A 109,820-nucleotide genomic window follows, 5' to 3' on the forward strand; every position below is an offset into this window, starting at 1 on the left:
CGTGGTGAAGTCGTGGTCGCTCATCGGTGGCGGGCATTCGAAAAAGGGCGGGGCGTTTTTCAGTTAAGGCGATCTGGCCGCGCATGCAAGCCGCTGGTCCGCACTTATCCTGATGTCTCGCTCTGCTACGCCGCATCATGACACCTTCTTGTTTTTCCCCGCCGAACTCCTACGATGAAAGCATGCCGGCTCCAGCCGGCGGCTGTGCATGCATTTCATTGTGTCGGTCATTTGACCACTAGGGGGCGACATGGCTTGTTTGCGCATTCTGTGCTGTTTGCTGCTGGCGGTGGGAAGCGCGTCGGCGGCGGAGTTCAACCTGCAGACGCCGGTTACCCCGCTGGCGCGCACCGAATATCATCTCCACACCCTGCTGTTGATCATCACCGGCGTCATCTTCGTCGTGGTGTTCCTGGTGATGCTGTACGCCATCGTCCGCCACCGCAAGTCGGCCGGCCACGAGGCCAAGCAGTTTCATGAAAACACCACGGTGGAGATCATCTGGACTGTGGTGCCGCTGCTGATCCTGATCCTGATCGCCCTGCCCGCCACCCGCGCGGTGCTGGCGCAGAAGGGCACCCGCAGCGAGGACATGACCATCAAGGTCACCGGCTACCAGTGGAAGTGGCGCTACGACTATCTGGACGACAATTTCGGCTTCGTCAGCCACTTGTCCACGCCGCGGGAGGCGATCGAGGGCAAGATCGCCAAGCCGGCGAATTATCTGCTGGAGGTGGACGAGCCGCTGGTGGTGCCCACCAACCGCAAGATCCGCCTGCTGCTGACCGCCAACGACGTCATCCACTCCTGGTGGGTGCCGCAGCTGGGCGTCAAGCAGGACGCCGTTCCCGGTTTCCTGCGCGACAGCTGGATGCTGATCGAGCAACCGGGCACCTACCGCGGCCAGTGCTCCGAGCTGTGCGGCAAAGACCACGGCTTCATGCCCATCGTGGTGGTGGCCAAGTCGCCGGACGACTACGCCAAGTGGCGCGACGCCAAGATCAAGCAAATGGCCGCCAGCGCCGACGATCCCAACAAGGTGTGGCAGCTGGCCGACCTGAAGGCCCGCGGCGAAAAGATCTACACCCAGAACTGCATACCCTGCCACCAGGCCAACGGCAAGGGCATACCCGGCACCTTCCCGGCGCTGGATGGCTCGCCTATCGCCACCGGCGACAAGGCGGCGCATATCGAGATCGTGCTATTCGGCGGCAAGAAGAATCCGGCGATGGCGGCCTGGGGCAAACAGTTGTCCGATACCGACATCGCGGCGGTGGTCACCTACGAGCGCAACAGCTGGGGCAACCATACCGGCCAGGCGGTGCAGCCCAAGGAAATCAAGGCTGCGCGCGGCAAGGCGGCATAAGGAGACGTCATGGCAATTGCAGAAACCACCCACGCCGGCGGCGCCCACCACGGCAAGCCACACGGCATCATGCGCTGGCTGATGGCCACCAACCACAAGGACATCGGCACGATGTACCTATGGTTCTCCTTCACCATGTTCCTGTCCGGCGGCGTGCTGGCCTTGTGCATTCGCGCCGAGCTGTTTAGCCCCGGCCTGCGCTTCTTCCAGCCGGAGCTGTTCAACCAGTTGACCACGCTGCATGGCCTGATCATGGTGTTCGGCGCCATCATGCCGGCCTTCACCGGCATGGCCAACTGGATGCTGCCGTTGATGATAGGCGCGCCAGACATGGCATTCGCGCGGATGAACAACTGGAGCTTCTGGCTGCTGCCGCCGGCGGCCTTGCTGCTGCTGCTGTCGTTCGCGGTGCCGGGCGGCGCGGCGGCCGCCGGCTGGACGCTGTACGCTCCGCTGTCCACCCAGATGGGGGTGGGCATGGACATGACCATCTTCGCCATCCACATCCTGGGGATCAGCTCCATCATGGGCTCGATCAACATCATCGTCACCATTCTCAATCTGCGGGCGCCGGGGATGACGATGATGAAGATGCCGATGTTCGCCTGGGCGTCGCTGATCACCGCCTACCTGATCATCGCGGTGATGCCGGTGCTGGCCGGCGCGGTGACCATGGTGCTGGCCGACCGCCATTTCGGCAGCCACTTCTTCAATGCCGCCGGCGGCGGCGATCCCATCCTGTACCAGCACGTGTTCTGGTTCTTCGGCCACCCCGAAGTCTACATCATGGCGTTGCCGGCTTTCGGCATCGTCAGCCAGGTGATTCCCACCTTCGCCAGGAAACCGCTGTTTGGCTACACCTCGATGGTCTACGCCACCAGTTCCATCGGCGTGCTGTCCTTCATGGTGTGGGCGCACCACATGTTCGCCACCGGCATGCCGGCCACCGCCCAGCTGTTCTTCATGTACGCGACGATGCTGATCGCGGTGCCCACCGGGGTAAAAGTATTCAACTGGATCGCCACCATGTGGGAAGGCAGCATGACCTTCGAGACGCCGATGCTGTTCTCCATCGGCTTCATCCTGCTGTTCACCATCGGCGGCCTGTCCGGCATCACCCTGAGCGTGGCGGCGGTGGACATCCAGCTGCACGCCAGCTACTACGTGGTGGCGCATTTTCATTACGTGCTGGTGGCCGGGGCCTTGTTCAGCCTGTTCTCCGCCATCTACTACTGGTTTCCCAAGATGAGCGGACGGATGTACAACGAGAAGCTGGGGAAATTCCATTTCTGGTGGTCGATGATCTGGTTCAACGTCACCTTCTTCCCGATGCACTTCCTGGGACTGGCCGGCATGCCGCGCCGGATCCCCGACTACGCGCTGCAGTTCACCGAGTTCAACCAGATAGCCAGCGTCGGCGCCTTCATGTTCGGCTTGGGGCAGCTGATTTTCCTCTACAACATCCTGCATTCGCTGCGGCATGGGGCCATCGCTCCGCAACGGCCATGGGAGGGGGCGAACACGCTGGAGTGGGAGCTGCCGACCCCGGCGCCCTACCACAGCTTCGAGCAGGCGCCGAAGCTGGAGGTGGGAGAGAACGGTGTGATCCTGTCCTGCCGGCAGGACGGCGGCTCGCACCCACATTGAGGATTGCGCGATGGACATGGCCAGGATGCAGCAACGCAATCTACGCCTGATGGGGCGGCTGATGGTGATTGCCGCGCTGATGTTCGGCGTCGCCTGGGGCATGATCCCCTTGTACCGGATCGTTTGCGAACAGACCGGCCTGAACGACGTGGTGAAGGCGGATGAACTGGCCAAGGATGATCTGGTGGCCGGCGGCGGCGAAGTAAGCATGACTTTCGACTCCACCGTGCAGGCTGGGCTGCCATGGCAGGTGAAGCCGCTGACCACCCACCTTAAGGTCAGGCCCGGCACCTTCGTCCAAGTGCAATACCAGATCACAAATGCCAGTTCGCGCGCGGTGGTGGGGCAGGCGCTGCCGCGCTATCTGCCCGGCGAGGCGGCCCAGTACGTGAAGAAGCTGGAATGCTTCTGCTTCACCCAGCAGCGCTTCCTGCCCGGTCAGACCCGCACCTTCCCGGTGGTATTCGTGATAGACAAGGCGCTGCCGGCCTCCATCACCAGCATCACGCTGGCTTATACGGTGTTCGACGTGCCCGGCCAGGGAGGAGGGGCGTCATGAGCTGGGGACAGGGGGTCAGGGCGGTGCTGGGGGCCTTCATCGGGGTGCGCAAGGGTTCCGCGGCCCGAGTGGATCAGATATTGAAGCCGTGGCAGTTGATCGCAACCGCCTTTCTGCTGATGGCGGGTTTGATCGCGCTGCTGTTGTTGGTGGTGACCTGGGTGACCAGCTAGGAGAGAGGCATGGCAACTGAGCAAATGGAGTCTGTCGCCGATCAGGACCGGTACTTTGTGCCGCCGCCGTCGCGCTGGCCCGCGGTGGGCGCGGTGGCGCTGTTCTGCATCGGTCTGGGGGCGGCGTTCGCGGTCAACGGCATGCTGCTGGGCAAGCTGTCGCTGGGGCTGGGCTTCCTGATCCTGGTGTTCATGCTGGTGGGCTGGTTCGGAGACGTGATCCGCGAAAGCCGGCTCGGGGTGTATCTGGGGCGCGAGGACATGTCCTTCCGCTGGGGGATGGGCTGGTTCATCTTTTCCGAAGTGATGTTCTTCGGCGCCTTCTTCGGCGTGCTGTTCTGGGTGCGCACGGTGTCGGTGCCGTTGTTGGGCTCGCTGGACTACAAGATGCTCTACCCGGATTTCGAGGCATCCTGGCCGTTGTCGACCGGCCCCGGCATCAGCCAAGCCTACCAGGCGATGGAGGCCTGGGGGCTACCGGCGCTCAACACGCTGATCCTGCTCAGCTCCGGCGCCACCGTCACCTGGGCGCATTGGGGCTTGCTGCAGGGCAAGCGCGGACAACTGAAGATGGGTTTGCTGTTGACGGTTCTGCTGGGATTCACTTTCCTGACCTTGCAGATGCACGAATACGGCCACGCCTTCTCGGTGCTGCACCTGACTTTGGGCTCGGGAGCCTACGGCATGACCTTCTACATGCTGACCGGCTTCCATGGCCTGCATGTGCTGCTGGGCTCAATCATCCTGCTGGTGGTGTGGCTGCGCAGCTTGAATGGGCATTTCGACGCCAGCCAGCATTTCGCTTTCGAGGCGGCAAGCTGGTACTGGCATTTCGTCGATGTGGTATGGCTGCTGTTGTTCATTTTCGTCTACTGGCTATGAACCGCATGGAGCCTTCAAACCTGGTGCGGGCGCCACCAACCGAACAGCGCGCCCAGCAGTAGTAGCAGAAACAGGCCGATAGAGAGGCCGACCCGCAGGGTCAGCGACCTGACCAGACGTTGAGAACCATGCTCCGCCTTGAGCAGTCCGGTCAACCCCCAGAACAGCGCCAGGACGATACAGGCCAGCAAGAACAGGATGACGAGTTTCATGACCGTATCCTCCACACATTCCGATTCGGAAAAAAAGCAGGCCAGACCAGGGTGGCAGCGGCTGCTATGGCTGTTTCTGCTGCTGATCACGCTGTTGCCTTATGCCTTGGCAGTATGGCAGTGGCAACGGGGTCAAGACAAGGAGCTGCTGCTGCGCTCGCTGACCAGCGCGATGAGCACGGCGCCGGTGGGTTTGGTGTACCGCGAGGTGGAGCCGCCGCCGGAGTTCACCCGGGTGAGGCTGATCCAGGGCGAGCCGGCCGGGCCGCTGCTGGAGTTGCGCAACAGCTATCTGGGCGGCCAGAGCGGCCGCCGCATCCTGCAGCCCTGGCGCCAGGGGCCGGACCGGTCTCTGATCCTGCTGGATCTGGGCTGGCTGGTGGATGGCGCCAGGGTGCCGGACTTCAAGCCCGAGCAGATCCAGCCGCAAGGCTACCGGATGCCGACCCCCCATCACTTTGTCCTGTCCGGCGCGGTCATGGGCGTGGCGGGGCCGGTGGACGAAGTGGACGAGGCCGCGCTGCGCCGCCGTTATCCCGGGCGCTGGTTCCAGGGCGTGGTGGTGCTGGAAAACTCGCCCGATCCGCTGCTGCACTGGCCTGTGGTCCCGGAATTCATGCCGGACCGGCACTATGCCTATGCCATCCAGTGGCTGCTGCTGGGCTTTTGCCTGACCGCCCTGAGCTGGCTGATGTGGAGGCGCAGACATGAAATCCATTAGGCGCGGGCAAAAGGTGTTGATCGCGATGGGCCTGCTGTGCCTGGCGCCGGTGCTGGCGGCGTGGCTGGCCTATGCGCTGCTGCCGCCGGGAGGCGGGCGCAGCTACGGCCAGCTCTTGCCGACCCACCCCTTTGCCGCGGCCGGCCGGCCGGAATGGCCGCGTGGCAAGTGGGTGCTGGCTTCGGTGCTGGGGGCGGATTGTCACAACCGCTGCCAGCAGCGCTGGTATGCGATGCGGCAGATCGAGCGGGCCCAGGGCGAGGCGGCGGTTCGGCTGACCCGGGTGGCGTTGCTGGTGTCGGCGCGGCCGGCGGCGGTGGATGTGCCGCATCAGCTGCCCCATGTCGCCGACCATGCGCTGCCGGCGGGCAACCAGGGCTTCTATCTGGTGGACCCCTTGGGCAATCAGGTGATGTTCTACCAGGACGGCACCGATCCGCGGCGCATCATCGACGAAGTGGCGAAGGTGTTGAAGGTGAACAACGGTTTGGGCTGAGCCGGCGGCTGACCGGCGGACGCGTTGTGCTATGTGGGGGCGCTTGTCATGCGGAAGCTGGTTTGGCTGGCCTTGCTGCTGGCCGCTATCGTGGTGCCGTTGGGCGCCTATGTCCGATTGTCCCATGCCGGCCTCGGCTGTCCCGATTGGCCCGGCTGCTATGGCCAGTTGTCGCCGTCGCATGCGGCCGGCCCGATCCAGCAGGCCCAGGCATTGGCGCCGGACGGCCCGGTCAGCCCCGGCAAGGCCTGGCGCGAGATGTTGCACCGTTATCTGGCAGGCAGCCTGGGGCTGCTGATCGCCCTGATCGCCTGGCGGGCGTGGCGGGAGCGGCGGCAGCGCCTGCCGGCCAGCCTGCTGCTGCTGGCGCTGCTGATGCAAGGCCTGCTGGGCATGCTGACCGTCACCCTATTGTTGAAACCGGCGATCGTGACATCCCATCTGCTGGGCGGCATGTGCGTATTGCAAATTCTGGCCTGGATGGCGCTGGCTCCCGGACTGGCCGCGGTTTCCGCGCCGCCGCTGCTGCACCGGCTGTCCGGCCTGCTGGTGTCGGCATTGGTGCTGCAACTGGCGCTGGGCGGCTGGGTGTCCAGCAATTACGCGGCGCTGGCCTGCCAGGGCTTTCCCGGCTGCAATGGCGACGCCTGGCCGGCCCTGCGTTTCGACCACGCTTTCCATCTGCTGCGCGAGCTTGGCGAGGCGCCGGACGGCAGCCTGCTGGATTTCGCCAGCCTGGTGACCATACATTGGCTGCACCGCTTGGGCGCGCTGGCGGTATCCTTGCTGCTGCTGTCGGTGCTGGCGCAGGGCTGGCGATTGCCGGCACTGAGGCGGCACCTGGCGTGTCTGGGCGCAGCCTGGTTACTGCAACTGGGGCTGGGCATCGCCAATGTGCTGTGGCAGCTGCCTTTGCCGCTGGCGGTGGCGCACAATGCCGGCGCGGCGCTGTTGGTGATGGCCGCGCTGTTGTTGCTGTCGCGCTTGCGGACCTGGGCGCCGGTCGCGCGGCGCGCGTCTGCCGCCGTCGCGGGAATGATCAGACCGGGAGAGGGCCGATGAGCGAACTGAGTTTGCCGCAGTGGCGGCAGCATGCGCAGGCCTTGTGGCAGTTGTCCAAGCCGCGGGTGGTGGCGTTGATCGTGTTCTGCGCGGTGATCGGCATGTTTTTGGCCAGTCCCGGGCAGCCGGATGCCGCCGTGGTGGTGCCGGCCACGCTGGGCATCGGGTTGGTGGCGGGGGCCGCGGCGATGATCAATTGCCTGGTGGAGCGCGGCATCGATGCCCGCATGCGCCGCACCGCTCGGCGCGCCACCGCCACCGGCGAAGTGGGCGGCCTGGAGACGCTGCTGGTGGCGCTGGCCCTGGGCGGCATGGGCCTGTTTCTGCTGTTCGTCGGCTGCAACGCGTTGACGGCCTGGCTGACGCTGGCCACTTTCGTCGGCTACGCCATCGTCTACACCTTGCTGCTCAAGCCCAATACCCCGCAGAACATCGTGATCGGCGGCGCCAGCGGCGCCATGCCGCCGGTGCTGGGCTGGGCGGCGGTCAGCGGCGAGATCAGCGCCTTCGCGCTGGTGTTGTTCCTGATCATCTACGCCTGGACGCCGCCGCACTTCTGGGCGCTGGCGCTTTACCGCCGCGACGACTACGCCCGCGCCGGACTGCCGATGCTGCCGGTCACCCATGGCCAGCGCTTCACCACGCTGTCCATCGTGCTGTACACCCTGCTGCTGACGGCGATCACGCTGCTGCCAGTGGCTTTGGGTGAGGCGGGCTGGATTTACATGGCGGTGGTATTGCTGCTGGACGGCAGGATGCTGTTCCTTGCTGTCAGCCTGCATCGCCAGTATGCTGACGCTCTGGCGCGCCGCACGTTTGGCTGGTCGATCTGGTATCTGACCTGCCTGTTTGCGGCCTTACTGATTGATCACTACTGTCTGATACCCCTCACCTGATGTCCAAAATCCTGCAGATGCTGTTTGGCCTGCTGATGGCTTTCGCGCTGTCGGCCTGTGCGCCGCCTACCGTCAACTTCAAGGGCACGGCGCTCGACGACGATTCCATGGGCGGCAATTTCACGCTGACCGACTTCAACGGCCAGCCGCGCAGCCTGGAGTCCTTCCGCGGCAAGGTGGTGGCGCTGTTTTTCGGCTATACCAATTGTCCCGACGTATGCCCGACCACCATGCTGGAGTACGCAGCGGTGATGAAGCAACTGGGCGCGGATGCGGACAAGGTGCAGGTGTTGTTCGTCAGCGTCGATCCCGAGCGCGATACGCCCAGAGTGCTGGCCGGCTATGTGCCGCATTTCGACAAGCGTTTCATCGGCCTGACCGGCACGGTCGAACAGATCGAAAAAGTGAAGAAACAATACAAGGTGGTGGCGCAGAAGGTGCCGACGCCCGGCGGAGGCTACAGCGTGGACCATAGCGCAGGGTCTTATCTGCTGGACCGGGATGGCAAGCTCAGGGTGTTCCAGTCTTATGGCACACCGGCGGCCAACCTTGCTTATGATATCAAGCAGTTGATACGCTAAACTTGGCGTATCACTCTCATTCGCAGACATGAAGGTCGGAACATCGTGAGCAACGAAATCTCCCCTGGCAGTCCGACAAACCCGCATCAACCGCTGGATCTGGCCCGGTTCACCCTGGCCGCGCCGGCGGAAATCGCCCAGCACCTGGCGAATATCGCCAAGCATGGCCATATGGTGACGGTTTTTGCCAACAAGGGGAAAAACTTCATCCTGACGCGCCTGCTCAGTGTCGACTATCAGGCCGGGCAGTTCACGTTCGACTGGGGCGCGGAGGAGGAAACCAATGCCCAGGTGCTGAACAGCGAGCGCAATGTGTTCGTCTGTTCGCCGGAAGGGGTGAAGACCCAGTTCGTTACCGGACAGGTGAGCAAGGTGATGCTGGAGGGCCGCCCAGCCTTCCTCTGCGAACTGCCGGAGCAGGTGATCAAGCTGCAGCGGCGCGAGTTCTTCCGCATCCAGACGCCGCTTGGCACGCCGATCTTCTGCCATGTCGCCGATTTCAACCAGCGCGAGATAGATCTGGCGTTGTTCGACATCAGCCTGGGCGGCATGAGCCTGTGGCTGCCGGCGGTGGACTCCCCCGGCTTCGACATCGGCCAGCAGTACCGCCAGTGCACGATAGACCTGAAACCGTTCGGCATGCTCAAGCTGGGCATAGAGGTGCGCCACCGTCTGACCGCGCACATGCGCAACGGCAACGAGGCGATGCGAATAGGCTGCTCCTATCTCAACCTCACCCCGGCGATGGAAACGCTGATCCAGCGTTATGTCGGCTTCCTGGAGCGCGAGCGCCGCGCTCTGGTCGGCTGACCCGCAAGACCCACCATAACTTTTTCGTAGTAGAAACATCATGAAGCTGACCATTGCCCTGTCCAAGGGCCGCATCTTTGAAGAAACGCTGCCCTTGCTGGCGGTTGCCGGCATCGTGCCGGCGGAAAATCCGGAATCCTCGCGCAAGCTGATCATCGGCACCAATCATCCCGAGGTGCAGCTGGTGATCGTGCGCGCGTCTGACGTGCCCACCTATGTGCAATACGGCGCGGCCGATCTGGGGATCGCCGGCCGCGACGTGCTGATCGAGCACGGCGGCGCCGGTCTGTATCAGCCGCTGGACCTCAACATCGCCAAGTGCAAGATGATGGTGGCGGTGCAGGAAGGCTTCGACTACGACGCGGCGGTGCGCCACGGCGCGCGGCTGAAGATCGCCACCAAGTATCCGCAGATCGCGCGCGAGCACTTCGCCAAGAAGGGCGTGCACGTCGACATCATCAAGCTGTACGGCTCGATGGAGCTGGCGCCGCTGGTCGGCCTGGCCGACGCCATCGTCGACCTGGTGTCCACCGGCGGCACCTTGCGCGCCAACAAGCTGGCCGCGGTGGAGCACATCATCGACATCAGCTCGCGGCTGGTGGTGAACCAGGCGGCGTTGAAGCTGAAATACGACGCGATCCAGCCGGTGCTGGACGCCTTCGCCGGCGCTGTGCCGGCCTGATCATCCGCCTGAATCGCAGGCGACACCGGTCAACCGAAACCACGCGGCCGGCGTTGGCCCTTGTTCAGGCTCCAAGCATCAGAGAATCATCATGTTGAAACTGTCTTCCTCCCAGCCCGATTTCGCCGAGCGCCTCAAGGCGTTGCTGGCGTTCGAAACCGCACAGGATCCGGCGGTGGACGCCGCGGTGGCGGCGATCTGCGCCGATGTGCAGCGGCGCGGCGACGCGGCGCTGGTCGAGTACACCAACCGTTTCGACCGCATGCAGGCTGCCGGCATGGCCGACCTGACGCTCAGCCGCGCCGAATTGGAAGCCGCGTTCAAGCGGCTGCCGGACGCGGTGCGCAACGCGCTGACCGCCGCCGCCGAGCGGGTGCGCCGCTACCATGAAAAGCAGCTGGCGCATTCCTGGAGCTATGAGGACGAGGACGGCACGCTATTGGGCCAGCAGGTGACGCCGCTGGACCGCGTCGGCATCTACGTGCCGGGAGGCAAGGCCTCCTATCCCAGTTCGGTGCTGATGAACGCGCTGCCGGCCAAGGTGGCCGGCGTAGCCGAAATCATCATGGTGGTGCCGACTCCGGGCGGCGAGCGCAACGATCTGGTGCTGGCCGCGGCTTATATCGCAGGAGTAGACAAGGTGTTCACCTGCGGCGGCGCCCAGGCCGTGGCCGCGTTGGCCTATGGCACCGAAACCATTCCACAGGTGGACAAGATCACCGGCCCGGGCAACGCCTACGTCGCCGCAGCCAAGCGCCGCGTGTTCGGCGTGGTGGGCATAGACATGGTAGCCGGCCCGTCGGAAATCCTAGTGCTCTGCGACGGCGACACGCCGCCAGACTGGGTGGCGATGGACCTGTTCAGCCAGGCCGAGCACGACGAGATCGCCCAGGCCATCCTGCTGTGCCCGTCGGCCGACTACATCGCCAGGGTGGAAGAGAGCATAGCCCGCCTGCTGCCGCAGATGCCGCGCCGCGCCATCATCGAAGCCAGCCTCGGCAACCGCGGCGCGCTGATCGCGGTGAAGGACCTGGCCGAGGCCTGCGAAATCTCCAATTACATCGCGCCGGAACACCTGGAGCTGTCGGTGGCGGATCCGGACGCGCTGCTGGGGCAATTGCGCCACGCCGGCGCCATCTTCATGGGCCGCTTCACCTCGGAGAGCCTGGGCGACTATTGCGCCGGGCCCAACCACGTGCTGCCCACCAGCCGCACCGCGCGCTTCGCCAGCCCGCTGGGCGTGTACGACTTCCAGAAGCGCAGCAGCCTGATCCGCGTGTCGCAGGCCGGCGCGCAGAAGCTGGGCCGCATCGCCAGCATCCTGGCGCACGGCGAGGGCCTGACCGCCCACGCCCGCGCCGCCGAACTGCGGCTGGACGATTGAAGCGCAACGGTTTCGTCCGCGCCGGACACGGCGCGGACGGCTAGAGCGACGGGCCGGTAGCCCGCCGCAGTTGAACGCGGTACGATGAAGCCGCTGCCCGCAACGCGGGCGTACCCATCGCCACACCGCCGCAAGGCCAGATCATGACGACGAAACTTGCAGTCCGACAACTCGTGCGCGAGGAAATCACCGCCATCGGCGCCTACCCGGTGGCCGACGCCAGCGGCTACATCAAGCTGGACGCGATGGAAAACCCGTGGCCGCTGCCGCTGGAGCTGCAGCACGAGCTGGCGGTGGAACTGGCCCAGGTGGCGCTCAACCGCTATCCCGACCCCAATGGCGGCGGGCTGAAGGAGCAACTGCGCCAGGCATTCGCCATTCCGGCCGCGGCCGACATCCTCTTGGGCAACGGCTCGGACGAGCTGATCACGCTGATCACCCAGGCGCTGGCGCGCCCGGGCGCCAAGTTATTGGCGCTGGAGCCGTCGTTCGTGATGTACAAGATGAACGCGCTGCTCTCCGGCCTGCAGTACGTCGGCGTGCCCTTGAGGGAAGATTTCACGCTGGATCTGCCCCTGTTGCTGGCGGCGATAGCGCGCGAGCAGCCGGCCGTGGTGTTCGTCTCCTATCCCAACAATCCCACCGGGCCGCGTTACGCGCGCGAAGAGGTGCTGGCGGTATGCCGCGCCGCGCCGGGGCTGGTGGTGGTGGACGAGGCCTACCAGAGCTTCGCCGACGACAGCTTGATGGATTTGGCCGGCGAGCTGGATAATCTTCTGGTGATGCGCACGCTGTCCAAGCTGGGCCTGGCCGGCATCCGCCTGGGCTACGCCGCCGCCAGCCCGGCCTGGATCAATGAGCTCAACAAGGTGCGCCCACCGTACAACGTCAATGTGCTGACGCTGGCCGCCGCCGGCTTTGCCTTGCGTCATCTGGACGTATTCAATCGCCAGGCGGCGGAATTGCGCGCGGAACGCGGCCGTTTGTTCGCCGAGCTGTCGTGCCTGCCTTTGGTGCGCGCCTTCCCGTCACAAGCCAATTTCATCACCATCAGGGTACCGGACGCGCCGGCGTTGTATCAGCACATCAAGCAGCGCGGCATCCTGATCAAGCAGCTGCACGGCAGCCATCCATTGCTGGCCAACTGCTTGCGCCTGACCGTGGGCAGCCCGGACGACAATGCCGCGCTGCTGTCCGCCATTCAACGTTTTTTCGCCTGAATCATGAGAACCGCCACCGTCACCCGCAATACGCTGGAAACCCAGATCACCGTCAGCCTCAACCTGGACGGCACCGGCGTCGGCCGCTTTGAAACCGGCGTGCCCTTCCTGGACCACATGATGGACCAGATCGCCCGCCACGGCCTGATCGACCTCGACGTCAAGGCCGTCGGCGACCTGCACATCGACGCCCACCACACGGTGGAAGACATCGGCATCACCCTGGGCCAGGCCTTTGCCAAGGCGATAGGCGACAAGAAGGGCATCCGCCGCTACGGCCACGCCTATGTGCCGCTGGACGAGGCGCTGAGCCGGGTGGTGATAGACTTGTCGGGTCGCCCGGGCATGGTTTACAACGTCGAATACACCCGCGCCAGCATCGGCCAGTTCGATGTCGACCTGTTCTCGGAGTTTTTCCACGGCTTCGTCAACCACAGCATGACCACGCTGCATATCGACAATCTGCGCGGCCACAACAGCCACCACCAAGCCGAGACCATCTTCAAGGCCTTCGGCCGCGCGCTGCGGATGGCCTGCGAGGCCGACGAGCGGATGGCGGGTATCACGCCGTCGACCAAGGGAACCTTGTCGGCATGAAAGTCGCGGTCATCGATTACGGCATGGGCAATCTGCATTCGGTGCTGAAGTCCCTGCAAGCCGTCAATGAAAACGGCGCCGACATTTTCCTTAGCAGCGACCCGCACGCCATCGTCAAGGCTGATAAAGTGGTGTTTCCCGGCCAGGGCGCGATGCCGGACTGCATGCGCGAACTAAACCGCCACGGCCTGGCCGACGCGGTGCGTGAAACCACGCAGAGCAAGCCTTTTTTTGGTATCTGCGTCGGCGCGCAGCTATTGTTCGAGCATAGCGAGGAGGGCGATACCGCCGGCCTGGGCCTGTTTCCGGGCAAGGTTGTGCGCTTCGCCGACGATCTGGTCGCCGGCGGCGAGCGCCTGAAGGTGCCGCACATGGGATGGAACCAGGTCTACCAGGCCAGCGCCCATCCGCTGTTCGCCGGCATCGAGGACGGCGAGCGCTTCTATTTTGTGCATAGTTACCACTTTGCGCCCGGCGATGCGTCGCTGACCCTGGCGGAAAGTGATTACCCCGAGCGTTTTTCCTGTATCGTCGGGCGTGGCAATATTTTCGCCACGCAGTTTCACACCGAAAAGAGCCACCGGGCCGGACTTCAGATGATGAAGAATTTCCTCGCCTGGGACGGCAGTCTTTAACTTACGTTTGATTTAGCACCATGCTGCTGATACCCGCGATAGACCTGAAAGACGGTCAATGCGTACGCCTGAAACAGGGCGTGATGGACGACGCCACCATCTTCTCCGACGACCCGGTCAAGGTTGCCGCCCACTGGCGCGACCAGGGCGCGCGGCGCCTGCATTTGGTCGACCTGAACGGCGCCTTCGCCGGCAAGCCCAAGAACCTGTCGGTGATCCGCGACATTCTGGGCGAAGTCGGCGAGGACATGCCGGTGCAGCTGGGCGGCGGCATCCGCGACCTGGACACCATCGAGGCCTACCTCGACATGGGCCTGTCCTATGTGATCATCGGCACCGCCGCCGTCAAGACCCCGGGCTTCCTGCACGACGCCTGCGACGCCTTCCCCGGCCAGGTGATAGTCGGCCTGGACGCCAAGGACGGCATGGTGGCGATCGATGGCTGGGCCAAGATCACCAACCATAACGTCATCGACCTGGCCAAGCGCTTCCAGGATTACGGCGTCAACTCGGTGATCTACACCGACATCGGCCGCGACGGCATGATGAACGGCGTCAATATCGAAGCCACCGTCAAGCTGGCGCAGGCGCTGACCATTCCGGTGATCGCCTCCGGCGGCCTGACCAACCTCGACGACATCCGCGCGCTGTGCGCGGTGGAGGACGAGGGCATCGAGGGCGCCATCACCGGCCGCGCGATCTACGAAGGCAGCATCGATTTCGCCGCCGCCCAGACGCTGGCGGACGAGCTGGCCGAATAACCACGGCTGAAGGCGGCGCGCAGCCGGCTGCCGGGTTCGCACCTGAGGCTTGGCTGTGCGCCGCCGGTTTCTGGACACACACATGCTTGCCAAACGCATCATCCCCTGCCTGGACGTGACCGCCGGCCGCGTGGTCAAGGGCGTCAATTTCGTCGGCCTGCGCGATGCCGGCGACCCGGTCGAAATCGCCCGCCGCTACAACGAGCAGGGCGCCGACGAACTGACTTTCCTCGACATCACCGCCAGCGTTGACCAGCGCGACATCATCCTGGACGTTATCGAGGCGGTGGCCGACCAGGTGTTCATCCCGCTGACGGTAGGCGGCGGCGTGCGCACGCTGGCCGACATCCGCCGCCTGCTCAACGCCGGCGCCGACAAGGTCAGCATCAACACCGCCGCCGTGACCCACCCGGAATTCGTGCAGCAGGCTGCCGACCATTTCGGCAACCAGTGCATCGTGGTGGCGCTGGACGCCAAGGCGGTGACGCCGGAAAACGACCGCTGGGAAGTGTTCACCCACGGCGGCCGCAACCGCACCGGCCTGGACCCGGTGGCGTGGGCGCGCAAGATGCAGGCGCTGGGCGCCGGCGAAATCCTGCTTACCAGCATGGACCGCGACGGCACCAAGGCCGGCTTCAACCTGCCGCTGACGCGCGCGGTGTCCGACGCGGTAGGCATTCCAGTGATCGCCTCCGGCGGCGTCGGCAATCTGCAGCACCTGGTGGACGGCGTGGTGGAAGGCCATGCCGACGCGGTGTTGGCCGCCAGCATCTTCCATTTTGGCGAATACACGGTGGGCGAAGCCAAGCAGGCGATGCGCGCCGCCGGCATCGAGGTGAGGCTATGAGCTGGCTGGACGAAGTGAAGTGGGACGACAAGGGCCTGGTCACCGCCATCGCCCAGGATGCGGCCGGCGGCCGCGTGCTGATGGTGGCGTGGATGAACCGCGAAAGCCTGCAGCTGACCGCCGATACCGGGATTGCCCATTATTTCAGCCGCTCGCGGCAGAAACTGTGGAAAAAGGGCGAGGAGTCCGGCCACCTGCAAACCGTCAAGGAGCTGCGGCTGGATTGCGACGGCGACGTCATCGTGATGCAGATAGAACAAATCGGCGGCATCGCCTGTCACACGGGGCGGGAGAGCTGCTTTTACCGCAAATTCGACAACGGCGGCTGGGTGACGGTGGATGCGGTGCTGAAAGACCCGCAGCAGATCTACCAGGCCTGAGTTGCCGCCGCTCAACGTCGCCCGCGCCGGAAGGAGTACAATGCCAGTCCGGGCCGGCATGTTATCAAAATGCCATGCCAGGGCCGCATACTCGCCGGATGACGGGCGCAAAGGATATGAATATGACGCCGGATGTGCTGAAAAACATCGCTGACACGCTGGAAGCCCGGCGCGAGGCCAGTTCCGAGTCCTCCTACGTGGCGTCCCTGTTCCGCAAGGGCGAAGACGCCATCCTGAAGAAGGTGGCGGAAGAGGCGGCGGAAACGCTGATGGCCTCCAAGGACAAGGACAAGCTGCACCTGGTGCGCGAAGTGGCCGATTTATGGTTCCACACCATGGTGCTGTTGACATATCATGGCCTGCGCCCCGAGGACGTGATAATGGAGCTGCACCGCCGCGAAGGCATTTCCGGCCTGGACGAGAAAGCCTCGCGCAAACCTTCTGCCTGATTACGGAAAAAAAATGAGCGATTGCCTTTTCTGCAAGATCGTGGCGGGCCAGATTCCCGCCAACAAGGTGTACGAAGACGACGACGTGCTGGCTTTTCACGACATCCGTCCGATCGCGCCGGTGCATTTCATGATCATTCCCAAGCTGCACGTCGATTCGCTGGCCCATTGCGGCCCGGAGCACGAGGCGCTGCTGGGCCGGATCCTGACGCTGGCGCCCAGGCTGGCGCGCGAGCAGGGCCTGGAGGCCGGCTTCAAGACCGGCATCAATACCGGCCGCGGCGGCGGCCAGGAAGTGTTCCACCTGCACGTGCACGTATTCGGCCACAAGGGCTGATCGCGACGCGTGGCTTCGCGCCGGGCCGCAGTCCGGCGCCTGTTTCTTGAAAAGGAAGAGTCACAATGGGTTCTCTCAGCATCTGGCACTGGCTGATCGTGCTGCTGATCGTGGTACTGGTGTTCGGCACCAAGAAGCTGCCCAACATCGGCAAGGATCTGGGCAATGCGGTCAAGGGCTTCAAGGAAGGCATGAACGAAGGCGGCAAGGGCGCGGCCCAGCAGCAGCCTCCCGAGCAGACCGGCCGCATCATAGACGGCGAAGCCGACAAGAAATAACCACGGTGACGCGGCGTGCTTGACATCAGCTTTGGCGAATTCATCCTGATAGGCGTGGTGGCGCTGGTGGTGCTCGGGCCGGAGCGCCTGCCGACGGTGGCGCGTACGGTGGGCGCCCTGGTGGCGCGCGCGCAGCGCTTCGTCGCCACGGTGAAGGCGGACATCCACCAGCAGGCCAATCTTGGCGGGCTGGACAGCATACGCCAGGACCTGCAGGACGCCGCCCATACTTTCCGCGGCCAGTTGGAGGCGGAGGTGCAGGAAGTGCGCCAGGCGATGGACAGCCACGCTGCCGAGGCGCGCGCGCTGGCCGAGGAGGCGGCGGAGCCGTTCGACGAGGCCGGGCGCACCATACACCAGAGCCTGCATCCGCAGCCGGAAAGCGCCGCGTCCGCGATGGCGGCGGCGGCCGCGCCGCGCGACGAAAACCAGCTGGACCTGTTCGACGGCACGCCGCATGCCGCGCCGGCTCCCCTCCCACCCACGCACCCGTCCTCCGCGAATGAATGAACAACCGCTGCTCGCGCATCTGATCGAGCTGCGCACCAGGCTGGTGCGCGCCCTATTGGGCATCGCCCTGGTCTTCTTCGGCCTGTTCCACTGGTCGTCCGACATCTACCACCTGCTGGCCAAGCCGCTGCTGGACGCGCTGCCACAAGGCGGCAGCATGATCGCCACCGAAGTCACCTCCACTTTTTTCGTGCCGATGAAGGTCACCATGCTGGTGGCTTTCCTGGTGTCGCTGCCCAACACCTTGTACCAGGTGTGGGCCTTTGTCGCGCCGGGCCTCTACAGCCATGAGAAGAAGCTGGTGGCGCCGCTGGTCGTGGCCAGCCTGCTGCTGTTCCTGCTGGGCATGTCCTTCGCCTATTTCCTGGTGTTTCCGGTGGTGTTCCACTTCATGTCGGCGGTGACGCCGGCCGGGGTGAGCATGATGACCGACATCGACAAATACCTGTCTTTCGTGCTGGGCATGTTCCTGGCCTTCGGCACCACCTTCGAGGTGCCGGTGATCGTGATCCTGCTGACGCGGATGGGCGTGGTGACGGTGGCCAAGCTGCGCGAGGCGCGGCCGTACATGATCGTCGGCGCCTTCGTCGTCGCCGCCATCGTCACGCCACCGGATGTACTGTCGCAGACCATGCTGGCGGTGCCCTTGTGGCTGCTGTTCGAAGTGGGCGTGCTGGCGGCCGCGCTGATGGAGCGAAAGGCGCGCGCGCGCGAACAAGCGGAGTCGGCGCCGTGAACCGCGACGCCTTCCGCCGCGGAGCGGCGGCGGCGCTGATCGCGCTGATCCTGCTGACCCTGGCCTGGGAGCTGTGGCTGGCGCCCTTGCGCCCGGGCGGCTCCTTTCTGGCCTTCAAGGCCTTGCTGCTGCTGCTGCCCTTGCGCGGCATCCTCGTCGGCAGACTCTATACCTATCAGTGGTCCAGCATGTTCATCCTGGCTTTTTTCAGCGAAGGCGTGATGCGAGGCTGGGCTGACAGCGGCTTGGCGCGGCAGATTGCCTTGGGTGAAATTCTACTTAGTACACTATTCTTTATCTGTGTATTGGGATTTGCCAGGAGCTTCAAGCGTCGCGTTTGACCTGAGCGCGCAGAGATATCCGACCGGCGGCCCATGCCGCCGGTTTTTTTTTGAGGTTTTTGATACTGCATTGACGTGAATTCAACCGTTGGGGATGTTGTAACTGGTTTGTAATGTCAGTCGTCAACTAGAATCGCAGCACTAAAACGGATCGGGCTCAGCCCGGCCAGATTCAATCTCATCGGGTATGGGGAAATACCATGCGGAATTTGTCTATCGCGGCCAGGATCACCCTGGGTTTCGGCTTGTTGCTTGCGGCTCTGATTTGCACCGGCTTGCTGACTCAGCTCGGGCTGAGCAAGATTTCCAAACGGGTGGAGGAGGTCAGCTCGCACGACCTGGTGTTCTACACCGACATCGTCCAGTTGCAGCGCGCCATGGGCAATCTGCGGCGCTTCGAAAAAGACTACTTCATCAATATCGCCGACGACGCCAAGCGCGCCGACTACATGGGCAAATGGAAGGGCGCCCAAGCCGACGCGCAAAAGGCGATCCAGCAGGCGGGCAGCCATCCGCTCAATGACGATGCCTCTCAGCAGCTCGCCAAGCTGTCCACGCTGCTGGCCGGCTATGCCGACGGCGTCGGCAAGGTGTCCGGCATGGTGGAGGGCAAGCGGGTCACCGCCACCGCCGACGCCAACAAGATGCTGGAGCAGTACAAGGACAATATCCACCAGATGGAAGGCGTCAGCGAGGGCCTGGGCAAGGTGGCCGCCGACGCGGTGGGCCAACTGGACGACCAGATCGACGCCACCGCCGCCGGGGTGCGCAATCAGCTGCTGACGGAAATCGTCATCGCGCTGCTGGCCGGCATCCTGGTGGCATGGTTCATCATCGCCTCGATCCGCCAGCCGCTGCTGCAGATGCGCGACGCCAGCCACGAGCTGGCCGACCAGCGCAACCTCAAGCTGCAGCTGCCCGATTTCGGCCAGAACGAGCTGGGCAATGTCGCGGGATCGCTGACCAAGCTGGTGGACACGGTGCGCGCGGTGGTGGTGGAGTCGCAAGGCCACTCCACCAGCCTGGCCAAGGCGGCCAACCAGCTGAGCAATGTCAGCGAGCACGTGTCGTCGGCGTCGGCCCATCAATCGGAGGCGGCCTCCAGCGGCGCGGCGGCGATCGAGCAGATGTCGGTCAGCATCAATCTGGTGGCCGACAGCACCCAGGACGTCGAGCGCCAGGCGCGCTTGACCATGGAGCAGGCGACGGCCGGCAACGAGCTGGCGCAGAAGGCGGCCGGCGAAATCCGCCAGATCGCCAGCAGCATCACCGAGACCGCCGCCGTGATGGAAGGCCTCAACCAGCGTTCCGCCGATATCGGCGACATCGTGCGGGTGATCCACGACATCGCCGACCAGACCAATCTGCTGGCGCTGAACGCGGCGATCGAGGCGGCGCGCGCCGGCGAAATGGGCCGCGGCTTCGCGGTGGTGGCGGACGAGGTGCGCAAGCTGGCCGAGCGCACCAGCCAGGCCACCACTGAAATCTCCAGCCATATCGACGGCGTGCTGGCCGATACCCAGCGCGCCTACCAGAGTATGCAGCAGGCCAACAACCGCACCGAGAGCGGGGTGGTCAGCGCTTCCAGCGTGGCCGACGCGTTGCAGCAGATCCGCGATCTGGCCGGACAGTCGGTGGAGCGCATCAGCGACATTTCCAGCGCCATCAAGGAGCAGAGCCTGGCCAGCCAGCTGGTCGCCCGCAATGTCGAGCAGATTGCGCAGATGAACGGCCAGACCACCCAGGCGGCCAACGAGGCCAGCACGCTGGCGTCCGAGCTGCAATCGCTGTCGCACGAGTTGGACGGCTGCCTGCAGCGTTTCCGCACCTGAACACAGACGGAAGACGCGTAAAACGAACGCCCCGGCCGGATGCCGGGGCTTTTCATTGATCAGGCGGTCATTGCAACGCCAGCGCTGCCAGCGTGTTGGCGCGCAGCGCCCGTCGCAGCTCGCCTTGTTCGATGCCGCGCAATTCGGCCAACACCTCGACGAAGCGGGCCAGTTGCGCCGGTTCGTTGGGCACGTCCTGCGCGTATTCCGGGCGGATGTCCGGCGCGTCGGTTTCCAGCACCAGGCTTGCCAGTGGCAGCGCGGCCGCCAGCGCGCGGATGCGGCGCGAGCCGCTGTAGGTCATCGCGCCGCCGAAGCCCAGCCTGAAGCCCTGGCGGATGAAGGCCTGCGCCTGCTGTTCGCTGCCGTTGAAGGCGTGGGCGATGCCGCCTTCCACTTTCTGCTCGCGCAAATGCTTGAGCACCCGGTCGGCCGAGCGGCGCACATGCAGCACTACCGGCAGGCCGTGCTTGCGCGCCAGTTTCAGCTGCTCCGCCAGCAGGGCCTCCTGCTGCGCCGGGTCCAGCTGGGGCAGGTAGAAGTCCAGGCCGATTTCGCCGACGGCGACCGGCGCATGGGCGGCCAGCGCGGCATCCAGCTGCACCAGGTGGTCGTCCAGATGCCGCTCCAGGTAAATGGGATGCAGGCCGAAGGCGATCCAGCAGCCGTAGCGCTCGCGCATCGCCAGCACCGCGGCGAAATTGTCCGCCGCCACCGCCGGCACCAGCAGCTGGCCGACGCCGGCGGCGCGCGCGCGCGCCACCACGCCGTCCAGATCATGCGCCAGTTCCGGCGCGTCCAGATGGCAGTGGCTGTCTATCAGGCAGCCTGGCGGCGGCAGGGCGTCGAAGCGCATCTCACAGTTTCCAGGTAAAGCCCAGCAGCGTTTGCCAGCCGGCGGTGTGGCTGCCGGTGTTTTCCGCCGCCCAGCGGCTGCCGGCGCCGACATCCAGCGTCCAGCGCTGTCCCAGCGGATGCGACATCACCAGCAGCAGATTGCTCTGCTCCAGCTGCCAGCCGGCGCCGTCGTCGCTGTGGCCCAGCGACAGCCGGCGCGTCTGGTTGGCCAGGCTGGCCCAGCCCAGCAGGCTGAACTTCTGGCCGCGCCAGTCGAAGAGCGGCGCGTCCAGGCTGGCCACCAGCAGGTGGCCGGGGTGCTGGTCGCCGATGCGGTCGGCGTAGCCGAAGGACAGGCTGCCGTCCTTGGGCAGGTCGAAGCCGTAGCGGGCCACGCCCATGCTTTGCGACACGCCGCCGCCCAGGCTCCAGATCGGCTCGCTGGCCACGCCCAGCGACACCCAGCCGGCCGGCGCCGGCAGCGCCCAGCCGCCTTCGCCGTCCTGGATGTACAGCGCGCCGAAGCGGGTGCGGTATTGCATGTCCACGCTGGGCTGCAGCCGGGACGAGTTGCCGTAGCTGGTCTGCCGCGTCATCAGCTCGGTGCTGATCGACAGGTCGAGGTCCTTGCCGTCGTCGGCGCGGCAGGGCAGGGTGGCCAGCAGCGCGCAGGCTGCGGCCAGGAATTTCATCAGGCTCATCAAGTCTCCCGTTAACGGGCCCTAGTCTACGCTTTCCGGCTGCATCTGTTGCAGCAGGTAGAGGCGCTGGTAGATGCCGCCTTGCAGCATCAGCTCTTCGTGCGTGCCGGTTTCGGCGATGCGGCCATGGTTCAGCACCACGATGCGGTCGGCGTCGCGGATGGTGGACAGGCGGTGGGCGATGGAGATCAGCGTGATCTTGCCGGCCAGCCGGCTCAGCGCCTGCTGCACCAGCTGCTCGGTGGCGCTGTCGATGTGCGAGGTGGCTTCGTCTAGCAGCAGGATGCGCGGCTGGCCGGCCAGCGCGCGGGCGATGGCGATCAGCTGCTTCTGGCCGCTGGACAGCCGCGCGCCGCTTTCGCCCATATTGCTGTCGTAGCCGTTCTCCAGCGACAGGATCAGCTCGTGCACGCCGGCGGCGCGGGCGGCGGTTTCGATTTCCTGCTGGCTGAGGCTGCGGCCCATGTCTATGTTGTCGCGGGCGCTGGACGCCAGCAGGAACGGGTCTTGCGGCACCAGGCCGATGCCGGCGCGGAAGGCGGCGTCGCCTATCTCGTCCAGCGGTTGGCCATCTATGGTGATTTCGCCCTGCTGCGGCTGGTAGAAGCGCAGCAGTAGCGACAATAGCGTCGACTTGCCGCTGCCGGTGTGGCCGACGATGCCGATGAAGCTGCCGGCCGGGATGTCCAGCGACAGCTCGTGCAGTACCGGATGGTCGGGCTGGTAGCCGAAGCGCAGTCGGCTGAAGCTCACCGCGCCGGCGCCGATCCGGCCTTTTTCTTCCGGCATGGCGGCCAGCGGCTCCTGCAGCAGCTGGCTGACTCGCGAGGCGGCCACCACCGCCTGCTGCAGCTGGCCGAACTGCAGTGTGATCTGGATCAGCGGCTCCACCACCCGGCCGATGTAGCCGACAAAGGCGTACAGCACGCCAATTTCCATGCCGCCCAGCTCGCGCAGGCCAAAGCTGTAGATCACCACCGTCAGCAGCAACACGTTGAGCAGGTCCAGCGCCGGGCGCAGCAGCCAGGCGTTGGCGGTGAGTTCGCGCAGGCGGGCGCGGTAGTAGCGCTGGTTGACGTCGTCGAAGCGCTGGACGAAGCGGCCTTCGGCGTTGCTGGCCTGCAGCACGCCGATGCCGGCGATGGATTCCGCCATCTGGGCGTTGATGTCGCTGCGCAACGCGCGGGCGCGCGCCACCGACGGCGCGCTCAGCCGCTGGTACAGCCAGACGATGGCGAAGGTGGCTGGAAACAGCAGCAAGGAAACCAGCATCAGCCGCCAATCCAGCCAAGCCATCGCCGCCAGCGCGCCCAGCACCACGATGCTGCTGTTGAGGATAACGAACAGCGCCTGCACGTACAGCGCCTTGACCGACTCGGTATCGTTGGTGACGCGGCTGACCAGCTGGCCGGTGATGGCCTTGTCGAAGAAGGGCATCGGCAGGCGGATCACATGGCGGTACACCTGCTCGCGCAGGCGCAGCACCGAACGCATCGCCACGCCGGCCAGCCGCGTCAGCTGCAGGTAGCGCAGCGCTGCGGCGGCCAGGCCCAGCAGCAGCACGGTCGCCAGCAGGCCGCTCATCGCCGGCAAGTCCAGCTGGCGCGGCAGCAGGTAGCTGTCGATGAATATCTTGCCCAGCAGCGGCCCGGCGGCCTCCAGCAAGGCGGCGATCAATAACCAGAAGGCGCCCAGCTTCAGATGGCGCAGGTCGGGGCGGGCGGCTTCGCGCAGCAGTTGCAGCGCGTCGCTGCGGTTCACGGGATTGGCGTCAGATTTCATCCAGGCTGGCCTCCAGTTGTTGATAGCGCCACTGGCTGGCGTACCAGCCGTTTTGCGCCAGGAGGGCGTCATGGCTGCCCTGTTCGCTGATGTGGCCGTTTTGCAGCACCACGATATGGTGGGCGTCGGCCACCGCCGACAAGCGGTGGCTGACGATGATCACGCCGCGGCCCTGCCGGGCGGCGCGCAGGTGCTGCAGAATCTGGCTTTCGGTCTGGGTGTCCACCGCGGACAGCGCGTCGTCCAGCAGCAGCAGCGGCGCGTCGGCCAGCAGCGCGCGGGCGATGGCCAGGCGTTGGCGTTGGCCGCCGGACAGCGCCACGCCCTTCTCGCCTACCGGCGTGGCGTAGCCCAGCGGCAGGCGCAGGATGTCGTCGTGCACCGCCGCCAGCCGCGCCACGCGCTCGATGTCTTCCTGGCCGGCTTCCGGCCGCGCCAACGCGATGTTTTCCGCCACGCTGGCGGAAAACAGGAAAGCTTCCTGCGGCACCCAGCTGATGGAGCCGCGCAGCGTGGCCAGCGTGTAGTCGGCGACGTCGCCGCCGTTCCAGCGGATGGCGCCCTGCTGCAGCGGGTATTGCCGCATCAGCAATTTCAGCAGCGTGGATTTGCCGCTGCCGGTGGGGCCGACCACGCCCAGCGTGTGGCCCACCGGCAGCCGGATGTCCAACTGGCGCAGCGCCGGCTGGGCATCGCCCGGGTAATGGAAGGTGAGCTGGTCGAAGGCCAGCAGGCCCGGCGACAGCTGTGCAGCCTCGCCCAGGTCGGGTACCGAGGGTTCGGCGTCCAGCACCGGTTGCAGCCGCTGCCAGGCGGCGCTGCCGCGCTGCAGCAGCGACAATACCCAGCCGGCGGCGAACATCGGCCAGATCAGCTGCACCAGATACATGCTGAAGCTGGTGAGCGCGCCTATGCTCAGTTGGCCGTGCCATACCAGATAGCCGCCGACGGCCAGCGTGATCACGGTGGCGCTCACCAGGGTGGCGCCCACCACCGGCTCGAAGGCGGCTTCCCAGCGCTGCGCCTCGAAGCTGTGGTCGGAGGCCTCCGCCGCCAGCCGCGACAGCTCGGCGTCGTTGCTCGCCTCCAGGCCCAGCGCGCGCAGGGTGCGCACGCCGGTGAGGGTTTCTTGCACATGGTCGTTGAGCTGGCCGAAGCTGGTGAGCGCCCGGCCCCAGGACTGGTGGATGTGTTCGGAGATGCGGGCGAAGCCCAGCGCCATCAGCGGGAAGGGCAGCAGCGCCGCCAGCGCCAGCTTCCAGTCCACGCCCAGCGTCATCATCGCCAGCACCAGCACCAGAGTGAGCATGCCGTCGAAACCGGCCAGCATCGCTTCGCCTGCGGCCATCTCCACCGAATCGATGTCGTTGGTGGCGCGCGCCATCAGGTCGCCGGTGCGCTGCTGCTGGAAAAAGCCCGGCCCCTGGCGCGATAGCTGGCGGTACAGCCGGGTGCGCAGCTCCACGCCCAGCTGGTAGGAGGTGGAAAACAGCTGCAGTCGCCAGCCCACCCGCAGGAAATAGATGGCCAGGCCCATGCCCAGCAGCTTGGCCAGTTCCCATAGCAGCGCTTCGCCGCCCAGCTTGCGGGCCACCAGCGCGTCGACGATATGGCCCACTTCGCGCGGGATCATCACGGTTAGCGCCGCCACCGCGGCCAGCATCAGCGCGGCCAGCAGGTAGGAGCGCATATGGCGCCGGACGAAGGAAAACAGCAGGCGGGAAAGATTCATGGGCGGGTCTTGGTTGGGGCTGGCGGTTTTAGAGTGCACATTCTAAGCAAAGGCCATTGTCATTGCCAGCCAGGGATTGTGACTAGTGCAGGTAGATTCCATGACGCGGCGGCGGCGCCACTTCCAGCGGCAGGCCCTGCATCTCGCGCAGCGACGATTCGATGCCGTGGCACAGGGTGGAGAGCGGCAGGTCGTTGCCCACGGTGCCGAACGGTTCTTCCAACTCCTCGGCTATCTGCTCCAGCGCGAAATAGGTGTAGGCGATGAACACCGCGATCGGCGGCGTCAGCCAGCCTATGCTGCTAACCAGCCCGGCCGGCAGCAGCAGGCAGTACAGGGTGACGGTGCGGTTGAGCAGCACCCGGTAGGTAAAGGGGATGGGGGTGCCGGCGATGCGTTCGCAGCCGCCGAGGATTTCCGACAGCGTGTTCAGGTTGCGGTCCAGCGCGTGCCACTGCAACTCGCTGAGCTTGCCCTCGCGCTGCATCCGTTGCGCCTGTTCGCCCAGCCACAGCAGGATCAGCGCCGGGCGGAAGCGGCCGGCGGCGATGGTCTGGTTGACTTCCGGGGGCAGCAGCCGTGCCAGGTGGGCATCGGCCGGCTCGCCCCGCAGTTGCGCCTTGAGCGCGTAGGCGAAGGCGCAGCAGCCATCGACGAACCGCCGGCTGTCGGCGCCGCGGCCGGCCAGCGAGATCATTTGCCGCGCCAGCGAGCGGCTGGTGATGACCAGGCTGCCCCACAGCTTGCGCGCCTCCCAGAAGCGGTCGTAGCTGACCGAGTTGCGAAAGCCCAGGAAGATGGCCAGCGACACGCCCAGCAGGGTGAAGGTGGGGATGCTCAGCGACGAGTCGGCCAGGCTGTGCAGCCACCAGTGGCGGATGGCGGATGCGATGACCGCCAGTGCGAAAACCAGCAACAGCCGCGGCAGGATGCGCGGCAGCACCGAGCCGTGCCAGACGAACAGCAGGCGGAACCACGAGGGGATGTTGCGGACTATCATGGCGCGGCGGCATCAGACGGAGATGCTGAATGGTACACAAATATCCGCGTATTGACTGTGTCTATCCGCCGTCGGCGGCCGATGGCGCCGGCAGGGTCAGCGGCTGGTTGATCAGGCCGGTGTTCTCGTCGCGGCTGTCTTCGCTCAACCGCCATTGCAGTACGCGGCCATTGCGGTCGAATAGCACCACCAGTTCCTTGATCTGATGGTTCTGCGCGCGCAGCCAGATGCCCAGATCGGTGAAGTTCTGCGCCTTGGGCGTGTATTTGTCGGAGCGGTAAACCCACAGCTCGCGGCCATTGCCGAAGGGTATGCTGTCGTCCGGCTTGCCCAGCAGCGCCTGCAGCGGCTGGCGGCCGGCCGGCTCTCGGCTCAGCAGGGCGGTGATTTTGGCGCCGTCGGTATCCTGCAGCTTGCCGTTGCCCACGGTGGCGCAGGCGCTCAGGCCGAGCAGCATCGCGCAGGCCAGCGCGCATCTGCGGCGGGTAGTGGCGGCGCGGCGGAAAATCGTCGTCATGATTTGGCCATATTGTCGAAAATCACCAGCGTGTCATCCGGCCAGTCGGCGGAGTCCAGCGGCAGCGAATACAGGTATTCGCGCGGGTATTGCCAGGCGAAGAAGGGGCTGGGTTGCAGCACGCTGCCGTACAGCCAGACGGCGGGCAGGGTGAGCCGTTGTTCGCCGTGCGCCAGCTGGATGGAAAATACCGGCTGATCGGCGATGAACAGGTAGTGGAAGGGCTTGGTCTGATAAGGGCTCTTTTCCACCTGCAGCCGGCTGAATTGGTTCAACTGGTCAAGCAGCGCCAGCGATGCGCCGCGCAGGCAGTCCTCCATTTCCTCCAGGCAGTTGGCCTTGCGGTTCTTGGGCTGGCAGCTGTCGTGGTCGCCCAACTGGTTGAGTCCGCTTTTCAGGTCCACCAGACATTCCAGCCGCAGGTCGCCCAGGCGGCGACTTCCTGGCGGCAGGCCCTGGGTGCGGATGTCCGGCCGCCAGGCGAGCTGTGCGGCAGGCCCGCGCGGGATGGCCACAATGCTTTGCCCGGCGGACAAGCCGGTGGGGTTGAAGCTGGAGTCTTGTCCCAGCTGCAGCATGGTTCTGCCGGCGGAGCCCTTCATCCACAAAGACACTTCCACGGCGGCGCCGTGTCCGCCGGCCGCCAGCACCCGGTAGCGCAGGCTGGCTTTGGGCGCCAGCTGGCGCTGCTGCTCGAAAACCGTCACGCCGTGGCTGAAGACGGCGGTGGGACGGGTGAAGCTGTCGGCAATGGCGGCGGTGGCGGGTATGGCGGACAACACGAGCGCCAGACCCGCGATGGCGAACCGAGCGCCGGCTGCGGCAAGGAATTTCACGCTGACTCCCTGGGAAATTTTATAGCATCGTCATTTTATGTCGGCAATCATACCACACCGAAAATGGCCGAAGTGCAAGCAGGAAGGCAGACCGCGGCCGAGTTCCGCTAAAGCACTCCCTGCGTATTGCAATAAACATGCATGGCCGGTTATTTTGATCTGGCCGAAAATAACCTCGTCATTGTATTTGATGGTTTTGATTGCCAATTCATTTGCCGGATTGGAAAAATGTAAAACCGCTATTACAAGGTTTGATTCACCGCCTGCGCTGGTTTATAGTCTGCGCCATCATTGATAAAGCAAAGGTTCATCGTGCACAACGACGACAGTAGTCGATCTACGATTGCAATGTCGCTTTGCCGGATTCCGCAGAACTGATTTTCTCTGCCGCGTCCTGCAAAGCCAGGATGTGGTTGCCCAGGGCCGTTTCAGGCTTGCCCGCTTCCCCTCCAGTATTCCGCCCATACGGGCCCGCCATGCGCGTCAGCGCATGCTTGATCGATCCGCCATTCCTTGTCGTTTTGCATCAAACCAGCATGCCTTCGGGCTGCTGTCCATCATTCCGCCACACGGAGGCTGTCATGCCCGAAGAGCCAGAACCTCGACCGTGCCGGCCGGCGCGCCTACGCGACTGATCCCGCCCGGATGGCGGGGCCGCCCAGCGCGCCGCCGACACCGCATTTGAATAGCCTGCCCGATTTTTCTTATTGCCCGTTTTGAATCTGGATTCAATGCGCCGATAAAGCGGGTTATTCCATACCTTAATTGCCCGTTTTAAAAATCGGAATGCAATGGCATCGCCTTTTATTTGCCAAGGCGGTGTGGCCGGCTGCGCCTGACGACTTGCGCCGTCGCGCCTCGCCATTTCTTCCCGGCGCGTCCGCCGATATGGACGTGCCGCCCGCTTCAGCAGAGGACGCCGTAATGAATCAAGAACAACTGCAAGTTTCGCTCCGCGCCCAGCTGCGCGCTTTTGACGGCGACGCCTTCGACCGCCTGACCCGCGCGTTGCCGCTGGCCGACGTGGTGGAAGCGCTGATGGCGCATCCGCCGGAGGCGGTGTCCAGCCTGTTGCAGGCGATGCGGCCCAAACTGGCGGCCGAGGTGCTGGCTCTGCTGCCGTCGGAGAGCCAGGACGAACTGCTGCAACGGCTGCCGCAGCAGGTGGTGGTGGCGATATTCGAGCGCCTGCCGTCCGACGTGCGCGCCGACCTCTACAAACGGCTGGGCCAGACCGCGCAAAGCCGGCTGTTGCTGGCTTTGGGCCAGATGGTGCGCGACGACATCCTCAAGCTGTCCAGCTATGGAGAAGACACGGTGGGATCGGTCACCAGCTCCGACTACGCCGCCATCGCCCCGCAACTGACGGTGGCGGAGGCATTGGCCGCGCTGCGTGCCGGCGCGCAGGACACGCGGCAGATAGAAGTGATCTACATCCTGGGCCACGAGCACCAGCTGTTGGGCACCTTGACCTTGCGCGAGCTGGTGCTCTCCCCGCTGGAGGCTAATGTTTCCGAGCTGATGCAGCACAATCCGGTACATGCCGAGGCCGGCTGGGCGCGCCACCGCGCCGCCGACATGATCCGCCACTACGAATTGCTGGCGCTGCCGGTGCTGGACGACGCCCGCCGCATGATAGGCATCGTCGCGATAGACGACGCTATGGATATCGAACGCGAGGACGACACCGGCCGGCTGGCGAGCTTCGGCGGCGCCGCGCCGCTGGACCGGGGCAATCTGGACGTGGTGAATTCCAGCATCAGGCGCATGTTCTCGGTGCGGGTGTTCTGGTTGCTGATCCTGACGGTGTTCGGCGCCATCACCAGCACCTTTGTCGCCCACCAGGCAGAACTGCTGAGCAATGCGGTGATCCTGGCCGCCTTCATCGCTCCCATCGTGGACATGGGCGGCAACGCCGGCAGCCAGTCGGCCACCCTGGTGATCCGCTCGATGGCGCTGGGCCAGCTCAAGCTGCGTTGGCAGGACGTGTGGTTCATCATCAAGCGCGAGCTGCCGGTGGCGGCGGCGCTGGGTGTGGCGGTGGCGGTGCTGGACATGGTGCTGTCGCATTTCAGCAAGGGCGTGGGTGGCGACATTCTGCTGGTGGTGGGCCTGAGCATGATGCTGTGCACGCTGGCCGGCGGCGTCATCGGCGCGCTGCTGCCCTTCCTGGCCAAGCGCCTGGGCACCGACCCGGCCACGCTGAGTTCGCCCTTGATCACTTCCATCATGGACATGCTGGGGGTGTTCATCTACTTCGGCCTGGCCTACGCCTTCCTGGGCCATCTGCTGGCCTGACCCGCCGCGCGCAGCGGGTCATCCCAGGCCGGGATGGCCTGTCTTCCGCGCTCAACTCCACTTGAGCGCGCCCTTTTTCCATTCGTAGACAAAGCCTATGGTGAGGATGCCTAGAAACACCGCCATCGCGCCCAGGCCGAACAGGCCCAGCTCATCCTTCAGCGTGACTGCCCACGGAATCATGAACGCCACTTCCAGATCGAACAGGATGAACAGGATGGCCACCAGGTAGTAGCGGACGTCAAAGCGCATCCGCGCGTCTTCAAAGGCAGAGAAGCCGCATTCGTAGGACGAGAGCTTTTCCGGGTCCGGCCGGTTGGGGGACAGCAGCTTGCCCAGCAGCAGCGGCAGCACGCCCACCAAAAGCCCGACCAAGATGAATAACAAGATGGGAAAGTAGTTCTGCAGCATGTTTCTGTCTACTCCTGTGCAGGGGGTGGAACAGGAATAGACCGCCGCAGCTTATCAAGTGCCGGCGGAAACGGTAAAAGTTTGGTAAAAACGCAGCCGTAATAACAAAGGCCATCCGCTGGATGGCCTGAGTTGATGTTGTCGCGCGCTGGGCGCTGGCAATCTGGCGTCGCAACCTGTTGCCGTCTCGCAGTGTGGCCGTCGCCGGGGTCCTGGCCTAAGGCGCGGTCGGGTGGAAGCTGCGGATGGTTGAAAGGCTGCGGCGCGAGCAAACGATATTCTGGATCGAATGGTGCGCCTGGGTTTGCCGCTATTTATCTCCTCGCGGTGAGATTATCGGAGCTGCTGGCTTTATATCGGTCTTTTATAGCTGGCCTAAATAGCTGTTTTCATTATTTTTTGTTACGGCTGGTACGGTTCTTGTTTGGCGAGGGGCGGTATGGCGGATGCGCGCGCGTGGCTGCTTGCCCGCCGCGGCGAAAGGCCATGCCCGCCGGTCCAGGTTTACAGCACCTTCCTTATTTGGCGGCAAGCCTGATCTAGTTGCTCCTGCAGCGGTTCCAGCAGGCAAGCCAGCCGGCTGGCCTGAACCGCTTTCTCATCGGCGTGGCTCCGCAGCCGCTGGCCAGCGCCTTCACGCCATCGTCGAGTACGTCGCCCAGCGCATCATGCAGATCCAGCAATTGCCGCGCCGTGTTTTCCAGCTTGGGCTGGGGCGCTTGCGCGCAATTCAGGCGCAGCGATTGCAGCTGTTGCTGGATATGGGCCAGGGTAAGGTGGGCGTCGGGAGGAGCGTTGAGCTTGGCCCGGCTGCTGAGGATATTTTGGGGGATGGGGAAAAGCAGGGATGAAGCGAGGCGCTGCATAGCGAGGCCTCCTGTGTGAGTTAGGCCAGCTGCCCCGCTACTAATCGGGGGTAGCAGGCGCATGGCAGGGTTAGCAGACCGGACACCGGACCGGCAGCCTGTAGGCTTCCCACCTCGGCGCGCCATGGTAAAAGGCGCACGCATGGCGTGAAGGCATGATCGCTGGCGCGATGGTGCCCACCTGTGTCTTCAGGCTGCTAAACCCGGTGCCGCTATTGAACAGCACAGGAAGATTGTGGGGGGAAGGCGGGTAGGGGAGTCAACCAAAGGAAGGGTACCTTGGGTTGATGGGGCTTTTGGAAATTGCCGGTAACCGGTTTAGCATGCTGGTAACCGTGATGCGCATCTAGAGAATTGGGGGCATATTGCTAAAAGTTGAGTGATGCGATAACACCTCATAATTATTGCAATAGTCAAATCATTGGCTGTTTAAAATAATTTAGCTAGGCATGCGAAGCGGTATTAGACCGTATGCCGTTGCACGCTCTAATAATTGACTTGTCGTGTTTACATCGAATTTTACATACAGTCTATCGCTAATTGCTGTTTGCACTGCTCGAATTGAGATATCCTTGTCATGAATTATAGACAATATTCTTGCTATCTCTTTGGGTGACTTATAGATGGAAAGATAATAAATAATCTCTTGCTCTCGATTGCTCAGGCTGATTTGCTCTCTATTTATTCTGTCACTTTTCTGATTTAAACCAAGACGTTGATCCAGGATAGAAAGCTTAGTGTGCTGCGCTTCGTTCATGAATTTGTCAACCAAATCAGCTAACTGCAAATGTAGTCTGTCAATACTTCTCTCGCGCTCTATCTCCTGCAACCGCCGCTCAATTGTTACATCCTTACAGAAGCCCACAAGTCCCACGATCTCGCCATCTCGCATGAGGGGATGCTTGATGGTTTCAGACCAAACGACCTCACCGTCTCCAGACGGAATCTGTTCCAACCTTGATACCGTTTGTCCTGCTTCTAAGACTTGCCTATCATCTCTCTCGAATAACTCCCAATTGCGTGCCCAAGGTAGATTGATATCACGTTTTTCAAGAAGGCTATTGATATCTTCGATATCAACCATGTCTAAAAACTTCTGATTACAGCCCATGAAGTATCGTTCAGCATTCTTCCAGAATGTAGGAACCGGGCTATAGTTTATGATCTGAAAGTACTTGTCTGTCTTGTCCATACCGCTTTCCAATATCTGCATCTTTAATCCAGGCGACAAAGGCATTTACTTCGTCCCCACCTTCGTCCGGTGCCCAATCGGCAAATGTTCGATCCGCCTCCGGGCGCCCGTAAATAAAATTACAGTTTCGTATCTCAAGATACGCACAGTCAGACAGGGGGACATAACTGTGATACTGATTGCGTTGTATCTCTATCACGCGATTGCTGCACTGACTCATTTCAAATTTATTCAATATCTTACCTGAGTCATCGAAGATGATGACAAGCATTTCTCCCGATATCCAAGTAACCAGTTCCCATTGGTTATCACTTTCATGCTTATGCGGTTTGATGTAGGAGTCCGATGCCATGCAGTTTACGAAACGCTGTGGAATCTCGTCGTAGCTGTTGTGAACGAGTATCGGGATGCGCTTCCGAGGCGCCCTTTTGCTTTCTTCTATTACAGCTTTGATGTAGTCATTGCTGATAAGTTTAGATTGAATTGGCTGCATGCGAATTGTTCTTTCTAGAACTATTTGGGGCGATACTCTTAAAATATCATACTTTTATGCCATTGGGAACAGTTGTTATTGCGTCATAAAGTTTTTTAAAACCATATAAAATTCCGCCATCTTTGCTCATTGGAATTTTTTGCCATGAATCCAGAAGAATATGCGCATAAACACCCTTCCTGTGTAGGACTGTTGTCTTTCAAGAATTTGTTCGCGCAAGTGGTCTCGCAGCATGTTTCATCATTGCCCGATGACGAACTGTGCCAGCTTGATGCGTGTGAGCGGAAGCATGGCAAGATCTCAGATATGGTCTGCATAGATGAGGTGTCGGTTAGCGATATGCTTGCATCGCCCTTTTATCAGCCAAGAGCTGCTGTTATCGCCTACATCAACCGTAAACCAGTGCTCTATTACACAGGGGCCGGTATCTACCAGTGGAGCGATACGCTCGATAAAGAATGCTTGAGCTACTGGATAAGCTACCCGGAGCTGCCACCTGGCTGGGAACTTAACTAAAATGGTACTCGAATTTTCGCGGGTGAGGAGTCTTAGGCTGGTGAGTGAGGAGGACTGCAATGATACGGTTGTGTTGTTCACCAGTTGCATTAAGCCCCAAGAACTAGATGGTGTGGATATTGACTGTTACAAGGTTAGTAAAGCAGATATGGCATTGATCCGTGATGCTTTTAAGAGATAATAAGAAGAAGTGTGAGGAATAGAAGCCCGCGTAAGCGGGCTTTGTTTTTATTCTTGACTATCTTGTTTTTAACCCCTGCCTTGCTGCTGGATGAGGCCCGCCCGACGTCCCCCGGTATTGAGTAGCATGTGACTTTAGAGTCCAATCCACCGGATCAAAATGGACAACAAAAAAACCGCAAAGCCTTGTGCTGTGCGGGTTTTCTGGTACTTCACGGACTCTCTCGGAGTTGTCGCTGGTGCAAGGCGCTTCTGCCGGTTAACGGTCGCAATTCCTTCAGCAGCTCCAGAGCCTGGCGTGATAGCGGTACAAGGTGAGGCTCGCGCATCTTCATGCGCTCGGCCGGGATGCGCCATTCCGCGCGCTCTTCGTCAAATTCTTCCCAGCGCGCGGCGCGCAGTTCGCCAGGACGGACAAAGGTCAGCATCAGTAGATGCATGGCAATGCGGGTCGGGGTATAGAGTTGTTCGGCCGCCAAACGGCGGTAGAACTCGCGCAGCTCGCCGCGTGGCAGTGCTGGGCGGTGTTCTACCTTCTTTGCGCGTATCGCCCCTACTAGGTTGACTGCAGGGTTATCCGTGGCCCTGCCTGTTTGGATGGCAAAGCGGATGATGGCGCTGATGCGCTGCAAAACCCGTTGCGCGGTTTCGACTGCGCCGCGCTTTTCGATTTTGAGGATGGTGTTCAGGATGAGAGGGGCGGTCAGATCGGGTACGGGTAGCTTGCCCAGGTCGGGGAAGGCGTCAATTTCCAGCGAATCCAGCACCCGCCGCGCATGATCTGGCGTCCAGCGGTCGAGCTGCTTCTCATGCCATTCTCTGGCGACCAGCTCGAAAGCGTTGGTTGCCGCGATCTGGGCGACAACCTTGGCTTCTTTCTTGGCCTGGCTGGGATTGATGCCTTGGGCGAGCTGTACGCGCGCTTCATGGGCTTTCTGGCGCGCATCGCTCAGGCTGACGGCGGGGTATTTGCCCAGGGCGAGGATGCCGGCCTTGCCTTGAAAGCGAAAACGGAAGCGCCAGAGCTTGCCGCCGGATGGGGACACTTCGAGATAGAGGCTTTCGCCGTCGGCGAGTTGATAGGGCTTGTCTTGAGGCTTGGCTTGCCGGATGGCAAGGTCGGTCAGGGCCATGTGCATAGATTCCTGTGTATAGATTCGCTCTTGGTGGCGATGGGCGCGCAGCCTTGAGCTGCGGGCCTCTGAGGAGGGTGTGTATAGATTTTAGCCCTGCGTTGGCATCTATACACGGTTCTATACACAAAAATGCTGGATCTGGCCGGATGAGTCCGGACGGAAATAGACAACAAAAAACCCGCAAAGCCTTGTGCTGTGCGGGTTTCCTGGTACTTCTCGGACTCTCTTGGAGTGATCGCTGGTCAGAGTCTCTCTCGAAAACGTCATTCAATTCATTGAAACTATTGAAGTATTTTTTATTTTAAAAATTAAATACCAACAAATGTACCAACATTGATGCGTCTTTGGTCAAAGTCAGCTTGATTGGACTCAAGACGGTGTGAAGGTCGGTAGTCTTTGAAGAGATCGAATTGATTCTCTAATGTATTGAATTTATTTAGTTTAATTTTGTGAAGCCATTTCATCGTTCCGACAGGAATTGAATTGTTATTTCAATCCATTGATATTTAATGTATTTTTCTTTGGTTAAATTTAATAATTCCCCCAGCAATGCCCCCAGTGCTGAATCCTTACCATCTTTCTTTGAGCAGATGGCCGCTACATGACTGGCTGAGCACATGTTGCAAATCAGATGGGGTACAAACCTGATGGTACACGCTCATACTTTGGTGCCCATTTAGTTTTAGGTGCTACCAGTGAGTGCTCTGGTAGCTAAGATTCGATAAGGGCAATATATCTACGACTTTTCTCATTTTGCACTAAGAATATCAATATCAATTGCAATGGGACCGCGGTAGTTAAATGCTAGTGAAAATTCCACTGCCACGCCTCGGTCAATTGAGCTCCAAACCCCATTAACAATGTTCGATGCCTTGAAGAACGTGTGGAATTTTAGTTCAGGTGAGTCAATGAAAGCGTATCCTGCTTCCCTTTTGACGACTGATCCTTCATAGCGCTTAGGGCAATTATTGGGTAGTGCTACTGTATAGTTAGGTTTATCTTTGTTTTCAATATACACACTTCGAAGAGCTTCAAACTCAGCCTTTCCGCGTTTGACATCACCGTAGAGGAGGCACGCCCTGCCATACAACATTCGTGCTTCATAATGAGTGTCGCCATCTGAAAAGCTTCGGCGGAGATATGACAGAATGGAAGTTGCATTTTTTTGCTCGTCTTGCCACATCAATAGCTTAGCGAGGACCAAATTTACTCCGGTGTCGCCTGGTGCTAATAAGATGGTAGACTTGAGTATTTCAATACCTCGCTCAAGGTCACTTGAGGTTGAAAGGGCCTCTGCAAGCACGCGACTAATGGACGTGTTATTCGGATTGTCCTTGTGAAACGATTCAAGTACCAATAGAGCACGAGGATGCTCACCAATACGCCGTAAGAATTCAGAGCGAAGCAGCGTTAAAGGACCATCCCCAGGGCTTCTCTTCAAGCTCTCGTCAATCAAATACGTCAATTCATTTATCACGCGAACAATTGGCTCGTTGGATTCTCTTGATGAATTGTTATCTTGACCAGATGCGTGCTGATTTTTTGAAAAATAATCTTTGATCTCATCGAGCAAAATCTGCCCGTAAAGGTGTTCGGGGTAAGAATTATCACGTCGGCCAATCTGTGCCTTTAGAATTCCTCTTGCTTCCCCTCTATATCGTTCCCTTTCAAGCTGCGTTTTGGCGCTGAGTGCTTTTTTTCTAAGTAGATTTGCCTTCGTGTGCTGGAGGCTGGCATCACGATATCCAGAGTCCTGATTGTGTCTTTCTGCTTCTCGAAGGTATTCGAGGGCAATATCAAGATGTCCCGTCGGATGGTTCAATTCAAGAATTGCACGCTGGTGTGCAATAAAGCCTTGAGGTGCTGAAGTTTCCTGTGCCGCGGCGAATACTTCTAGAGCAAGCTCCTTCTTGTCAAACATCTCGGCAAGCTTCTTCCCTCGGATAAGTTCGAAGAATGCCTTTTTGTCGCTTGAATAGTCCAAATCTATTTTGGATAGCATTCGCACAAGTTGGTGAGCTCGCATTTTTGGGTCTTTAATAGCGAGCGAAAACACCATTCTCGCAATCTCTGAGTGGCGGCTAGAGTAGACGTTGTCGCGATACCTTCTGTCATAATTCGAGCGGATAACTCTGGAAAGAGGTCCATTCAGCATTCTATCGAGTTCAACAATTGGATAGCCGGTGATACGTGATAGTAGTCCAGCACGAACACCAACGCCGCACTGGTGTAGTGTACAGATGTCTAGGTATAGCTGCTGGGCCTCGCGAGGGAGAATATTTTCAAATTCATTGACAATTATCTGCTCGAAAGTGCCTCCATAAGTTAACTCGTGCAAGGCCACAAGTAGCTGATGGTCATAAAATTTTTGAATAAATAATTCACGGTCAGAGAGGCTATATTGCTCGAGATTGCCGAGGACCCGTGCAGTCGCCAGTTTATCTAGAAGTTGAAGGGCTTCATTTCTTTCAAGATCCTGTAATTCGAAGTCCCTTGTAACTCTATTTTGAAGGGCCCGGCCGTAGATGTTTAGCTCGTTGGTCCTAATGCAAGCAACTATGGTGATGGGAATATCGGAATTGAAAATGGATTCAATCAAGATTCTAAAAGAATCCGAGTGCTCTACAATGTCGTCGACGAATACAAAGAGGCGGTCTTGAACAAGTTGTTGCAACTCAATCAGGAGCTTGTTTCGGAGTATGGCACCTTCCCGTAACGAAATGACAAGCGGTGTGTCGAGAAGATCACTTGCTTCTATTGCTATGCGTTTGGCAAGAACTGATTTGCCTGCTCCTGCGTAGCCCTTGATCAAGAAAAGTTTAGGTTTTGTACTGGCTATTGTGTCCAGGACGGCCCGTTCCAATATTGTGTCTGTTATTGCACGCCGAACATCGAAACCAGCATAAATGGGGCCAAAGCTAATATCTAATCCGCAGTAAAAGTCCTTGGCATTTGTAGAGTTGGTACTTGACTTTGTCGGGAGTACATGAATTAGCTCTTCATTTAGATATTGTGCAAGGGCGTCTGAGGGTTTGGCATGTGATGGAATCCATTTTGAGATGGAAAGGCTTTTATTGCTAAAGAGAGATGCTAGCTTTCTATTTGCTTTCGGAATCTCACCATCTATATGAGTGAGGAATCCCGCAAAAGTATTTTGAAAAGGAACTATTCGCCTTTGCAGCCAGTATCTAGTCTGAATTTCGTCAAACGCAATGTCGACATAGAGGTATTGGTCACGATTTTGGCTTGCGTCACCGATGTCAAATAGAATTTCTTTGATGTTTTCATCACTAAGGCTATAGCCGCAGAAGATTATGGGCGACTGCATTGCCCACTCTGTAAAAGTCTTGACGAGATTCTCTCGTCCCTTCTTGAATTTCGCGTACTCGTTTGAGTCGAGCACTATTGTAGTGTTTGGTTCATTGTAGTTGTTGATACATCCATGGAGTTTTAGATACGGAACTGTGTTTTGGGCAGATAAAGCTACCTCCAGGTCATCGCCATCCCGAGTCACTGGCATGAGTTCTTGGAGGCGTTCAGGGCACTGACTATATGCTCGTTCAATGACTAAGTCGTAGTTCGTACTTACGATGGCCTTCCATCTGAAGGTTGGTATCTTGAGATGGAAGTCTGCCGGATTAAGGTTAAGAAACAAATCCCGAATACATTGTTGAACTTTGTTAAGCGAGGCTTCGCTCCGCGCAAAGTCCGCGACCGCCATCAATGAAAGCTTCTTATGTGCACCGCCGAGGAACTTGTCTGATAGAGTGTCCCTTACCGTATCCGCATATATGCGAGTAGGTTTGCCGGAAAGCAAAGCATCATATGATGCTCCTGCACCCAGAAAAAGAATCGCATGGCCGCTTTCTATCGCGGACTTTATCGGGGCTGGTATGTTGCTTGCCATGGCTTTCCTTTTTTATGACAGCCTAGTTTTCAGATTTAGATGAATTATCTCTGCCGATTGGAAACTGCAGTTTTCCACTAGGCCAGCCAGGTACACACACCTAAAATCCCCCCGAAACCGTGGTTTGGACCCTAAGTCATTGTCTTGTAATAGATTTCCATCCACGGTTTGTCCACCACCTCTCTCCCCGATTCCGTGGATGTTCCAGAAACCTCAATAAAATCAATGCCATGAAGGGAAGGGCGAATCCACCATTTCCACAACATGGGCCGGCAAACCCGTGGATTAATTTTTAAGCAGCTCTCTGAAACCGTGGATGGCCTCTTGCTTCCTTTTTCACTGCTTTCCTTCTCTATCTCTTTGTTTTTTATAAAAGAAGAAGAGAAGAAGAGGGGCGGAAGCGTAAAACGGCGATGTGGAAGAATCGGGGCAAACCGTGGAAGTGGGAGGGGAAACCGTGGATTTCAGAGGGCAAACCGTGGATGGGTTGTTCTCAATAATCAATGGCTTAGGTGGTGAATAGGGGCCGATCCACGGAATTTTTTCACATCCTCCCATACCCAATGGCGTGGAAACCGGCGATTTCCGGCCGTTCTCGCTGCCTGTTGCGTGCCAATGTCATATTTCATGTAGGGAAGGGTTTGCTGTTGCGCAGTTTGTACGGGGCAAAGCGTGACAGCCCACACAAGACGGGCTGTCGAGGGGACGGGCTGGTTTGGATTTAGGGCTGGACGTCCGGCGCGGCGTACAGGCCCAGCTTTTCCAGCTGCGCCAGGCTGATGGCGGTCAGATGGCCCTGACGGCGGCCGTGGATGGTCTTCTCGACGCCATCGGCCAGCACCACCGGACTTTGCAGTAGCTGGTTCTTGAATATGCGCCCAGTCTTCACTGGCAGCGCGTCGAACTTGGCGCGCAGATGCGGCGCGGTGGAGAGATGGTCCATCACATGGTTCGGCCGGATGAACAGCGCCATTTCGGTGTGGCCGTCTGCATGCTTGACCCGGTCCCAGCAGTGCGGGTAGTCGTAGCGCCGGGCCTCCAGCTCGGACAGCAGGATTTCCATGATCCACACCCAGGGCAGGCGGCTGCCGTCGGTGTCCACGATGTGGCTGTTCATCTCGGCCAGCAGGTCTTCGATGAAGCTGCCTTGCTGCGGGTCGAGGTCGGCGAACTCGCACAGCAAGGCCCAGCTGCACAGCAGGGCGGCGTAGTTCTCCATCATCCGCCGCGCGGTGGCGTCGCCGGCCGGGGCGCGGCTGTGCCGTTCGCACACGCCCAGGTAGTGGCGATGCAGATCGCGCAGCCGGGCCGGCTCGACGTCAGCCAGGAACTGCAGCCACGGCCACAGCGGAAAGACCGGCAGATCATGCGGAATGATCGCCCCTTGCCGCTCTTTCGACAGGCTGCTGCGGCACAGCTTGGATTGCAGGCTTTGCGCGTCCACCTCTTCGCCGGCCAGCAGCACCGGCGCGCACATCAGGTAAGGCGTCAGGCTGGCGCCGACGCGGGTGAACTCAAAGCGATAGGTCGATTGCAGCAGCGCGTCGATGTCGGACAGCACTGTCTTCGGCAGCTTGGAGAATTCATCCCAGCCCACCGGCTGGGAGGTGAAGGAGACCGACGCCCGCCGGCGGTGGTCGGTCTTCAGCATCTGGCCGGACAGCACCTGAAACGCCAACGTCGTCTGCAGGCTCTCCAGCAGCTTGGACTTGCCCGATCCCTTCTCGGCTTGCATCTGGAAGTGCGGATAGAAGCCCAGCAGGTTTTTCAGATGGGTGCCCAAGCCCCAGACCAGCACGATGGCGGCCGCATTGTCGCGGAAGGTGTCCTGATACGCCTGAATCACCGTCCGCGCCTGCTGCTGCGTGCCGCGTGGGAAGGTCAGGTTGTAATAGAGGCATTGCTTCTGCGGCTCGACGAAATAGCAGTCTTGCCCCTCCTGCGCCGCCAGCGCGCCGGCCTTCCACGACAGGCCGACGAAGTTGACCACATCGCGCGCGCCCAGGTCGGCCGCCCGCTCCATCAGATTGACCAGGCGCTGGAACTGCGCCGGCTTCCAGATCGCGCCGAAACGGCCCTTCCACCATTCCAGGTTGTACAGCTTGTCGTCGGTGGCCACCTCTCGATGCAACACCGTGCCATGGCGCGCCAGTTGGGCGCTGATGCCGAACACCGTTTCCGGCTGATGGTCAGCCGCGCCGCTGATGGTGGCCAGATGGCTCTGAATGCGCAGCCGCGACAGGCTGGCCACGCGGAAGGAACACAGATCGCCCAAGGTTTCCGAGCGCTTGCCGTCGTCGTCGGTCTTGAACTCGTCCACATATTGAGTGAAGTCCTCCTTCACCCGGAAACGCCAATACACCGCGAAGTCATGGCCCGGCAGCTGCACCCGCCGCGTGCCTTCCAGTCGCTCGCCGCCGCCGGGCATGCCGGGCACCAGCCACGGCTCCAGCTTGCGCAAGCGCGCGGTCAGTTCGTCCTTGCCATGGCGCTGCAGCACATCGTTGATGTCCTCGCCTTCGTCCCACTCCTGCATGTCCACCAACAGATGGCCGATGTCGGCGGCAATCAGCTTCTCCGACAAGCGCCAGGCGGCGGCCAGGCCCGGCCGCAAGCCGGTGGCTGGGTTGACCGGGTCGCTGTGGTCCAGCGCCACCAGCACCCGCTTGCCGCGCAAGGCGGTCCAGTCGATGCTGTCCACGTTGCCGACGCCGCGCAGCGCCAGCGCCGCCACATCGGACGACGCGCAGCACTCCACCGACAAGGCATTGATCGGACTTTCCACGATCACCACCATCCGCGCCCGCTTCAGCCGCGCCGGATCGCTGCACCAGCCGTGGCCCTCGCGCTCGCCCTGGCATTGCGCTTTGACGCCGCCGTTCAAGGCCGGATCGGCATAGCGCAGATCCACCGCCGCCAGTCGGCCGCCGCTGCGCACCAGAAAGGCGACGGCCGGGCCGCCGTGGCCGACTTCGCCGGCCGCCACCTTGGCGCTGTGCCAATCGTTCCAGCCCAGCGTCTTGCACTGGATGGCGCGGCGGATCACCGCCTCGTCTATGCCTCGGCCGGTCAGGTAAGCGATGGCCGCATCGGCTTGAGCCAGGCAGCGCTCGGCAATGTAATCGAGGGTGGACTTGCGCGCCGGCGCGGCCCTTTCCTTCATCGCCGGTTTCGGTTGCGGCATGCCGTACCAGTCGCCCAGCAGCCGCGCCGCCGCCAGCGGGGTGTCCAGCTCCGGCCGGCAGAACTGCACCAGGTCGATGCAGCTGCCGCCGGCGTCGCCGCTCCAGTCCTTCCAGCCGCGGCCGTCGGCGAAGATCGACAGCGAGGCGTTGCTGTCCGGGTGATGCGGGCTGTGATAGTTGCCCTTGCCGCCCTGGCGTTTCAGGCCCAGCCGCTCGGCCAGGTCGTGCAAGTCGATGGCGGTCTTGAGCTGGACGAACCACTGGCCCAGCTCGCTGTTTGGAAGGCGGGCATTCATCGCAGACCTTTCAATGACAGAGAAGCGATAGACAAGCCGGTAGCGGCTCGCCCGCGAAGGGAGAGAATCAAAAGCGTGTGCATGGGATTGCCTTAGAGGATTTGGCCGATTTCGGAGCAGGCGTGGACCACCTGCTGTTGCAGCGGGGCCAGCAGGCCGACCACGCGATTGGCCGGCAACGGCCGGTCCTCGGCATGGCGCAGCAGGTCGAGCAGCCCTTGCAGCGTCTCGGTGGTGCCAGACAAGCGGCAGATGCCGCCGGACACCACGTCTTCGACCGATTCGCACAGGCCGGCCAGCTGGGCCACCGGCTCGCGCAAGGCGGCGTACTCCGGCAGGCCGGTCAGCTGTTGCAGGTGGGACAGTTCCCGATGGATGGCGGCCAGCGCCAGCGGGGCGAGGATGGGCAGGGCGCTCATGCGATCACCTCCACGGCGAAGCCAGCGGTAGTGCGATGAAACACGGCGCGTTGACCCTGAGCCACCAGCAAAGTGGCGAGCGCGCGCGCTTCGGCTTCGTTGGGCAGGGTGGAAATCGGGCGGGTAGTGTGCGGAAATAGGGCGCGGAGAGCGCGCAGGGTGATGCCAGGCATGGGGTGCCTCCTTAGTGAGATTCGACCCACCATCCCGAGACCAATCGGGGGTGGCAGGCATATGGCGGGATTGGTCTACCGGCACTAAGGAACCGGCGCGTGCAAGCACGCTCCCACCACTGCCCGCCATAAAAAGAGACGCACCAATGGTGTGAAACGGACGTAAAAAATGCCGCAATAGGCGGCTGTCCGCCTTAGTGTTCAGGAGACCAATCCCGGTCGCGCTATTGAACACGACGGGGTAATGGTGCGGGAATCGGGCGGGGCTGTCAAGCATGTGATTCACATATTGGATTTGAGCGGTGCATTTCATACGGATATAATGGGCGTTAGATGGTTTGAATTATGGTGATGGAATCAAGGCCCTGGCAGGGGCCTTTTTTATTTTGGAGTGGCAATGGCAGGTGCATTTAGTTTTGTGGTGTGTCCGAAGTGCGGCGAAAAGGGAACGGCTAAAGTCAGAAGTAGTCGCCAGATAACCAAAAACTTTACCGAGTACTATTTGCGGTGCAGCCACTGCGATGGAAAGATCAAAGGGTTTTATTCGGTTGAAAGCCATATCTGGCCAAGCAAATTGTGGGATGAAGACAAAATCCGCAGCGAGTTCAAACCCTGGCAGGTAGTGGAAAACATCTTTGAAATTCATCAGACTTACAAAGCGCGAACCAAGGATGCCAAGGCTGAAATCGCCAGGTTAAAAACCGCGTTGAAGGCGGCTAAAGACGAAGTCGAAAACATAGAGCGAACCTATAATTTATTGCTGGATATTGGCCATGAAGCCAGTGCCAAACAGAGAATCTGAAGCGTCAAAATGGCCCGCCCTAAAGCGGGCCATTTCTTTTACTTCAACACGGTATGGCGGATGCGCCCCTGGCTGGTGGTCAGCGCCAGGGCGGGCGCAGTGGCCAGCCCCGGCAGCTGGCGCAACTGCTCCAGCGGAATCGCCATCCCGCCCTTGATCGGCTGCGCCAAGGTGCGCGGGTCGCCCTCCAGGGTCTTGTACTGGTGGCAGCAGTCGTCATTGCTGCAGTTGTAGTAAATCTCCTTGCTGGTGGCGCTCATCATCCGGCTGGTGCGGACCCGCGACATAGCGCCGCACAGGGGGCAGGGGAAAGCCATCTCGCGTCCTTTAGCAGTCGGTGTGTTGGGGAATGTCGCTCAGCGTGCGCTTGCGGTGGCTGAAGCCCGGCTGGTCGCGCTCGGCGTTGCCGCAGCCCTCGCAGACTTTGCCGGTGTTGCGCTCCACCCGCACCGCCTTGTCGTCCCATAGCTCGATCATGTCGCGGTCCTTGAGGTGGGTGACTTCCAGGCCGGCCAGGCCGTTGCGGCTCAGCCAGTCCTTGACCTTGCCGATCTGGTTCGGGTCGGCGGCGCGGGCGGTAAAAATCCGCACCTCGTAATCCCCCTCATTCAGCCAGGCTTTGACCCGGTTCATCATCGCTTCCACCGGCCGGCCTATCATGCCGAAATTGCCGTGGCTCACTTGCGCCAGCGTGCCGTCCAGATCCACACCAATCCATTTAGTCATCTTGTTCATCCCGGTTCTGTTTATCAGTTATTGGTTAGCGGCTTCCAGCGCCTGGCGACGCTCGGCAAAGGCTGCTTTCTGCTTGTTGTACTTGCAGAGGCTCAGGCCTCGGGCCTCCTCCAGGCCATGCGCCCAGGGCACTACTTGATGGACCGAGTCGGCGTGATGGTCGTACTGGTAGCTCGACAAGCGCCGGGTCAGCTGGGTATTGAATTCCGACAGCGCGGCGGCTTGGGCGCTTTCAAAGCCCAGCTGTCGCCAGGTGGCAAACTGGCCTTCGCGCAGCAAGCCATCCTCATGCATGGCCAGCGCCTTGAGCAGCGGCTCCAGCTGGCTGGCCTGATCCAGCAAGCCGGCGGTGTAGACCTGCAGCGCGTATTGGCGTTTCTCCACATAGTCGCGGCCGATATCCAGCATCGCCAGCGCGGCCTCGTCGCGGTCCAGCTCCAGTTCGGCCAGGAAGGTGCGGTAGTCTTCGGCCTCGCTGTAGGCGGCGCGCTCCTCGGAGCGCAAGTCCTGCATTTGCTTGGAGGGCTGGCCCATCATTTCGCGCAGCAGCGCCCGGGCTTTGCCGCGCAGGGTCTTGGCCTTTTGCTCGGCGTCGTCGGCCGCCTGCTGTTGCTTGGCGAACAGCTCGGCTTTGCTCTGGTGGTCTTGCTGGGCTTGCTGATAGCTGGCGAACAGCTGTTTGCAGATATCCAGTTGTTCGCACAGGTAGGCATTGCGTTTCGGGTCGGTCAGGTGCATGGGAAGGTTCCTTGTGGGTTAGGGTTGACGGGCGGCGATGCGCTCGGACATCCAGCCTTCGATCTCGGAGGACAGCCAGGCCACGCTCTTGCCGCCCAAGGACACCGGGGCCGGGAAGTGGCCGCGCTTGATGGCGTCGTACACCGACGAGCGGGACAGGCCGCAGGTGGTGATGACTTCCGGCAGTCGCAGAAAGCGCAGCGGCTGGGAGGGAGAGGGGGCAACAGCATTCATGTTTGGCGTCCTTGTCGTCTTGTCTGGATAGCAGGGGATGCAGCCGGATACGTCGGTCAGCGGGGCCAGTATCCAGCAAAAAACAAATGCTGTTTTGGGGCGGTGTTGTGTGGGATCGCCACACAACAACGAAACTTTTTGAGCTGAAAAAACGCCGTTTTGGCTATTGACGGGCAGAAAGTTTCGTGAGGCGTTTGATGGGAGGCGAGGGGTGAAAACAGGCAAATGGACGGCGTCGGACGCAGGGGGACGGCGCGGGAAGGATGCGAGCGGATCGAGGAAAAGAAGAAGGAAGGGCTACACGGCCAGGCGCTGGCGGCCGGCGTTGAGACTGCATGCGCAGAGTGCATGAAAACGCATGAGTTTGCAGAGGGGTGCAGACGTGAACAAAGCCCGGTGGCGCGGGCTTTGGGCGGGTTCATGCGGTTGCATGATTAGCGGCACATGAAGCGCGGGGGCGAGGCGGGGCTTCGATTGCGCGCGCCGGGGGCTGGGGGTAAAAGAAGCCGTTAACGCCCCGTAGCGCTGCCTGGTGCGGCAAACCTGCGGGACAGCTCATTGTAGGGTGGCGTTCAGTGGCGGGTGTTTATGAGGCAGGCAGGTGGTGAAACTTGAGCGTTAGCCTGGAATGGCAGGAATCGACCCTAAGCGGTCATTAACCTCGTATCGAAGCCAACCAATCTTTAAAAAATTCTTTTTGAAGTGTCACAGGGGATGGGATGACATCAGCTCCTTCTTCGAAGATGCGTACCAGATTTTCTCTGGTTGCTGGCTTTCCCATTTCCATCTTGTATGCAACTTTCCCTTTCCCCATGTCACGAGCCATAGCGGATGGGTACACGTTAATACTGGCACCGTAACAAAACGGAATCAGCCCTTCATTCTCTAATTCCAATCGAATCGTACAAAGAGCCTCGAAGTAGTCGTGAGCCTCTGATGAAATAGTCTTTCCTCTGTACTCACATACAAGGCGAAACAGCCCATTTGCCTCGTCCTCTATGAAGTTCGCAGTTTCATCATCTGCACCGCCAATCAAGAATATTTGATGTTGCGTCATAAAATTCCGGGTCTGTCGAGAGAGCAACGATACGCTCAAGAATTAAGAGAGAAAGTCAGCTTCTGGCCGCTAGCTGCCATCATTACCTTCATTTAACACGCTTGTCCTCGACCCAATGGGGGGCATGTACATGCCAATGAGAGCTAAGTCTTACATAAAGAACTCTTCTTGAGGAACGTCTAAATCCAGTGCCCCAAAGACAAAAGTAATTTTTGCACCTCTCATGAATGGAAGTAGTTCAAGATCACCTAGAATGATGCCATATAGGGTTTGTGCGCTATGACAGGAAAAGACCGCCTCGGCATCTCCGCCGTCAATTGCCATGTCATCTCCCAAATACTCTCCAGCCCCGTTTCTCTCTAGAATTGGGCGCAATTTATCAATAAACTCGCTATAAGGAATAATGTCTCGGATACCGTGCTTAAAATTGATAATAACGTGCTCCATCGAATGCCCCCAACTCCTGACCTTAATATTGTGCTGCTGCTTTTGGCCGAAAGTGGCCGTATTTTTCTGCCTTGCTAAGCGACACCGTTCTCTTGATGTCTACCTAAGAATTCTGCGTACCACTGCATCATTTTCCTACGCTCTTCCAGATACTCCGCTCGATGGTAAGCGGCGCGTACTTTGTTGCGCTCCGCATGAGCGAGCTGCTTCTCTATGATATCTGGATCGAAGCCTTCTTCATTAAGAACTGTCGAAGCTAGCGCGCGGAAGCCGTGCGGTGTCGCAGTGCCTTTATAGCCCATGCGGCCCATGGCATAGCCCAACGTGTTCTCGGACATCGGTTTCTTGAGGTCTGTCACAGCGGGGAAGAGCAAAGCGCTTTTACCTGTCAGTGGGCGCAGTTCTTTCAGCAGCTCCAGAGCCTGCCGCGATAGCGGCACAAGGTGAGGCTCGCGCATCTTCATGCGTTCGGCTGGTATCCGCCATTCCGCGCGCTCTTCATCAAACTCTTCCCAGCGTGCGGCGCGCAGTTCACCAGGACGGACGAAGGTCAGCATCAGCAGATGCATGGCAATGCGGGTGGGGATGTAGAGAGGTTCGGCCGCCAGGCGGCGGTAGAACTCGCGTAGCTCGCCGCGCGGCAGTGCAGGGCGGTGTTCTACCTTCTTTGCGCGTATCGCGCCTGTAAGGTCTGTTGCCGGGTTGTAGACGGCGCGGCCGGTCTGGATGGCATAGCGGATGACTGCGCTGATCCGCTGTAGCACGCGCTGGGCGGTTTCCACTGCGCCGCGTTTTTCAATCTTGCGGATGGTATCCAGGATAATCGGGGCGGTGAGTTGGGAAACCGGGAGCTTGCCGAGGTCGGGGAAGGCGTCAGCCTTGAGGGAGTCGAGAATTCTGACAGCGTGGTCATCGGTCCAGCGTGGCAGCTGTTTGTCGTACCACTCGCGGGCGACAATCTCGAAGGAGTTTTCAACGGTGAGCTGCCTCTCGCGCTTCTGCTCTTTCTTGGCTGCGTTTGGGTCGGTCCCTGCCGCCAGCAGTTTGCGCGCGGCCTCGCGCTTCTCCCGTGCGTCTTTTAGCGAGGTGGCGGGGTAGACGCCGAAGGCGAGGGTTTTCTGCTTGCCGTCGAATCGGTAGGCCATGCGCCAGTACTTCGCGCCGTTGGGCATCACCCAAAGAAAGAGGCTGCCGCCATCGGCCAACTTGGCAGGTTTTCCGTCTTCCCTGGGCTTGGCATTGCGGATGGCGGTATCTGTTAGTGGCATGTTGGCATTTCCTGCTGTTGGTATCAGCAGTGATGGTATCTCGTACCAAAATATATACCAACATTTTGCGCCGGCTTTGGCTGGATGGTGCTGGACGGAAATGGACAACAAAAAACCCGCAAAGCCTTGTGCTGTGCGGGTTTCCTGGTACTTCTCGGACTCTCTCGGAGTGATCGCTGGTGCCCAGAGTCGGACTCGAACCGACACGCCTTGCGGCGGGGGATTTTGAATCCCCTGCGTCTACCAATTTCGCCATCCGGGCGACACCTGCGAGACACGGATATTAACCTTGCGCCAACGGCTTGTAAATAGTTGGCGCTCAGTCTTTTTTCAGTTTCAGCGCGTGGTCATACAGCTGCTTGCGGTTGGCGCCGGTGATCTGGGCCGCCAGCGTGGCGGCTTGCTTGGTGGGCAGCTCCGCCGCCAACAGTTGCAGCACGCGCACGGTTTCGGCTGGCAGCGCGTCGTCGCTGGCTTCCACCGCCGGCGCGGCGTCTATGATCAGCGCGATTTCGCCGCGCTGCTGGTTGCTGTCGGCCTTCACCCACTCCAGCAGCTCCGCCGCCGGCAGCGCCTGGAAGGTTTCGAAGGTTTTGGTCAGCTCGCGGCTGAGCATCACCCGGCGCTCCGGTCCCAGCTCCGCCACGATGTCGGCCAGCGCGTCCACGATGCGGTGCGGCGCTTCGTAGCAGATGGTGAGGTGGGGCGCGTCCTGCCATTGCTGCAGCGTCTTGCGGCGCTCGCCGCTTTTGGATGGCAGAAAGCCGTGGAACAGGAAGGTGGGCGCGGTGAAGCCGCTGGCGGATAGCGCGGCGATCACGGCGCTGGCGCCGGGCAGCGGGCGCACCGGATGGCCGGCGGCGCGCACGGCTTCCACCAGGCGGGCGCCGGGATCGGATACCGCCGGGGTGCCGGCGTCGGACACCTGAGCGACGATCTGGCCTTCGCCCAGCCAGCGGATCACCTGTTCCGCCATGCTGCGTTCGTTGTGTTCGCGCAGGCTGACCAGGCGCTTGGCGCGTATGCCATATGCGGATAGCAACTGGCCGGTAACCCGAGTATCCTCGGCGCAGACGACATCCGCAGCCTCGAAGACCGCCAGGGCGCGGGCGCTGATGTCGGCCAGATTTCCAATGGGCGTGGCCACCACATATAATGTGCCGCGACAGAAACTTTCCCTGGCAGCATCAAGCAGGTGGGCGAACGAAGTATGCAAAGACTGACTCCGCTGTTGGTTGGCGTCTTGTTGACGTGGTTGACGCCGACAATGGCGCAAACCCCCGACTATATCATCCAAAGCAATAGCGCGCCGATCCGCTCGCTGAGCGCGCCGCCCGGCCAGACGCCGCGCTTGGCGCCGGCTCCGGCCGCCGCCGCTCCTGTCGGCAGCCCGCAATCGTCCTTGCCGACCAGCGCGCCGGCAGCCAGGGCCCCTGCCCACGCCAGGGTGCGCATCGGCGTGATCCTGCCGGTGGAGTCGTCAGCGTTGGGTGAGGCGGCGGCGGTGGTGCGCAGCGGCGTGGAGGCGGCGGCGCAGGTGGACCAGAGTGCTGAGCTGATCAGCGTGGACGCCACCACCGACAATGTGGTGCAGCGCTACCGCGCGGCGGTGGCCGATGGCGTCAACGTGGTGATCGGCCCGCTGTCGCGCGACGCCATCGCCCAATTGGCGCCGTCGGTGACGGTGCCGACGCTGGCGCTCAATTCCGTCGGCCGCGAGGTGGCGGCCAATCCCAGGCTGTATTCGCTGTCGCTGATCGTGGAGGGCGAGGCCCGCCAGCTGGCGCGGCTGATGCGCGACGACGGCCGCACCAGCCCGATGTTGGTGGTGGGTCGCGACGCGCTGTCGCAGCGGCTGGGCGCAGCCTTCGCCGACGAGTGGCGCGCGCTGACTGGCAAGCCTGCGCTGCAGCAGCCGTTTGACGCCGACAATCTGCCTGCGCTGCTGCAGGCCAGTGGCCAGGCCGACGCGCTGGCGCTGGCGCTGGACGCCGCGCAGGCGGCGAAACTCAAGGCGGCGCTGACGCCGGACATGCCGGTGTACGGCACTTCGCAATTGAATGTGGGCGGCAGCCAGCCGGAGTTGGCCGGTGTGCGCTTCATCGACATGCCATGGTTCCTGATGCCGGACCATCCGGCGGTGAAGCGCTACCCGCGCCCGGCCAACGCGCTGACGCCGCAGACCGAGCGTCTGTACGCGCTGGGCATCGACGCCTACCGGCTTGCGGTGCAGATGGCCGGCAGCCGTCCCGGCGCGATCATCCGGCTGGATGGCGTGACCGGCGATTTGAGGCTGGGCCGCGACCGGGTGTTCGAGCGCCAGCTGCCCGCCGGTGTGATGGGCGGCAACGCGCTGCAATGAACCAGGCCGGCCGCGAAGCCGAAGACCGCGCGCTGGCGCTGCTTGAGGCCCGCGGCCTGAAGCTGGTGGCGCGCAACTGGCATTGCCGCGGCGGCGAGATCGATCTGATCATGCGCGATGGCGGCTGCTGGGTGTTCATCGAAGTCCGCCATCGCGGCGGCAGCCGCTTCGGCAGCGCCGCCGACAGCATTACCCAGGCCAAGCAGCGGAAACTGCTGCTGGCTGCCGAGGTCTATCTAGCCAGCCACAATATCGACGCTCCCTGCCGTTTCGACGCGGTGGTGAGCGTGGGCGGCGATCCGCCGCAGTGGCTGACGAACATTTTCACGCAGTAAGTAGAGAAAAGGGGATCCCCCAATGGATCTGATTGACCGGGTCAACGGCCACTTCCTGGAAAGCATCGCCACCAAGCAGGAGGCGATGGAACTGCTATCGCCGGGCGTGGCGGCCGCCGCGGAGCGCATGGTGGCCTGCCTGATGAACGAGGGCAAGATTCTGGCCTGCGGCAACGGCGGCTCTGCCGCCGACGCCCAGCATTTCGCCGCCGAGATGTTGGGCCGCTTCGAGAAGGAGCGCCCGGGCCTGGCGGCGATTTCGCTGGCCACCGACACTTCGGCGCTCACCGCAATCGGCAACGATTACGATTTCGACATGGTGTTTTCCAAGCAGGTGCGGGCCTTGGGGCATACCAACGACCTGCTGCTGGCGATCTCCACATCCGGCAATTCCGCCAACGTGATCGAAGCCATCTACGCCGCGCATGAGCGTGGCATGAGCGTGATCGCGCTCACCGGCAAGGACGGCGGCAAGATCACGGAAATCCTGTCGCCGGAAGATATCCATTTGAACGTGCCGTCGCTACGCACCTGCCGGATCCAGGAAGTGCATATCCTGCTGATCCACGCGCTATGCGATGCCATCGACTGCATGCTGTTGGGAGGGGAGTGAAATGAAGCGTAGCGTATTTGCGTTGTTGCTGGCGGCCGGTTGCGCCAGCGCCTTGAGCGGTTGCGTGGGCCTGGTGGCGGCTGGCGCCGCCGGCGGCGCGCTGGTGGCGTCCGACCGCCGCACCAGCGGGTCTTATGTGGATGATCAGGGCATAGAGCTGAAGTCCGGTGAGCAGATCGCCAGCCGGCTGCCGTCGGCCCACGTCAACCGCACCAGCTTCAACCGCGCGGTGCTGCTCACCGGCGAGGTGCCCAGCGACGAGGCGCGCCAGCAGGCCGAGTTGATCGCGCGCGGCATCCCCAATGTGCGCCGCGTCTACAACTATACGGTGGTGGCGCCGGTGTCCGGCTTCTCCGCGCGCAGCAACGACACCTGGATCACCAGCAAGGTGCGCGCGCGGTTGCTGGACGGCAAGGGCGTGAATCCCAACGACGTCAAGGTGGTGACGGAGGCCGGCGTGGTCTACATGCTGGGCCTGGTGACCCAGGGCGAAGGCGCCGAAGCGGCGCGCGTGGCCAGCGAAACCGCCGGCGTGCAGAAGGTGGTGACGCTGTTCGAATACATTCAGGATGTGACCCCGGCGCAGTAAGGTCGGGACGGCGGGAAGGAGAAGGGCGGCCCAGGCCGCCCTTTTTCATACCGTGCTGCTTTGCGGCACCAGCAGGTCGGCGCACAGCACATGCATGCACTCGTCGATCTCTATCGCCATCGACATCGTCAGGCAGGAGCGCGGATCGGTCATCGACAGGTAGGGCTCGCTCATGTACAGCACGCCGGGCTGGTCGACCGCGTGCTGGAAATAGCTGCGGCGCGACCACACCGCGCCGGTGGTGTCGGCCAGCGGCGCGTAGCGCGGGTCGGTGGCGGCGGGCGACTGGCGGCTGTTGAGGTTGCGGCCTATCTGCCGGCCTTCGCTGTCCAAAAGGAAGCAGCGGATCACGTCCGGCAGGCTCAGCATGGGTTTGGCGGCTAGGTCGAACGGCGTGCCCTGCATCAGCGAGATGGCGCTTTGCACGAAGCATTGCCGCGCCAACTCGATCTGGCGGCGGGTGAGCTTGCGCTTGAGCAGCGAGTGCGCCATCAGTTCATCCCAGCGCTCGTCCAGCCTGGGGGTGATGATCTCGTCGCTGGTCGGCTGCTCGGCCGGATGGGCGATGAAAAAGCCCTGGATCAGGTCGCAGCCCGAGTCCATCGCAATCAGCACGTCGCGTTCGGTTTCTATCCCTTCCACCACCACCAGCGCACCAATTTCGTGCATCAGCCGCACCAGCCTGGTCAGCAGGCTGCGGCTGCGCGGCTGCAGGATGGCGTTGCGCAGCAACTGGCGGTCGAACTTCACCAGGCTGGGCTCCAGCTGGCATACCCGCTCCAGGTTGGAGTGGCCGACGCCGAAGTCGTCGATGGCGATCATGAAGCCATGGTTCTTCAGGATGTTGACGCCTTCGATCAGCGCCTCGTCCACTTCCAGCACGTGCTCCAGCACTTCCAGCACCACTTTGTGCGGTTCCAGGCCGGCCTGGCGGATGTTGTTGACCAGCGCCATCGCCCGGTCCGGGCGCGACAGCGAGGCGGCGTCGATATTGAGGAACAGCCAGTGCGGCTTGTCGGTCGGCAGCTGCAGGAAGCGCTGGATATGGGCGTGGCAGACGGCCAGGTCGAACTGGTGGCGCTTTTCCGGCGACACCATGGTGTAGAAGGCCTCGGCGGGGCTCAGCGCGGTAATGCCCTGCTCGGCACGCAACAGCGCTTCCATGCCTATGCTGCGTCGATGCGCCAGGCTGTAGATGGGCTGAAAGTGGCTGCCGATTTTCAGGCCGGCGTGCTCGAATGCTGTCATCGCGATACTGCCTCCATGTGTCCGGGCTCTATTGGTCCGTATCCCCGCTGCTCAAGCAATCGGCATTCCAGTTTAGTGCATGGGCAATAAAATAAAAAACGGGCCCGAGGGCCCGTCGTCAACGAATGTTAAGTTGACGGGGAAAACAACAGCCCCGTCGGCCGAACAGTCAGTTTTGCTGGATGCCGGCCACCAGCCACTTGCCGCCGGTGCTGCCGTCCTTGATGTAGTGCCAGGTTTCGCTGAACGGCACGATGGGAGAGCCCACTTCTTCGCTGACGTTGCCGCTGAACTGCACGCTGGCCACGTAACGGCCGTTTTCCACGGTGGCGTCGGCCAGTTGGCAGTCCAGCTGCGGGAAGTCGGCCACCGCGCTGTTGCCGCCGATGTCGTCGCGCAGCGCGTTGAACAGCTCAGGCGTCATGTACTTGCGCACTTCCTCCAGGCTTTCCGGCGTGTTCAGGCTTTGCAGGTGCAGGAAGGTGGCCTTGGCCTGGCGCAGGAAGTTGGGGGTTTCGGTGCCGTCGGGCAGGCGCGCCGGCGCGCTGGCCGGCGCGGCATTGAAGCCGCCGCCATTGCTGAAGCCGCCATTGTTGCTTAGGCCGGAGCCTATCTTGGGGATGGCGTCAAAACCGCTGGCCTGGCTGTTCATGCCCTGCGGCATGCCCGCCGGTTGCGGCGCGTTGCCCACCGGATTGCCGGCTTTGCGGCGGAAGTACATCATGCCGCCGACCAGGGCCAGACCCAGCAGCGCCAGCATGCCCCAGGGCATGCCGCCTTTTTCCTGCTGCGCCGGAGCCGATTGCGCGGCTTGTTGCTCGGTCGGCGCGGCGTTCTGCTGCGCCGGAGCGGCCTGCTTCTCGTTGCCGGAGGAGCCGATCATGTAGCCGGCCGCGGCGCCGACTGCGCCAGCCGCCAGCGCTGTGCCGATGCCCGGGCCGGATTTCTGCGGAGCCTGAGCCGGGATGCCGCCTGCCTGCGGCGCGGCCATCGGCTGCGGGGCCGGGGTGCTGGGTTGATAGGTACGGGTGGGGGCGGAGCGCTGCATGCCTGCGCTCTTGCCTTTGCCCAGGCGCGCGGCCTCGGCAAATGGACTGGCCAACACGGAAACCATGGTGAAGGCGAGTACGATCGTCTTCGCACGAGTGGTCATGTTTTATTTTCCTGAGTGGTTTGAGTTGCCCGGATATGACCGGGAAGATGCAATTTAGTTTTGGTTTTAATCAAGAATTTCAAGCACAGTGGCGATTTCTTCGCGGATGCCGAAGCGGACATTGTAGCAGTATAGCGACACGCCATAGATCCGGCCGGGATCATCCTGGTAGGCCGGGCGGGGATCTTGCGCCAGCACCTGCTCCACCAGCAGGGCGAAGTCCGGCGGCGCATCCAGGCCGGCGAGCTGTTGCAAGGCGTTCGCGCTCCATTCCACCCGCAACTGCGGCGGGGGGCCGCTGACAAAGCCGCCGCTGGCCTCCGGCCGGGCTTCCGCAAACGGTATGTAAGGCTTGATGTCCACCACCGGCGTGCCGTCCAGCAGATCGGCCCCGGCCAGCCGCAACCGCACGCCATGGTCGCATTCCACTGCCGCCAGCTCCACCAGCGACAGGCCCAGGGGATTGGGCCTATGGGTGGAACGGCTGGCGAACACGCCCACCTTGGCGTTGCCGCCCAGGCGGGGAGGGCGCACCAGCGGTTGCCAGCCGCGGCCCATGGTCTGATGGAAGATGAAGCTGATCCAGACATGGGAGAACGCCGCCAGGCCGCGCACGCAATCAGGCTGATTGTAGGGCGGCAGCAACTCCAGGGTGACGCGGGCGGCATTGGCCAGAGAGGGCTGGCGTGGAATGCCGAATTTTTCCCGGTAAGGCGAGCGGATCACGCCCACTGGTTCGAAAGCGTAAGTCATGGCCGGATTGTAGCATCTGCGCGCGCCGCATCCGGCGGCGGCGCGGATGGCCGGCGTCAGCTGATAAAATGTTTGTTGTAGCGGGCGTTAAGCTGGTTCATCGGCAGCAGCATGAAGAAGTCGGCGCAGTTGAAGTCAGGGTCCCAGGCCGGCTCGCCGCAGACGTGGGCGCCGGCGCGCAGATAGCCCTTGATCAGCGGCGGCAGCGGCACCGGCGCGGAGTTGTCGATCACGCGGTCCAGCGGCAGCGGCAGGTGGGGGAACACGCGCCAGTCGGCCGGCGCCAGGTGCTTGCCTTCCAGCTGGCGGTATAGGCTCACCGCCTGGTGGCCGCCGTCGGTCAGCGACACGCTGGCGCAGCCGGCCAGATAGGCGCCGCCCTGCTGCTGTACATAATCGGCCAGGCCGGACCACAACAGCGCGATCACCGCGCCGGAGCGGAAGTCGCGGTGCACGCAGGAGCGGCCCATTTCGATCAGGCTGTCGCGCAGGTGGGCGAGGCGGCCCAGGTCGAACTCGTGTTCCGAGTACAGGCAGGGCGCGCGGCGGGCGGCCGCGGGCGGCAGCATGCGGTAGGTGCCTACTATCAGGCCGCTGGTGTGGTCTTCCACGATCAGGTGGTCGCACAGTTCGTCGTACTCGTCGCAGTCTATGCCCAGCTCGCGCGAGGCAAGTTCGGCGCCCATTTCGCCGGCAAACACGTCGAAGCGCAGCTTCTGCGCGCGGCGGATGTCTTCTGCGCTGTTGGCCAAGCGGACGGCCAGCCTCGGTTTGGTCCTGCCTGCAAGCTGTTCATTTAGCAGCATGTTTTGCCCCTCGTGGTGATGAGCCACATGCTAGGGGCGCTGTTTGACGTGTTAATGTCTGTGCGATGACCTTGTTATGACTGTGGCTTGACGATAGCGTTACGCGCTTGGATTTATTGAAATCAAGGACTTATCAGCTAAACCGTTTTGGCGTAGAATAGGCCGTTTTTCCGCCAGATTTGCTCCTTCAGCCATGATTTATCCGACAAGCTTCGACGTGATAGTGGTGGGCGGCGGTCACGCCGGCACCGAGGCCGCGCTGGCCGCGGCGCGCATGGGGTGCGCCACCCTTCTTCTGACGCACAATATCGAGACCCTGGGTCAGATGTCGTGCAACCCGTCGATCGGCGGCATCGGCAAGGGCCATCTGGTGAAAGAGGTGGACGCGCTGGGCGGCGCGATGGCGCTGGCCACCGACATCGGCGGCATCCAGTTCCGCACGCTCAACGGCTCCAAGGGCCCCGCGGTGCGCGCCACCCGCGCCCAGGCCGACCGCGTGCTGTACAAGGCCGCCATCCGCGAGATGCTGGAGAACCAGCCTAATCTGACGTTGTTCCAGCAGCCGGTGGACGACTTGTTGATCGAAGGCGACCGCGTCGCCGGCGCCATCACCGCCATCGGCATCACCTTCCGCGCCAAGACTGTGGTGCTGACCGCCGGCACTTTCCTGTCCGGCAAGATCCACGTCGGAATGGAAAATTACACCGGCGGCCGCGCCGGCGACCAGGCGGCGTCCACGCTGGGCGCGCGCTTGCGCGAACTGAGCCTGCCGGTGGGCCGGCTGAAGACCGGCACGCCGCCGCGCATCGACGGCCGCAGCGTCGATTTCTCGGTGATGGAGGAGCAGCCGGGCGACATCCCGGAGCCGGTGTTCTCCTACCGCGGCAAGCGCGAAATGCATCCCAGGCAGCTGCCGTGCTGGATCACCCACACCAACGAGCGCACCCACGACATCATCCGCAGCGGCTTCGACCGCAGCCCGATGTTCACCGGTGTGATCGAAGGCGTCGGCCCGCGCTACTGCCCGTCCATCGAAGACAAGATCAACCGCTTCGCCGACAAGGACAGCCATCAGGTGTTCTTGGAGCCGGAGGGCCTGACCACCCATGAGTTCTACCCTAACGGCATTTCCACCAGCCTGCCGTTCGATATCCAGCTGGCGGCGGTGCGCAGCATCCGCGGCATGGAGAACGCCCACATCCTGCGCCCCGGCTACGCCATCGAGTACGATTACTTCGACCCGCGCGGCCTGAAGGCCTCGCTGGAGACCAAGGCGATCAAGGGCCTATTCTTCGCCGGCCAGATCAATGGCACCACCGGCTACGAAGAAGCCGCCGCGCAGGGCCTGCTCGCCGGCCTCAACGCCGGCCTATACGTCCGCGAGCAGGACGCCTGGTGCCCGCGCCGCGACGAGGGCTATCTGGGCGTGCTGGTGGACGACCTGATCACCAAGGGCGTGTCCGAGCCGTACCGCATGTTCACCAGCCGCGCCGAGTTCCGCCTGCAGCTGCGCGAGGACAACGCCGACCTGCGCCTGACCGAGATGGGCCGCAAGCTGGGCTTGGTGGGAGACGCGCAATGGGACGCCTTCTGCAAGAAACGCGATGCCGTCGAGGCCGAGAAGGCGCGTCTCGCGACCACCTGGCTGCATCCGTCCAAACTGTCCGATCCGACCGGCCTAGAGCGCCTGCTGGGCAAGGGCATCGAGCGCGAGTACGCGCTGTCCGACCTGCTCAAGCGCCCCAATGTGCGCTACCGCGACCTGATGTCGGTGCCGGAAGCCGGCGCCAGTGCCCCCGAGCTTGACGAGGTGGTTGCCGAGCAGGTGGAAATTCAGGTCAAATACCAGGGATACATCAACCGCCAGAACGAAGAGCTGGCGCGCCGCGACAATCTGGAAGACATCCGTCTGCCGGGCGACATCGACTACAGTCTGGTGAAGGGCCTGTCCAAGGAAGTGCAGCAGAAGCTTAACCAGCAGCGCCCGGAAACCATGGGCCAGGCTTCGCGCATCCAGGGCATCACTCCCGCCGCCGTCGCCTTGCTGATGGTGCACCTGAAGCGCGGCTTCACCGACGCCACGAAAACCGCATGACACAACATATCGCAGAATTGCACCAGGGGCTGGCCAAGCTGGCCCTGGACTTCACCGAACGGCAGCAGGAATTGCTGCAGCGTTACCTGGCGCTGCTGGTGAAATGGAACCAGACCTACAATCTCACCGCCATCCGCCAGGAAGAACGCATGGTCAGCTATCATTTGCTGGACAGCCTGAGCCTGGTGCCGCACCTGGCCGGCGGCGCGCGCATGCTGGACGTGGGTTCCGGCGGCGGCATGCCGGGCATTCCCACCGCCATCGCGCGGCCGGACCTGCAGGTGGTGCTGCTGGATTCCAACCACAAGAAAACCACTTTTCTACGCCAGGTGGTGGTGGAACTGGGCCTGCCCAACGTCCAGGTGGTAACCGACCGCGTCGAGGCCTACCAGCCGGAGGCGAAGTTCGACCGCATCACCAGCCGGGCGTTCTCCGAGCTGTCCGAGTTCGTCAAGCTGACCCGCCACCTGTTGGCCGAAGACGGCCAGTACGTGGCGATGAAGGGCGTGTACCCGTATGAGGAAATCGCCTTGCTGCCGCAAGGCGTGGCGGTTTCGGAGGTGCTGCCGGTAACGGTGCCGGGGCTGGACGCCGAACGCCATCTGGTGAGGATGGTGCTGCAATGAATCCACGCGTGATCGCGGTGGCCAACCAGAAGGGCGGAGTGGGCAAGACCACCACCGTCGTCAATCTGGCGGCCGGTTTGGCCGATCTGGGCCGGCGGGTGCTGATCGTCGATCTCGATCCCCAGGGCAACGCCACCATGGGCAGCGGCATCGCCAAGCAGTCGCTGGAGAAGTCCGGCTACGACGTGCTGCTGGGCGAGGCCACCGTGGAGGAGGCGCGCCAGGATGCCAAGGCGGGCGGCTACCACGTGCTGCCGGCCAACCGCGATCTTGGCGGCGCCGAGCTGGAGCTGGTCAACGAGCTGGCGCGCGAGGCGCGGCTGAAAAATGCCTTGGCCGCGGTGGAGGACCAGTACGACTATGTGCTGATCGACTGCCCGCCGTCGCTGAACCTGTTGACGCTGAACGGCCTGGTGGCCGCGCACAGCGTGCTGATCCCGATGGTGTGCGAATACTACGCGCTGGAAGGCCTGTCCGATCTGGTGTCCACGCTGCGCAAGGTGCGGCTGGCGGTCAACCCCAAGATCGAGATCATGGGCCTTTTGCGCACCATGTTCGACGCCCGCAACAATCTGTCGCAACAGGTTTCGGCGCAACTGGCGCGCCATTTCGGCGACAAGGTGTTCCAAACCGTCATCCCGCGCAATGTGCGCCTGGCCGAGGCGCCCAGCCACGGCTTGCCGGGCCTGGTCTACGATCGCAACTCCCGCGGCGCTCAGGCGTACCTGACGCTGGCGCAAGAGCTGATCGAGCGCCTTGAACCCGCAACCGCAACTCCCACCGTCTGACAATATGGCCAAACTCAAAGGATTGGGGCGCGGACTTGACGCGCTCCTGTCCACCGCTGACACGGTGGACGACAGACTGACCACCCTTCCCATCGACAGCATCCGTCCCGGCAAGTACCAGCCGCGCAGCTTCATGGACGAAACCGCGCTGGAAGAGCTGGCGGCCTCCATCCGCGTGCAAGGCATCATCCAGCCGCTGATCGTGCGCGAGCTGGGATTGGGCGACTATGAGCTGATCGCCGGCGAGCGCCGCTGGCGCGCCTCGCGCAAGGCCGGCCTGGCCGAGGTGCCGGTGGTGATCAAGAGCGTGCCCGACGAGGCGGCGCTGGCGATGGCGCTGATCGAGAACATCCAGCGCCAGGAACTGGACCCGATCGAGGAGGCGCAGGGCATCAAGCGGCTGATAGACGAATTCGGCCTCACCCACGAAGCCGCGGCCGACGCGGTGGGCCGTTCGCGCAGCGCGGTGTCCAATCTGCTGCGCTTGTTGGTGCTGCCGCAGCCGCTGCAGCAGATGATGCACGAGGGCCAGCTGGAGATGGGCCACGCCCGCGCCTTGCTGTCGCTGCCTACCGTTTCCCAGCTTGAACTGGCGCAAGAGGTGGTGCGCAAGGGCTTGTCGGTGCGCGAGGTGGAGCGCCGGGTGCAACAGCATGATGTGCAAAAAACCACAGTTGCTCCGCAACAAAATCGCGTCGATCCCGATGTGGAGCGGCTGGAAAACCAGGTGTCGGAAGCGATAGGCGCCAAGGTCAGCATTCGTCATGCCAATGGCGGCAACGGCAGGCTGATCATAGAATATGCCAGTCTGGACGAGTTGGATGCGCTGCTGGAGAAATTGCAGAAAAAACCCCAAAAATGAGAATGTTGCGCCGCAAAAGCCGCCCAGCGGCAAAGTTGACGCAACTCAAGCGCAAAGCCTATAATCCAGCGGTTTTTTTGCACTGGCAGTCATGGTAAATCCGGAAGTGAGGCGCGTGCTGCGCCTGCAGGCCAGCCTGGTCGGGCTGGCGGTGCTGATTTCACTGCTTGTCGGCGCCGGAAGCCTGGTAGTGGTGGTGTCCACCCTGCTGGGCGGAGTGGTGGTGCTAGTGCCGGCCCTGGTGTACGCCAGGATCGCCTATGCCAAACGTCATGTCCCTCCCGCGGCGTTGATCAAGGCGCATTTTCTGGCCGAAGCGGTAAAGTTTTGCCTGACCGTGCTGTTAAGTGGCGCGGTTTGGGCTGGTTTCAAGGATTTGTCCGTAGTCGGCTTTCTCGGTGGGTTCTTTGCCGCCATCTCCGGCTACGGTTTCGGGCTTCTAATCAAAAATTGAGAAAAGAGCGATGGCAAGCAACGCAACTGATTACATCAAGCACCACCTAACCTTCTGGAACTCGGATCCCTCGGCCGGCTTCTGGAGCCTGCACGTCGACACGTTCTCCATCTCCCTGCTGCTTGGCTTCCTGTTCGTAGGCGTGTTCGCCATGGTGGCGCGCCGCGCCAGCATCGAAGCGCCGGGCCGCCTGCAACTGTTCGTGGAGATGATTATCGAACTGGTGCAGACTCAGGTGCGCGAAGTGTTCCACGGCAAGAGCAAGATGATCGCCCCCCTGGCGCTGACCATCTTCTGCTGGGTGTTCCTGATGAACTTCATGGACCTGTTCCCGGTGGATCTGTTCCCGATGGCCGCGCAGTGGATCGGCTACACCTTCTTCGGCCTGGAGCCGCATCACGTGTATTTCCGCGTGGTGCCGTCCGCCGACGTCAACTCCACCTTCGCCATGTCGCTGTCGGTGCTGATCCTGATCGTCGCCTTCTCGATCAAGGCCAAGGGCCTGGGTGGCTGGGGCAAGGAGTTGCTGACCGCGCCGTTCCATTCGTCCCATCCTGTGGGCGCCGTGATCCTGGCTCCGCTGAACTTCGCGTTCCAGCTGGTCGAACTGGCCGCCAAGCCGATTTCGCTGTCTCTTCGTCTGTTCGGCAACCTGTACGCCGGCGAACTGATCTTCATCCTGATCGCGCTGCTGCCTTGGGGCCTGCAGTGGGTGCTGGGCGCGCCGTGGGCGATCTTCCACATCCTGATCATCACCCTGCAGGCCTTCGTGTTCATGATGCTGACCATCGTGTACCTGAGTCTGGCAGTGGAAGCGCACTGATTTACCCGTAGATTGACCATACTTTTTTACCAACCATCCTTGCTTTAAGTCTTAGGAGATACACAATGGAAGCACTCGTTTCTCAGATCCAGTCGATGACCGCTATCGCTGCAGCCCTGATCATTGGTTTGGGCGCTCTGGGCACCGCTATCGGTTTCGCCATTCTGGGCGGCAAGTTCCTCGAGTCCTCCGCTCGTCAGCCGGAAATGATCCCGGTTCTGCAAACCAAGCTGTTCATCATCGCCGGTCTGCTTGACGCGATCTCCATGATTGGTGTCGGTGTTGCCATGCTGTTCACCTTCAACAACCCGTTCCTGGCTGCCGCCCTGGCCGTTGTCAAGGCTGCCCACTAATCCGTTTTCCAACGGACGTGTAAACGGTTGTTGTAGTCATACTCTGGAGGAAAACAAGCGTGGAATTTAACGTAACACTACTGGGCCAGGCGATCACGTTCGCCATCCTGGTATGGTTCACCATGAAGTTTGTTTGGCCTCCGCTTACCAACATGATGGATGAGCGGGCCAAGCGCATTGCTGATGGCTTGGCCGCTGCGGAACGTGGCAAGCAGGATCTGGAAGCCGCTGAAAAACGCGTAGCGGACGAAATCCGCAAGGCGAAGCAGCAGGCTACCGAGATCGTGGTTGCAGCCGAGAAGCGCGCCAACCAGATCGTGGATGAAGCCAAGGAAGCGGCCCGCACTGAGGGTGCCCGCATCGTGGCCGACGCCAAGTCGGAAATCGATCAGGAAGTGCTGCGCGCCAAGGAATCCCTGCGCGCGCAGGTGGCCGAGCTGGCCGTCGCCGGCGCAGAGAAGATCCTGCGCAAGGAAATCGACGCGGCCAAGCACGCCGACCTGCTTGCCTCCATCAAAGCGGAGTTTTAATTAACTCATGGCAGAACTCATTACCGTCGCAAGGCCCTACGCCGAAGCGGTATACAGCCTCGCCACCGAACAGCGTAGCCTCGATCAGTGGTCGGATGCGCTGTCGTGGCTGGCTGCCATGGTGAACAACCCGGATCTGGCGCAGGTAGTCACCAATCCGAAACATACCGCACAAGAGGTTGAGGCGCTGATGCTGGATGTGCTCGGCAACCGCGGCAACGAGGAAGTGAAACGCTTCCTCGCCGCGCTGATCGAGAACGCCCGTTTGACGCTGCTGCCGGAAATCGCCGCGCAGTTTGAACTGCTGAAGGCGCAATCGGAAGACATAGTGGACGCCCAGGTGGAGTCCGCTTTTGCCATGTCCGATGCACAACAAGCCGAACTGACCACCACGCTTTCCAGGAAGTACGGCAAGACCGTACGTCTTGACGTGCGTGAAAACCCCGCGCTGATTGGCGGGGTGCGTGTGCTGGTTGGCGACGATGTCATCGACGCTTCCGTGCGCGGCAAACTGCAAGCAATGGCAGCAAGCCTCAAGAATTAGGAGAGATCATGCAGTTGAACCCCTCTGAAATCAGCGATCTGATCAAGGCCAAGATCCAGAATCTGGCTGAAGGCGCTGAAGTTCGCACCAAGGGCACGGTTATCTCCGTGACCGACGGTATCGTCCGCATCCACGGCCTGGCCGATGTGATGCAGGGCGAAATGCTCGAATTCCCGGGCAACACCTTTGGCCTCGCCATGAACCTGGAGCGCGACTCTGTCGGCGCCGTGGTGCTGGGCGAGTACGAGCACATCTCCGAAGGCGACGAAGTCAAGTGCACCGGCCGCATTCTGGAAGTGCCGGTTGGTCCGGAACTGATCGGCCGCGTGGTCAACGCGCTGGGTCAGCCCATCGACGGCAAGGGTCCGATCAACGCCAAGCTGTCCAGCCCGATCGAAAAGATCGCGCCGGGCGTGATTGCGCGCCAATCGGTATCGCAGCCGATGCAGACCGGCCTGAAGGCCATTGACTCGATGGTTCCGGTCGGCCGCGGCCAGCGTGAGCTGATCATTGGCGACCGTCAGACCGGCAAGACCGCCGTGGCTCTCGACGCCATCGTCAACCAGAAGGGCAACGGCGTCATCTGCATCTACGTAGCCGTAGGCCAGAAGGCATCGTCGATCGCCAACGTGGTGCGCAAGCTGGAAGAGCACGGCGCGATGGAACACACCATCATCGTCGCCGCCACCGCTTCCGAAGCCGCCGCGCTGCAGTTCATCGCGCCGTACTCCGGCTGCACCATGGGCGAATACTTCCGCGACATCGGCGAAGACGCGCTGATCGTATACGACGACTTGTCCAAGCAAGCCGTTGCGTACCGTCAGATTTCGCTGCTGCTGCGCCGTCCGCCGGGCCGCGAAGCCTACCCGGGCGACGTGTTCTATCTCCACTCCCGTCTGCTGGAGCGCGCTTCCCGCATCAACGAGGACGAGGTGGAAAAACTGACCAAGGGCGCCGTGAAGGGCAAGACCGGTTCGCTGACCGCTCTGCCTATCATCGAAACCCAGGCCGGCGACGTATCCGCCTTCGTTCCGACCAACGTGATCTCGATCACCGACGGCCAGATCTTCCTGGAATCCGACCTTTTCAACGCAGGTATCCGTCCGGCCATCAACGCCGGTATCTCGGTATCCCGCGTCGGCGGCGCGGCCCAGACCAAGGTCATCAAGAAGCTGGGCGGCGGTATCCGTCTGGCCCTGGCCCAGTACCGCGAACTGGCCGCGTTTGCGCAATTCGCTTCCGATCTGGACGAAGCGACCCGCAAGCAGCTGTCGCACGGTGAAGTCGTGACCGAGCTGATGAAACAGAAGCAGTTCTCCACCCTGTCTACCGCCGAAATGGCGCTGACGTTGTGGGCGGTGAACAAGGGTTCGTACGAAGACGTACCGGTGAAGAAGGCTCTGGCGTTTGAAGCTGAGTTCCTCGCCAACGTGCGCGCGAACCACGCTGACGTGCTGAAGGCGATTAACGCTTCCGGCGATCTGTCTGCCGACAACGAGAAGGTACTGGCCAAGGCGATGGAATCGTTCAAGGCTGGCTACAGCTTCAACTGAGCCTTCGACTCACGTCGTAGCTAGAGAAAGGTTCAGGATATGGCAGTCGGTAAAGAGATTCTCACCAAGATCCGCAGCGTGCAAAACACGCAGAAGATCACCCGCGCTATGCAGATGGTGTCGACCTCGAAGATGCGCAAAACGCAAGAGCGTATGCGCGCTGCCCGTCCTTACGCCGAGAAGGTGCGCACGGTTATGGCGCACCTCGCTCAGGCGAACGCGGAACTTGGTCACCCGCTGCTTGCCCGTCGTGACGTGGTCAAGCGCGCCGGCATCATCCTGGTTTCTTCCGACAAGGGTCTTTGCGGCGGTTTGAACGTGAACACGTTCAAGCGCTTCTTTGCCAAGGTCAAGGAACTTAAGGATCAGAACGTCGAAATCGACGTTTGCTGCCTGGGCCAGAAAGGCCTGGCGGCTGCTCAGCGCGCCCGTCTCAACGTGGTGGCTAGCGCGGTCCATCTCGGCGACGTGCCGAAGATGGAAAAACTGATTGGCCCGCTTACAGTTCTGTTCAAGCAGTACGCTGAAGGCGAACTGGATGCGGTCTACATCGTCTACTCCGGCTTCGTGAACACCATGAAGCAGGAGCCGGCACTCGAACAACTGCTTCCGCTGACCCCGCATCATATGGTGGTGGAGCATTCGCACTCGTGGGATTACCTGTACGAGCCGGATGCGCCGACGCTGATGGAATTCCTGGTGCGGCGTTATCTGGAGTCGGTGGTGTATCAGGCTCTGGCCGAAAACATGGCCTCTGAGCAAGCCGCCCGTATGGTGGCGATGAAATCCGCCACCGACAACGCGGGCAACACCATCAAGCAGCTGCGCCTGGTTTACAACAAGGCGCGTCAGGCCGCGATTACCACCGAGTTGTCGGAAATCGTGGCAGGTGCCGCAGCGGTGTAAGCCGTTCACGGACTGTAAAAGTTTATTGTTTAGGAAGCGATAATGAGCCAAGGCAAAATCGTACAAATCATTGGCGCGGTAATCGACGTGGAGTTTCCGCGCGATGCCATGCCGAAGATTTATGATGCCCTGAAGCTGGTTGACGTCGATCTGACGCTTGAAGTTCAGCAACAGCTGGGCGACGGCGTGGTCCGCACCATTGCTATGGGTAGCTCCGACGGTCTGAAGCGTGGCATGCAGGTTGCCAATTCCGGTGCACCGATTTCGGTGCCGGTTGGCACCGCCACTCTCGGCCGCATCATGGACGTATTGGGTAACCCGGTGGACGAAGCTGGTCCGGTGGCTACCGACAAGCGTCGCGCCATTCACCAGACTGCTCCGAAGTTCGACGAGCTGTCCCCCGCCACCGACCTGCTGGAAACCGGCATCAAGGTGATCGACCTGCTGTGCCCGTTCGCCAAGGGCGGCAAGGTTGGTCTGTTCGGCGGCGCCGGCGTGGGCAAGACCGTGAACATGATGGAACTGATCAACAACATCGCCAAGGCGCACTCGGGTCTGTCCGTGTTCGCCGGCGTTGGTGAGCGCACTCGTGAAGGCAACGACTTCTACCACGAGATGAAGGACTCCAACGTGCTGGACAAGGTGGCGATGGTTTACGGCCAGATGAACGAGCCGCCGGGCAACCGTCTGCGCGTGGCGTTGACCGGCTTGACCATGGCCGAGCACTTCCGCGACGAGAAGGATGAAAACGGCAAGGGTCGCGACGTGCTGCTGTTCGTCGACAACATCTACCGTTACACCCTGGCCGGTACCGAAGTGTCCGCCCTGCTGGGCCGTATGCCGTCCGCGGTGGGTTACCAGCCGACCCTGGCCGAGGAAATGGGCCGTCTGCAAGAGCGTATCACTTCGACCAAGGATGGTTCCATCACCTCCATCCAGGCCGTATACGTGCCTGCGGATGACTTGACCGACCCGTCCCCGGCCACCACCTTCGCCCACTTGGACGCAACCGTGGTACTGTCGCGCGACATCGCCTCGCTGGGTATCTACCCGGCGGTCGATCCGCTCGACTCCACCTCGCGCCAGCTGGACCCGCTGGTGGTAGGCGACGAGCACTACTCGGTAGCCCGCGGCGTGCAGTCCACGCTGCAGCGCTACAAGGAACTGCGCGACATCATCGCGATTCTGGGCATGGACGAACTGTCCGAGGAAGACAAGCTGGTCGTGGCTCGCGCCCGTAAGATCCAGCGCTTCTTGTCCCAGCCGTTCCACGTGGCCGAAGTATTTACCGGTTCTCCGGGCAAATACGTTTCGCTGCGCGAAACCATCAAGGGCTTCAAGGCGATCATTGCTGGCGAATACGACCACCTGCCGGAACAAGCGTTCTACATGGTTGGTGGCATCGAAGAAGCCGTCGAGAAAGCCAAGACGCTTAACTAAGGAGAGGGCTAATGTCCAAGATGCATGTGGAAGTGGTTAGCACCGAACAACTCATCTATTCCGGTGAGGCCGAGTTTGTAGTGGCGCCGGCTACCGAAGGTGAGATCGGCATCTATCCGCAACACGTGCCGCTCCTGACCCGTATCAAGCCTGGTGTGCTGCGCCTTCGGGTGCCGGACAGCAAGGAAGAAGTACTGGTGGCGGTGTCCGGTGGCATGATGGAAGTGCAACCGACGCTGATCACCGTACTCGCCGATACGGCGATTCGCGGCGAGGATCTCGATGAGGCCCGCGCCAATGAGGCGAAACGCGCTGCCGAGGATGCCCTCAAGCACGCGACCGACGACATGAGCACGGCCAAGGCCCACGTTGCATTGGCGCTGGCCATTGCCGAGCTCAAGACGCTGGACTACCTCAAGAAGCGCGCTCACTGAATGCGCGAGACGTAATCGTGTATAGTGCAGGCTGCCACGCAAGTGGCAGCCTTTTTCCGTTTTTGGCCCAAGCAAAAAATCATCATGGATAGTCTGAGTATCGTTATTCTTGCCGCCGGCAAAGGCAAGCGCATGTATTCCTCTATGCCGAAAGTGTTGCACCCGATAGCCGGAGAGCCGATGCTGGCGCGGGTGATCCGCACCGCGCGCAGTCTCAATCCCTCCCGTCTGGTGGTGGTGTACGGCCACGGTGGTGAACAGGTGCGCGGCCGGATTCAGGACGCCGACATCGTCTGGGCCGAGCAGGCCGAACAACTGGGCACCGGCCATGCGCTGAAAATGGCGCTGCCGCATCTGCCGGCCAGCGGCAAGACCCTTGTGCTGTATGGCGACGTGCCGCTGACGCTGTCCGCCACCTTGCGGCATCTGGTGGAGGCGGCCGGCGACGGCATGGCGGTGCTGACCGACGTGCTCGCCGACGCCAGCGGTTACGGCCGCATGGTGCGCGGCGTCGACGGCAAGTTGAAGGCCATCGTCGAACACAAGGATTGCACGGCCGAACAGCTGGCGATCCGCGAAATCAACACCGGCATGATGGCACTGCCCAATGCGCAGTTGGCCGGCTGGCTGAACGCCCTGAAAAACGGCAATGCCCAGGGCGAGTATTACCTCACCGACGTGCTGGAGCTGGCGGTGAAAGATGGCGTGGCGGTGGAAAGCGCCAGCGTCGCGGCCTCGTGGGAGGCCGCCGGCGTCAACAACAAGCTGCAACTGGCCGAGCTGGAGCGCATTCTGCAGCAGAACCAGGCGCGCGCGCTGTTGGAAGCCGGGGTGACGCTGGCCGACCCGGCGCGCATCGACATCCGCGGCACGCTCAGGCACGGCATGGACGTGGCCATCGACGTCAACTGCGTGTTCGAAGGCCTGGTGGAGCTGGGCGACAATGTCGAAATCGGCGCCAATTGCGTGCTCAAGAACGTGAGCATCGCCGCCGGCAGCAAAATCGCGCCGTTCTCGCATCTGGAAGACGCCGTGGTCGGCGCGGATTGCCGAATCGGTCCGTACGCCCGCCTGCGCCCGGGCGCGGAGCTGGCCGACCATGTCCACATCGGCAACTTCGTCGAAGTGAAGAAGAGCACAGTGGGCGAGGGCTCCAAGGTCAATCACCTGAGCTATATCGGCGACGCCGAGATCGGCAGTAAGGTCAATGTCGGAGCTGGTTCGGTCACTTGCAACTACGATGGCGTCAACAAGTTCAAGACCGTGATAGGCGACAATGTTTTCGTCGGCTCCGGTACGTTGATGGTGGCGCCGGTGACGCTGGAGGATGGCGCAACCATCGCCGCTGGTTCGGTGATCAACAAGACCGCGCCGGCGGGACAACTGACGGTGGCGCGCGCGCGGCAGATGACTGTGCCGGGCTGGCAGCGTCCGCAAAAGAAAAGCTGATTCAGTTTGACCCGCCGCGCAGGCGGGGCTGGCAGGACCGCGAACGGCGTCCGGTTCTCCCCGGAAAATGGGGAGAGCCGGACGCCGTTTTCGCATTGAGGGGTAAGGGGCTTGCCATGCTGAAACTTGCGCTGCTATCATTACGAAACTTTCGAAACGAAACTTTTCATGACAAAGCGAAACACCCAGCAACGCCGCCATGCCATCGCCACCCTGGTGCAGGAGTACGGCGAAGTCAGCGTGGACGAGCTGACCAGGCGTTTCTCCACCTCGGAAGTGACCATACGCAAGGACCTGGCGCTGCTGGAGACCGGTGGGCTGCTGCTGCGGCGCTACGGCGGCGCGGTGTCGCTGCCCAGCGAGATGATGGCGGAGGCGGATGCGGAACAGGTTTCAAAACGAAAGATGACGATCGCCCGCGCCGCGGCCGAGCGCATCCGCGACCACAATCGCGTGATCATAGACAGCGGCACCACCACCAGCGCGATGATCCCCTTGCTGGGCAACAAGCGTGGCCTGGTGGTGATGACCAATTCGCTGAACGTGGCTGGCCAATTGCGTGAACTGGAAAACGAACCGACGCTGCTGATGACCGGGGGAACCTGGGACCCGCACTCTGAATCGTTCCAGGGCCAGGTGGCGGAGCAGGTGCTGCGTTCCTACGATTTCGACCAACTGTTCATCGGCGCCGACGGCATAGACTTGGCGCGCGGCACCACCACCTTCAACGAACTGGTGGGCCTGTCGCGGGTGATGGCGGAAGTGGCGCGCGAGGTGATCGTGATGGTGGAGTCGGACAAGATAGGCCGCCGCATTCCCAATCTGGAGTTGCCTTGGGACAAGATCCATACCCTGGTCACCGACGATGGCTTGGCGGTGGCGGCCAGGGAAAGCATTCAAGCGAAGGGCGTCACGCTGATCTGCGCGTCCTCGCCAGTCGATAGTTCAAGGAGAAAGTAATGTGCGGCATAGTTGGCGCCATCGCGGCGTGTGATGTGGTTCCGGTGCTGGTGGAAGGCCTGAAGCGGCTGGAATACCGGGGTTACGATTCGGCCGGCGTGGCCGTATTGGCCGGCGACGAGATTCGCCGGGTGCGCCGCGTAGGCCGCGTGGCGGAGATGGAGGGCGCGGCGGCGGAGGAAAACCTGCACGGCCTGCTGGGCATCGGCCATACCCGCTGGGCCACCCACGGCGGCGTAACCGAACCCAACGCCCACCCGCATGTGTCTTTCGACAAGATCGCGGTGGTGCACAACGGCATCATCGAAAACCATGAAGAACAGCGCCAGCGCCTGAAGGGCCTGGGCTACGCCTTCGAATCGCAGACCGACACCGAAGTGATCGCCCACCTGGTGCATCACTACTACCAGGCCGGTGGCAGCTTGTTCGACGCGGTGAAACAAGCCACCCGCGAGCTGACCGGCGCTTACGCCATCGGCGTGATCGCGTTGGACCGCCCCGACGAACTGGTATGCGCCCGCATGGGTTGCCCGCTGCTGGTGGGTCTGGGCGATGGCGAAAACTTCATCGCCTCCGACGTCTCCGCCATCCTGTCCGCCACCCGCCGGGTGATTTTCCTGGAAGAGGGCGATATCGGCCTGCTGACCCGGGACGGCGTCAAACTGATAGACAAGGATGATCAACCGGCGGCGCGCCCGGTGCATTTGTCCGACGTGTCGCTGGCATCCCTGGAACTGGGCCCGTACAGCCACTTCATGCAGAAGGAAATCCACGAGCAGCCGAAGGCCTTGTCCGACACCATCGAGGCGGTGCAGGACGCGGGTTTCAACGCCGCGCTGTTCGGCGAGGCCGCGGCCGAAATTCTGCCGCAACTGGAGGGCGTGAAAATCCTCGCCTGTGGCACCAGCTACTACGCCGGTCTGACTGCCAAGTACTGGATAGAGAGCATCGCCGGCATCGCCTGCGACGTGGAGATCGCCAGCGAATACCGCTACCGCGCCGCCTTCGCCAATCCCAAGCACCTGGTGGTGACCATCTCGCAATCGGGCGAGACGCTGGACACCATGGAGGCGCTGAAATACGCGCGCGAGCTGGGCCACGCCTACGCCTTGTCCATCTGCAACGTGCGCGAATCCGCGATCCCACGCGCCAGCGACCTGGTGTTCTACACCCGAGCCGGCGCCGAGATCGGCGTGGCCTCCACCAAGGCTTTCACCACCCAATTGGTAGGCCTGTTCGCGCTGGCGGTGACGCTGGGCAAGGTGCGCGGCAAGGTATCCGCCGCCGATGAGGCGCAATACCTGGACGACTTGCGCCACCTGCCGGGCAGCGTGCAACACGCGCTCAATCTGGAGCCACAGATCAAGGCCTGGTCGGAACGCTTCGCCGTTAAGGACAACGCGCTGTTCCTCGGCCGGGGCCTGCATTACCCGATCGCGCTGGAAGGCGCGCTGAAGCTGAAGGAGATCTCCTATATCCATGCCGAGGCCTACCCGGCGGGCGAGCTGAAGCATGGCCCGCTGGCATTGGTGGACGAGGACATGCCGGTGGTGGTGATCGCCCCCAACGACGCGCTGCTGGAGAAAGTGAAGTCGAACATGCAGGAAGTGCGCGCTCGTGGCGGCGAGCTGTTCGTGTTCGCCGACGCCGACAGCCACTTCCACGAGTCCGACGGTGTGCATGTGATCCGCACCCCGCGCCATGTCGGTGTGCTCAGCCCCATCGTCCACACTATCCCGGTGCAGATGCTGGCCTACCACGTGGCCTTGTCGCGCGGCACCGACGTCGACAAGCCGCGCAATCTGGCTAAGTCGGTAACCGTAGAATAAGGGGATACGGCAGAGCTGACTAGTGATCAGAAAGAATAAAGTCTGTCACGAGGTAATGAAGTCTGTCACGACTATGACATGATCAGCTTGTTGCCAGTAGTACTCAGCAAAGAGGCCCGGAAGGGCCTCTTTTCGTTTGAGATTGTTGGGTTTGGGGATGAGCAAGGGTAAGGGTCGAAGGGGCTGCTCGTCGGCCGAAGCGGTCGATAAGCGGTCCAAAAACGGATGTCCGGTTTGTACAGATCGGACATTGCGGTATTTCCTAGAACTGGATTGCCTAGATGGGTTTCGAGATATCTAGCGAAGTAGGGGCGATTCAGATATACGGGAGGGGCAATGCTATAAATTTTTGTGCCAACATTAATGCTCTATAACTTTTACCATTAGGCTTGTGCTCTGCCCTGAGAAATATCCGGAAGGCATTTTGAAGCTACCTACCTGCTTGAATCCTGCCTTCATGTAAACGCGTTTTGCTCTAGGATTTTTTTCGTCTGGGTCAATAAGGAAAACACGAGCCTTTGGTTCTATTTTAGAATTGAAGAAAGTAATGAAGTTATTCAATGCATTGGCTGCTAAACCTTTTCCAAGGAAAGACATGTTTCCTATGCAAAAATCGATACTAAAATTTTTTTCTGTTTTTGATAAAAATTCCATCCAGATGGAGGGAATGTCATCTCCCTCCGAGATTGGGGATGTCATCAAAAGACAAAAAGGAATATCTTCATACTTCCCGATCCAATAGCTGAATATCCCCTCGAAATATGTGGATTCAACTTTTCGTCCGTTGGCGAATATGTTGATGTCCTCTCGATGCTCCAGACTGTTATCCCAAAATTCTTGGACGTGAGGGCTATCAAGCCAGTTCATGAGCATGGTGAGATGTTGGCTAGAAACTGACTCAAATGAAAGCATTTGAATTCCTTGATTGCGTTAGTAGGTGGTTGTTGTTGGGTAGGTATCCAACTATCTCGGCCCTGGTTAGGCATTCCAGATGCATTTGCTTATATAATCGTCTGGGATGCAACATCTAATTCCCGTGTAACTCATTTCCCTTTGAATAAATATTATTTTTAAAAAGAGGCTCAAATCCCAACTTTTCATAGACCCCAATCCCATGACCGGATGATTCTAAAAATGAATATTTTGCGCCTAATGTTTTTGCCTTGGATAGCGCATAATGCACAAGATGAGTTGCATACCCTTTTCCTTGAAACTCAGGCAATGTTCCTACATCGTCCACCCTCGCAATACCATTATTAAGTGAAACAGTAATGGATGCAATTGGCGTTCCTTGTTTGTACAAGCTGTAATGAGAAAGATTGACATTATTTTTTAAAGCGATTTCATGTCTGTTTGCATAGATCGAACAAGTTTCAAAAGTAGACTTAAATGCACCTGCCAATGGCACAATCCAATCGCTTAATTTATCATCATTCGCCTTGATCACAGTTTCTGAATCAAAGCTGGAAGTTCTATCAATTGTAAATCTATCCAGATTCATAATCATAGAAACGGATTTTTCTTGCTGTTCATAATCCATGGAGTTTAAAATACTCACCACTTGAGAGTCACACCACTCTTGCGGGATGATAACGTCAAAAGAAAGATTATCTTGATCGTAAAACTGCTTTCCTTTGATTAAAATCTTATCAATACCGTTCGTGACTCTTGCAATGTAAATAAGATTTAGCCCAGCACCGCCTGTCATATAAGCATTGGCTCCATAATCTAGATCCAAGCATTTGGATGAGATGCCTCTGAAAAAATAATCTTCGGCTTGGCGGTATGAGTTTATTAATGCAGCATTCATATTTCAACTCGTTTTTGATTGCAATGCATGGGCAATTTAATTGATTATTTGATTGGTTGTCTCAGTTTATTTCATGTGAGAATTTTGTAAAACCATAGACTCTATTCGTAGCTATCTATTTTAATGGTAGTGAGGTAAGACATTTTTTATGAATATTAGTTCATTAGCCTGAACCGCCCCCCGCTTCGCTAGATATCTCGTGAGCCTCATTGAACCTCGTCCCAAGTATGCAATCCTGTCCTATGAAAACGGCAATGCCCTGTCTGTACACAGAACCGGACATTTGTTTTTGAACCGTTCATCGACCGCTTCGGCCGAGAACCAGTCGCCAGCCCTCTTTGGGCATCCTCCTTGCGCGGGGAGATTTGTGTTTGGGAGACGCGGGGAGTTGTGTCGTTGATCAATCGCTAGCAGAGGCCACTCATGCTTGGTGCTGCTTTATAGAAAATTCTGGGAAACCCATAATTATTGGTTTCCCAGAATTTCCCATAAAACGATCGGCTGCAGTTGTGTCCTGCTTCTTGCGTGTGAACCGCAGCATGGTACGGATGACCTCCTCCCGCAAAAACGTAGCGGCGAAAAGTAGAGATTTCTGGCAAATTTAAGCCCATCCGGGCAGGAGGTCTGTCATGAAGAAATCGAAGTTCAGCGAAGAGCAGATCGCTTTCGCGCCGCGAGCGGCATCGCCGCCAGGGCTGGAGCGCTAATTCGGAGAGAACGTCCGGCCATCCATTTTAACGTTTGCGCCCAGCCGCTGCGCCAGCCCCCTGGCGCCTTCCCGCATGACCACGTCGTGGTTCCAGCGAAACAGCCGGCAAGCCAGTGGTGCTAGCAAATTCATCCACCAAGTAGTGGTATGGATATGCCAGTTGTACCTTACGATGGTACAGCCTTCGTGGTTGGAAAAACTCCATACTCCCTTTCCCTCCACCGCGCCGCTGGCCTGCCCCTCCAAGATACGCAAGGGTTCGATGCGAATCACCCGCATATCGAAAGTCAGCTGGTATGGCAAGGCTCCTTTCCAGGTATAGCGGTGCAGAGCTCCTACTCCGCGCACACCGCCCCTTTCGATTTCGACAACCCGTATTGCGCTTTTCCACCAGGTCGGCCAAACATCGGCATGAAATATCGCATCCCAGACCGCAGGTAGCGGCGCGTGGATCCGCCATGTGGTGGAAAATCGATACTCTGCCATCTGGCTTCCTGGCGCTCAGGGGTCGAAGAAATGATTGGGAAAAGACGCGTTGACTTCCATATCGTCCATTTGCACGGTTTCCAGAGGCTCGTCTCCCACGGCATAGCTGATCACTCGCAGCGGGAAGCCAAGACCGGCATCCAGCCAAATCTGATAGCGGTGAATCCCAGCCACGGAGCTTCCGGCAGCGCCCTTTATGGCCAAGTGTAAGGCTGGCCGGCGACCCAGGGTTTCCTCCCCCAGTGTCATGATCTCTCCTCCGCGCTGCAGGGTCCGGATATTGCGCAGCAAGCTCCCGACATCTGATTGATCCACCCGGTGGCCGCTTCCATCCCGCAGCAATGGATTGGCGGGTGAAAGCGTCAGCGCGGGAAGCGAGCCGACTCCAAACGGCCAGACGCGTACTTTGTGGGTGTTCGGGTTGTAGATCAGGGTGGCACCGCGATGCGGTTCGAGAAAGTCCATTCTGATGTAGCCGGGCTTGCGGTAGCTGTAACGGATTTCACTACGCGCGCCGTGAGCGGACCAAGAATGTACCGTAGTCCGGTAGGACGCGGCCTGATTGAAGCGCTGCTCGGCAAAGGCGATGGGGTCCATCGTGCCGGTTGCAAGCAAGACTGCTGTCGTCAGGGCAGCAAGCATGGCTATGGCACCGCCTTGGACAGCCCCCCGGCGATGGCGTTGTCGGAATGAAGGCAATAGCACCTGCCGGCTATCGGCTGCGGAACGGCGGTTCTAGACATGGCATTTTCCCTTTTGCAGACGGGCTTAAAAAGCAGGTCTTGTTTACGTGCCCGCATATTGCGCGGTCAGTTATGGGGAGGTGGCTGGTGAGATCATGCGGCGACGCCAAGCATCGCGCCGACCCCAGCGGTCATGCCCATTGCCAGCGCTCCCCAGAAGGTGACGCGGATGGCGCCGGTGGCGACCGGCGCGCCTCCCGTCCAAGCCGCCAGTGCGCCCAGCAACGCCAGAAACACCAAGGATGCGGCCGAAACAATAGGAATCAGGCTGGTACCGCTGGACAAAATCGCCACCGCGATGGGAAAAATTGCCCCGACGGTAAAACTGGCGGCCGAGGCCAGCGCGGCCTGTAGCGGCCGTGGGCGCTGCGTAGCCGAAATGCCGAGCTCGTCGCGCGCATGTGCGCCGAGCGCGTCATGTGCCATCAATTGTTCCGCGACCTGCCTGGCCAGCGCCGGATCCAGCCCACGACGTACATAGATGGCCGCCAGCTCCTTATGCTCTGCCGCATTGTTGGTCTGCAACTCCATTTTCTCCAGCTCGAGCGCGGCCTGCTCGGTGTCTTCCTGCGAGTGGACCGATACATATTCCCCGGTAGCCATCGACATCGCCCCGGCTACCAGACCGGCGGCACCGGCAACCAGGATATTGTTGTGGCTCCCATGTGCGGCGGCCACACCCACGATCAGGCTGGCGGTGGAGACAATACCGTCGTTTGCGCCAAGCACCGCGGCGCGCAGCCAGCCTATCCTGTCTGACAGATGCCGTTCCCTATGGTGGCCTGCCTGCATGCTCAAGCTCCTATACATCCCGCCTGTCGACTGCAACGCGTTACGCGAAATCTGCTGCTCCAGCTTATTTTTTAGGCGAGTGCTGGCTCACTCGTCCTTGTGTTTGATGCCCGAGCGTTCCAATGCGCCGTTTCGGCTAGGTTTGTGTGCTGGCGAACAGACGCAATTCTCCCGGCTGGATATCTGATGGCAGAGCCGAATGTGGCGTGAGCGGCAGTCAGCCTGGGTTTGCCGCCGGATCCAATCGTTCATGATCTGGAGCGCTAAACCATGACCCCAATCCATGTTGATGTGGCCATCATCGGAGCCGGCACTGCCGGGATGGCGGCCTATCGGGCGGCCCGGGCGCATACCGATTCCGTGCTGCTGATCGAGGGGGGCGCATATTGCACGACTTGTGCCAGGCTTGGCTGCATGCCAAGCAAATTGCTGATCGCCGCGGCGGAGGCGGCCCACCATGCGCGGCAGGCTGTAGCATTTGGAGTCCGCGTGGATGGCGTGGCGGCCGAACATCTAGGTCATCTGCTGGCCTGGGTGGCACAACAATGGATGACAGTGGATGAAATACTGCAGATGCCTTTCTATCATCCGGTGATTGCAGAGGGGCTGCGTACCGCGCTATTGGACCTCAAGCGCAAGCTGCATGGCGGACCGGATTTTGGCCGACACGCTGGAGCGCTATGTATTGCTCTATAACCAGCATCTGCTGCAACTGGCGCTCCAACATCGGACGCCGATTCAGGCCATGAAGGACTGGCAAAAACAGCGGCCCGATTTATTCAAAAAACGCGTGAGCAATCGTACGGGACTGGACACATAAGCCGGATACTGAACAGACTGTCAATATGAAGATAAATAACCTTTACCTACCTGCAGGTGCTAACACCTTATCGTCTGTTTTGGCCGAGAAATGGTCGTTGCGTTGCAGTCGATCCAAAGTCTTTGAACAGACCGCAGCATACGGCTCAGATTTGTCTACTAGAGCTGAGGCCATCCACGCTTCATTTTAGTTTCCCCTTCTCCCGCGATAGCCAAACAGCAAGAAAGAGATGATCACTACGGCAACGATCAGTCCGATAGGGCCAATTCCCCAGCCCATGCCCAGACCCCAATATAAGCCGCCGCCGCCGCCAAACAGCAGCAAGAACAAAATTGCGATAATGAGCAAGTCCATGTTTTCTCTCCTAATTTAAGAAGCAAAACTTTGACCGTCAACATTGGCGCACACCGATTGCCACTACACTAGTGCTGACGGCCACGATTAGCCGCTAGCGCGGCATAACGGTCAGGTTGTTGTGAACCGCGATGACCGATTTGACCTGCGATGCCAGTTCCGTGGCATGATCGGATTGATTCTGGCTGTTGACGGTGCCATTCAGGTCGACAACGCCATGGTCAGTGCGGACATTGATGCTAAATCCTTTGACCCACTTGTCTTCGGCGAATGCAGCTTTGACCTTGGTGGTGATGACAGAATCATCTAGGTACTGTCCAGGTGTGTCTGTCGTTGAGTCTTCAGCGTATGCACCTACTGGACCGAGCATGGCACCCAACAAAAGCAGGGTACCGGTGAGTTTGATGTTCATGATTTCTCCATTTGCTTTGTTTCAACCAAACGGGCGTCGAACGAATTCATACGACGGTTCCGCGTGGTGATTAAGGCGTGTTCTGCTTCTTCGCGAGATATGCTTTCGCGTCGCCTACAGATGCCTGAACAGTGCCAACGTTTTTCTGAAAGTTGCCTTTCTCTTCCAGGTTTCCTTGTTACCCACGGCCTTGCCGACGGCCTCCTTCACTTTGCCCTTCATCTCTTCCGTACATTTTTTGACTGATCTTTGTCGATGCCCATCATGCGTTCCTGAAAAAATTCAGCAGACTCGATGTCGACACATGATGACAGCCACACATTCGCACCGTAGTGCATCGGTTGCGTCAGGTCTGTTCGTTGTCAGACACATTTGGAAGTTTCGGGATTTTCAGGATTGATACTGTTAAGACAGGCGCTATTCCGGAACGTCAGAATGATCCTGTGTTATGTGGCTGAAACTAAGCCTCATATCGGTTCAGCATTGGTTAGCGGGTAACGCGAATACGCCACACTTTGCTAGCCACATTAATGGCTGCGTTCCGATGTGAAAGCAGTCATTTCTCATTATGGGCTTGAGCGACTGCGCGCCGGCGCCGGCTTCTGCCAGCAACTGCTGACGCTGCGCTATGGATTGCGGCGTGTCCTGTCCGGGTATTACGGGCCACGGATCGACACCTGGATCACCACGCACGAAGAGCTGCGCTACTGTCTCGCCGGCAAGGCGGTGTTCGACGTTCTGGTCGAGGGCATGCAGTGTTACATGGGATATCGCGCCCCCGATTGATTAGCCGCGACGAAGGCGGGCGGCTTCTTGGCGGAGCACGCCTTGCGCGGCCGCTGCGGGTGTCGGCGTTCTGGATAGTGGGGCGATTTCGTAAATGGCCGCGTTGCAAATGAGGCGGCTTAAACCATCCGCGCAGGGCTGGCAGTGGTTTTGCCGCAGTATCCCTTAATATGGTATGGCTCCGATTGCCGCAGGCCTGGTTGCGGTATGCTTGGCAAGCAGGAGTTTGCCCACCAATTTGCTCCCCATTGTTTTCCGCCAGGCTAGCGCGTCCAGCCTGTGTCGCGATTGGATAGGGCTGCCGCCGTGATCCCTGCGGAAAAAGTAGGAATCCCATTTCGGAGAAGCCTCATGACCTTGAATTCGTTTGCTCTTGCCGGTTTCGCCTGTGCCACGCTGCTGAGCGCCGCGATGGCATCCGCGCAGAACGGCGCCGTTGCCCCGTCCGCGCCGATCAAGAATGTCGTGCTGGTTCACGGGCTGTTTGCAGATGGCTCGAGCTGGCAGAAAGTGATTCCGCTGCTCCAGGCGAAGGGCCTGCATGTCACGGCGGTGCAGAATCCGACGACGTCGCTCGACGCGGATGTGGACGCGGTCAGGCGCGCGCTTGCACAACAGGATGGCCCGACGCTGCTGGTCGCGCATTCTTACGGCGGGATGGTGATCAGCCAGGCCGGCGATGATCCTACGGTAGCCGGCCTTGTGTATATTGCCGCGCGCGCGCCGGACGCCGGCGAGGACTATCCGGCGCTGACCAGGAAATTCCCTGCCGCGCCTGCGTCGGCGGGGCTGCAGTGGTCGGCCGATGGCTACGGCAAGCTATCCGAGCAGGCATTCGTCCAAGACTTCGCCGGCGATCTACCGGCTGCCGAGGCCGAAACCTACTATGCGGTTCAGCAGCCGGTAGGCAAGGCGATCACGATGGCGAAGACGACCGTCGCCGCCTGGCGCGACAAGCCAAGCTGGTATGCGGTGTCGAGCGAAGACCGGACGATCAATCCCGATTTGCAGCGCTTCATGGCGAATCGGATGCACGCGCGCACGATCGTGCTTAAGTCCAGCCACGTGTCGCTGCTATCGCATTCGGCCGAAGTGGCGGGTCTGATCCTGCAAGCGAGCGGCGAGTAGAGGCAAGGCGGGGCTGCCTTGCATTGCGCATGGAACGTCGGAGCTGACGAATTTGAAGGCCCTGCCATGAGCAGACCGTTGCTTAAGTCCTTCGTGAACTGGCTTGCCAATCATCGGCAGGCGCAAAGCCTGCAGGACAGGTAGTGAGAGCAAAAAGCCCGCCTTGCCTGGCGAGGCTTTTTTCATTTTTTATCACCTGAGGTTGTTGGTGCAAAAAAACGGATTTATGCGCAGGGTGATGAAAAAAACCGCTCAAGCCTCGGCTGCGGTCGCCTCGTGGGGGAGGGCTGGAACCATGTCTGTTGATCGGTCAAAGCGGAATTTTGTTCTCGAAAAGGGATATGACTGCTTTTCGAGCAGAAGCGGCCATGGAATATCTAGTAAACAGGGGGCGGCTCAGTGGATGGTCGCCATGTGAGTCACCGCACAGACGCTAATGAGTCTTTTTCTGCAGATTAAGCTCCGCTCAATACAAATCCCCCCGGTTCATGAAGCCTTTATCAGGAGCGCAATCATGGAAAACCCAGATTCATCCATCTACGTTTTCAACACCCATATTGAGGCTGAAGAGGCGATTCGGTTGCTGAGTCGGTCTGGTTTCGATCTGCAGAAATTGTCCTTGGTCGGCAAGGGCTATCACAGCGACGAGCATCCGGTCGGTTTCTATACCGATGGCGACAAGATAAAGTCCTGGGGAGGGGTTGGCGCCTTCTGGGGTGGGATTTGGGGCTTATTGTTCACGCCCGCCGTTTTCTTTTTGCCCGGCGTAGGCCTTATCGCGCTGGCCGGGCCTCTGGTGTCTACGTTGATCAGTGTGCTTGAGGGCGCAGTGGTCGTGGGCGGCCTTTCCGCCCTCGCCGCGTCGTTGACCCGGATAGGCATCCCGCAAGATCGGGTCATCAAGTATGAAACCCTGCTGAAATCAGATCGATACCTTCTCGTCGTGCATGGCAGCATCGATGACGAAATGAAAGCTCGTGCGGTGTTGGAAGGCGCCAAAAAGGTGAAGTCCGTTTAAAGACAACATCATGAAATCCAATGCCGGGCAGTCCAAGACGCTTGCATCCAGGCCCGGGCAGCCATCGCCGCTTAGTCCGCAAGATGCCTGGGAAACCCTCCCCCTGGCGGAGGTGGAGCAGGCATTGGGATCGTCGGCGGATGGGCTCAGCCAGGCCGAGGCGCAGAAACGGCTGGCCCAATACGGGCCGAACGAGATCCGGGAAAAGCAGGTCAATCCTTTCCTGAAATTCCTCAGTTATTTCTGGGGACCCATCCCGTGGATGATTGAAGCGGCGGTGATCCTGTCGGCTCTCGCCAGGCATTGGCCGGACTTCGGCATCATCCTGGCGCTGCTGCTGGCCAACGCTGCGATCGGCTTCTGGGAGGAACGCGAAGCCGGCAATGCCATCGCCGCCCTGAAAGCCAAGCTGGCGATAAAGGCCCGGGTGAAACGGGAGGGGAAATGGATCACCCCGGCCGCGCGAGAGCTGGTTCCGGGCGACATCATCCGCCTGCACCTGGGCGACATCGTGCCGGCGGACGCCCGCCTGCTCGCGGGCGATCCGGTCGAAGTGGATCAATCGGCGCTGACCGGCGAGTCCTTGCCCGCGGCACGCAAGTCCGGCGATGCGGTCTTTTCCGGATCCATCATCCGCCAGGGCGAAATCAACGCCCTGGTCTATGCCACCGGCGTCCACACCTATTTCGGCAAGACGGCGCAGCTGGTGCAGGAGGCGCACACCGTCAGCCATTTCCAGCGCGCGGTGTTGAAGATAGGCAATTACCTGATCATGCTTGCGGTATTGCTGGTGACGGTGATCATCGGCGTCGCCATTTATCGCGGCGATGCGGTGCTCACCACCCTGCAGTTCGCCCTGGTGCTCACCGTGGCCGCGATTCCGGTGGCGATGCCCACGGTATTGTCCGTGACGATGGCCGTCGGCGCGCGCCTGCTCGCCAAAAAACAGGTGATCGTAAGCCGCCTGGTCGCCATCGAGGAGCTGGCCGGCGTGGACGTGCTGTGCGCGGACAAGACGGGAACCCTCACTCAAAACAAGCTGACGCTGGGCGAGCCCTTCGTCGTGGGCAAGATCTCGGCTGAGCAAGTGATATTCAACGCCGCGCTGGCGTCGAGCCTGGAAAACAACGACGCCATCGATCTCGCCATCTTTGGCGCGCTCAAAGACAATCAGGCCTTGAACGGCTATCAATTGACGCACTTCCAGCCGTTCGACCCCGTGCACAAGCGCACCGAGGCCACCGTCCAAGGACCGGACGGCAAGATTTTCAAGGTGACGAAGGGCGCGCCGCAAGTGATTGCGGCCTTGTCCGCCAACATCCGCAGAACCCAGGCCGCGCTGGACAAGGCGGTCAACGAATTCGCGGCGCGCGGCTTTCGCTCGCTGGCGGTGGCCCGAGCCGAGGGGGATGGCCCATGGAAGCTGCTGGGCGTGCTGCCGATGTTCGACCCGCCGCGCGAAGACGCCAAGGCGACCATTGCCAGCGCGCGCGCGATGGGCGTGAAGATCGAGATGCTGACCGGCGATGCCTTGGCCATCGCCAAGGAAACCGCCAAGAAACTGGATATGGGCGTCGCCATCCTCGATGCCGGCAACCTGGACGACGCCAAGCGCCGGGAGACGGCCGCGATATCCGACCTCATCGAACAAGCCGACGGATTCGCCCAGGTGTTCCCCGAGCACAAGTTCCACATCATCGATGTCCTGCAAAAGCGCGGCCACATCGTCGGCATGACCGGCGACGGAGTGAACGACGCACCGGCGCTGAAGCAAGCCGATTGCGGCATCGCCGTCGCCGGCGCGACCGACGCGGCGCGCGCGGCGGCGGCCATCGTGCTGCTGGCCCCGGGCCTGTCGGTGATCATCGACGCGATCAAGGAGAGCCGGAAGATTTTCCAGCGAATGAACAGCTATGCGATCTATCGCATCGCCGAGACGCTGCGGGTGCTGTTCTTCATGACGCTGTCCATCCTGATCTTCAATTTCTACCCCTTGACCGCGGTGATGATCGTGATGCTCGCGCTGCTCAACGACGGCGCCATTCTGTCCATCGCTTACGACAACGTCCGCTACAAGAACCAGCCCGAAGCCTGGAACATGCGCATGGTGCTCGGAATAGCGACCGTACTGGGGCTGATCGGCGTCGTATCGGCATTCGGCCTGTTTTATCTGGGCGAGCGCGTGTTCCATCTTGACCGCGCGCACATCCAGACGCTGATGTATTTGAAGCTGTCCGTGGCCGGGCATCTGACCATTTTCCTGACCCGCGCGCGCGGACCGTTCTGGTCGATACGGCCTGCCGCAGCGCTATGGGCGGCGGTGCTCGGCACGCAGGCCATAGCGACGCTGATAGCGGTCTACGGGCTGTTCATGACGCCGCTGGGCTGGGCTTGGGCCGGATTTGTCTGGGCCTATGCGCTGGCTTGGTTCCTGGTGAACGACCTAGTGAAACGGCTCGCCTACCGGATTCTGGACCCCGTCAAAACCGCGGCCGGGATGGCAAGCGCGGCCAAGCCGCCCGAGGCGAAACCCGACGGCGAGATCAAGCCGATATTGGGCGCCGGCAACGGCTCTCAAGCCGATGCCGAGCTCAAGGCCGTGGCAGAACCGGCGCCGCAGACCATAGAACGGGTCCACCGGCTTTATGAGGAACTGGGGCGCGAAGATGTCCGCGCCGTTCAGGAGTGGGAGCAAAGCAAGCGGAATCGCTCGCGAGACGGGAGATGAACATGAACCGGCACGAGGCCGCGGCAACCATTCTGAGCGCTGGCCGGCCATGCGAAGACGATGCCGCCGACGCCATTGCGGCAGGTAGCATGGCGATGGCCGCCAGCCAGGCGCCATCCGCCACGCTCCCGTCGGGCGTTGAGCCGCCGGCATGGCCGAGCCCCGCCTCCGTGTTCTCCGGCAGACTGGCCGCGGCGTGGCGGGAGTATGCGCTGGACGCGTTCCAGCGCGGCGCGCTCTTCCTGGATCTGCTGCGGCAACGCGGCAACGAACAGATAGAGATCACGTCGCGGCCGATGGCGACCGTCCTGCTGTTCGAGCAGGAAATTCTGATGCACGGACGGTCTCTGCCGCGGCCGATCAATTATGCGCTGTCGCGCATCCTGCCGCCGCCCGGCGTGGCGACCGACCCTTGCATGCGGCCCGTGGTGGTGGTGGATCCGCGGGCGGGACAGGGGCCAGGCATAGGCGGCTTCAAGGCGCAGAGCGAGATCGGCGATGCCCTGAACGCGGGCCACCCGGTCTACTTCATCGGCTTTGGCGCGATGCCCGAGCCCGGCCAGCAGTTTCTTGATGTCGTCGAAGGTCAGGTGAAGTTCTTCGAACGCGTGGCCGAGCTGCACCCGGACGCGCCGCGTCCGTTCGCCATCGGCAATTGCCAGGCGGGCTACCAGACGCTGATGGTGGCGATGCTGCGCCCCGATCTGTTCGGCCCCTGCCTGCTCCCCGGCTCGCCGATGTCGTACTGGCAGGGGGTGCGCGGCAAGGCTCCGATGCGTTACTCGGGCGGCCTGCTCGGCGGCAGCTGGCTCGCCGCCATGATCAGCGATCTGGGCAAGGGAAAGATGGACGGAACCAATCTGATCCTGAATTTCGACAACCTGAATCCCGCCTACTGGCTGTGGGGCAAGCAATACCAGATCTACGCCGATATCGACGCCGGGGCGCAGCGCTACCTCCAGTTCGAGCGGTGGTGGGGAGACTTCACCCAGCTGAACGGCGACGAGTTGCAGTTTCTGGTGGACCAGCTCTTCATCGGCGACAAGCTTGCCCGCAACCAGCTTCAAGCCAGCGACGGCACGACCTTCGACATACGCAATGTGGTCTCGCCCATCATCGTGTTCACCTCCTCGGCCGACGATATCAGCCCGCCGCCCCAAACGCTCGGCTGGATACCCGATTTGTACCGCGACGTCGACGATATCCGCGCCGCGGACCGGACGATCGTATACTGCCTCAGCCACAAGGTCGGCCATCTGGCGATCTTCGTCTCCTCCAAGGTTGGCGCGGAGCAAGATCAGGAATTCGTGCAGCTGATGGATGTCATCGACTGCCTGCCGCCCGGCCTCTATGAAATGGCCATCTCCGCGCGGAACGCCGACCTGGTGCCGGGGGGATTCGATACCGGCAACTGCTTTGCCCGCTTCGAGGCCCGCACCCTTGACGACATCCGCGCGCTTGGCCGCAACAGCCCGGAGGATGACCGCGCCTTCGCCGCCGTGGCGCGGCTGTCGGAATGGAATCTCGCGGTGTACCGCATCCTGGCGCAGCCCTGGGTGCGGGCGCTGGTCAGCCAGCCGGCGGCGGACCTGGCCGGCATCTTGAACCCTCTCAGGCTCAGCTACGCGATTTTTGCCGACGGCAATCCGTGGATGAGCGGCGTGCCCGCGCTAGCCGCCGAGGCTGAAGCCGCGCGCCAGCCCGCCGCCGCCGACAACCCCTTCCTGGCCTTGCAGGCCAAAGTCTCGGACCAGATAACGGCCGCTCTTGAAGCCTACCGCGTGGCGCGCGACGACTGGGTCGAACAGGCTTTCTTCGCTTTCTATGGCTCGCCGCTGGTGCAGGCCTTGCTCGGGCTCGACGCTGACAGCGAAGTCCGGCCAAGCCCGGACGCTTCGCCAGAGCAGTCTGCGGCCCGGCGTGCCTTGGCGGCGACGCACGCGGCGAAGCTGCAGAGCGGCGGCTTCAACGCGGCGTTGACCCGGGCCGTGCTGTACATCGTCGGGGCGGACCGGTCTTTCGGCCAGCGCAGCGCGTTCGCGTTGAACACCGCGCGCCAGACACTGATGAAACTCTCGCTGGACCAGTTCAAAAACCTGGTGCGCGACCAGTTCTTCGTGCTGCAGCTCGACCGCGAACGCGCGGTGCAGGCCATTGCCTTGATGGTGCCGGCGGCAGGCCTGCGCAAAGAGCTTGTCAAACAGGCGGAGGCGATCGTCAGCGCCGGCCGGCCCATGAGCAGCGAAGCGAGCGCCTTTCTGGCCCGGCTCTCGCAAATGCTGGAGTCGCCTGTCGAACCCGCGGTTGCCCGTCAGGCTCACAAGCAGGCCTCCTGACGTTCAAGCCGATGGGACGCCTCTAGCCATGACGGCCCGCAGGTCCTGGATGCGGCGGTGGACGCGGCGGCGCAGGCCAAGCGGATCGCCTCCCGGTGGCGGGCATCGCCGACGCGCTGCTCGCGCCCAATATCGAAGCGGGCAACATGATCTACAAGGACCTCGTCTTCATGGCCAATTCCCAAAGCGCGGGCCTGGTCGTCGGCGCGCGAGCGCCGGTGATGCTGACCAGCCGCGCGGATATCGCCGCCCCCCTTTTATTCTCGGCACCCACCGCCGCCTTGTGCGCCGATGCGCTGGCGGCATCCTGCCCGACCCGAGGGATTGAGCCGCCATGGCCAACGCCATCATCGTGATCAATGCCGGCTCCACCAGCCTGAAGTTCGCCGCCTATGCGCTGAATGCCGCCAGGTCGCTGCCGCTGATTTGCCGAGGCCGGATAGCGAGCATGCGTGACGCCCCGCATTTCGCCGCCGATGACCCGGCCGGCCAGCCCTTGGGCCAACACGACTGGGACCGCGGCCATCCGCTTGACCATAAGACCGCGCTGCGTTTTGTCGTCGCCTGGCTGGAAACCGGCATCGCCGGCATCAAGGTGATCGCCGCCGGCCACCGCGTGGTGCTTGGCGGCAGCCGTTTCGCCGCTCCGGTCCGCATCGACGACGACGTGCTGGACTATCTGGACTCTCTGGCCAAGATGGAGCCATCGCACCAGATCTTTAACGTGGCCGGCATCAGGGCGCTGGCAGAGGCCTTTCCCGGCCTGCCGCAGCTCGCATGCTTCGACACCTCTTTCCACCGCACCATGCCGGAGGCGGCGCAAACCTACGCGCTGCCCAAGGATGTCCGCGATGCCGGCGTGCGCCACTGGGGCTACCACGGCATCTCCTATGACTACATCAGCCGGCAACTGCCCAAGTTCGCGCCCGAAGCGCGGCGGGTGATCGTCGCGCATCTGGGCGGCGGGGCCAGTCTGTGCGCCATGCTGGACGGCCGCAGTGTCGAGACCACCATGGGCTTTTCGGGATTGTCCGGCCTGCCGATGTCGACCCGCTCGGGCGATGTGCCGCCGGACGCCTTGTTCTACCTGCTGCGCAGCAAGCTGTTCGACGACGCGTCGCTGGAGGAGATGCTTTACGAGAAAGCCGGGCTGCTGGGGTTGTCCGGTATCAGCGACAGTATGCAGATCTTGCAGGAAAGCGCGGATCCGGCGGCGGCGTCGGCAGTGGAGTATTTCGTATACGCGACGCTGAAGTACGTAGGCGCCTATGTGGCGGTGCTGGGCGGGCTGGATGCCTTGGTGTTCACCGCGGGAATCGGCGAGCACTCGGCTCCGGTGCGCGCGGCGCTGTGCCGCAAGCTGGCCTGGCTGCGCGTGAAGCTGGATCCGCAGGCCAATGAGGCCAACGGCCCGCGCATCTCCGCCCCGGACAGCGGCGTATCGGTCTGGGTGATACCAACCGACGAGGAATGGATGATCGCGCAGCATGTGCAGACGCTTGTCTGTTGACACTCCACCGCTGAACTGCGAACCTTCCCGCTTCAATTTATTTGCCATTGCCCGCCATGAAAATCACCTCAAACACCGCCGTCACTCTGCGAATGAAAGTCACCGACAGCCAGGGCCTGGTTTACGACGATGGCAAGAAACCCGTCTCCTACCTGCATGGCGATTACGACAGCCTGTTCCCCAAACTGGAAGCCGCACTTGAAGGTCAGGAATCAGGTTTTCAAACCACGCTGGAACTCGCTGCCGAAGATGCCTTCGGTGAACGCGACGAAGCCCTGGTCACCACCATGCCCAAATCCGACTTCCCGCCCGGCGTCAAGGTAGGCGGACAGCTCCAACGCACCGGCCCGGATGGCGAACCGCGCTACTATTTCGTCACCAAGATCAAAGGTCCAACCGTATTGCTGGACGGCAACCATCCGCTTTGCGGCAAAACCCTGCGCTTCGCCCTCAAAGTTGTGGACGTGCGCGCGGCAACCGCCGAGGAAATTGCCCACCAGCATGTACATGGCGAGCACGGGCATCAGCACTGACGCCGCCCGCCCGACATAAACAAAGCCCTCCCGATTCGGGAGGGCTTTGTTTCGCCCGGACCCTGCCGTGTCCGACATTCTGTGTAAAGCCATCATTTCGCAACTGCTGCCAACTGACCGCTGGGCAGACTTATGCCGTCACTTGGAGTATCGCTTAGTCGGGTGGAGGTCATTTCCAATCAATTCGCGCGAATAAAGTCCGTCGGAGTTTGACAACAGAGAAGGGGCCGTTGGCCCCTTCTTCGTTATGTCTGATCAACTCTTCAGAGATGCTGGCCTAGCGTCCGCAATACGACAAATGCAGTATTTCCACCTAGCCTATTCGTGCTTGGCATAGTGTTTGCGCTGTACCAGAATCAACCTTAGCCTCGAGCAAAGCTCGTCATTGAGCAGTAACCGAGGCGCGGCAGACCCGTATTGCCATGGCATGGACGTTGGGCGGCATCGGTTTGCCTTTCTCTTAACGACTTGGTTCAAATCGTTTACGGACTCTGGTGACAACTGGAAAAGTTTGCGTGCTGATTGACGGTAGAAAGGATTGAGATGAGTACCAATGTGTACCAACAGCCATTTTACGTTCCACCCAGGACGTCGCAGCCCTACCCCCGCGAGTGTCCGTCTGGGCAGATCATTCTCTTCAGGGATAATAACTGGGGCAGCAATTCACTCACAATCGACACCAATAGTCCGCAATATCCTTCAGAGAGATTTTTCTCATTCTCCGGCACTTCGATGCAGGATCAGGCAACATGGCTTGTGTTCAACCTGCCCGAGAACGTTGTCTGCACGCTGTGCAACAATGTGGTCCAGAACGCCAATCCTGCTGACTTCTCCAATGCCGGTGTGTGCGTAGACTTGATCGGCAACGGTCAAACCCAGACCATCGATTTGAAGGCGTACGGCGCCAATGACTGTCTCAGCGGCGGTATTTGGCGCGAAGTGGACTCGGATCAAGGCTGGTTTCAACTGTTCTATGACATCAATGAAAGCGGGACATTCGCTACGATTTTCCTCTCGGAATGGTCGACGGCCAAACCGATCTCGATTGCCAAATGGTGGCTTCAGGATCAGGCCTCATCGCTCAACTTTCCCTGCCTGACGCCGCCGCAGCAGCTGACGCTCTCTGACAATGCTGATGGCAGCGGCCAGTCAATGACGGTTGGCGCCAGCAATCCCTTCGGCTCGTGGAACACCCAAGCTGCGGTGAACTTGACCGATAGCGGCATGAACGACAAGGTCAGCTCATTCACATACAGCCTGGTTTCTCCGGTCAAAACGGTGATCTCATCGGTTTCGGTCAATGTGGCAGCGCAGATTGTATCGGGCCAGACGTTTACCGAAACCATCTCGGGGACAAATGCGTCGTCAGAGGTGCTCACGCTCACCGATACGGTCGCAGTCGGCAAGTCGGTGCAGATCTCGAATACAACGACTCAGCAATATGAGACGACTGCGTCGATTTCTGCAACCGTCACGGCAACCGAGGGGGTGCCGGATGTCGATTCCATCCAGACGAGTTTGACCGCATCGTTTTCGGTGACGCAAACCACATCGTCGTCCCAGACGACATCCACTACCAACAGCGTCGATCTGCAGCAGCAGATTACCTTCAACGTGCCGCCGCATTCGAGTTATTCCGGCATTGCCACCATTGCAATCGGCCAAGTGCCGCCGACGACCGTAACTCAGACCGGCTCCTTCTACTACAAGCAGAACCTGCCGGGCTCCATCAAGCAGAGTGACGGAACCTATCTACTGACCATGCCGATCACCGTCACCATCAACGGCGAGGTAGGGTCGTCCGTTCAGTTCAACATCACGTCAACGCCGCTTAATTTGGCATAGGTTAGCAGCGCCACGGCCCGCTCCTGGTTGCTCCAGGGCGGGCCGCGACCGCTCTGTTGAAACCCTTGCTATTGTTGGTGTTGCCAAGCGATGGCAACAAGAACGCAGGTAGTCGCTTGAATCGTCGTTCTGTGGTGGGCTTAATGTTTTGGCGGTGTTGATTTATCTTCAATTTGCTCGAGAAAAGAGGCCCGGAAGGGCCTCTTTGCCTGAGCGCGCAAGGGTGCCTTTCCGCGCGGGTTGCCAGTATTGAGATGGCGAGTCAGAAGAGCGAAAACGCAGGTGAGGCCGTCGTAAAGTGACGGTCGGCGCCGAATTGCCGGCACCGACCGTTCCCATTGGCGGGACTAGCGGGTGTCAGGCCATCACTTCAGGTCAAAGCGGTCCAGATTCATCACCTTGTTCCAGGCGGCGACGAAATCGCGCACAAACTTCTCCTGTGCGCCGTTTTGGGCGTATACCTCCGCCAGCGCGCGCAGCTGCGAGTTGGAGCCGAACACCAGGTCGACGCGGGTGCCGGTCCACTTGACCTGTCCGGTCTTACGGTCGCGGCCTTCATACAGGTCGTTGGCGGCGGAGGCGGGCTGCCAGACCACGCCCATGTCGAGCAGGTTGACGAAGAAGTCGTTGCTCAATACCTGCGGGCGCGCGGTGAACACGCCGTGCTTGGCATTGCCGACATTGGCGCCCAGCACGCGCAGGCCGCCCACCAGCACGGTCATTTCCGGCGCGCTCAGCGTCAGCAACTGCGCCTTGTCGATCAGCAGCGTCTCGGCCGGCAGAGAATAGGCCTGTTTCTGGTAATTGCGGAAGCCGTCGGCCTGAGGTTCCAGTACGTTGAACGACTCGACGTCGGTCTGCGCTTGGGCGGCGTCGGCGCGGCCCGGAGCAAACGGCACCTGGACCGCATGGCCGGCGGCCTTGGCGGCGGCTTCGATCGCGGCGCCGCCGGCGAGCACGATCAGATCGGCCAGCGACAACTGCTTGCCGCCGGTTTGCGCGTCGTTGAACGCTTTGCGTATGCCTTCCAGCGCATTCAGGACGCGGGCCAGTTGGGCCGGCTGGTTGACGTCCCAGTCCTTCTGCGGAGCCAGGCGGATGCGGGCGCCGTTGGCGCCGCCGCGTTTGTCCGAACCGCGGAAGGTGGAGGCGGAGGCCCAGGCGGTGGAGACCAGTTCGCCAATGGACAGGCCGGAGGCCAGCACCTTGGCCTTGAGGGCCGCGACGTCCTGGTCATCGATCTGCGGCTGACAGGCGGCTGGCACCGGGTCTTGCCAGATCAGATCCTCGGCCGGCACTTCCGGGCCGAGATAGCGGGACTTGGGACCCATGTCGCGATGGGTCAGCTTGAACCAGGCTCGGGCGAAGGCATCGGCGAAGGCCTGAGGATCCTGGTGGAACCGGCGGGCAATCGGTTCGTAGATCGGATCGAAGCGCAACGACATGTCGGCGGTGGTCATCATCGGCGGATGCTTTTTCGCCGGATTGTGGGCGTCGGGGATCAGGTGTTCCGGCTTGACGTTCTTGGCCACCCACTGGTGCGCGCCGGCCGGGCTCTTGGTGAGCTCCCAGTCGTAGCCTAGCAGCATGTCGAAATAGCCGTTGTCCCATTGCGTCGGGTTGGGTTTCCAGGCGCCTTCGATGCCGCTGGTGGTGGTGTATTCGCCTTTGCCGCTGCCGAGGCGGTTGATCCAGCCCAGGCCTTGCGCTTCGAGCGGGGCGGCTTCCGGTTCCGGGCCCACCAGCGCCGGATCGCCGGCGCCGTGCGCTTTGCCGAAAGTATGGCCGCCGGCTACCAGCGCCACGGTTTCCTCATCGTCCATCGCCATGCGGGCGAAGGTTTCACGCACGTCGCGGCCGGAGGCCAGCGGGTCGGGGTTGCCGTCCGGACCTTCCGGATTGACGTAGATCAGGCCCATCTGCACCGCGGCCAGCGGGTTGTCCAGCTGGCGGTCGCCGGAGTAGCGGCTGTTGGCTTCCTGGCTGGTGGCCAGCCATTTGGTTTCTGCGCCCCAGTAGACGTCTTCCTCCGGCTGCCAGATGTCCTGGCGGCCGCCGCCGAAACCGAAAGTCTTGAAGCCCATCGACTCCAGCGCCACGTTGCCGGCCAGGATCATCAGGTCGGCCCAGGAAATGTTGTCGCCATATTTTTGCTTGATCGGCCACAGCAGGCGGCGCGCCTTGTCCAGGTTGCCGTTGTCCGGCCAGCTGTTGAGCGGCGCGAAGCGCTGGTTGCCGGCGCCGGCGCCGCCGCGGCCATCGGCGGTGCGGTAGGTGCCGGCGTCATGCCAGGCCATGCGGATGAACAGGCCGCCGTAGTGGCCCCAGTCGGCCGGCCACCAGTCCTGGGAGGTGGTCATCAGCGCCTTGAGGTCGTTTTTCAGCGCCGCGTAATCCAGTTTTCCGAAGGCTTCCGCGTAATCGAAATCCGGATTCAACGGATTGGAGGCCGGCGCATGCTGATGCAGAATGTTCAGGTTGAGCTGATTGGGCCACCAATCGCGGTTGGATCGGGCATTTACCACGGCCGGATTGCCTACGGTCTGGTGGAATGGGCATTTGGATTCGCTACTCATGACAGACTCCTCTGGTTAGAGGGTTGAAAGGACATCCTGATAAGCAGACTAATCAAAATAGTCATTGGCCGCCATTGAGCAATATTAATGGCGGTCATCACTTTTTTAAATCGAAAATTATTTTTAATAGTTATTTTTTGGCCCGAGTTCATGCTGTGGAGCCGTGGCGCAATCAGGACTTGCCGGTGGCGCCCGCCAACCAGCGGCGGCACACCAGGCAGCCTCATCATAGCAAGCTGTTTGGCATGGCGTCGTCAGGCGGCTTGTAAAATTAGATATGGCTAATGTAACTCGGGAAGTTGGCGCGAGCGGCAAGGACAGTTGCGGGCTGGCGCGGCCGCTGCGCATGCCGATTCCGTTTGCTGGCGGCGTCGGCCCGAGGGGGCGAACAATTGATGGCCATGGCCGGCAGTACAAGCATATGCAGGTGAAAATCGTTTTTTTCATATTAATATCAAGGCATTGCCATTTGGTTCGTCTCATCCGACCTTTGCAAGGAAAAGCCATGCAAATCGCCCCTTTGCCTGTTGATGAGAATGACCGCGTCGCGTCCTTGCGCCGGATGCAATTGCTTTGTACTCCGGACGAGCAGGTGTTTGATCAAGTGGTGCGCGTGACGAAACGGTTGTTCGACATACCCATCGTATTGATCTCGCTGGTGGATGAAAACAGCCAATGGTTCAAGTCCTGCATCGGCCTGCCGATGCGGGAGATCGATCGCGATGTGTCTTTCTGCTCGTACGCCATTCTGGGCGATCAATTGTTCATCATCCCGGATGCGACCCGCGACGACAGGTTTGCCGATAATCCGCTCGTCACGGGAAACCCTCACGTCATTTTTTATGCGGGCCGTCCGCTCAAGAATGTCGAGGGCTACCGGGTCGGCACGCTTTGCCTGATTGACCATCATGCCCGGGTGTTCTCCGAAGAGGACCAAGCGGCGCTGCATGACCTAGGCAACTGGGTGGAGCTGGCCTTCTTGAATCGCGAGCTAAGCCATACGCAAATGGAGGTGATTTCCGAGCTGGATCAGATCAAACGCAAATCCATGCTGGATGCGATGTTGAATGTGTGGAACCGCGCGGCGGGAATGGAAATCCTGGGGCGGGAAATCATCCGCTTGGGGCGTGAGGACTCCCATCTGGCGCTGCTGATGATAGACCTGGATTATTTCAAGCAAATCAATGACCAGTTCGGCCATCCTTGCGGTGATCAGGCGCTGATCGAGTTTGCCAAACGCATCTGCGCCAGCCTGCGCTCTTACGACTCGGTTGTCCGCTATGGCGGCGATGAATTCATGGTGATACTGCCCGGCATGAGTCTGGCGAGCGCCAGGGAGAGGGCGCAGCATATTCTGGATGCCATCCGGCACTCTCCGCTGATCACCGACAACGCCAATCTGAGCTTGTCCGCCAGCATAGGTGTCAGCGCGATTGCCGTTAGCAGGAGCAGGTTGGCGGGCAACGAGCTGATCCACCAAGCCGACGACGCCTTGCTTAAGGCCAAGCGGGCAGGGCGGGGCCGGGTCGAGGTTTTCGCCGATGGCTGACGCCGCGCCATCGAGGCGGCGTTTTGCTGGATTGTGATCGCCAGCATGTGAAAGAGGCCTGTCTCGGCTTCTTTGTCTTTTCGGCGGCGGCCCGCGGCGGATGGTCTCCGCATCGGAATGGATCATGGCGCAGTGGCGAAGGCGCGTGAATCGACCGCTCCGGGCGGCGGCGCGGCGATGACATGTTCCGCTGTCTGCATGATATGATTAATCTTATGGCATATATTGGCGAGTGCCGGTTTGCATGACGGCCGCCATCGTTTTGCGGCGCAGGACGAGCCAGCCAGTTCTTTGCTGTAACCCCTTGCCGCGCCGCGACGCCGGGCATTCACTGGACGCGCTTCCCCATCCCAAAACCTATATGAGGATACTCATCGCCATGCGTGCCATCCATTCGCTGATCTTCAGCGCGCTATTGCTTGGCGGCTTTGCCGCGTCTTCAATCGCAGCGACAGAGCAGGCCGCGGCTCCGCGCATCGCCGTGGCGCCTCAATACAGCACGACCCACGTGTATGTCGCGCCGGAGGACTTCGACCGCTTCACCGACAGCCTGATCGCTACCTTCGGCGGCCACAAGTCGCAACAAGGGGTGTTCCAGGTTACCCCCACGCCAAGCCAGACCATGTCGCAGTTGGTGTTCACCCCGGTGGGCACACTGTCGGTGTTCGGCTTCAAGACACCGATACCTTATCCGTTCGGCATCGAGCGCACCGGCTATCTGGTGACCGATATGGACGCCGCGGTCAAATCCGCGAAGGCCCACGGGGCGGATGCCGTGGTGGCGACCTTCCCCGATCCGATAGGCAGCGACGCCATCATCGAATGGCCGGGCGGCGTGCACATGCAGCTGTACTGGCATACGCAGAAGCCGCAATATGATCCGCTGCAGACAGTGCCGGAAAACCGCGTCTACCTGTCGCCGCAGCGCGCCGACGCCTTTGTCGGCGGCTTCGTGGCATTCGCGCACGGCCGGGTCGTTTCCGACGAGCGCAAGGCGCCGGGCATCGAAATCGGCCGGGCAAAGGAAAGCTACCGTCGCGTGCGCCTCGAGTCGCCTTTCGGCAAATTGGCGGTCATGGTGACGGATGGCCATCTGCCATATCCGTTCGGGCGCGAGGTGACGGGATACGAAGTCGGCGATCTGGCCGCTACGCTGCGCAAGGCGCAGGCCGCCGGAGCCGCGATATTGGTTCAGCCCTTTGTTTCCGACAAGCGCGAAGCCGCGATCGTGCAGTTTCCTGGCGGATACATCGCCGAGATTCACGCCGCCGTCAGGTAGGCCAGCGTTCCGCAGCGATGGCTCCAATAAGAAAGAGGCTCCCGTGGGAGCCTTGTTGCGGTACAGCGCGGCTGATCTGCGGCGTAGATCGGCCATCAGCCGGTTTCTGCGCGGCAGCCTGGCGGCATCTTAGCGCAGACGCAGCTTCAGTTCCTCGCTGGCCTGATGAAGAGCCGCGCGGGTAGCCGGCAGCGCGGACAAAGCATTGAGCAGGCCGAAATCGTGAATCATCCCGTTGTAGCGGGTGGCCACCACGTTGACGCCGGCGGCGTCCAGCTTGCGGGCGTAGGCCTCGCCTTCGTCGCGCAAGACGTCTTTCTCCGCAGTCTGCACCAGCGTCGGCGGCAGTCCTTTCAACTGCTCGGGCGTCGCCTGCAGCGGAGAAGCGTAGACTTCCCGGCGTTGCTGCGGATCGGTGGTGTAGGCATCCCAGAACCACTTCATCATGTCCTTGGTCAGGAAGTGGCCGTTGGCGAACTCATCATACGACGCGTCTTCGAAGTTCGCGTTGGTCACCGGCCAGAACAGCACCTGGGCGCGCAGCTTGGGGCCGCCGTAGGCCTGGGCCATCAAGGCGACGACCGCCGCCATGTTTCCGCCCACGCTGTTGCCCACAACCGCCAGGCGCTTGCCGTCCACCTGGATCTGCGCGCCGTTTTCGGCGACCCATTTCGTCGCGGCGTACGCTTCGTTGATGGCTACCGGATAGCGGGCCTCCGGGGACGGGGTGTAGTTGACGAATACCGCGGCCGCGCCGGAATCGGCCACCAGATCACGCACGAAGCGCTCGTGGGTGGGGTAGTCGCCCAAAATCCAGCCGCCGCCGTGGAAGAACATGAATACCGGCAGAACCCCCTTGGCGCCGGCCGGCCGCACGATGGTGAGCTTCAACGGCTTGCCATCCACCGTGATGGTCTTTTCGCTGACGTCGGCGGGCTGAAGCTTGGCGTCTTTCTGCGCGCCGGTCAGCACATTGCGCGCATCGGCCGGCGATAGCGTTTCCAGCGGCTGGCCGCCGCTCTTGGCAAGCGTTTCGAGAAAGGCCTGGGTATGGCGTTCGACTCCGGGGCTGCCTGCAGCCAGCGCGTTGCCGGCAAGCATGGCGGCAACCGATGCCGCAACGATATTGAACTTGGTTTTCATGATGGTTTTTCCTGATTGGGCTATAGCGGCGATGGTTCAGACCAGACTGAGGCGCACGTCGATGTTATTGCGCGTGGCATTGGAGTAAGGGCAGACCACGTGGGCCTTCTCCACCAGCGCCAGCGCTGTTTCGCGGGGCAGGCCGGGCAGGGATATCTGCAGTTCCACTTCGATGGCGAAACCGGTAGGGACCGTTCCGATTCCGACGGCGCCGGTGACGCTGCTCGCATCGGACAGCGCGACCTTTTCCCTGGCGGCGACAAACTTCAGCGATCCGAGGAGGCAGGCGGAATAGCCGGCGGCGAACAGTTGCTCGGGATTAGTGCCGGCGCCGCCAGCGCCGCCCAGTTCGCGCGGCGTGGACAACTGGACTTTCAGGGCGCCATCGGAAGAGGCGGCGCTTCCTTCCCGGCCTCCGGTTGCGGTGGCCTGGGTGCGGTACAGAACTTTCTCGATCGACATGCTGTGCTCCTTTGCAACTTGACTGGTTTGCGTGATGCCGTTTGGCAAGACGAACTTTACGCTTGGATCTGATACTTATGGTTGCGTAAAATATTGAAAAATTGATAAGGAGTATCGATTTGACCGATGCATGTACGGATCGCCTGGACGCGCTGCTGAATCATTTTCCGGTGCGCGCGCGGATGTTCCATTCCGGCGCCTTATGCGGCGTCACTGATTTCGCCGCGCCGGGTGCTGGCGGTCAGATACACCTTGTCAGGTCTGGCGCGATGGATATCATCCATCCCGGCCAACCCGCGTTGCAGGTGAGCGTTCCCAGCTTGCTGCTCTATCCGCGGCCCATCTCCCGGCGTTTCGTCACGGATGCCGAGCGCGGTGCCGACCTGGCGTGCGCGGAGCTGCGCTTCGATGGCGGCGCCGACAATCCGATCATCGGGGCGCTGCCGGATGTGGTCTGCCTGCCGCTGGCGGCCATCGACGGCGCCGAGCATGTGCTGGAGCTGTTGTTCGAGGAGGCCTTCGGCAATAACTGCGGCCGGTATGCGCTGGTTGACCGGCTGTTCGAGGTGGTGCTGATTCAGGTGTTGCGTCAGTTGATGGAGGCGAACCAGATCCGCGGCGGCATGCTGGCCGGCTTGTCCCACCCCAAATTGCGCAAGGCGCTGGTGGCGATGCATGAACAGCCGGCGCAGGAGTGGTCGCTGGATGCATTGGCCAATGCATCGGGAATGTCGCGCAGCGTTTTTGCCGGCGCTTTCCGCAGCATTGTCGGTTGCACGCCTGGGGCCTATCTGCAAGGGTGGCGCATCAGGCTGGCGCAGCAGGCATTGCGGCAGGGACGGCAGTTGAAGATGATTGCGATCGAGGTAGGTTATGGCAGCGAAGCCGCGCTGTCGCGGGCATTCAAGGCGCAATGCGGCATCACGCCGCGGGAGTGGCGGCAAACACGGCAAGCAGGCTGAGGAATGGGCTAGGCCAGCTTTTCGGCCGGGATGGACAAGCAAACGGATCAAGGGCCATTATCACGTGTCCAAGCGGATGCAATCCGCGGCGCGTCGAAACGAGCCGGGACGAATCGAACAAGGAAGCGCTGACGCCGGGTCTCTGGGAGCCCGCCGCCCGCCGCGCCGGAACAGGGCGGGCCGGGCGCCGGGTGGAGGCGAATGCCAAGACTATTCTGGTTTGCGGCGTGCGTTGCGTTGAGGGCGCTAGCGCCCGGATAGGCGATGCACGTCGTGGGTGGTGAAAGGCTGGTTGGCCGGCGGCATGTGCAGCCATTCGGGATGGGACAGGCTGTGGCGGATGTCCAACAGACCGCTCTGCCAGTGTTCGCGCATGGTGCTGGCACTGAACTGGAAGTCCTTGTAATGACCTTCGCAGGGACTGTCCTGGTAGATCAGATGGATCACGTTGAACACCCGGTCGCAGGCCTGCTCCGCCGCCCGCTGGTAGGCCGGAGAGTGGGCGCGGTCTTCCGGAACCAGCTCCATCACCTCGCGCAGCAAGCGGCGGAAGCGCTGGGTTTGCGCCATGTAGTCGGTGATCATCCGGGTACGGCTGGAGTACTGGATCTCTTTCTGTCTTTGCGTCACCTTGGACAGATCGGTAGGCGGCTCGCCGCTGGCATTCCATAGGTCCACCTGGAACACCAGCGAGTTCTTGCGCGGCTTGCCGGCGAGCACTTGCTGCAGCGGGGTATTGGACACCATGCCGCCGTCCCAGTAGTGCTCGCCGTCGATCTCCACCGCCGGGAAGCCCGGTGGCAGCGCGCCGGAGGCCATGAAGTGTTCGGCGCGCAGCCGCGTCTGAGTATTGTCGAAATAGACGAAGTTGCCGCTCTTCACGTGCACGGCGCCCACCGACACCCGCATTTCGCCGCTATCGTTGAGGCGGTCGAAATCCACCAGGCTTTCCAGCGTGCTTTTCAGCGGCGAGGTGTCGTAAAAGCTGGCGTTGCCGGGTTGCAACAGGCTGTCGGCGCCCAGCAACTGGCGCGGCACGAAGAAGCCGTTCTGGCCTTCGGTCAGCGCGCGCCAGGCTTCCCAGCCGTTGAACAGGGTCTGCATGGCCGACGGCAGGGCGTGGCCAAGGTTCAGCAGGTTGTGCGGGCTGGGCGGCAGCAAGGGCTGCCGGCTAATGGTGTGCCAGAATTGTTCCAGCTTCTCGGCGCGCTGTTCCGGCGGATTGCCGGCGATGATGGCGGCGTTGAGCGCGCCGATGGAAATGCCTGCCACCCAGTTGGGGTGCAGCCGGGCCTCCGCCAGCCCCTGGTAGACGCCGGCCTGGTAGGCGCCCAGCGCGCCGCCGCCCTGCAGAACCAGCGCCACCACCTGGTAGTGGTGGCCGGCAGGTAGCGCGGGGCTATGATAGACGCCGGCATCAGAATGGCAGGCCGGATTGAGCTTGGATTGCGCCATGCCTGCTCCTTATTGCATGTACCAGCCGTGGCTGACGACGAAGGACTGTCCGGTCAGCGCGTTGCTGGGGAAGGCCGCCAGGAACAGCGCGGTTTGCGCCACATCGTCCACCGTGGTGAATACGCCGTCCACGGTATTGCCCAGCATCACTTTCTTGATGACCTCTTCCTCGCTGATGCCCAGTTCCTTGGCTTGTTCCGGAATCTGCTTGTCCACCAGCGGAGTGCGCACGAAGCCGGGGCAGATCACATGTGAACGCACATTGTGCGGCGCGCCTTCCTTGGCGAGCACCCGCGCCAGGCCCAGCAGCGCGTGCTTGGCGGCGACGTAGGCGGACTTAAGCGGCGAGGCCTCGTGCGAGTGCACCGAGCCCATGTAGATGACGGTGCCGCCGCGATTGTCCTGGTACATGTATTGCAGCGCGGCCTTGGTGGTGAGGAAGGCGCCATCGACATGGATGGCCTGCATCTTCTTCCAGTCGGAGAAGCTGTAGTTGATGATGGGATTGACGATCTGGATGCCGGCGTTGGAGATCAGTATGTCCAGATGGCCGAAGGCGTCCACTACCGCCTTGGTGCCTTGGTTGACCGCTTCCTCGCTGGTCACATCCATCGCCACGCCGATGGCCTTGCCGCCGGCGCGGTTGATCTCGTCCGCGGCTTTTTGCGCGGCGTCCAGATTGATGTCGGCGATGGCCACGGCCGCGCCGGCCCTGGCGTAGACCTGGGCGATATCCTTGCCTATGCCGCTGGCGGCTCCAGTAATCAAGGCGACTTTTCCGTTCAATTGCATTTCGTTCTCCTGTTGGTTGCGGGATGGATACGGTATGGCAATACGGTGCTGCTGATGCTGCGATTACGGTTGGCGGCGTGGTCGGCCGGGCATTCGCGCGGAAAAGGCCGGTGCCGGGTTTGCGTTGGTGCGTGTTGTCTTTAAGAAGTCGGCTCTGGAGCTAAGTTCCCAGGGACGGCTGGAGCTTAACGGTTATGCTTTTGGTATTGTAGTGCGGTTCCGGCCCTTGCGGGGCGTACGCCGGGTGTCGCCGTTGCTGGTCCGGAGCAGGGATGATGGTTTACTGGTTGGCGGGGGAAGCGTAGCGGGATGGGAAGGCTGCGATCGGACACGCTCCGGTGAATGATTCGTCAGCGCCGCGCTCTCGCTTGGGAGCCGATGGCTTGGCATCCGGCACAAGGCGATGGGAAGCGAGAAATCCTTTTGTCACGATACAATCTGCTGAAACTGGGCATTTTTCTGAATTTTTCAGACTATTTTGCCTCTATTTTTAATTTTCCCGGGATTGGCGCGGTTGCCGTTGGCGATGTACAGTATTGGATAATTTCAATCATCCTGTTCCGTGTTTAAATAAATCAAGGCCGGGAAATCTGGCGCCGCCGAGGATATCTTGGCGCCGGTCTTTCGGGCTGGATTCTTGATAATCTATTCGCAATGAAGATTTTGATTCTATCGTGCCTGCTTGTCGCAGTATTGGCTTATGTATCTGGCAATAGCGTGTTGTGGGGACTGGCGCCCGTCATGGGAGCCGTCATACTGTTGCTGTTGCTTATTGTGATGGCGTTGGCGCAGTTTCGGCGGCAGAAGTGACCTCTGCCGCCTGGCTTTTTCATTAGGGCAGCATGGTTTGCCATTCCTCCCATTTTTTGCTGATGGGGGCGTCCGGCGCGGGCTGGGGGGGCGGTGAATGCGATGGTGCCGGTTTTGAGATTCAAGCTTTGGTTGCCAATGCCGTTGCCAGATAGTCCACCAGGCAGGCGATCCGCGGCAGCGGTCGGCCCTGTTTGTAGTACACGGCCCAGATCGGTTGGCGCCGCTCCAGTTTTTCCCGCAGTCCAATTTCTTCCAGACGTCCTTCCCGAATATCCGCTCCCACCAGAAAATCCGCCAGGCAGGCGATGCCGCATTGCCGCAGCGCCAGCGCGCGCAAGGTGGCGCCGCTGGAAGCCGCGAGGCCGGGCGCGATGGCAAGTCCATCCTTGCCGTTGGCGCGCAGCGGCCAGACGTTCAGCGTGGCCGGACTGCTGAAGCCCAGCAGCTGGTGTTTCAGCAGCGCCTCCACATTCTCGGGGCGGCCGCGGGCATCCAGATAGGCCGGCGCGGCGACGATGCGCAGCGGGCTTTCGCACAACAGCCTGGCGTTGAGGCTGGAGTCGGCCAGCGGGCCGACGCGGATGGCGAGGTCGGCGCGCTCTTCTATCAAATCCACCACCGCTTCGGCGCCGGTCAATTCCAGCCTGACCAGCGGGTAGCGCGCCTGGAAGCCGGCCAGCAGCGGCGCCAGCAGGTGGTCCAGCACCGGGATGGCGGCGTTGACGCGCACCAGGCCGGAGGGCTGCGCGGCGGCGGCCTGCAATTGCTGTTCGGCATCCTGCAGGTTCTGCAGGATGGCGCGCGCGCGCTCCAGCAGCCAGGCGCCTTCCTCGGTCAGGTCCAGCCGGCGGGTGGTGCGGGTGAGCAGTCGCACGCCCAATTGTTGCTCCAGCTTGGACAGGTTGCGGCTGACACCGGAGGCGGTGAGGCCCAGCTTGTCGGCAGCGGCGGAGAAGGAGCCGTTATCTATGATCGCGGTGAACGCAATCAGGCTTTCCGTGCTTAGCATTATCAACTTTTACGCAAAAGACCTTGTCAGTACAGCCCATTTTTCTCGGGCTGGCAAGCGCGGACAATCGGCAGCCTGATTTCATCGACAGGAGCCATCCATGCCACTCGCACTATGGGCGCTGACGCTCAGCGCCTTCGCCATCGGCACCACCGAATTCGTCATCGTCGGCTTGATTCCCACCATTTCCTCCAGCTTGCAGGTTTCGCTGCCATCGGCCGGCCTGTTGGTTAGCCTGTACGCGCTGGGCGTCGCCATCGGCGCGCCGCTGCTCACCGCGCTGACCGGCCGGTTGCCGCGCAAATTGCTGCTGCTTTTCCTGATGGCGCTGTTCACCGTCGGCAACCTGGTGGCTTGGCAGGCGCCGGGCTATGAGGCGTTGATCGCGGCGCGCATCCTCACCGGGCTGGCGCACGGCGTGTTCTTCTCCATCGGCTCCACGCTGGCCGCCGGCCTGGTGCCGAAGGACAAGGCCGCCAGCGCCATCGCGCTGATGTTTTCCGGCCTGACCGTGGCGCTGGTGACCGGCGTGCCGCTGGGCACCGTCATCGGCCAGCATTTCGGCTGGCAGGCCACTTTCCTGGCGGTGTCGCTGCTGGGTGTGGCGGCGTTCATCGGCAGCCTGCTGCTGGTGCCGGCCAATCTGCCCAAGCCGGCGCCGGCCCGGCTGTCCCGTCAACTGGCGGTATTGGCCCAGCCGCGGCTGCTCTTGGTGTACGCGATGACCGCGCTGGGCTATGGCGGTTCACTCACCGCCTTCACCTTCCTCGCCCCAATTTTGCAGCAGGAGGCCGGCTTCGCGCCGGGCAGCGTGGCGGCGATCATGCTGCTGTACGGCGTGTCGGTGGCCGTCGGCAATATTTGGGGCGGCCGGCTGGCCGACCGCAAGGGTCCGGTGCCGGCGCTGCGCATCATTTTCGCCGGCTTGGCGCTGGTGCTGCTGGCCTTGAGCTTCGCCGCCGTCTCCAAATGGCTGGTGGCGCTGACGGTGCTGGCCTGGGGCGGGTTCGCCTTCGGCAACGTGGCCGGCTTGCAGCTATACGTGGTGCAGCAGGCCGAGCGCAGCGCGCCCCAGGCGGTGGACGTGGCTTCCGGCCTGAATATCGCGGCTTTCAATGTCGGCATCGCCGGCGGCGCCTGGCTGGGCGGCCATATCGTGGCCAGCCTGGGCCTGCTGGCCACGCCGTGGATAGGCGCGCTGATCGTGCTGGGCGCCTGGCTGCTGACCGGCTGGTCCGGTGCGCTGGATAGGCGCGCGGCGCACAATGACGGTGGCAAGGCTGCGCCGGCGGCACAGCGGTCCTGAATCTTTCCGCCGGGCGCGTGCTGCCCGGCGTCACTCTCGCAATAAGGAATACATGATGAAAATGCCAAAACTGGGTCTGGGAACCTTCCGCCTGACCGGCCAGCAAGCAATAGACTCGGTGGCCACCGGCCTGGAACTTGGCTACCGCCATATCGACACCGCGCAGATCTACGGCAACGAGGCGGAGGTCGGGCAGGCGCTGGCCGCCGGCGGCGCGGCGCGCGGCGAGGTCTACGTCACCACCAAGATCTGGACCGCCAACCTGGGGGCCGGCCGCTTGATTCCCAGCTTGCGCCAGAGCCTGGACAAGCTGCAGCTCGATCAGGTGGACATGACGCTGATCCACTGGCCGTCGCCGAACGGCGAGGTGGCGGTGGCGGAGTATATGGCGCAACTGGCCGAGGCCAAGCAACTGGGGCTGACGCGCGAAATCGGCATTTCCAACTTTCCCATCGGCCATATCGAGCAGGCCATCGCCGCGGTGGGGGAGGGCGAGATCGGCACCCATCAACTGGAAGTGCATCCCTACCTGCAAAACCTCAAGGTCAGGGCCTTTTGCCGCGAACACGGCATAGCGCTCACCGGCTACATGCCGCTGGCCTACGGCCGGGCGGTGAACGACGAGTTGTTACAGCGGATAGGCGCGAAGCACGGCGCCAGCGCGGCGCAGGCGGCGCTGGCCTGGCAGCTGCAACAGGACATCACGGTGATTCCGTCATCCACCAAGCGCGCCCATCTGGCGGCCAACCTGGAGGCGATGAAGCTGCGTTTGGACGAGGACGACATGGTGCGCATCAACGCGCTGGAGTGCAATGGCCGCATCGTTGATCCGGACTTCGGTCCGGCCTGGGACGACTGAGCCGCTGGGCTTTATTGCTGACCGATGAGCTGGACGCTGATTCTGCTGCTGGCGGCCATCGTCTTCGCCAAGCGCGGCGACTTTCTGGAGCCGCGCGTGCCGGCCCTGCTGGAGCAGGCGCTGCAATACGCCGCTGCGATCTGCCGCCCCATCATCCTGCTGGATCAGGGGCGCTGCGCGACTTTCCGGGCAATCCGTACCTGTGGGGCGCGTTGCTGAGCGTGCTGCTGGCCTGCCGCGTCCGCAATATGGCCAGCCTGGCCTTGTTCTACGGCCTGTGCGCGCTGCGGTGAGGCCGGCGCCGCAAGGTACAATGGCGGTTTGGCCCAAACAGGCATGGCTATCAGGAGGCAAGGCGATGAGCGCGGAATTGAAGATCGAAGACGTGGTGGTGGGCGAGGGCAAGGAAGCGGCGCGCGGCGCGCTGATCACCACCCATTACACCGGCTGGCTGGAGGACGGCGCCAAGTTCGACTCCTCGCTGGACAAGGGCCGGCCTTTCCAGTGCGTGATCGGCACCGGCAGGGTGATCAAGGGCTGGGACCAGGGCCTGATGGGCATGAAGGTGGGCGGCAAGCGCAAGCTGTGGGTGCCGGCGCACCTGGCCTACGGCGAGCGCCAGATCGGCGAGCGCATTCCGGCCAACTCCAATCTGGTGTTCGAGATCGAGCTGCTGGAAGTGCTGACGCGGGACGATTGACCCATTGGCGGGATCAAGATGAAAGAGGCCCATCCGGGCCTCTTGTCGTTTGCGGGAAACCCTGGTCAGTAACCGATGTTCTTCACCGCCTGCGGCCCCAGCCGCTGGCACAGCTGCGCCAGGTACAGGCTTTGCGGTCCGACATGCACGCCGGCGGAGTCGACGGTGCCCAGCTTGGGCGCCACCGGCACGCCTTGCGCGTCCGGCACGTTGGGCGTCAGCTGGCCGCTGCTGCCTATCGCCCAGTTGGTGCCGCCAGGCGGCGCGGCGATGGCCAGTTGGTCGGCCTTGGAATTCCACACCACGCCCCAGCCCATGCTCCAGCCATGGCCGCTGCCGTCGGCGCCGCGGTTGCCCAGCGCGATGGCGCCGCTGATATTGGCCTGATCCACCAGCAGGCCGGTGGACCAGCGCTGGTGCGGCTCGATATTGCCGCAGGCTTCGGCATGGCCGCTGAAGTTCAGCAGCACGTTGGGCCCGGTGTTCTGCGCCTGGGTGGCGTAGTAGAAGGCCTGCTTGCTGCCGTTGGACGCGCTGCGGTCCACCAGCACCTGGCTGCCGGCGATGCTGAACTCGAATTCCTTGGCGCCCTGGCAGCCGACGTTGTTGTGGTCGTGGCTGAGCGCCACCGCCTCCAGCGTCAGCCGGCGCGCCAGCTTGCCCACCACCACGCCGCTGGTGAAGTTGTGCGCCTGGATGTCGTTGATCCAGCCGTCGGCCAGGTTGTCCAGATTGGCCACGCCGTAGTCGGTGCCGCTGCCGCGAGGCAAGCCTTCCAGCGCCAGATGCTCGATGCCGATCTGGCTGGCGATGCCGCTGGCGGCGTATTTCTGCACGCTGCCGCCGTTCGGGCCCAGATAGCCGCTGTCCAAGGAGTCGGACAGCGGGATGTCCAGCGTCAGCTGATTGCCGTTGACGGCGGCGACGGTGCGCAGCCAGGTTTCGTTGTTGTTGCCGGCGTTGATCCAGGTTTGCGGGCTGCCATCGCGCACCAGGCTGTCCATGTCCATGAAGTGTATCCATTCGGCGCTGGCGCGGCGGCGGATCATCACCGCGTCGCCGGGCTGGAGGCCGGAGGCGCTGGACACGTGGATGACGCGGCTGCCGGACGGCACATAAGCGTCGCTGATGGCGGCGGCCGGTCCGATAGGCGTCAGGCTGGCGCCGGCGCCGCCCAAGTTCAGCATCGCGTGACCGCTGCCTTGCGCCTTCAGCACGGTGCCGCCTGCGCCGGAACCGCTGCCGCGCAGCACCACGCCGTCGCTGGCCAGCTGGATCGGGCTGTTCAGCAGGAAGGTGCCGGGCGCGAGCAGCACCGCGCCGCGCACGCCGTTCACCGCCGGCAGGGCGGCAACCTTGGCGAGGGCGGCCTGGATGTTGGCGAGGTCGCCTGCCGCGTTGCCGCTGGGCTTCACCGTGGCCTTCACCGGCGCGGCCGGCAGCGCCACGCCGCCGCCCATGTAGCCGGCGCTGGAGAAGTCCATGATGCGGTCGCCGTCGCCGTTCAGCGGCGTATAGGCGAGGCCGCCCTGGCCGTCGTCCTTCACCCAATGGCTGCGCGCGCTTGCGCTGCCCCATTGCGCCTGGCAGGCCTGGGCGAAGGCGTCGTGGCGGATGGGCTGCAGCGGCGCGGCGGCGGCGGCCTGGCAGGCGAGCGCGGCGGCGGTGGCGAGCGCCAGCCGCTTGATCGAATGCTTCATTGCTGGGGGTTTCCTGTCTGCGTTGAATGAAAGGCGAAGGCGCCGCCGGCCGGGCCAGCGATCATTTATTGTGTCGGCATATTGATAGCATGCAGTATATGTAAACGTCTGTTACAAGATGGGGGGCGAATGTAAATCCTGGCCTCGGGGACAGCACGAAAAAAAGCCCCGGCCACAGGGGCGCGGGGCAAGCTGGTGAAAAACGAAGGGAGACGCTCAGTGCGCCTGGCTGGTGTCGGCCACTCGGCCGGGCTTGGGCGCCAGCCAGATGGCGCAGGCGGCGATCACGAAGGACAGTCCGCTCAGCCAGAAGATCTGGTTGGTGGCCAGCATGATGCTCTGTCCCTGCAGCGTCTGCTCCATCACCCCGTAGGCGGTGGCGCTGGACAGGCCGCTGTCGGTCAGCGCGCGCAAGGCGCCGCCGCCGCTGTCCAGCATGCCGACCAGTTCGGCGTGGTTGTAGCTGGCCTTGTCGTCCCAGGAGGTGGTGACCAGCGAGGTGGCGAAAGCGCCGGACAGCGTGCGCATGAAGCTCATCAGGCCGGCGGCGGAGGCCATCTCCTCCGGCTCCACGCTAGCCATCGCCAGCCCGGTCAGCGGCACGAAGAAGAAGGGCATGCCCAGGCCCTGGAACAGCAGCGGCAGCGCCACCTGCCAGAAGCCCATGTCGGTGCTGGAGAAGCTGCGGTACAGCGTGACGCAGCCCAGCCACATCACGCCGCAGAACACCAGCCGGCGCGGGTCCACCCGGGTGGACAGCTGCGCCGCCAGCGGCGCCACCATCACCGCCAGGATGCCGCTCATCGCGGTGGCGTAGCCGGCCTGGGTGGCGGTGTAGCCCATATAGCCTTGCAGCCATTGCGGGGTGAGCACGGTGGCGCCGAAGAACGATCCGAAGGCCAGCGAGATGGTCAGCACGCTGGCCCAGTAGCCGCGGTGGCGGAACACCCTGAGGTTGACGATGGGGTTCGCTTCGGTCAGCTCCCAGATCATGAAGGCGGCGAAGCCGATCAGCGCGGCGATGGCCAGCGCCACGATCAGCGGCGAAGCGAACCAATCCAGCTCCTTGCCCTTGTCCAGCATCAGCTGCAGCGAGGCTACCCACACCATCAGCAGCGCCAGGCCCACGGTGTCGATGCGCAGCTTCTCGGTTTTGCTCTCGTAGCGTTTGAGCAGTTTCCAGCCCAGATAGCCGCAACCCAGCGCGATCGGCGTGTTGATGAAGAAGATCCACGGCCAGCTGGCCTGGTCGCACAGCGTGCCGCCCAGGATGGGGCCCATGATGGGGGCGATCAGCGTGGTCATGCTCCACAGGCCTATCGCCGCACCGGCTTTCTCCTTGGGGAAGATGCGCAGCAGCAGCGTCTGCGACATCGGCATCAGCGGGCCGCCGGCCAGGCCCTGCAGCACGCGGAACAGCACCAGCGTCTCCAGCGAGCCGGCCAGGCCGCACAGCACCGAAAACAGGCCGAACAGCAGCATGGAGCCGACGAACAGCCGCACCGTGCCCAGCCGCGCCGCCAGCCAGCCGGTCAGCGGCACGGTGATGGCTTCCGCCACCGCGTAGGAGGTGATGACATAAGTGCCCTGGCTGGAGGACACCGCCAGGCCGCCGGCGATATTGGGCACCGACACGTTGGCGATGGTGGTGTCCAGCACCACCATGAAGTTGGCGGCGGCTAGCACCAGCGCCGCCGCCCACAGCATGTTGCCGGTGAGCGGAGCCGGCGCGCTTGAGCTTGCGCTAGACATGACGGCTCCTTACTCGCTGGTGTCTATGGTGGCTTCCATTGACAGGCCCACCTGCAAGGGGTGCGCCTTCAGCTCGGCCGGATCCAGCGCGATGCGCACCGGCAGCCGCTGCACCACCTTGATCCAGTTGCCGGTGGCGTTCTGCGCCGGGATCATCGCGAACGACGAACCGGAGCCGCCGGACAGGCCGGCCACCTTGCCGTGGTACACCACCTTGCCGCCGTAGAGGTCGGCGGTGAGTTCCACCGGCTGGCCGACGCGCACCTTGCTCAATTGCACTTCCTTGAAGTTGGCGTCGACGTGCGCGTCCTGCAGCGGCACCACCGACAATAGCGGCGTGCCGGCCTGCACCCGCTGCCCCACCTGGGCCTGCCGCTTCGCCACCACGCCGTCGACCTGGGCGCGGATCACGGTGCGGGCCAGATCCAGCCGCGCCTGGTCGCGTTTGGCGCGCGCCAGCGCCACTTCCGGATTGGTGTCGACGCTGGTGTCGGCGGTGAGGGTCTGGTTGGCCTTCAGCGAGCCGACGGCGGCGCGGTAGCTGGCCTCGCTCTGTTTCGCCGCGGCTTCGGCCGCCTTCAGGCTGGCGTCGGCGGTGGCGAAAGCGTTCTGGGCGTTGCTCAGCTCCTCGCCGGAAACCGATCCGCTCTTCGCCAGCGCCTGGCGCCGACTCAGGTCCAGTTTGGCGCGGGCGAGATCGGCGCGCGCCGCAACCAGCTGCGCCGCGCTGCGCGCCTGGTCGGCGCTCCTGGCCTGGGCCTGGGCGGCGAGGCCTTCGTCGTTGGCGAAATAGCCTTGCACCCGGCGCTCGGCTCGCGCCAGCTCGGCCTCGGCCTGCGCCAGATTGAGGCGGGCGTCGTTGTCGTTCAGCACCACCAGCACGTCGCCGGCCTTCACCGGCTGGGTGTCCACCACTTTCACTTCCTTGACGGTGCCGGCCACCTCCGGAGTGAGTTGGGCGATTTCGGCCGCGACATAGGCGTTGTCGGTGCTGACATGGTGGGAGGCGATCAGCGTCCAGTAAGCGCCATAGCCGATGGCCGCCGCGGCGACGACGCCGAACAGCAGGGTGAACAGCTTTTTGCGTTGCATGGGGTTGCCGGCGGCGGCGGGCGCTTCGGAGGCCGGCAGGGCTTGTACGTTTTCGCTCATGGTGGGTAGTCCTTGTTTGGGTTTGCCGGCGGCCTCAGCGGGCGGCCTGTTGTTCGGATGGTTGATAGCCGCCGCCCAGCGCCTTGATCAGCGCGATGTCCAGCGAGAAGCGGCGGGCTTCCAGCGAAGCCAGGCTGCGGCGGCTGGCGATGACGCCGTCTTCCGTGTTCAGCACGTCCAGATAGTTGGCCAAGCCGCCCTGGTAGCGGTTCTGGCTGACGCGGTAGGCCTCATCGGCGGTTTGCAGCGCCAGGCGGCGTTGTTCCAGCTGCGGCGTCAGCGCGGCTTGGCTGCTGACGGCATCGGCCACTTCGCGCAGCGCCTGGCTCAAGGTAGCGTCATAGCTGGCGACGGCGGCGTCGTAATCGGCGCGGGCCACGCGGTACTGGCCCTGTAATTGGCCGCCGCGGAAAATAGGCAGATTGATCGCCGGGCCGATGCCGGCTATGCCGGAACCGCTCTTGGCAAACAGGTCCAGCCCCAGCGACTGGGCGCCGACGAAGGCGGTGAGATTGACGTTGGGGTAGAACTGGGCCTGGGCCACGTCGATGCGTTTGCCCGCGGCTTCGGCGCGGAGGCGGGCGGCAGCCAGATCCGGTCGGCGGCCCAGCAGCTCGGCCGCCAGCGTGGCCGGGCGCGGCTGG

The 109,820-nt window shown here is 61.7% G+C and carries 114 protein-coding genes, 1 tRNA gene and 1 pseudogene (2 of these 116 running past the window's edge); 68 read left to right on the forward strand and 48 right to left on the reverse strand.

All coding sequences use genetic code 11. From position 1 onward, the window contains the following. Positions 1–24: the 5' end (the start) of an HD-GYP domain-containing protein gene (locus BI347_RS02400; protein ID WP_071115215.1), read on the reverse strand. It extends 1,242 nt beyond the left edge of the window; the window shows 24 of its 1,266 coding nt (coding positions 1–24); it begins with the start codon at positions 22–24; its stop codon lies off the left edge, out of view. Positions 25–250: 226 nt separating this feature from the next. On the opposite strand from BI347_RS02400, the gene coxB reads away from it, so the two are divergent. The 5 genes from coxB to BI347_RS02420 are packed head-to-tail and all read left to right on the forward strand — an operon-like array spanning position 251 to position 4,627. Beyond that, positions 251–1,366, forward strand: coding sequence for a cytochrome c oxidase subunit II (coxB, locus tag BI347_RS02405; RefSeq protein ID WP_071111394.1), 1,116 nt, complete (start codon positions 251–253; stop codon positions 1,364–1,366). Between the two features lie 9 nt (positions 1,367–1,375). Further along, entirely contained in the window at positions 1,376–3,013 is a 1,638-nt protein-coding gene (gene ctaD / locus BI347_RS02410; protein WP_071111393.1) for a cytochrome c oxidase subunit I, read from the forward strand. A gap of 10 nt (positions 3,014–3,023) precedes the next feature. Further along, the gene (locus BI347_RS02415; protein ID WP_083338643.1) at positions 3,024–3,572 is read left to right on the forward strand and encodes a cytochrome c oxidase assembly protein; all 549 of its coding nucleotides are present in this window, start codon (positions 3,024–3,026) and stop codon (positions 3,570–3,572) included. Beyond that, positions 3,569–3,745 carry a DUF2970 domain-containing protein gene (locus BI347_RS22435; RefSeq protein WP_083338644.1) on the forward strand — a complete coding sequence of 59 codons (177 nt, stop codon included), beginning with the start codon at positions 3,569–3,571 and terminating at the stop codon, positions 3,743–3,745. Before BI347_RS02415 ends, BI347_RS22435 begins: the two co-directional genes overlap by 4 nt. A gap of 9 nt (positions 3,746–3,754) precedes the next feature. Beyond that, complete coding sequence (locus BI347_RS02420) at positions 3,755–4,627, forward strand: cytochrome c oxidase subunit 3 (RefSeq protein WP_338032369.1); 873 nt, start codon at positions 3,755–3,757, stop codon at positions 4,625–4,627. A gap of 14 nt (positions 4,628–4,641) precedes the next feature. Here the strand turns inward: BI347_RS02420 and BI347_RS02425 are convergent, their stop codons facing one another. Further along, complete coding sequence (locus BI347_RS02425; RefSeq protein WP_071111391.1) at positions 4,642–4,839, reverse strand: DUF2909 family protein; 198 nt, start codon at positions 4,837–4,839, stop codon at positions 4,642–4,644. On the opposite strand from BI347_RS02425, the gene BI347_RS02430 reads away from it, so the two are divergent. The 21 genes from BI347_RS02430 (at position 4,838) to BI347_RS02530 (ending at position 20,394) form a co-directional block, all read left to right on the forward strand. After that, entirely contained in the window at positions 4,838–5,560 is a 723-nt protein-coding gene (locus BI347_RS02430) for an SURF1 family protein (protein ID WP_158020706.1), read from the forward strand. The genes BI347_RS02425 and BI347_RS02430 overlap by 2 nt on opposite strands. Further along, positions 5,547–6,056, forward strand: coding sequence for a hypothetical protein (locus BI347_RS02435; RefSeq protein ID WP_071115217.1), 510 nt, complete (start codon positions 5,547–5,549; stop codon positions 6,054–6,056). The genes BI347_RS02430 and BI347_RS02435 overlap by 14 nt, the downstream gene beginning before the upstream one ends. Before the next feature lie 48 nt (positions 6,057–6,104). Further along, positions 6,105–7,118 (forward strand): COX15/CtaA family protein, encoded by a 1,014-nt coding sequence (locus tag BI347_RS02440; protein WP_071111389.1) that lies wholly within the window; start codon positions 6,105–6,107, stop codon positions 7,116–7,118. Beyond that, positions 7,115–8,014 (forward strand): heme o synthase, encoded by a 900-nt coding sequence (locus BI347_RS02445; protein WP_071111388.1) that lies wholly within the window; start codon positions 7,115–7,117, stop codon positions 8,012–8,014. Before BI347_RS02440 ends, BI347_RS02445 begins: the two co-directional genes overlap by 4 nt. After that, the gene (locus tag BI347_RS02450) at positions 8,014–8,595 is read left to right on the forward strand and encodes an SCO family protein (RefSeq protein WP_071111387.1); all 582 of its coding nucleotides are present in this window, start codon (positions 8,014–8,016) and stop codon (positions 8,593–8,595) included. Before BI347_RS02445 ends, BI347_RS02450 begins: the two co-directional genes overlap by 1 nt. Before the next feature lie 45 nt (positions 8,596–8,640). Next, positions 8,641–9,405 carry a flagellar brake protein gene (locus tag BI347_RS02455; RefSeq protein WP_239690807.1) on the forward strand — a complete coding sequence of 255 codons (765 nt, stop codon included), beginning with the start codon at positions 8,641–8,643 and terminating at the stop codon, positions 9,403–9,405. A 40-nt stretch (positions 9,406–9,445) separates the two neighbouring features. Beyond that, the gene (gene hisG / locus BI347_RS02460; RefSeq protein WP_071115218.1) at positions 9,446–10,087 is read left to right on the forward strand and encodes an ATP phosphoribosyltransferase; all 642 of its coding nucleotides are present in this window, start codon (positions 9,446–9,448) and stop codon (positions 10,085–10,087) included. Positions 10,088–10,178: 91 nt separating this feature from the next. Next, positions 10,179–11,471, forward strand: coding sequence for a histidinol dehydrogenase (gene hisD, locus BI347_RS02465; protein WP_071115219.1), 1,293 nt, complete (start codon positions 10,179–10,181; stop codon positions 11,469–11,471). Between the two features lie 143 nt (positions 11,472–11,614). Beyond that, positions 11,615–12,691 carry a histidinol-phosphate transaminase gene (hisC, locus tag BI347_RS02470; RefSeq protein WP_071115220.1) on the forward strand — a complete coding sequence of 359 codons (1,077 nt, stop codon included), beginning with the start codon at positions 11,615–11,617 and terminating at the stop codon, positions 12,689–12,691. A gap of 3 nt (positions 12,692–12,694) precedes the next feature. Next, on the forward strand, positions 12,695–13,288 hold the full coding sequence (gene hisB / locus BI347_RS02475; RefSeq protein WP_071111383.1) for an imidazoleglycerol-phosphate dehydratase HisB: 594 nt from the start codon (positions 12,695–12,697) through the stop codon (positions 13,286–13,288). Continuing rightward, positions 13,285–13,923: an imidazole glycerol phosphate synthase subunit HisH gene (gene hisH, locus BI347_RS02480; protein ID WP_071115221.1), complete on the forward strand. Its 639-nt coding sequence runs from the start codon at positions 13,285–13,287 to the stop codon at positions 13,921–13,923. Before hisB ends, hisH begins: the two co-directional genes overlap by 4 nt. Positions 13,924–13,943: 20 nt before the next feature. Next, positions 13,944–14,684 (forward strand): 1-(5-phosphoribosyl)-5-[(5-phosphoribosylamino)methylideneamino]imidazole-4-carboxamide isomerase, encoded by a 741-nt coding sequence (hisA, locus tag BI347_RS02485; RefSeq protein WP_071111381.1) that lies wholly within the window; start codon positions 13,944–13,946, stop codon positions 14,682–14,684. 82 nt (positions 14,685–14,766) lie between these two features. Further along, positions 14,767–15,531 carry an imidazole glycerol phosphate synthase subunit HisF gene (gene hisF, locus BI347_RS02490; protein WP_071111380.1) on the forward strand — a complete coding sequence of 255 codons (765 nt, stop codon included), beginning with the start codon at positions 14,767–14,769 and terminating at the stop codon, positions 15,529–15,531. Further along, positions 15,528–15,911 carry a phosphoribosyl-AMP cyclohydrolase gene (hisI, locus tag BI347_RS02495; RefSeq protein ID WP_071111379.1) on the forward strand — a complete coding sequence of 128 codons (384 nt, stop codon included), beginning with the start codon at positions 15,528–15,530 and terminating at the stop codon, positions 15,909–15,911. Before hisF ends, hisI begins: the two co-directional genes overlap by 4 nt. 122 nt (positions 15,912–16,033) lie before the next feature. After that, entirely contained in the window at positions 16,034–16,360 is a 327-nt protein-coding gene (locus BI347_RS02500; protein WP_071111378.1) for a phosphoribosyl-ATP diphosphatase, read from the forward strand. A gap of 13 nt (positions 16,361–16,373) precedes the next feature. Continuing rightward, complete coding sequence (locus tag BI347_RS02505; RefSeq protein WP_071111377.1) at positions 16,374–16,697, forward strand: histidine triad nucleotide-binding protein; 324 nt, start codon at positions 16,374–16,376, stop codon at positions 16,695–16,697. A 65-nt stretch (positions 16,698–16,762) separates the two neighbouring features. Further along, positions 16,763–16,975, forward strand: a complete 213-nt coding sequence (gene tatA, locus BI347_RS02510) for a Sec-independent protein translocase subunit TatA (RefSeq protein ID WP_071111376.1) — start codon at positions 16,763–16,765, stop codon at positions 16,973–16,975. A 15-nt stretch (positions 16,976–16,990) separates the two neighbouring features. Then, on the forward strand, positions 16,991–17,485 hold the full coding sequence (tatB, locus tag BI347_RS02515) for a Sec-independent protein translocase protein TatB (protein ID WP_071115222.1): 495 nt from the start codon (positions 16,991–16,993) through the stop codon (positions 17,483–17,485). After that, complete coding sequence (gene tatC / locus BI347_RS02520) at positions 17,478–18,221, forward strand: twin-arginine translocase subunit TatC (RefSeq protein WP_071115223.1); 744 nt, start codon at positions 17,478–17,480, stop codon at positions 18,219–18,221. The genes tatB and tatC overlap by 8 nt, the downstream gene beginning before the upstream one ends. Then, on the forward strand, positions 18,218–18,562 hold the full coding sequence (locus tag BI347_RS02525; RefSeq protein ID WP_071111373.1) for a DUF2069 domain-containing protein: 345 nt from the start codon (positions 18,218–18,220) through the stop codon (positions 18,560–18,562). The genes tatC and BI347_RS02525 overlap by 4 nt, the downstream gene beginning before the upstream one ends. Positions 18,563–18,762: 200 nt before the next feature. After that, the gene (locus BI347_RS02530; RefSeq protein ID WP_071111372.1) at positions 18,763–20,394 is read left to right on the forward strand and encodes a methyl-accepting chemotaxis protein; all 1,632 of its coding nucleotides are present in this window, start codon (positions 18,763–18,765) and stop codon (positions 20,392–20,394) included. Positions 20,395–20,461: 67 nt separating this feature from the next. On the opposite strand, the gene BI347_RS02535 is transcribed toward BI347_RS02530, so the two are convergent. The 7 genes from BI347_RS02535 to BI347_RS02565 form a co-directional block, all read right to left on the reverse strand. Continuing rightward, positions 20,462–21,250: a TatD family hydrolase gene (locus BI347_RS02535; protein ID WP_071111371.1), complete on the reverse strand. Its 789-nt coding sequence runs from the start codon at positions 21,248–21,250 to the stop codon at positions 20,462–20,464. 1 nt (position 21,251) lies between these two features. Beyond that, positions 21,252–21,932, reverse strand: a complete 681-nt coding sequence (locus BI347_RS02540; RefSeq protein ID WP_071111370.1) for a hypothetical protein — start codon at positions 21,930–21,932, stop codon at positions 21,252–21,254. A gap of 21 nt (positions 21,933–21,953) precedes the next feature. After that, complete coding sequence (locus tag BI347_RS02545; protein WP_071115224.1) at positions 21,954–23,714, reverse strand: ABC transporter ATP-binding protein; 1,761 nt, start codon at positions 23,712–23,714, stop codon at positions 21,954–21,956. Then, positions 23,704–25,446 (reverse strand): ABC transporter transmembrane domain-containing protein, encoded by a 1,743-nt coding sequence (locus BI347_RS02550; protein WP_071115225.1) that lies wholly within the window; start codon positions 25,444–25,446, stop codon positions 23,704–23,706. The genes BI347_RS02545 and BI347_RS02550 overlap by 11 nt, the downstream gene beginning before the upstream one ends. 82 nt (positions 25,447–25,528) lie before the next feature. Then, positions 25,529–26,446 (reverse strand): bestrophin family protein, encoded by a 918-nt coding sequence (locus BI347_RS02555; RefSeq protein WP_071111367.1) that lies wholly within the window; start codon positions 26,444–26,446, stop codon positions 25,529–25,531. Between the two features lie 61 nt (positions 26,447–26,507). Continuing rightward, on the reverse strand, positions 26,508–26,963 hold the full coding sequence (locus BI347_RS02560; protein ID WP_071111366.1) for a hypothetical protein: 456 nt from the start codon (positions 26,961–26,963) through the stop codon (positions 26,508–26,510). Further along, positions 26,960–27,799: a hypothetical protein gene (locus BI347_RS02565; RefSeq protein ID WP_071115226.1), complete on the reverse strand. Its 840-nt coding sequence runs from the start codon at positions 27,797–27,799 to the stop codon at positions 26,960–26,962. Before BI347_RS02565 ends, BI347_RS02560 begins: the two co-directional genes overlap by 4 nt. 924 nt (positions 27,800–28,723) lie before the next feature. Between BI347_RS02565 and mgtE the strand changes: the two genes are divergently transcribed. Then, positions 28,724–30,097: a magnesium transporter gene (gene mgtE, locus BI347_RS02570; RefSeq protein ID WP_071111364.1), complete on the forward strand. Its 1,374-nt coding sequence runs from the start codon at positions 28,724–28,726 to the stop codon at positions 30,095–30,097. Between the two features lie 51 nt (positions 30,098–30,148). Here the strand turns inward: mgtE and ndhC are convergent, their stop codons facing one another. The 4 genes from ndhC to BI347_RS22440 all read right to left on the reverse strand — a co-directional run bounded on the left by ndhC (position 30,149) and on the right by BI347_RS22440 (position 33,059). After that, positions 30,149–30,508 carry an NADH-quinone oxidoreductase subunit A gene (gene ndhC, locus BI347_RS02575; protein ID WP_071111363.1) on the reverse strand — a complete coding sequence of 120 codons (360 nt, stop codon included), beginning with the start codon at positions 30,506–30,508 and terminating at the stop codon, positions 30,149–30,151. A gap of 539 nt (positions 30,509–31,047) precedes the next feature. Continuing rightward, positions 31,048–31,374: a hypothetical protein gene (locus BI347_RS02580; RefSeq protein WP_071111362.1), complete on the reverse strand. Its 327-nt coding sequence runs from the start codon at positions 31,372–31,374 to the stop codon at positions 31,048–31,050. A 439-nt stretch (positions 31,375–31,813) separates the two neighbouring features. Next, a complete protein-coding gene (locus BI347_RS02585) occupies positions 31,814–32,566 on the reverse strand; it encodes a helix-turn-helix transcriptional regulator (protein WP_071111361.1) in 753 nt (250 codons plus the stop codon). After that, a complete protein-coding gene (locus BI347_RS22440; protein ID WP_083338649.1) occupies positions 32,526–33,059 on the reverse strand; it encodes a WbuC family cupin fold metalloprotein in 534 nt (177 codons plus the stop codon). Before BI347_RS22440 ends, BI347_RS02585 begins: the two co-directional genes overlap by 41 nt. A 144-nt stretch (positions 33,060–33,203) precedes the next feature. Here BI347_RS22440 and BI347_RS02590 point away from each other — a divergent pair, with 144 nt between their 5' ends. Then, positions 33,204–33,575, forward strand: coding sequence for a hypothetical protein (locus BI347_RS02590; protein ID WP_071115227.1), 372 nt, complete (start codon positions 33,204–33,206; stop codon positions 33,573–33,575). Positions 33,576–33,967: 392 nt separating this feature from the next. On the opposite strand, the gene BI347_RS02600 is transcribed toward BI347_RS02590, so the two are convergent. The 5 genes from BI347_RS02600 to BI347_RS24100 form a co-directional block, all read right to left on the reverse strand. Then, positions 33,968–34,888 carry a tyrosine-type recombinase/integrase gene (locus BI347_RS02600; RefSeq protein WP_083338650.1) on the reverse strand — a complete coding sequence of 307 codons (921 nt, stop codon included), beginning with the start codon at positions 34,886–34,888 and terminating at the stop codon, positions 33,968–33,970. A gap of 751 nt (positions 34,889–35,639) precedes the next feature. Further along, on the reverse strand, positions 35,640–38,798 hold the full coding sequence (locus BI347_RS22445; RefSeq protein WP_083338651.1) for an SIR2 family protein: 3,159 nt from the start codon (positions 38,796–38,798) through the stop codon (positions 35,640–35,642). Positions 38,799–39,519: 721 nt separating this feature from the next. Beyond that, positions 39,520–42,279 (reverse strand): toprim domain-containing protein, encoded by a 2,760-nt coding sequence (locus tag BI347_RS02605; RefSeq protein WP_071115229.1) that lies wholly within the window; start codon positions 42,277–42,279, stop codon positions 39,520–39,522. 92 nt (positions 42,280–42,371) lie between these two features. Continuing rightward, a complete protein-coding gene (locus BI347_RS02610; protein ID WP_071115230.1) occupies positions 42,372–42,698 on the reverse strand; it encodes a DUF1484 family protein in 327 nt (108 codons plus the stop codon). Next, complete coding sequence (locus BI347_RS24100) at positions 42,695–42,871, reverse strand: hypothetical protein (protein ID WP_167359398.1); 177 nt, start codon at positions 42,869–42,871, stop codon at positions 42,695–42,697. The genes BI347_RS02610 and BI347_RS24100 overlap by 4 nt, the downstream gene beginning before the upstream one ends. Before the next feature lie 397 nt (positions 42,872–43,268). Here BI347_RS24100 and BI347_RS02615 point away from each other — a divergent pair, with 397 nt between their 5' ends. After that, on the forward strand, positions 43,269–43,673 hold the full coding sequence (locus BI347_RS02615; RefSeq protein WP_071115231.1) for an ogr/Delta-like zinc finger family protein: 405 nt from the start codon (positions 43,269–43,271) through the stop codon (positions 43,671–43,673). A 38-nt stretch (positions 43,674–43,711) separates the two neighbouring features. Here BI347_RS02615 and BI347_RS02620 read toward each other — a convergent pair whose 3' ends face one another. From BI347_RS02620 to rsmI, 9 genes are all read right to left on the reverse strand, one after another. Further along, positions 43,712–43,990: an Ogr/Delta-like zinc finger protein gene (locus tag BI347_RS02620; protein ID WP_083338652.1), complete on the reverse strand. Its 279-nt coding sequence runs from the start codon at positions 43,988–43,990 to the stop codon at positions 43,712–43,714. A gap of 10 nt (positions 43,991–44,000) precedes the next feature. Next, the gene (locus BI347_RS02625; RefSeq protein ID WP_193431042.1) at positions 44,001–44,399 is read right to left on the reverse strand and encodes a hypothetical protein; all 399 of its coding nucleotides are present in this window, start codon (positions 44,397–44,399) and stop codon (positions 44,001–44,003) included. Positions 44,400–44,426: 27 nt separating this feature from the next. After that, on the reverse strand, positions 44,427–45,146 hold the full coding sequence (locus BI347_RS02630; protein ID WP_071115234.1) for a hypothetical protein: 720 nt from the start codon (positions 45,144–45,146) through the stop codon (positions 44,427–44,429). An 18-nt stretch (positions 45,147–45,164) separates the two neighbouring features. Next, positions 45,165–45,380 (reverse strand): helix-turn-helix transcriptional regulator, encoded by a 216-nt coding sequence (locus BI347_RS02635; RefSeq protein WP_071111351.1) that lies wholly within the window; start codon positions 45,378–45,380, stop codon positions 45,165–45,167. Between the two features lie 655 nt (positions 45,381–46,035). Further along, positions 46,036–46,437, reverse strand: coding sequence for a hypothetical protein (locus BI347_RS23410; protein WP_139167164.1), 402 nt, complete (start codon positions 46,435–46,437; stop codon positions 46,036–46,038). Between the two features lie 150 nt (positions 46,438–46,587). After that, the gene (locus BI347_RS02645) at positions 46,588–46,884 is read right to left on the reverse strand and encodes a hypothetical protein (protein WP_071115236.1); all 297 of its coding nucleotides are present in this window, start codon (positions 46,882–46,884) and stop codon (positions 46,588–46,590) included. Between the two features lie 74 nt (positions 46,885–46,958). Next, positions 46,959–48,152 (reverse strand): tyrosine-type recombinase/integrase, encoded by a 1,194-nt coding sequence (locus BI347_RS02650; RefSeq protein ID WP_071115237.1) that lies wholly within the window; start codon positions 48,150–48,152, stop codon positions 46,959–46,961. Positions 48,153–48,329: 177 nt separating this feature from the next. Next, positions 48,330–48,414, reverse strand: a tRNA-Leu gene (locus tag BI347_RS02655). Positions 48,415–48,471: 57 nt separating this feature from the next. Further along, complete coding sequence (rsmI, locus tag BI347_RS02660) at positions 48,472–49,302, reverse strand: 16S rRNA (cytidine(1402)-2'-O)-methyltransferase (RefSeq protein ID WP_071115238.1); 831 nt, start codon at positions 49,300–49,302, stop codon at positions 48,472–48,474. A 60-nt stretch (positions 49,303–49,362) separates the two neighbouring features. Between rsmI and BI347_RS02665 the strand changes: the two genes are divergently transcribed. Genes BI347_RS02665 through BI347_RS02680 form a run of 4 tightly spaced genes read left to right on the forward strand, consistent with a single transcriptional unit; the run spans position 49,363 to position 52,051 of the window. Then, positions 49,363–50,514 carry a penicillin-binding protein activator gene (locus BI347_RS02665; protein WP_071115239.1) on the forward strand — a complete coding sequence of 384 codons (1,152 nt, stop codon included), beginning with the start codon at positions 49,363–49,365 and terminating at the stop codon, positions 50,512–50,514. Continuing rightward, the gene (locus BI347_RS02670) at positions 50,511–50,849 is read left to right on the forward strand and encodes a YraN family protein (RefSeq protein ID WP_071115240.1); all 339 of its coding nucleotides are present in this window, start codon (positions 50,511–50,513) and stop codon (positions 50,847–50,849) included. Before BI347_RS02665 ends, BI347_RS02670 begins: the two co-directional genes overlap by 4 nt. Before the next feature lie 22 nt (positions 50,850–50,871). Continuing rightward, positions 50,872–51,462 (forward strand): phosphoheptose isomerase, encoded by a 591-nt coding sequence (locus BI347_RS02675; RefSeq protein WP_071111345.1) that lies wholly within the window; start codon positions 50,872–50,874, stop codon positions 51,460–51,462. A 1-nt stretch (position 51,463) separates the two neighbouring features. Then, entirely contained in the window at positions 51,464–52,051 is a 588-nt protein-coding gene (locus tag BI347_RS02680; protein ID WP_071111344.1) for a BON domain-containing protein, read from the forward strand. A gap of 45 nt (positions 52,052–52,096) precedes the next feature. Here BI347_RS02680 and BI347_RS02685 read toward each other — a convergent pair whose 3' ends face one another. The 4 genes from BI347_RS02685 to BI347_RS02700 all read right to left on the reverse strand — a co-directional run bounded on the left by BI347_RS02685 (position 52,097) and on the right by BI347_RS02700 (position 56,011). Then, entirely contained in the window at positions 52,097–53,299 is a 1,203-nt protein-coding gene (locus BI347_RS02685; RefSeq protein WP_071111343.1) for a sensor domain-containing phosphodiesterase, read from the reverse strand. 169 nt (positions 53,300–53,468) lie between these two features. Continuing rightward, complete coding sequence (locus BI347_RS02690; RefSeq protein ID WP_071115241.1) at positions 53,469–54,452, reverse strand: Tim44 domain-containing protein; 984 nt, start codon at positions 54,450–54,452, stop codon at positions 53,469–53,471. A 66-nt stretch (positions 54,453–54,518) separates the two neighbouring features. Then, entirely contained in the window at positions 54,519–55,205 is a 687-nt protein-coding gene (tsaA, locus tag BI347_RS02695; RefSeq protein ID WP_071115242.1) for a tRNA (N6-threonylcarbamoyladenosine(37)-N6)-methyltransferase TrmO, read from the reverse strand. Between the two features lie 56 nt (positions 55,206–55,261). Beyond that, entirely contained in the window at positions 55,262–56,011 is a 750-nt protein-coding gene (locus BI347_RS02700; RefSeq protein WP_071111340.1) for a GNAT family N-acetyltransferase, read from the reverse strand. Positions 56,012–56,204: 193 nt separating this feature from the next. Between BI347_RS02700 and mnmG the strand changes: the two genes are divergently transcribed. The 16 genes from mnmG (at position 56,205) to glmS (ending at position 71,657) form a co-directional block, all read left to right on the forward strand. Beyond that, positions 56,205–58,106: a tRNA uridine-5-carboxymethylaminomethyl(34) synthesis enzyme MnmG gene (mnmG, locus tag BI347_RS02705; RefSeq protein ID WP_071115243.1), complete on the forward strand. Its 1,902-nt coding sequence runs from the start codon at positions 56,205–56,207 to the stop codon at positions 58,104–58,106. Then, the gene (rsmG, locus tag BI347_RS02710; protein WP_071111338.1) at positions 58,103–58,732 is read left to right on the forward strand and encodes a 16S rRNA (guanine(527)-N(7))-methyltransferase RsmG; all 630 of its coding nucleotides are present in this window, start codon (positions 58,103–58,105) and stop codon (positions 58,730–58,732) included. Before mnmG ends, rsmG begins: the two co-directional genes overlap by 4 nt. Continuing rightward, positions 58,729–59,520, forward strand: coding sequence for a ParA family protein (locus BI347_RS02715; protein ID WP_071115244.1), 792 nt, complete (start codon positions 58,729–58,731; stop codon positions 59,518–59,520). The genes rsmG and BI347_RS02715 overlap by 4 nt, the downstream gene beginning before the upstream one ends. Positions 59,521–59,524: 4 nt before the next feature. After that, positions 59,525–60,382, forward strand: a complete 858-nt coding sequence (locus BI347_RS02720; RefSeq protein WP_071115245.1) for a ParB/RepB/Spo0J family partition protein — start codon at positions 59,525–59,527, stop codon at positions 60,380–60,382. Positions 60,383–60,497: 115 nt separating this feature from the next. Continuing rightward, the gene (locus BI347_RS02725; protein WP_239690808.1) at positions 60,498–60,836 is read left to right on the forward strand and encodes an ATP synthase subunit I; all 339 of its coding nucleotides are present in this window, start codon (positions 60,498–60,500) and stop codon (positions 60,834–60,836) included. A 10-nt stretch (positions 60,837–60,846) separates the two neighbouring features. After that, a complete protein-coding gene (gene atpB, locus BI347_RS02730) occupies positions 60,847–61,659 on the forward strand; it encodes a F0F1 ATP synthase subunit A (protein ID WP_071111334.1) in 813 nt (270 codons plus the stop codon). Between the two features lie 65 nt (positions 61,660–61,724). Further along, on the forward strand, positions 61,725–62,012 hold the full coding sequence (atpE, locus tag BI347_RS02735) for a F0F1 ATP synthase subunit C (RefSeq protein ID WP_043581017.1): 288 nt from the start codon (positions 61,725–61,727) through the stop codon (positions 62,010–62,012). A 59-nt stretch (positions 62,013–62,071) separates the two neighbouring features. Next, entirely contained in the window at positions 62,072–62,542 is a 471-nt protein-coding gene (locus tag BI347_RS02740; RefSeq protein WP_071111333.1) for a F0F1 ATP synthase subunit B, read from the forward strand. A gap of 7 nt (positions 62,543–62,549) precedes the next feature. Further along, a complete protein-coding gene (locus BI347_RS02745; RefSeq protein ID WP_071111332.1) occupies positions 62,550–63,086 on the forward strand; it encodes a F0F1 ATP synthase subunit delta in 537 nt (178 codons plus the stop codon). A gap of 8 nt (positions 63,087–63,094) precedes the next feature. Beyond that, on the forward strand, positions 63,095–64,639 hold the full coding sequence (gene atpA / locus BI347_RS02750; RefSeq protein WP_071115247.1) for a F0F1 ATP synthase subunit alpha: 1,545 nt from the start codon (positions 63,095–63,097) through the stop codon (positions 64,637–64,639). 39 nt (positions 64,640–64,678) lie between these two features. Continuing rightward, entirely contained in the window at positions 64,679–65,545 is an 867-nt protein-coding gene (atpG, locus tag BI347_RS02755) for a F0F1 ATP synthase subunit gamma (protein WP_071111330.1), read from the forward strand. Between the two features lie 42 nt (positions 65,546–65,587). Beyond that, a complete protein-coding gene (atpD, locus tag BI347_RS02760) occupies positions 65,588–66,985 on the forward strand; it encodes a F0F1 ATP synthase subunit beta (protein ID WP_071111329.1) in 1,398 nt (465 codons plus the stop codon). An 11-nt stretch (positions 66,986–66,996) separates the two neighbouring features. Continuing rightward, on the forward strand, positions 66,997–67,419 hold the full coding sequence (locus tag BI347_RS02765; protein WP_071111328.1) for a F0F1 ATP synthase subunit epsilon: 423 nt from the start codon (positions 66,997–66,999) through the stop codon (positions 67,417–67,419). Between the two features lie 84 nt (positions 67,420–67,503). Next, positions 67,504–68,868 (forward strand): bifunctional UDP-N-acetylglucosamine diphosphorylase/glucosamine-1-phosphate N-acetyltransferase GlmU, encoded by a 1,365-nt coding sequence (glmU, locus tag BI347_RS02770; protein WP_071116322.1) that lies wholly within the window; start codon positions 67,504–67,506, stop codon positions 68,866–68,868. 168 nt (positions 68,869–69,036) lie between these two features. Then, positions 69,037–69,828, forward strand: coding sequence for a DeoR/GlpR family DNA-binding transcription regulator (locus tag BI347_RS02775; RefSeq protein ID WP_071112033.1), 792 nt, complete (start codon positions 69,037–69,039; stop codon positions 69,826–69,828). Further along, entirely contained in the window at positions 69,828–71,657 is a 1,830-nt protein-coding gene (glmS, locus tag BI347_RS02780; protein ID WP_071115248.1) for a glutamine--fructose-6-phosphate transaminase (isomerizing), read from the forward strand. Before BI347_RS02775 ends, glmS begins: the two co-directional genes overlap by 1 nt. Before the next feature lie 360 nt (positions 71,658–72,017). On the opposite strand, the gene BI347_RS02785 is transcribed toward glmS, so the two are convergent. The 5 genes from BI347_RS02785 to BI347_RS02800 all read right to left on the reverse strand — a co-directional run bounded on the left by BI347_RS02785 (position 72,018) and on the right by BI347_RS02800 (position 76,197). Continuing rightward, positions 72,018–72,569 carry a GNAT family N-acetyltransferase gene (locus BI347_RS02785; protein ID WP_071115249.1) on the reverse strand — a complete coding sequence of 184 codons (552 nt, stop codon included), beginning with the start codon at positions 72,567–72,569 and terminating at the stop codon, positions 72,018–72,020. A gap of 115 nt (positions 72,570–72,684) precedes the next feature. After that, positions 72,685–73,467, reverse strand: a complete 783-nt coding sequence (locus BI347_RS22450) for a GNAT family N-acetyltransferase (RefSeq protein ID WP_083338653.1) — start codon at positions 73,465–73,467, stop codon at positions 72,685–72,687. Between the two features lie 703 nt (positions 73,468–74,170). Then, positions 74,171–74,662, reverse strand: coding sequence for an SRPBCC family protein (locus tag BI347_RS02790; protein WP_071115250.1), 492 nt, complete (start codon positions 74,660–74,662; stop codon positions 74,171–74,173). Between the two features lie 15 nt (positions 74,663–74,677). Beyond that, a complete protein-coding gene (locus tag BI347_RS02795; protein WP_071111325.1) occupies positions 74,678–75,304 on the reverse strand; it encodes a LolA-like protein in 627 nt (208 codons plus the stop codon). 194 nt (positions 75,305–75,498) lie between these two features. After that, complete coding sequence (locus BI347_RS02800) at positions 75,499–76,197, reverse strand: VIT1/CCC1 transporter family protein (RefSeq protein ID WP_071112031.1); 699 nt, start codon at positions 76,195–76,197, stop codon at positions 75,499–75,501. A gap of 270 nt (positions 76,198–76,467) precedes the next feature. Here BI347_RS02800 and BI347_RS24935 point away from each other — a divergent pair, with 270 nt between their 5' ends. Together BI347_RS24935 and BI347_RS24495 are read left to right on the forward strand one after the other, a co-directional pair. Beyond that, entirely contained in the window at positions 76,468–76,893 is a 426-nt protein-coding gene (locus BI347_RS24935; protein WP_071115251.1) for an FAD-dependent oxidoreductase, read from the forward strand. Further along, positions 76,856–77,017: pseudogene (locus tag BI347_RS24495) on the forward strand (IS481 family transposase); the annotation flags it as partial. The gene BI347_RS24935 and the pseudogene BI347_RS24495, both read left to right, overlap by 38 nt. Positions 77,018–77,203: 186 nt before the next feature. On the opposite strand, the gene BI347_RS23205 reads toward BI347_RS24495, so the two are convergent. After that, positions 77,204–77,371: a DUF3309 domain-containing protein gene (locus BI347_RS23205; RefSeq protein ID WP_095210770.1), complete on the reverse strand. Its 168-nt coding sequence runs from the start codon at positions 77,369–77,371 to the stop codon at positions 77,204–77,206. A gap of 94 nt (positions 77,372–77,465) precedes the next feature. After that, complete coding sequence (locus tag BI347_RS02810) at positions 77,466–77,783, reverse strand: BON domain-containing protein (RefSeq protein ID WP_071111324.1); 318 nt, start codon at positions 77,781–77,783, stop codon at positions 77,466–77,468. A gap of 546 nt (positions 77,784–78,329) precedes the next feature. Here BI347_RS02810 and BI347_RS02815 point away from each other — a divergent pair. From BI347_RS02815 to BI347_RS02855, 9 genes are all read left to right on the forward strand, one after another. After that, complete coding sequence (locus BI347_RS02815) at positions 78,330–78,569, forward strand: hypothetical protein (protein WP_071115252.1); 240 nt, start codon at positions 78,330–78,332, stop codon at positions 78,567–78,569. A 351-nt stretch (positions 78,570–78,920) separates the two neighbouring features. Continuing rightward, positions 78,921–79,697, forward strand: a complete 777-nt coding sequence (locus tag BI347_RS02820) for an alpha/beta hydrolase (protein ID WP_071115253.1) — start codon at positions 78,921–78,923, stop codon at positions 79,695–79,697. Positions 79,698–80,211: 514 nt separating this feature from the next. Continuing rightward, entirely contained in the window at positions 80,212–80,715 is a 504-nt protein-coding gene (locus BI347_RS02825; protein WP_071116323.1) for a DUF1269 domain-containing protein, read from the forward strand. A 10-nt stretch (positions 80,716–80,725) separates the two neighbouring features. Further along, positions 80,726–83,443, forward strand: a complete 2,718-nt coding sequence (locus BI347_RS02830; protein WP_083338654.1) for a plasma-membrane proton-efflux P-type ATPase — start codon at positions 80,726–80,728, stop codon at positions 83,441–83,443. Positions 83,444–83,445: 2 nt separating this feature from the next. Further along, a complete protein-coding gene (locus BI347_RS02835) occupies positions 83,446–85,779 on the forward strand; it encodes a DUF3141 domain-containing protein (RefSeq protein WP_204377988.1) in 2,334 nt (777 codons plus the stop codon). A 95-nt stretch (positions 85,780–85,874) separates the two neighbouring features. Continuing rightward, complete coding sequence (locus tag BI347_RS02840; RefSeq protein ID WP_071111318.1) at positions 85,875–86,135, forward strand: phosphate acyltransferase; 261 nt, start codon at positions 85,875–85,877, stop codon at positions 86,133–86,135. Continuing rightward, a complete protein-coding gene (locus tag BI347_RS02845; RefSeq protein WP_071111317.1) occupies positions 86,114–87,289 on the forward strand; it encodes an acetate/propionate family kinase in 1,176 nt (391 codons plus the stop codon). Before BI347_RS02840 ends, BI347_RS02845 begins: the two co-directional genes overlap by 22 nt. A gap of 56 nt (positions 87,290–87,345) precedes the next feature. Beyond that, positions 87,346–87,822, forward strand: coding sequence for an FKBP-type peptidyl-prolyl cis-trans isomerase (locus tag BI347_RS02850; RefSeq protein WP_071111316.1), 477 nt, complete (start codon positions 87,346–87,348; stop codon positions 87,820–87,822). A 543-nt stretch (positions 87,823–88,365) separates the two neighbouring features. Next, positions 88,366–89,667 (forward strand): hypothetical protein, encoded by a 1,302-nt coding sequence (locus BI347_RS02855; RefSeq protein WP_139167165.1) that lies wholly within the window; start codon positions 88,366–88,368, stop codon positions 89,665–89,667. A 365-nt stretch (positions 89,668–90,032) separates the two neighbouring features. On the opposite strand, the gene katG is transcribed toward BI347_RS02855, so the two are convergent. Next, positions 90,033–92,243: a catalase/peroxidase HPI gene (katG, locus tag BI347_RS02860; protein WP_071111314.1), complete on the reverse strand. Its 2,211-nt coding sequence runs from the start codon at positions 92,241–92,243 to the stop codon at positions 90,033–90,035. A gap of 505 nt (positions 92,244–92,748) precedes the next feature. On the opposite strand from katG, the gene BI347_RS02865 reads away from it, so the two are divergent. Both BI347_RS02865 and BI347_RS02870 read left to right on the forward strand, forming a co-directional pair. Next, positions 92,749–93,792 carry a GGDEF domain-containing protein gene (locus BI347_RS02865; RefSeq protein ID WP_071111313.1) on the forward strand — a complete coding sequence of 348 codons (1,044 nt, stop codon included), beginning with the start codon at positions 92,749–92,751 and terminating at the stop codon, positions 93,790–93,792. A 244-nt stretch (positions 93,793–94,036) separates the two neighbouring features. Next, positions 94,037–95,071 (forward strand): glyoxalase, encoded by a 1,035-nt coding sequence (locus BI347_RS02870; RefSeq protein WP_204377989.1) that lies wholly within the window; start codon positions 94,037–94,039, stop codon positions 95,069–95,071. A 129-nt stretch (positions 95,072–95,200) separates the two neighbouring features. Here the strand turns inward: BI347_RS02870 and BI347_RS02875 are convergent, their stop codons facing one another. Further along, positions 95,201–96,214 carry an alpha/beta hydrolase gene (locus BI347_RS02875; protein WP_071111311.1) on the reverse strand — a complete coding sequence of 338 codons (1,014 nt, stop codon included), beginning with the start codon at positions 96,212–96,214 and terminating at the stop codon, positions 95,201–95,203. 36 nt (positions 96,215–96,250) lie between these two features. Further along, positions 96,251–96,676: an organic hydroperoxide resistance protein gene (locus BI347_RS02880; protein WP_071115255.1), complete on the reverse strand. Its 426-nt coding sequence runs from the start codon at positions 96,674–96,676 to the stop codon at positions 96,251–96,253. 119 nt (positions 96,677–96,795) lie between these two features. On the opposite strand from BI347_RS02880, the gene BI347_RS02885 reads away from it, so the two are divergent. Further along, positions 96,796–97,638 carry an AraC family transcriptional regulator gene (locus BI347_RS02885; protein WP_167359399.1) on the forward strand — a complete coding sequence of 281 codons (843 nt, stop codon included), beginning with the start codon at positions 96,796–96,798 and terminating at the stop codon, positions 97,636–97,638. 246 nt (positions 97,639–97,884) lie between these two features. Here BI347_RS02885 and BI347_RS02890 read toward each other — a convergent pair whose 3' ends face one another. Continuing rightward, positions 97,885–99,093, reverse strand: coding sequence for a DUF3734 domain-containing protein (locus tag BI347_RS02890; RefSeq protein WP_071111309.1), 1,209 nt, complete (start codon positions 99,091–99,093; stop codon positions 97,885–97,887). A 9-nt stretch (positions 99,094–99,102) separates the two neighbouring features. Continuing rightward, on the reverse strand, positions 99,103–99,885 hold the full coding sequence (locus BI347_RS02895; RefSeq protein ID WP_071115256.1) for a 3-hydroxybutyrate dehydrogenase: 783 nt from the start codon (positions 99,883–99,885) through the stop codon (positions 99,103–99,105). A gap of 342 nt (positions 99,886–100,227) precedes the next feature. Here BI347_RS02895 and BI347_RS23415 point away from each other — a divergent pair, with 342 nt between their 5' ends. Next, positions 100,228–100,455, forward strand: a complete 228-nt coding sequence (locus tag BI347_RS23415) for a hypothetical protein (RefSeq protein ID WP_139166856.1) — start codon at positions 100,228–100,230, stop codon at positions 100,453–100,455. 361 nt (positions 100,456–100,816) lie between these two features. On the opposite strand, the gene BI347_RS02900 is transcribed toward BI347_RS23415, so the two are convergent. Beyond that, positions 100,817–101,707, reverse strand: coding sequence for a LysR family transcriptional regulator (locus tag BI347_RS02900; protein ID WP_071115257.1), 891 nt, complete (start codon positions 101,705–101,707; stop codon positions 100,817–100,819). A 100-nt stretch (positions 101,708–101,807) separates the two neighbouring features. Between BI347_RS02900 and BI347_RS02905 the strand changes: the two genes are divergently transcribed. The 4 genes from BI347_RS02905 (at position 101,808) to BI347_RS02920 (ending at position 104,572) form a co-directional block, all read left to right on the forward strand. Next, the gene (locus tag BI347_RS02905) at positions 101,808–103,013 is read left to right on the forward strand and encodes an MFS transporter (protein ID WP_071115258.1); all 1,206 of its coding nucleotides are present in this window, start codon (positions 101,808–101,810) and stop codon (positions 103,011–103,013) included. A gap of 55 nt (positions 103,014–103,068) precedes the next feature. Beyond that, the gene (gene dkgB / locus BI347_RS02910; RefSeq protein WP_071115259.1) at positions 103,069–103,872 is read left to right on the forward strand and encodes a 2,5-didehydrogluconate reductase DkgB; all 804 of its coding nucleotides are present in this window, start codon (positions 103,069–103,071) and stop codon (positions 103,870–103,872) included. 24 nt (positions 103,873–103,896) lie between these two features. After that, the gene (locus tag BI347_RS02915; protein WP_204377990.1) at positions 103,897–104,091 is read left to right on the forward strand and encodes a hypothetical protein; all 195 of its coding nucleotides are present in this window, start codon (positions 103,897–103,899) and stop codon (positions 104,089–104,091) included. Between the two features lie 139 nt (positions 104,092–104,230). Beyond that, positions 104,231–104,572 carry an FKBP-type peptidyl-prolyl cis-trans isomerase gene (locus tag BI347_RS02920; RefSeq protein WP_071111304.1) on the forward strand — a complete coding sequence of 114 codons (342 nt, stop codon included), beginning with the start codon at positions 104,231–104,233 and terminating at the stop codon, positions 104,570–104,572. Positions 104,573–104,637: 65 nt separating this feature from the next. Here BI347_RS02920 and BI347_RS02925 read toward each other — a convergent pair whose 3' ends face one another. From BI347_RS02925 to BI347_RS02940, 4 genes are all read right to left on the reverse strand, one after another. Further along, a complete protein-coding gene (locus BI347_RS02925) occupies positions 104,638–106,272 on the reverse strand; it encodes a hypothetical protein (protein ID WP_071115260.1) in 1,635 nt (544 codons plus the stop codon). A 216-nt stretch (positions 106,273–106,488) separates the two neighbouring features. Then, positions 106,489–108,024: a DHA2 family efflux MFS transporter permease subunit gene (locus BI347_RS24235; RefSeq protein WP_071115261.1), complete on the reverse strand. Its 1,536-nt coding sequence runs from the start codon at positions 108,022–108,024 to the stop codon at positions 106,489–106,491. Between the two features lie 9 nt (positions 108,025–108,033). Continuing rightward, the gene (locus BI347_RS24240) at positions 108,034–109,176 is read right to left on the reverse strand and encodes an HlyD family secretion protein (RefSeq protein ID WP_071115262.1); all 1,143 of its coding nucleotides are present in this window, start codon (positions 109,174–109,176) and stop codon (positions 108,034–108,036) included. 34 nt (positions 109,177–109,210) lie between these two features. Then, positions 109,211–109,820, reverse strand: partial view of an efflux transporter outer membrane subunit gene (locus BI347_RS02940; RefSeq protein ID WP_071115263.1) — the final stretch only. 842 nt of this gene lie beyond the right edge of the window; the window shows 610 of its 1,452 coding nt (coding positions 843–1,452); its start codon lies off the right edge, out of view — the gene reads right to left on this strand; the stop codon is at positions 109,211–109,213.

It is taken from the genome of Chromobacterium sphagni (assembly GCF_001855575.1).
In the GTDB taxonomy this organism is placed as follows: domain Bacteria; phylum Pseudomonadota; class Gammaproteobacteria; order Burkholderiales; family Chromobacteriaceae; genus Chromobacterium; species Chromobacterium sphagni.

What these genes read in the sequence shown, in the direction of transcription:
- BI347_RS02540 (WP_071111370.1), bottom strand. Translation starts at nt 21,932, where the DNA reads ATGAGCCTGATGAAATTCCTGGCCGCAGCCTGCGCGCTGCTGGCCACC.
- BI347_RS02425 (WP_071111391.1), bottom strand. Translation starts at nt 4,839, where the DNA reads ATGAAACTCGTCATCCTGTTCTTGCTGGCCTGTATCGTCCTGGCGCTG.
- atpA (WP_071115247.1), top strand. Translation starts at nt 63,095, where the DNA reads ATGCAGTTGAACCCCTCTGAAATCAGCGATCTGATCAAGGCCAAGATC.
- BI347_RS02835 (WP_204377988.1), top strand. Translation starts at nt 83,446, where the DNA reads ATGAACCGGCACGAGGCCGCGGCAACCATTCTGAGCGCTGGCCGGCCA.
- BI347_RS02625 (WP_193431042.1), bottom strand. Translation starts at nt 44,399, where the DNA reads ATGACTAAATGGATTGGTGTGGATCTGGACGGCACGCTGGCGCAAGTG.
- BI347_RS24100 (WP_167359398.1), bottom strand. Translation starts at nt 42,871, where the DNA reads ATGCCTGGCATCACCCTGCGCGCTCTCCGCGCCCTATTTCCGCACACT.
- BI347_RS02825 (WP_071116323.1), top strand. Translation starts at nt 80,212, where the DNA reads ATGGAAAACCCAGATTCATCCATCTACGTTTTCAACACCCATATTGAG.
- BI347_RS02550 (WP_071115225.1), bottom strand. Translation starts at nt 25,446, where the DNA reads ATGAATCTTTCCCGCCTGCTGTTTTCCTTCGTCCGGCGCCATATGCGC.
- BI347_RS02785 (WP_071115249.1), bottom strand. Translation starts at nt 72,569, where the DNA reads ATGCTTTCATTTGAGTCAGTTTCTAGCCAACATCTCACCATGCTCATG.
- BI347_RS02600 (WP_083338650.1), bottom strand. Translation starts at nt 34,888, where the DNA reads ATGGCCCTGACCGACCTTGCCATCCGGCAAGCCAAGCCTCAAGACAAG.
- BI347_RS02530 (WP_071111372.1), top strand. Translation starts at nt 18,763, where the DNA reads ATGCGGAATTTGTCTATCGCGGCCAGGATCACCCTGGGTTTCGGCTTG.
- BI347_RS22440 (WP_083338649.1), bottom strand. Translation starts at nt 33,059, where the DNA reads ATGCAGCCAATTCAATCTAAACTTATCAGCAATGACTACATCAAAGCT.
- mnmG (WP_071115243.1), top strand. Translation starts at nt 56,205, where the DNA reads ATGATTTATCCGACAAGCTTCGACGTGATAGTGGTGGGCGGCGGTCAC.
- BI347_RS02715 (WP_071115244.1), top strand. Translation starts at nt 58,729, where the DNA reads ATGAATCCACGCGTGATCGCGGTGGCCAACCAGAAGGGCGGAGTGGGC.
- BI347_RS02635 (WP_071111351.1), bottom strand. Translation starts at nt 45,380, where the DNA reads ATGAATGCTGTTGCCCCCTCTCCCTCCCAGCCGCTGCGCTTTCTGCGA.
- BI347_RS02650 (WP_071115237.1), bottom strand. Translation starts at nt 48,152, where the DNA reads ATGCCACTAACAGATACCGCCATCCGCAATGCCAAGCCCAGGGAAGAC.
- BI347_RS02845 (WP_071111317.1), top strand. Translation starts at nt 86,114, where the DNA reads ATGGCCAACGCCATCATCGTGATCAATGCCGGCTCCACCAGCCTGAAG.
- tatC (WP_071115223.1), top strand. Translation starts at nt 17,478, where the DNA reads ATGAATGAACAACCGCTGCTCGCGCATCTGATCGAGCTGCGCACCAGG.
- BI347_RS02675 (WP_071111345.1), top strand. Translation starts at nt 50,872, where the DNA reads ATGGATCTGATTGACCGGGTCAACGGCCACTTCCTGGAAAGCATCGCC.
- BI347_RS02630 (WP_071115234.1), bottom strand. Translation starts at nt 45,146, where the DNA reads ATGCACCTGACCGACCCGAAACGCAATGCCTACCTGTGCGAACAACTG.
- BI347_RS02580 (WP_071111362.1), bottom strand. Translation starts at nt 31,374, where the DNA reads ATGCAGCGCCTCGCTTCATCCCTGCTTTTCCCCATCCCCCAAAATATC.
- hisD (WP_071115219.1), top strand. Translation starts at nt 10,179, where the DNA reads ATGTTGAAACTGTCTTCCTCCCAGCCCGATTTCGCCGAGCGCCTCAAG.
- BI347_RS02850 (WP_071111316.1), top strand. Translation starts at nt 87,346, where the DNA reads ATGAAAATCACCTCAAACACCGCCGTCACTCTGCGAATGAAAGTCACC.
- BI347_RS02810 (WP_071111324.1), bottom strand. Translation starts at nt 77,783, where the DNA reads ATGAACATCAAACTCACCGGTACCCTGCTTTTGTTGGGTGCCATGCTC.
- BI347_RS02915 (WP_204377990.1), top strand. Translation starts at nt 103,897, where the DNA reads ATGAGCTGGACGCTGATTCTGCTGCTGGCGGCCATCGTCTTCGCCAAG.
- glmU (WP_071116322.1), top strand. Translation starts at nt 67,504, where the DNA reads ATGGATAGTCTGAGTATCGTTATTCTTGCCGCCGGCAAAGGCAAGCGC.
- BI347_RS02610 (WP_071115230.1), bottom strand. Translation starts at nt 42,698, where the DNA reads ATGAGCGCCCTGCCCATCCTCGCCCCGCTGGCGCTGGCCGCCATCCAT.
- BI347_RS02555 (WP_071111367.1), bottom strand. Translation starts at nt 26,446, where the DNA reads ATGATAGTCCGCAACATCCCCTCGTGGTTCCGCCTGCTGTTCGTCTGG.
- BI347_RS02440 (WP_071111389.1), top strand. Translation starts at nt 6,105, where the DNA reads ATGCGGAAGCTGGTTTGGCTGGCCTTGCTGCTGGCCGCTATCGTGGTG.
- BI347_RS02800 (WP_071112031.1), bottom strand. Translation starts at nt 76,197, where the DNA reads ATGCAGGCAGGCCACCATAGGGAACGGCATCTGTCAGACAGGATAGGC.
- atpE (WP_043581017.1), top strand. Translation starts at nt 61,725, where the DNA reads ATGGAAGCACTCGTTTCTCAGATCCAGTCGATGACCGCTATCGCTGCA.
- BI347_RS02720 (WP_071115245.1), top strand. Translation starts at nt 59,525, where the DNA reads ATGGCCAAACTCAAAGGATTGGGGCGCGGACTTGACGCGCTCCTGTCC.
- hisG (WP_071115218.1), top strand. Translation starts at nt 9,446, where the DNA reads ATGAAGCTGACCATTGCCCTGTCCAAGGGCCGCATCTTTGAAGAAACG.
- BI347_RS02620 (WP_083338652.1), bottom strand. Translation starts at nt 43,990, where the DNA reads ATGGCTTTCCCCTGCCCCCTGTGCGGCGCTATGTCGCGGGTCCGCACC.
- BI347_RS02865 (WP_071111313.1), top strand. Translation starts at nt 92,749, where the DNA reads ATGCAAATCGCCCCTTTGCCTGTTGATGAGAATGACCGCGTCGCGTCC.
- BI347_RS02855 (WP_139167165.1), top strand. Translation starts at nt 88,366, where the DNA reads ATGAGTACCAATGTGTACCAACAGCCATTTTACGTTCCACCCAGGACG.
- BI347_RS02820 (WP_071115253.1), top strand. Translation starts at nt 78,921, where the DNA reads ATGACCTTGAATTCGTTTGCTCTTGCCGGTTTCGCCTGTGCCACGCTG.
- atpG (WP_071111330.1), top strand. Translation starts at nt 64,679, where the DNA reads ATGGCAGTCGGTAAAGAGATTCTCACCAAGATCCGCAGCGTGCAAAAC.
- BI347_RS02680 (WP_071111344.1), top strand. Translation starts at nt 51,464, where the DNA reads ATGAAGCGTAGCGTATTTGCGTTGTTGCTGGCGGCCGGTTGCGCCAGC.
- BI347_RS24935 (WP_071115251.1), top strand. Translation starts at nt 76,468, where the DNA reads ATGACCCCAATCCATGTTGATGTGGCCATCATCGGAGCCGGCACTGCC.
- hisB (WP_071111383.1), top strand. Translation starts at nt 12,695, where the DNA reads ATGAGAACCGCCACCGTCACCCGCAATACGCTGGAAACCCAGATCACC.
- BI347_RS02905 (WP_071115258.1), top strand. Translation starts at nt 101,808, where the DNA reads ATGCCACTCGCACTATGGGCGCTGACGCTCAGCGCCTTCGCCATCGGC.
- BI347_RS02615 (WP_071115231.1), top strand. Translation starts at nt 43,269, where the DNA reads ATGGCAGGTGCATTTAGTTTTGTGGTGTGTCCGAAGTGCGGCGAAAAG.
- BI347_RS02790 (WP_071115250.1), bottom strand. Translation starts at nt 74,662, where the DNA reads ATGGCAGAGTATCGATTTTCCACCACATGGCGGATCCACGCGCCGCTA.
- hisI (WP_071111379.1), top strand. Translation starts at nt 15,528, where the DNA reads ATGAGCTGGCTGGACGAAGTGAAGTGGGACGACAAGGGCCTGGTCACC.
- BI347_RS23415 (WP_139166856.1), top strand. Translation starts at nt 100,228, where the DNA reads ATGATTCGTCAGCGCCGCGCTCTCGCTTGGGAGCCGATGGCTTGGCAT.
- BI347_RS02875 (WP_071111311.1), bottom strand. Translation starts at nt 96,214, where the DNA reads ATGAAAACCAAGTTCAATATCGTTGCGGCATCGGTTGCCGCCATGCTT.
- atpD (WP_071111329.1), top strand. Translation starts at nt 65,588, where the DNA reads ATGAGCCAAGGCAAAATCGTACAAATCATTGGCGCGGTAATCGACGTG.
- BI347_RS02745 (WP_071111332.1), top strand. Translation starts at nt 62,550, where the DNA reads ATGGCAGAACTCATTACCGTCGCAAGGCCCTACGCCGAAGCGGTATAC.
- BI347_RS02505 (WP_071111377.1), top strand. Translation starts at nt 16,374, where the DNA reads ATGAGCGATTGCCTTTTCTGCAAGATCGTGGCGGGCCAGATTCCCGCC.
- BI347_RS02560 (WP_071111366.1), bottom strand. Translation starts at nt 26,963, where the DNA reads ATGACGACGATTTTCCGCCGCGCCGCCACTACCCGCCGCAGATGCGCG.
- BI347_RS02420 (WP_338032369.1), top strand. Translation starts at nt 3,755, where the DNA reads ATGGCAACTGAGCAAATGGAGTCTGTCGCCGATCAGGACCGGTACTTT.
- BI347_RS02880 (WP_071115255.1), bottom strand. Translation starts at nt 96,676, where the DNA reads ATGTCGATCGAGAAAGTTCTGTACCGCACCCAGGCCACCGCAACCGGA.
- BI347_RS02895 (WP_071115256.1), bottom strand. Translation starts at nt 99,885, where the DNA reads ATGCAATTGAACGGAAAAGTCGCCTTGATTACTGGAGCCGCCAGCGGC.
- BI347_RS23410 (WP_139167164.1), bottom strand. Translation starts at nt 46,437, where the DNA reads ATGACGCAACATCAAATATTCTTGATTGGCGGTGCAGATGATGAAACT.
- BI347_RS02435 (WP_071115217.1), top strand. Translation starts at nt 5,547, where the DNA reads ATGAAATCCATTAGGCGCGGGCAAAAGGTGTTGATCGCGATGGGCCTG.
- BI347_RS24240 (WP_071115262.1), bottom strand. Translation starts at nt 109,176, where the DNA reads ATGAGCGAAAACGTACAAGCCCTGCCGGCCTCCGAAGCGCCCGCCGCC.
- BI347_RS02535 (WP_071111371.1), bottom strand. Translation starts at nt 21,250, where the DNA reads ATGCGCTTCGACGCCCTGCCGCCGCCAGGCTGCCTGATAGACAGCCAC.
- BI347_RS02545 (WP_071115224.1), bottom strand. Translation starts at nt 23,714, where the DNA reads ATGAAATCTGACGCCAATCCCGTGAACCGCAGCGACGCGCTGCAACTG.
- BI347_RS02415 (WP_083338643.1), top strand. Translation starts at nt 3,024, where the DNA reads ATGGACATGGCCAGGATGCAGCAACGCAATCTACGCCTGATGGGGCGG.
- coxB (WP_071111394.1), top strand. Translation starts at nt 251, where the DNA reads ATGGCTTGTTTGCGCATTCTGTGCTGTTTGCTGCTGGCGGTGGGAAGC.
- BI347_RS22435 (WP_083338644.1), top strand. Translation starts at nt 3,569, where the DNA reads ATGAGCTGGGGACAGGGGGTCAGGGCGGTGCTGGGGGCCTTCATCGGG.
- BI347_RS02685 (WP_071111343.1), bottom strand. Translation starts at nt 53,299, where the DNA reads ATGACAGCATTCGAGCACGCCGGCCTGAAAATCGGCAGCCACTTTCAG.
- BI347_RS24235 (WP_071115261.1), bottom strand. Translation starts at nt 108,024, where the DNA reads ATGTCTAGCGCAAGCTCAAGCGCGCCGGCTCCGCTCACCGGCAACATG.
- BI347_RS22445 (WP_083338651.1), bottom strand. Translation starts at nt 38,798, where the DNA reads ATGGCAAGCAACATACCAGCCCCGATAAAGTCCGCGATAGAAAGCGGC.
- hisH (WP_071115221.1), top strand. Translation starts at nt 13,285, where the DNA reads ATGAAAGTCGCGGTCATCGATTACGGCATGGGCAATCTGCATTCGGTG.
- rsmG (WP_071111338.1), top strand. Translation starts at nt 58,103, where the DNA reads ATGACACAACATATCGCAGAATTGCACCAGGGGCTGGCCAAGCTGGCC.
- BI347_RS22450 (WP_083338653.1), bottom strand. Translation starts at nt 73,467, where the DNA reads ATGAATGCTGCATTAATAAACTCATACCGCCAAGCCGAAGATTATTTT.
- BI347_RS02765 (WP_071111328.1), top strand. Translation starts at nt 66,997, where the DNA reads ATGTCCAAGATGCATGTGGAAGTGGTTAGCACCGAACAACTCATCTAT.
- BI347_RS02775 (WP_071112033.1), top strand. Translation starts at nt 69,037, where the DNA reads ATGACAAAGCGAAACACCCAGCAACGCCGCCATGCCATCGCCACCCTG.
- dkgB (WP_071115259.1), top strand. Translation starts at nt 103,069, where the DNA reads ATGAAAATGCCAAAACTGGGTCTGGGAACCTTCCGCCTGACCGGCCAG.
- BI347_RS02605 (WP_071115229.1), bottom strand. Translation starts at nt 42,279, where the DNA reads ATGAATGCCCGCCTTCCAAACAGCGAGCTGGGCCAGTGGTTCGTCCAG.
- BI347_RS02665 (WP_071115239.1), top strand. Translation starts at nt 49,363, where the DNA reads ATGCAAAGACTGACTCCGCTGTTGGTTGGCGTCTTGTTGACGTGGTTG.
- BI347_RS02900 (WP_071115257.1), bottom strand. Translation starts at nt 101,707, where the DNA reads ATGCTAAGCACGGAAAGCCTGATTGCGTTCACCGCGATCATAGATAAC.
- ctaD (WP_071111393.1), top strand. Translation starts at nt 1,376, where the DNA reads ATGGCAATTGCAGAAACCACCCACGCCGGCGGCGCCCACCACGGCAAG.
- BI347_RS02920 (WP_071111304.1), top strand. Translation starts at nt 104,231, where the DNA reads ATGAGCGCGGAATTGAAGATCGAAGACGTGGTGGTGGGCGAGGGCAAG.
- BI347_RS02830 (WP_083338654.1), top strand. Translation starts at nt 80,726, where the DNA reads ATGAAATCCAATGCCGGGCAGTCCAAGACGCTTGCATCCAGGCCCGGG.
- ndhC (WP_071111363.1), bottom strand. Translation starts at nt 30,508, where the DNA reads ATGCTGCAGAACTACTTTCCCATCTTGTTATTCATCTTGGTCGGGCTT.
- BI347_RS02585 (WP_071111361.1), bottom strand. Translation starts at nt 32,566, where the DNA reads ATGGACAAGACAGACAAGTACTTTCAGATCATAAACTATAGCCCGGTT.
- BI347_RS02450 (WP_071111387.1), top strand. Translation starts at nt 8,014, where the DNA reads ATGTCCAAAATCCTGCAGATGCTGTTTGGCCTGCTGATGGCTTTCGCG.
- BI347_RS02590 (WP_071115227.1), top strand. Translation starts at nt 33,204, where the DNA reads ATGAATCCAGAAGAATATGCGCATAAACACCCTTCCTGTGTAGGACTG.
- BI347_RS02925 (WP_071115260.1), bottom strand. Translation starts at nt 106,272, where the DNA reads ATGAAGCATTCGATCAAGCGGCTGGCGCTCGCCACCGCCGCCGCGCTC.
- BI347_RS02890 (WP_071111309.1), bottom strand. Translation starts at nt 99,093, where the DNA reads ATGGCGCAATCCAAGCTCAATCCGGCCTGCCATTCTGATGCCGGCGTC.
- atpB (WP_071111334.1), top strand. Translation starts at nt 60,847, where the DNA reads ATGGCAAGCAACGCAACTGATTACATCAAGCACCACCTAACCTTCTGG.
- BI347_RS02430 (WP_158020706.1), top strand. Translation starts at nt 4,838, where the DNA reads ATGACCGTATCCTCCACACATTCCGATTCGGAAAAAAAGCAGGCCAGA.
- hisA (WP_071111381.1), top strand. Translation starts at nt 13,944, where the DNA reads ATGCTGCTGATACCCGCGATAGACCTGAAAGACGGTCAATGCGTACGC.
- tatA (WP_071111376.1), top strand. Translation starts at nt 16,763, where the DNA reads ATGGGTTCTCTCAGCATCTGGCACTGGCTGATCGTGCTGCTGATCGTG.
- BI347_RS02795 (WP_071111325.1), bottom strand. Translation starts at nt 75,304, where the DNA reads ATGCTTGCTGCCCTGACGACAGCAGTCTTGCTTGCAACCGGCACGATG.
- katG (WP_071111314.1), bottom strand. Translation starts at nt 92,243, where the DNA reads ATGAGTAGCGAATCCAAATGCCCATTCCACCAGACCGTAGGCAATCCG.
- tsaA (WP_071115242.1), bottom strand. Translation starts at nt 55,205, where the DNA reads ATGACTTACGCTTTCGAACCAGTGGGCGTGATCCGCTCGCCTTACCGG.
- BI347_RS02445 (WP_071111388.1), top strand. Translation starts at nt 7,115, where the DNA reads ATGAGCGAACTGAGTTTGCCGCAGTGGCGGCAGCATGCGCAGGCCTTG.
- hisC (WP_071115220.1), top strand. Translation starts at nt 11,615, where the DNA reads ATGACGACGAAACTTGCAGTCCGACAACTCGTGCGCGAGGAAATCACC.
- BI347_RS02500 (WP_071111378.1), top strand. Translation starts at nt 16,034, where the DNA reads ATGACGCCGGATGTGCTGAAAAACATCGCTGACACGCTGGAAGCCCGG.
- BI347_RS23205 (WP_095210770.1), bottom strand. Translation starts at nt 77,371, where the DNA reads ATGGACTTGCTCATTATCGCAATTTTGTTCTTGCTGCTGTTTGGCGGC.
- glmS (WP_071115248.1), top strand. Translation starts at nt 69,828, where the DNA reads ATGTGCGGCATAGTTGGCGCCATCGCGGCGTGTGATGTGGTTCCGGTG.
- BI347_RS02670 (WP_071115240.1), top strand. Translation starts at nt 50,511, where the DNA reads ATGAACCAGGCCGGCCGCGAAGCCGAAGACCGCGCGCTGGCGCTGCTT.
- mgtE (WP_071111364.1), top strand. Translation starts at nt 28,724, where the DNA reads ATGAATCAAGAACAACTGCAAGTTTCGCTCCGCGCCCAGCTGCGCGCT.
- BI347_RS02645 (WP_071115236.1), bottom strand. Translation starts at nt 46,884, where the DNA reads ATGGAGCACGTTATTATCAATTTTAAGCACGGTATCCGAGACATTATT.
- BI347_RS02690 (WP_071115241.1), bottom strand. Translation starts at nt 54,452, where the DNA reads ATGACCACTCGTGCGAAGACGATCGTACTCGCCTTCACCATGGTTTCC.
- BI347_RS02870 (WP_204377989.1), top strand. Translation starts at nt 94,037, where the DNA reads ATGACGGCCGCCATCGTTTTGCGGCGCAGGACGAGCCAGCCAGTTCTT.
- BI347_RS02700 (WP_071111340.1), bottom strand. Translation starts at nt 56,011, where the DNA reads ATGCTGCTAAATGAACAGCTTGCAGGCAGGACCAAACCGAGGCTGGCC.
- hisF (WP_071111380.1), top strand. Translation starts at nt 14,767, where the DNA reads ATGCTTGCCAAACGCATCATCCCCTGCCTGGACGTGACCGCCGGCCGC.